General features: G+C 71.4%; 105 protein-coding genes and 3 tRNA genes (1 of these 108 running past the window's edge). 62 read left to right on the forward strand and 46 right to left on the reverse strand.

Going from position 1 to position 115,343, the window contains the following annotated elements; genetic code table 11:
* The 4 genes from ACGFIR_RS00005 to ACGFIR_RS00020 all read right to left on the reverse strand — a co-directional run.
* The coding region (locus ACGFIR_RS00005; RefSeq protein ID WP_393142341.1) for a type I restriction endonuclease subunit R at positions 1–1,725 on the reverse strand (1,725 nt) is incomplete at its 3' end.
* A 3-nt stretch (positions 1,726–1,728) separates the two neighbouring features.
* Positions 1,729–2,961 carry a hypothetical protein gene (locus tag ACGFIR_RS00010; RefSeq protein WP_393142343.1) on the reverse strand — a complete coding sequence of 411 codons (1,233 nt, stop codon included), beginning with the start codon at positions 2,959–2,961 and terminating at the stop codon, positions 1,729–1,731.
* Positions 2,954–4,528 carry an N-6 DNA methylase gene (locus ACGFIR_RS00015; RefSeq protein ID WP_393142345.1) on the reverse strand — a complete coding sequence of 525 codons (1,575 nt, stop codon included), beginning with the start codon at positions 4,526–4,528 and terminating at the stop codon, positions 2,954–2,956. The genes ACGFIR_RS00010 and ACGFIR_RS00015 overlap by 8 nt, the downstream gene beginning before the upstream one ends.
* A 162-nt stretch (positions 4,529–4,690) precedes the next feature.
* Positions 4,691–5,401, reverse strand: coding sequence for a recombinase family protein (locus ACGFIR_RS00020; protein WP_393142347.1), 711 nt, complete (start codon positions 5,399–5,401; stop codon positions 4,691–4,693).
* A 290-nt stretch (positions 5,402–5,691) separates the two neighbouring features.
* On the opposite strand from ACGFIR_RS00020, the gene ACGFIR_RS00025 reads away from it, so the two are divergent.
* Entirely contained in the window at positions 5,692–6,834 is a 1,143-nt protein-coding gene (locus tag ACGFIR_RS00025; RefSeq protein WP_393142349.1) for a CHAT domain-containing protein, read from the forward strand.
* Positions 6,835–6,989: 155 nt separating this feature from the next.
* Here the strand turns inward: ACGFIR_RS00025 and ACGFIR_RS00030 are convergent, their stop codons facing one another.
* The 4 genes from ACGFIR_RS00030 to ACGFIR_RS00045 form a co-directional block, all read right to left on the reverse strand.
* On the reverse strand, positions 6,990–7,745 hold the full coding sequence (locus tag ACGFIR_RS00030) for an SH3 domain-containing protein (RefSeq protein WP_393005528.1): 756 nt from the start codon (positions 7,743–7,745) through the stop codon (positions 6,990–6,992).
* Entirely contained in the window at positions 7,742–9,577 is a 1,836-nt protein-coding gene (locus ACGFIR_RS00035) for a C39 family peptidase (protein WP_393005526.1), read from the reverse strand. Before ACGFIR_RS00035 ends, ACGFIR_RS00030 begins: the two co-directional genes overlap by 4 nt.
* 95 nt (positions 9,578–9,672) lie before the next feature.
* Complete coding sequence (locus tag ACGFIR_RS00040; RefSeq protein WP_393005524.1) at positions 9,673–10,308, reverse strand: hypothetical protein; 636 nt, start codon at positions 10,306–10,308, stop codon at positions 9,673–9,675.
* Between the two features lie 20 nt (positions 10,309–10,328).
* Complete coding sequence (locus tag ACGFIR_RS00045; protein ID WP_393005523.1) at positions 10,329–11,054, reverse strand: hypothetical protein; 726 nt, start codon at positions 11,052–11,054, stop codon at positions 10,329–10,331.
* A 91-nt stretch (positions 11,055–11,145) separates the two neighbouring features.
* On the opposite strand from ACGFIR_RS00045, the gene ACGFIR_RS00050 reads away from it, so the two are divergent.
* Entirely contained in the window at positions 11,146–14,055 is a 2,910-nt protein-coding gene (locus tag ACGFIR_RS00050) for a BTAD domain-containing putative transcriptional regulator (RefSeq protein WP_393005521.1), read from the forward strand.
* Between the two features lie 337 nt (positions 14,056–14,392).
* On the opposite strand, the gene ACGFIR_RS00055 is transcribed toward ACGFIR_RS00050, so the two are convergent.
* The 10 genes from ACGFIR_RS00055 to ACGFIR_RS00100 all read right to left on the reverse strand — a co-directional run bounded on the left by ACGFIR_RS00055 (position 14,393) and on the right by ACGFIR_RS00100 (position 23,786).
* Positions 14,393–15,289 carry a hypothetical protein gene (locus ACGFIR_RS00055; protein WP_393142351.1) on the reverse strand — a complete coding sequence of 299 codons (897 nt, stop codon included), beginning with the start codon at positions 15,287–15,289 and terminating at the stop codon, positions 14,393–14,395.
* Between the two features lie 98 nt (positions 15,290–15,387).
* Entirely contained in the window at positions 15,388–16,020 is a 633-nt protein-coding gene (locus ACGFIR_RS00060) for a GNAT family N-acetyltransferase (RefSeq protein ID WP_393142353.1), read from the reverse strand.
* A complete protein-coding gene (locus ACGFIR_RS00065) occupies positions 16,017–16,673 on the reverse strand; it encodes a GNAT family N-acetyltransferase (RefSeq protein ID WP_393142355.1) in 657 nt (218 codons plus the stop codon). The genes ACGFIR_RS00060 and ACGFIR_RS00065 overlap by 4 nt, the downstream gene beginning before the upstream one ends.
* Positions 16,674–16,685: 12 nt before the next feature.
* The gene (locus ACGFIR_RS00070; protein WP_393142357.1) at positions 16,686–18,179 is read right to left on the reverse strand and encodes an APC family permease; all 1,494 of its coding nucleotides are present in this window, start codon (positions 18,177–18,179) and stop codon (positions 16,686–16,688) included.
* Between the two features lie 39 nt (positions 18,180–18,218).
* Positions 18,219–18,893 carry a GPP34 family phosphoprotein gene (locus ACGFIR_RS00075; RefSeq protein ID WP_393142359.1) on the reverse strand — a complete coding sequence of 225 codons (675 nt, stop codon included), beginning with the start codon at positions 18,891–18,893 and terminating at the stop codon, positions 18,219–18,221.
* A 548-nt stretch (positions 18,894–19,441) separates the two neighbouring features.
* Positions 19,442–19,690, reverse strand: a complete 249-nt coding sequence (locus ACGFIR_RS00080) for a hypothetical protein (protein WP_393005509.1) — start codon at positions 19,688–19,690, stop codon at positions 19,442–19,444.
* 910 nt (positions 19,691–20,600) lie between these two features.
* Positions 20,601–21,266 carry a 2'-5' RNA ligase family protein gene (locus tag ACGFIR_RS00085; RefSeq protein WP_393005507.1) on the reverse strand — a complete coding sequence of 222 codons (666 nt, stop codon included), beginning with the start codon at positions 21,264–21,266 and terminating at the stop codon, positions 20,601–20,603.
* Positions 21,263–22,618 carry a helix-turn-helix domain-containing protein gene (locus ACGFIR_RS00090; protein WP_393005505.1) on the reverse strand — a complete coding sequence of 452 codons (1,356 nt, stop codon included), beginning with the start codon at positions 22,616–22,618 and terminating at the stop codon, positions 21,263–21,265. Before ACGFIR_RS00090 ends, ACGFIR_RS00085 begins: the two co-directional genes overlap by 4 nt.
* A gap of 968 nt (positions 22,619–23,586) precedes the next feature.
* Positions 23,587–23,659, reverse strand: a tRNA-Arg gene (locus ACGFIR_RS00095).
* Positions 23,660–23,695: 36 nt separating this feature from the next.
* Positions 23,696–23,786 (reverse strand) — tRNA-Ser (locus ACGFIR_RS00100).
* 476 nt (positions 23,787–24,262) lie between these two features.
* Here ACGFIR_RS00100 and ACGFIR_RS00105 point away from each other — a divergent pair.
* The gene (locus tag ACGFIR_RS00105) at positions 24,263–25,237 is read left to right on the forward strand and encodes a hypothetical protein (RefSeq protein WP_393142361.1); all 975 of its coding nucleotides are present in this window, start codon (positions 24,263–24,265) and stop codon (positions 25,235–25,237) included.
* A gap of 56 nt (positions 25,238–25,293) precedes the next feature.
* Here ACGFIR_RS00105 and ACGFIR_RS00110 read toward each other — a convergent pair whose 3' ends face one another.
* Positions 25,294–26,064 (reverse strand): CPBP family intramembrane glutamic endopeptidase, encoded by a 771-nt coding sequence (locus tag ACGFIR_RS00110; protein ID WP_393142363.1) that lies wholly within the window; start codon positions 26,062–26,064, stop codon positions 25,294–25,296.
* A 177-nt stretch (positions 26,065–26,241) separates the two neighbouring features.
* On the opposite strand from ACGFIR_RS00110, the gene ACGFIR_RS00115 reads away from it, so the two are divergent.
* Positions 26,242–27,360: a globin domain-containing protein gene (locus ACGFIR_RS00115; protein WP_393005499.1), complete on the forward strand. Its 1,119-nt coding sequence runs from the start codon at positions 26,242–26,244 to the stop codon at positions 27,358–27,360.
* A gap of 181 nt (positions 27,361–27,541) precedes the next feature.
* Here ACGFIR_RS00115 and ACGFIR_RS00120 read toward each other — a convergent pair whose 3' ends face one another.
* Complete coding sequence (locus ACGFIR_RS00120) at positions 27,542–29,059, reverse strand: peptide deformylase (RefSeq protein WP_393143680.1); 1,518 nt, start codon at positions 29,057–29,059, stop codon at positions 27,542–27,544.
* A 296-nt stretch (positions 29,060–29,355) separates the two neighbouring features.
* On the opposite strand from ACGFIR_RS00120, the gene ACGFIR_RS00125 reads away from it, so the two are divergent.
* Complete coding sequence (locus tag ACGFIR_RS00125; protein WP_393005613.1) at positions 29,356–30,138, forward strand: IucA/IucC family C-terminal-domain containing protein; 783 nt, start codon at positions 29,356–29,358, stop codon at positions 30,136–30,138.
* 87 nt (positions 30,139–30,225) lie between these two features.
* Here ACGFIR_RS00125 and ACGFIR_RS00130 read toward each other — a convergent pair whose 3' ends face one another.
* Complete coding sequence (locus ACGFIR_RS00130; protein WP_393142365.1) at positions 30,226–32,046, reverse strand: hypothetical protein; 1,821 nt, start codon at positions 32,044–32,046, stop codon at positions 30,226–30,228.
* Between the two features lie 213 nt (positions 32,047–32,259).
* Here ACGFIR_RS00130 and ACGFIR_RS00135 point away from each other — a divergent pair, with 213 nt between their 5' ends.
* A complete protein-coding gene (locus ACGFIR_RS00135; protein ID WP_393005495.1) occupies positions 32,260–32,970 on the forward strand; it encodes a class I SAM-dependent methyltransferase in 711 nt (236 codons plus the stop codon).
* Positions 32,971–33,055: 85 nt separating this feature from the next.
* On the opposite strand, the gene ACGFIR_RS00140 is transcribed toward ACGFIR_RS00135, so the two are convergent.
* The 3 genes from ACGFIR_RS00140 to ACGFIR_RS00150 form a co-directional block, all read right to left on the reverse strand.
* On the reverse strand, positions 33,056–33,589 hold the full coding sequence (locus tag ACGFIR_RS00140) for a YbhB/YbcL family Raf kinase inhibitor-like protein (protein ID WP_393142367.1): 534 nt from the start codon (positions 33,587–33,589) through the stop codon (positions 33,056–33,058).
* An 84-nt stretch (positions 33,590–33,673) separates the two neighbouring features.
* Positions 33,674–34,909: an ATP-grasp domain-containing protein gene (locus ACGFIR_RS00145; RefSeq protein WP_393005491.1), complete on the reverse strand. Its 1,236-nt coding sequence runs from the start codon at positions 34,907–34,909 to the stop codon at positions 33,674–33,676.
* Positions 34,910–34,952: 43 nt separating this feature from the next.
* Positions 34,953–36,353 (reverse strand): FAD-binding oxidoreductase, encoded by a 1,401-nt coding sequence (locus ACGFIR_RS00150; RefSeq protein WP_393142369.1) that lies wholly within the window; start codon positions 36,351–36,353, stop codon positions 34,953–34,955.
* A gap of 342 nt (positions 36,354–36,695) precedes the next feature.
* On the opposite strand from ACGFIR_RS00150, the gene ACGFIR_RS00155 reads away from it, so the two are divergent.
* The 7 genes from ACGFIR_RS00155 (at position 36,696) to ACGFIR_RS00185 (ending at position 45,317) form a co-directional block, all read left to right on the forward strand.
* Positions 36,696–38,126, forward strand: a complete 1,431-nt coding sequence (locus ACGFIR_RS00155) for an FAD-dependent oxidoreductase (protein WP_393142371.1) — start codon at positions 36,696–36,698, stop codon at positions 38,124–38,126.
* A gap of 215 nt (positions 38,127–38,341) precedes the next feature.
* Positions 38,342–39,142, forward strand: a complete 801-nt coding sequence (locus ACGFIR_RS00160; RefSeq protein ID WP_393142373.1) for a DUF6202 family protein — start codon at positions 38,342–38,344, stop codon at positions 39,140–39,142.
* Positions 39,143–39,288: 146 nt separating this feature from the next.
* Complete coding sequence (locus tag ACGFIR_RS00165; RefSeq protein ID WP_393005483.1) at positions 39,289–40,368, forward strand: DUF6421 family protein; 1,080 nt, start codon at positions 39,289–39,291, stop codon at positions 40,366–40,368.
* A gap of 67 nt (positions 40,369–40,435) precedes the next feature.
* Complete coding sequence (locus tag ACGFIR_RS00170) at positions 40,436–41,281, forward strand: aspartyl/asparaginyl beta-hydroxylase domain-containing protein (RefSeq protein WP_393005481.1); 846 nt, start codon at positions 40,436–40,438, stop codon at positions 41,279–41,281.
* 8 nt (positions 41,282–41,289) lie between these two features.
* Positions 41,290–42,555, forward strand: a complete 1,266-nt coding sequence (locus ACGFIR_RS00175; protein WP_393142375.1) for a hypothetical protein — start codon at positions 41,290–41,292, stop codon at positions 42,553–42,555.
* A 75-nt stretch (positions 42,556–42,630) separates the two neighbouring features.
* Positions 42,631–43,989, forward strand: a complete 1,359-nt coding sequence (locus ACGFIR_RS00180; protein ID WP_393142376.1) for a hypothetical protein — start codon at positions 42,631–42,633, stop codon at positions 43,987–43,989.
* A gap of 92 nt (positions 43,990–44,081) precedes the next feature.
* Positions 44,082–45,317 carry an MFS transporter gene (locus ACGFIR_RS00185; RefSeq protein ID WP_393005475.1) on the forward strand — a complete coding sequence of 412 codons (1,236 nt, stop codon included), beginning with the start codon at positions 44,082–44,084 and terminating at the stop codon, positions 45,315–45,317.
* On the opposite strand, the gene ACGFIR_RS00190 is transcribed toward ACGFIR_RS00185, so the two are convergent.
* Positions 45,307–46,134 carry a PhzF family phenazine biosynthesis protein gene (locus ACGFIR_RS00190; RefSeq protein ID WP_393005473.1) on the reverse strand — a complete coding sequence of 276 codons (828 nt, stop codon included), beginning with the start codon at positions 46,132–46,134 and terminating at the stop codon, positions 45,307–45,309. The genes ACGFIR_RS00185 and ACGFIR_RS00190 overlap by 11 nt on opposite strands.
* A gap of 26 nt (positions 46,135–46,160) precedes the next feature.
* The gene (locus ACGFIR_RS00195; protein WP_393142378.1) at positions 46,161–47,603 is read right to left on the reverse strand and encodes a hypothetical protein; all 1,443 of its coding nucleotides are present in this window, start codon (positions 47,601–47,603) and stop codon (positions 46,161–46,163) included.
* 254 nt (positions 47,604–47,857) lie between these two features.
* Here ACGFIR_RS00195 and ACGFIR_RS00200 point away from each other — a divergent pair, with 254 nt between their 5' ends.
* On the forward strand, positions 47,858–48,661 hold the full coding sequence (locus tag ACGFIR_RS00200) for a cyclase family protein (RefSeq protein ID WP_393142380.1): 804 nt from the start codon (positions 47,858–47,860) through the stop codon (positions 48,659–48,661).
* A gap of 58 nt (positions 48,662–48,719) precedes the next feature.
* A complete protein-coding gene (locus ACGFIR_RS00205) occupies positions 48,720–49,238 on the forward strand; it encodes a hypothetical protein (protein ID WP_393005467.1) in 519 nt (172 codons plus the stop codon).
* Positions 49,239–49,332: 94 nt separating this feature from the next.
* On the opposite strand, the gene ACGFIR_RS00210 is transcribed toward ACGFIR_RS00205, so the two are convergent.
* Entirely contained in the window at positions 49,333–50,376 is a 1,044-nt protein-coding gene (locus ACGFIR_RS00210; RefSeq protein ID WP_393005465.1) for a D-cysteine desulfhydrase family protein, read from the reverse strand.
* Between the two features lie 99 nt (positions 50,377–50,475).
* On the opposite strand from ACGFIR_RS00210, the gene ACGFIR_RS00215 reads away from it, so the two are divergent.
* Positions 50,476–50,838 carry a cupin domain-containing protein gene (locus ACGFIR_RS00215; protein WP_393142382.1) on the forward strand — a complete coding sequence of 121 codons (363 nt, stop codon included), beginning with the start codon at positions 50,476–50,478 and terminating at the stop codon, positions 50,836–50,838.
* A 12-nt stretch (positions 50,839–50,850) separates the two neighbouring features.
* Entirely contained in the window at positions 50,851–51,831 is a 981-nt protein-coding gene (locus tag ACGFIR_RS00220; RefSeq protein WP_393142384.1) for a TauD/TfdA family dioxygenase, read from the forward strand.
* Between the two features lie 6 nt (positions 51,832–51,837).
* Here ACGFIR_RS00220 and ACGFIR_RS00225 read toward each other — a convergent pair whose 3' ends face one another.
* Positions 51,838–54,132: an ATP-binding protein gene (locus ACGFIR_RS00225; protein WP_393142386.1), complete on the reverse strand. Its 2,295-nt coding sequence runs from the start codon at positions 54,130–54,132 to the stop codon at positions 51,838–51,840.
* Between the two features lie 347 nt (positions 54,133–54,479).
* Positions 54,480–54,569 (reverse strand) — tRNA-Ser (locus ACGFIR_RS00230).
* 84 nt (positions 54,570–54,653) lie between these two features.
* Here ACGFIR_RS00230 and ACGFIR_RS00235 point away from each other — a divergent pair.
* On the forward strand, positions 54,654–55,205 hold the full coding sequence (locus ACGFIR_RS00235) for an AAA family ATPase (RefSeq protein ID WP_393142388.1): 552 nt from the start codon (positions 54,654–54,656) through the stop codon (positions 55,203–55,205).
* A gap of 9 nt (positions 55,206–55,214) precedes the next feature.
* Entirely contained in the window at positions 55,215–56,192 is a 978-nt protein-coding gene (locus tag ACGFIR_RS00240; protein ID WP_393142390.1) for an NAD(P)H-quinone oxidoreductase, read from the forward strand.
* Positions 56,193–56,211: 19 nt separating this feature from the next.
* Here ACGFIR_RS00240 and soxR read toward each other — a convergent pair whose 3' ends face one another.
* A complete protein-coding gene (soxR, locus tag ACGFIR_RS00245; protein ID WP_393005451.1) occupies positions 56,212–56,676 on the reverse strand; it encodes a redox-sensitive transcriptional activator SoxR in 465 nt (154 codons plus the stop codon).
* A gap of 46 nt (positions 56,677–56,722) precedes the next feature.
* On the opposite strand from soxR, the gene ACGFIR_RS00250 reads away from it, so the two are divergent.
* Both ACGFIR_RS00250 and ACGFIR_RS00255 read left to right on the forward strand, forming a co-directional pair.
* Positions 56,723–57,490 (forward strand): transketolase, encoded by a 768-nt coding sequence (locus ACGFIR_RS00250; RefSeq protein ID WP_393142392.1) that lies wholly within the window; start codon positions 56,723–56,725, stop codon positions 57,488–57,490.
* A 2-nt stretch (positions 57,491–57,492) separates the two neighbouring features.
* Complete coding sequence (locus tag ACGFIR_RS00255; protein WP_393005447.1) at positions 57,493–58,395, forward strand: transketolase family protein; 903 nt, start codon at positions 57,493–57,495, stop codon at positions 58,393–58,395.
* 93 nt (positions 58,396–58,488) lie between these two features.
* Here ACGFIR_RS00255 and ACGFIR_RS00260 read toward each other — a convergent pair whose 3' ends face one another.
* A complete protein-coding gene (locus ACGFIR_RS00260; protein ID WP_393005611.1) occupies positions 58,489–59,196 on the reverse strand; it encodes a glycosyltransferase family 2 protein in 708 nt (235 codons plus the stop codon).
* 121 nt (positions 59,197–59,317) lie between these two features.
* Here ACGFIR_RS00260 and ACGFIR_RS00265 point away from each other — a divergent pair, with 121 nt between their 5' ends.
* On the forward strand, positions 59,318–61,474 hold the full coding sequence (locus tag ACGFIR_RS00265; RefSeq protein ID WP_393142394.1) for a hypothetical protein: 2,157 nt from the start codon (positions 59,318–59,320) through the stop codon (positions 61,472–61,474).
* Between the two features lie 225 nt (positions 61,475–61,699).
* Positions 61,700–63,295, forward strand: coding sequence for a ricin-type beta-trefoil lectin domain protein (locus ACGFIR_RS00270; protein ID WP_393005443.1), 1,596 nt, complete (start codon positions 61,700–61,702; stop codon positions 63,293–63,295).
* An 89-nt stretch (positions 63,296–63,384) separates the two neighbouring features.
* On the opposite strand, the gene ACGFIR_RS00275 is transcribed toward ACGFIR_RS00270, so the two are convergent.
* Entirely contained in the window at positions 63,385–64,452 is a 1,068-nt protein-coding gene (locus ACGFIR_RS00275; protein ID WP_393142396.1) for an ATP-binding protein, read from the reverse strand.
* Positions 64,449–65,117 carry a response regulator transcription factor gene (locus ACGFIR_RS00280; RefSeq protein WP_393005439.1) on the reverse strand — a complete coding sequence of 223 codons (669 nt, stop codon included), beginning with the start codon at positions 65,115–65,117 and terminating at the stop codon, positions 64,449–64,451. Before ACGFIR_RS00280 ends, ACGFIR_RS00275 begins: the two co-directional genes overlap by 4 nt.
* A 182-nt stretch (positions 65,118–65,299) precedes the next feature.
* Between ACGFIR_RS00280 and ACGFIR_RS00285 the strand changes: the two genes are divergently transcribed.
* The 4 genes from ACGFIR_RS00285 to ACGFIR_RS00300 are packed head-to-tail and all read left to right on the forward strand — an operon-like array spanning position 65,300 to position 68,881.
* Complete coding sequence (locus ACGFIR_RS00285) at positions 65,300–65,851, forward strand: hypothetical protein (RefSeq protein ID WP_393005437.1); 552 nt, start codon at positions 65,300–65,302, stop codon at positions 65,849–65,851.
* Positions 65,848–66,924: a peptidoglycan-binding protein gene (locus tag ACGFIR_RS00290; protein WP_393142398.1), complete on the forward strand. Its 1,077-nt coding sequence runs from the start codon at positions 65,848–65,850 to the stop codon at positions 66,922–66,924. The genes ACGFIR_RS00285 and ACGFIR_RS00290 overlap by 4 nt, the downstream gene beginning before the upstream one ends.
* An 11-nt stretch (positions 66,925–66,935) precedes the next feature.
* Positions 66,936–67,673: an ABC transporter ATP-binding protein gene (locus tag ACGFIR_RS00295; RefSeq protein ID WP_393143682.1), complete on the forward strand. Its 738-nt coding sequence runs from the start codon at positions 66,936–66,938 to the stop codon at positions 67,671–67,673.
* The gene (locus ACGFIR_RS00300; protein WP_393142400.1) at positions 67,670–68,881 is read left to right on the forward strand and encodes an ABC transporter permease; all 1,212 of its coding nucleotides are present in this window, start codon (positions 67,670–67,672) and stop codon (positions 68,879–68,881) included. The genes ACGFIR_RS00295 and ACGFIR_RS00300 overlap by 4 nt, the downstream gene beginning before the upstream one ends.
* A 4-nt stretch (positions 68,882–68,885) precedes the next feature.
* Here ACGFIR_RS00300 and ACGFIR_RS00305 read toward each other — a convergent pair whose 3' ends face one another.
* The 3 genes from ACGFIR_RS00305 to ACGFIR_RS00315 form a co-directional block, all read right to left on the reverse strand.
* Positions 68,886–69,398 carry a hypothetical protein gene (locus ACGFIR_RS00305; RefSeq protein WP_393142402.1) on the reverse strand — a complete coding sequence of 171 codons (513 nt, stop codon included), beginning with the start codon at positions 69,396–69,398 and terminating at the stop codon, positions 68,886–68,888.
* A 127-nt stretch (positions 69,399–69,525) separates the two neighbouring features.
* A complete protein-coding gene (locus tag ACGFIR_RS00310) occupies positions 69,526–70,551 on the reverse strand; it encodes a phosphotransferase (RefSeq protein WP_393142404.1) in 1,026 nt (341 codons plus the stop codon).
* A gap of 53 nt (positions 70,552–70,604) precedes the next feature.
* A complete protein-coding gene (locus tag ACGFIR_RS00315) occupies positions 70,605–71,777 on the reverse strand; it encodes a thiolase family protein (protein WP_393142406.1) in 1,173 nt (390 codons plus the stop codon).
* A gap of 87 nt (positions 71,778–71,864) precedes the next feature.
* Between ACGFIR_RS00315 and ACGFIR_RS00320 the strand changes: the two genes are divergently transcribed.
* Complete coding sequence (locus tag ACGFIR_RS00320) at positions 71,865–72,293, forward strand: PH domain-containing protein (protein WP_393142408.1); 429 nt, start codon at positions 71,865–71,867, stop codon at positions 72,291–72,293.
* A gap of 159 nt (positions 72,294–72,452) precedes the next feature.
* On the opposite strand, the gene ACGFIR_RS00325 is transcribed toward ACGFIR_RS00320, so the two are convergent.
* Positions 72,453–73,367, reverse strand: a complete 915-nt coding sequence (locus ACGFIR_RS00325) for a rhomboid family intramembrane serine protease (RefSeq protein ID WP_393005424.1) — start codon at positions 73,365–73,367, stop codon at positions 72,453–72,455.
* 126 nt (positions 73,368–73,493) lie between these two features.
* Positions 73,494–74,024: a peptidylprolyl isomerase gene (locus ACGFIR_RS00330; RefSeq protein ID WP_393005422.1), complete on the reverse strand. Its 531-nt coding sequence runs from the start codon at positions 74,022–74,024 to the stop codon at positions 73,494–73,496.
* Positions 74,025–74,108: 84 nt separating this feature from the next.
* Between ACGFIR_RS00330 and ACGFIR_RS00335 the strand changes: the two genes are divergently transcribed.
* Complete coding sequence (locus ACGFIR_RS00335; protein WP_393005420.1) at positions 74,109–74,918, forward strand: hypothetical protein; 810 nt, start codon at positions 74,109–74,111, stop codon at positions 74,916–74,918.
* Positions 74,919–75,063: 145 nt separating this feature from the next.
* Here the strand turns inward: ACGFIR_RS00335 and corA are convergent, their stop codons facing one another.
* The 4 genes from corA to ACGFIR_RS00355 all read right to left on the reverse strand — a co-directional run bounded on the left by corA (position 75,064) and on the right by ACGFIR_RS00355 (position 78,746).
* On the reverse strand, positions 75,064–76,212 hold the full coding sequence (gene corA, locus ACGFIR_RS00340) for a magnesium/cobalt transporter CorA (RefSeq protein WP_393005418.1): 1,149 nt from the start codon (positions 76,210–76,212) through the stop codon (positions 75,064–75,066).
* Positions 76,213–76,565: 353 nt separating this feature from the next.
* Positions 76,566–77,660 (reverse strand): PLP-dependent aminotransferase family protein, encoded by a 1,095-nt coding sequence (locus ACGFIR_RS00345; RefSeq protein ID WP_393005416.1) that lies wholly within the window; start codon positions 77,658–77,660, stop codon positions 76,566–76,568.
* Positions 77,661–77,766: 106 nt separating this feature from the next.
* A complete protein-coding gene (locus ACGFIR_RS00350; RefSeq protein ID WP_393005414.1) occupies positions 77,767–78,225 on the reverse strand; it encodes an ester cyclase in 459 nt (152 codons plus the stop codon).
* Between the two features lie 128 nt (positions 78,226–78,353).
* Positions 78,354–78,746, reverse strand: coding sequence for a cyclic nucleotide-binding/CBS domain-containing protein (locus tag ACGFIR_RS00355; RefSeq protein ID WP_393142410.1), 393 nt, complete (start codon positions 78,744–78,746; stop codon positions 78,354–78,356).
* Between the two features lie 117 nt (positions 78,747–78,863).
* Here ACGFIR_RS00355 and ACGFIR_RS00360 point away from each other — a divergent pair, with 117 nt between their 5' ends.
* From ACGFIR_RS00360 to ACGFIR_RS00380, 5 genes are all read left to right on the forward strand, one after another.
* Positions 78,864–79,313, forward strand: a complete 450-nt coding sequence (locus ACGFIR_RS00360) for an NUDIX domain-containing protein (RefSeq protein ID WP_393005410.1) — start codon at positions 78,864–78,866, stop codon at positions 79,311–79,313.
* Entirely contained in the window at positions 79,310–80,083 is a 774-nt protein-coding gene (locus tag ACGFIR_RS00365) for a hypothetical protein (RefSeq protein ID WP_393005408.1), read from the forward strand. The genes ACGFIR_RS00360 and ACGFIR_RS00365 overlap by 4 nt, the downstream gene beginning before the upstream one ends.
* 79 nt (positions 80,084–80,162) lie before the next feature.
* Positions 80,163–80,894 carry a sugar phosphate nucleotidyltransferase gene (locus tag ACGFIR_RS00370; RefSeq protein WP_393005607.1) on the forward strand — a complete coding sequence of 244 codons (732 nt, stop codon included), beginning with the start codon at positions 80,163–80,165 and terminating at the stop codon, positions 80,892–80,894.
* Positions 80,882–81,949: an iron-containing alcohol dehydrogenase family protein gene (locus tag ACGFIR_RS00375; RefSeq protein ID WP_393142412.1), complete on the forward strand. Its 1,068-nt coding sequence runs from the start codon at positions 80,882–80,884 to the stop codon at positions 81,947–81,949. Before ACGFIR_RS00370 ends, ACGFIR_RS00375 begins: the two co-directional genes overlap by 13 nt.
* The gene (locus ACGFIR_RS00380) at positions 81,924–82,646 is read left to right on the forward strand and encodes a CDP-alcohol phosphatidyltransferase family protein (RefSeq protein WP_393142414.1); all 723 of its coding nucleotides are present in this window, start codon (positions 81,924–81,926) and stop codon (positions 82,644–82,646) included. Before ACGFIR_RS00375 ends, ACGFIR_RS00380 begins: the two co-directional genes overlap by 26 nt.
* A 566-nt stretch (positions 82,647–83,212) precedes the next feature.
* Here the strand turns inward: ACGFIR_RS00380 and ACGFIR_RS00385 are convergent.
* Positions 83,213–84,481: a glycosyltransferase family 4 protein gene (locus tag ACGFIR_RS00385; protein ID WP_393142416.1), complete on the reverse strand. Its 1,269-nt coding sequence runs from the start codon at positions 84,479–84,481 to the stop codon at positions 83,213–83,215.
* Positions 84,482–84,561: 80 nt separating this feature from the next.
* Between ACGFIR_RS00385 and ACGFIR_RS00390 the strand changes: the two genes are divergently transcribed.
* The 22 genes from ACGFIR_RS00390 (at position 84,562) to ACGFIR_RS00495 (ending at position 108,018) form a co-directional block, all read left to right on the forward strand.
* Positions 84,562–85,422, forward strand: coding sequence for an Fpg/Nei family DNA glycosylase (locus tag ACGFIR_RS00390; RefSeq protein WP_393142418.1), 861 nt, complete (start codon positions 84,562–84,564; stop codon positions 85,420–85,422).
* Between the two features lie 264 nt (positions 85,423–85,686).
* Positions 85,687–87,258 (forward strand): sugar transferase, encoded by a 1,572-nt coding sequence (locus ACGFIR_RS00395; RefSeq protein ID WP_393005605.1) that lies wholly within the window; start codon positions 85,687–85,689, stop codon positions 87,256–87,258.
* A gap of 38 nt (positions 87,259–87,296) precedes the next feature.
* Positions 87,297–88,547 (forward strand): sensor histidine kinase, encoded by a 1,251-nt coding sequence (locus tag ACGFIR_RS00400; RefSeq protein WP_393142420.1) that lies wholly within the window; start codon positions 87,297–87,299, stop codon positions 88,545–88,547.
* Positions 88,544–89,305, forward strand: a complete 762-nt coding sequence (locus ACGFIR_RS00405) for a LytR/AlgR family response regulator transcription factor (protein WP_393005396.1) — start codon at positions 88,544–88,546, stop codon at positions 89,303–89,305. Before ACGFIR_RS00400 ends, ACGFIR_RS00405 begins: the two co-directional genes overlap by 4 nt.
* 520 nt (positions 89,306–89,825) lie before the next feature.
* Positions 89,826–90,491 carry a DUF5701 family protein gene (locus ACGFIR_RS00410; protein ID WP_393005394.1) on the forward strand — a complete coding sequence of 222 codons (666 nt, stop codon included), beginning with the start codon at positions 89,826–89,828 and terminating at the stop codon, positions 90,489–90,491.
* A 283-nt stretch (positions 90,492–90,774) separates the two neighbouring features.
* Positions 90,775–91,158 (forward strand): hypothetical protein, encoded by a 384-nt coding sequence (locus ACGFIR_RS00415; protein ID WP_393005603.1) that lies wholly within the window; start codon positions 90,775–90,777, stop codon positions 91,156–91,158.
* A 1-nt stretch (position 91,159) separates the two neighbouring features.
* Positions 91,160–92,800 (forward strand): cation acetate symporter, encoded by a 1,641-nt coding sequence (locus ACGFIR_RS00420; RefSeq protein WP_393142422.1) that lies wholly within the window; start codon positions 91,160–91,162, stop codon positions 92,798–92,800.
* A 151-nt stretch (positions 92,801–92,951) separates the two neighbouring features.
* Entirely contained in the window at positions 92,952–93,716 is a 765-nt protein-coding gene (locus ACGFIR_RS00425; protein WP_393005390.1) for an ABC transporter ATP-binding protein, read from the forward strand.
* The gene (locus tag ACGFIR_RS00430; RefSeq protein WP_393142424.1) at positions 93,701–95,401 is read left to right on the forward strand and encodes an ABC transporter permease; all 1,701 of its coding nucleotides are present in this window, start codon (positions 93,701–93,703) and stop codon (positions 95,399–95,401) included. Before ACGFIR_RS00425 ends, ACGFIR_RS00430 begins: the two co-directional genes overlap by 16 nt.
* Positions 95,402–95,461: 60 nt before the next feature.
* Entirely contained in the window at positions 95,462–95,956 is a 495-nt protein-coding gene (locus tag ACGFIR_RS00435) for an SRPBCC family protein (RefSeq protein ID WP_393005386.1), read from the forward strand.
* A 139-nt stretch (positions 95,957–96,095) separates the two neighbouring features.
* The gene (locus ACGFIR_RS00440) at positions 96,096–96,626 is read left to right on the forward strand and encodes a flavin reductase family protein (protein ID WP_393005384.1); all 531 of its coding nucleotides are present in this window, start codon (positions 96,096–96,098) and stop codon (positions 96,624–96,626) included.
* A gap of 192 nt (positions 96,627–96,818) precedes the next feature.
* Complete coding sequence (locus ACGFIR_RS00445) at positions 96,819–97,187, forward strand: DUF485 domain-containing protein (protein ID WP_393005382.1); 369 nt, start codon at positions 96,819–96,821, stop codon at positions 97,185–97,187.
* Entirely contained in the window at positions 97,165–98,838 is a 1,674-nt protein-coding gene (locus ACGFIR_RS00450; RefSeq protein WP_393005380.1) for a cation acetate symporter, read from the forward strand. Before ACGFIR_RS00445 ends, ACGFIR_RS00450 begins: the two co-directional genes overlap by 23 nt.
* Before the next feature lie 86 nt (positions 98,839–98,924).
* The gene (locus ACGFIR_RS00455; RefSeq protein ID WP_393142426.1) at positions 98,925–99,899 is read left to right on the forward strand and encodes a UDP-glucuronic acid decarboxylase family protein; all 975 of its coding nucleotides are present in this window, start codon (positions 98,925–98,927) and stop codon (positions 99,897–99,899) included.
* A 76-nt stretch (positions 99,900–99,975) separates the two neighbouring features.
* Positions 99,976–101,205: an LCP family protein gene (locus ACGFIR_RS00460; RefSeq protein ID WP_393142428.1), complete on the forward strand. Its 1,230-nt coding sequence runs from the start codon at positions 99,976–99,978 to the stop codon at positions 101,203–101,205.
* Positions 101,206–101,439: 234 nt separating this feature from the next.
* A complete protein-coding gene (locus tag ACGFIR_RS00465; protein WP_393005374.1) occupies positions 101,440–102,654 on the forward strand; it encodes an LCP family protein in 1,215 nt (404 codons plus the stop codon).
* Between the two features lie 271 nt (positions 102,655–102,925).
* Positions 102,926–103,864, forward strand: a complete 939-nt coding sequence (locus tag ACGFIR_RS00470) for an LCP family protein (RefSeq protein ID WP_393005372.1) — start codon at positions 102,926–102,928, stop codon at positions 103,862–103,864.
* Between the two features lie 53 nt (positions 103,865–103,917).
* Positions 103,918–104,253: a rhodanese-like domain-containing protein gene (locus tag ACGFIR_RS00475; RefSeq protein WP_393142430.1), complete on the forward strand. Its 336-nt coding sequence runs from the start codon at positions 103,918–103,920 to the stop codon at positions 104,251–104,253.
* 14 nt (positions 104,254–104,267) lie between these two features.
* A complete protein-coding gene (locus tag ACGFIR_RS00480) occupies positions 104,268–105,059 on the forward strand; it encodes a glycerophosphodiester phosphodiesterase (protein WP_393142432.1) in 792 nt (263 codons plus the stop codon).
* A 73-nt stretch (positions 105,060–105,132) separates the two neighbouring features.
* A complete protein-coding gene (locus ACGFIR_RS00485; RefSeq protein ID WP_393005366.1) occupies positions 105,133–106,590 on the forward strand; it encodes an ATP-binding protein in 1,458 nt (485 codons plus the stop codon).
* A gap of 66 nt (positions 106,591–106,656) precedes the next feature.
* Positions 106,657–107,073 (forward strand): ATP-binding protein, encoded by a 417-nt coding sequence (locus ACGFIR_RS00490; RefSeq protein WP_393005601.1) that lies wholly within the window; start codon positions 106,657–106,659, stop codon positions 107,071–107,073.
* Positions 107,074–107,133: 60 nt separating this feature from the next.
* The gene (locus ACGFIR_RS00495) at positions 107,134–108,018 is read left to right on the forward strand and encodes a DUF5926 family protein (RefSeq protein WP_393142434.1); all 885 of its coding nucleotides are present in this window, start codon (positions 107,134–107,136) and stop codon (positions 108,016–108,018) included.
* A 50-nt stretch (positions 108,019–108,068) separates the two neighbouring features.
* Here ACGFIR_RS00495 and ACGFIR_RS00500 read toward each other — a convergent pair whose 3' ends face one another.
* Entirely contained in the window at positions 108,069–109,307 is a 1,239-nt protein-coding gene (locus tag ACGFIR_RS00500) for an arginine deiminase (protein WP_393005362.1), read from the reverse strand.
* Positions 109,308–109,470: 163 nt separating this feature from the next.
* Here ACGFIR_RS00500 and ACGFIR_RS00505 point away from each other — a divergent pair, with 163 nt between their 5' ends.
* The 5 genes from ACGFIR_RS00505 (at position 109,471) to pheA (ending at position 113,078) form a co-directional block, all read left to right on the forward strand.
* On the forward strand, positions 109,471–110,211 hold the full coding sequence (locus ACGFIR_RS00505; protein ID WP_393005360.1) for a hypothetical protein: 741 nt from the start codon (positions 109,471–109,473) through the stop codon (positions 110,209–110,211).
* Between the two features lie 177 nt (positions 110,212–110,388).
* Complete coding sequence (locus ACGFIR_RS00510; RefSeq protein ID WP_393005358.1) at positions 110,389–110,847, forward strand: hypothetical protein; 459 nt, start codon at positions 110,389–110,391, stop codon at positions 110,845–110,847.
* Between the two features lie 75 nt (positions 110,848–110,922).
* Positions 110,923–111,312 carry an ACT domain-containing protein gene (locus ACGFIR_RS00515; protein WP_393005356.1) on the forward strand — a complete coding sequence of 130 codons (390 nt, stop codon included), beginning with the start codon at positions 110,923–110,925 and terminating at the stop codon, positions 111,310–111,312.
* Between the two features lie 308 nt (positions 111,313–111,620).
* Complete coding sequence (locus ACGFIR_RS00520) at positions 111,621–112,115, forward strand: hypothetical protein (RefSeq protein WP_393005599.1); 495 nt, start codon at positions 111,621–111,623, stop codon at positions 112,113–112,115.
* Between the two features lie 9 nt (positions 112,116–112,124).
* Positions 112,125–113,078 (forward strand): prephenate dehydratase, encoded by a 954-nt coding sequence (gene pheA, locus ACGFIR_RS00525; protein WP_393142436.1) that lies wholly within the window; start codon positions 112,125–112,127, stop codon positions 113,076–113,078.
* A gap of 112 nt (positions 113,079–113,190) precedes the next feature.
* Here pheA and ACGFIR_RS00530 read toward each other — a convergent pair whose 3' ends face one another.
* Together ACGFIR_RS00530 and ACGFIR_RS00535 are read right to left on the reverse strand one after the other, a co-directional pair.
* Positions 113,191–113,913 (reverse strand): AIM24 family protein, encoded by a 723-nt coding sequence (locus ACGFIR_RS00530; RefSeq protein WP_393005352.1) that lies wholly within the window; start codon positions 113,911–113,913, stop codon positions 113,191–113,193.
* Between the two features lie 81 nt (positions 113,914–113,994).
* A complete protein-coding gene (locus tag ACGFIR_RS00535; RefSeq protein ID WP_393142438.1) occupies positions 113,995–114,714 on the reverse strand; it encodes an alpha/beta fold hydrolase in 720 nt (239 codons plus the stop codon).
* An 82-nt stretch (positions 114,715–114,796) separates the two neighbouring features.
* Between ACGFIR_RS00535 and ACGFIR_RS00540 the strand changes: the two genes are divergently transcribed.
* On the forward strand, positions 114,797–115,343 hold the 5' portion of the coding sequence (locus tag ACGFIR_RS00540) for a TetR/AcrR family transcriptional regulator (protein ID WP_393142439.1). It continues 5 nt past the right edge of the window; 547 of the gene's 552 nt are visible here — the first part of the coding sequence; its start codon is at positions 114,797–114,799; its stop codon lies off the right edge, out of view.

A 115,343-nucleotide genomic window follows, 5' to 3' on the forward strand; every position in this document is an offset into this window, starting at 1 on the left:
GGTGATCCGGTCATGCTTCCCGACCTCGGCGAGCACCTGTGACGCCTCGAAGCCGGCCAGCAGCTCGTTGATCTTGTCCGTGTACGCCACGGCCAACTCGCGGTTGTAGGCGACGACCTGGGCCTTGAGGCCGTTGCGGTAGGCGCCGGCCAGGTAGTGGTCCACGATGTCCTGACATACCGCGTGGATGCGGTCGGGGTTGGCGAACACCGAGGTGAGGCGCCCGAACTTGCGGGACAGGGCCTCACGGTCGGGGTCGTCGAGGTCGAAGTCGTCGGCGAACTGGTCGAACTCAGCCTGCAGCTCCTGGTCGTTCATCTCGAAGGAGACCGGGCGCGGGTCCAGCATGACCGGGACGGTCGCCTCGTCCCGCAGAGACCGGGACACCGAGTACCGGTGCAGCACCCTGCCCGGGTCGGTCTCCTCGCCGAAGAGGGCGAAGGTGTCGGTGGCGAGGTTGCGAACGGGGGTGCCGGTCATGCCGAAGAATTTCGCGTGCGGCAGCGCTGCGCGCATCTGCCCGGCCAGGGACTTTTCTTTGTCGGATTGGGTGCGGTGTGCCTCGTCGACCAGCACGATGATGTTGCCCCGCTTCGACAGGTTCTTGCCGGCGTTGGCGAACTTGTGGACCGTGGTGGAGATGACGCCGCGCACGTCGTCAGCCAGCAAGGAACGCAACTCCTGGCTGGTGGCGGGCCGGTGGAAGTAGGCGTCCCCCATCGCAGAGGTGAACACCCCGGAGGTCTGCCGGACAAGCTGCGTTCGATCCGAAAGCAGGATGATCGTGGGCGACTCGGTGCGGGTATCGGCCAGCAGCAGCGAGGCAGCGAACACCATAAGCAGCGTCTTCCCGGACCCTTGATGGTGCCAGATCAGGCCCTTTGACCCGCCTTCCAAGATCCGCTCGTGGATTAGATGCGCGGCCTCCATCTGCGGGTAGCGGGGCAGGTACTTCTTGTCCACCCCACCACCGGAGGTGTCGAAGAGGGCGAAGTTGGCGAGCATGTCCAGGACGGTGGTGGGGTTGAGCAGCAGTTCGACGGAGCGCTGCACGTCGGCTTGGCCGGATAGGTTCTCGTCGTCGGCGGTGGACCGGAACGGCTGCCACAGGTTCGTGGGCGCGCCAACAGCACCGAATCGCAGCTTCAGCCCGTCGGAGGCGACGGCGAATACGTTGGGGGTGAAGAACCATGGGTACTCGGTGGCGTACACGTCGTTGATCTCACGGGCCGCTTCGGTCCACCCGGACTTCGCGGTCGGTGACTTCACCTCGACCACGACCAGTGGCAGGCCGTTGACCCAGTACACGAGGTCGAACCGGCGGGAGGTCTTGCCGGGGACGGTGATGGTTACCTCGTCCGACACGACCAGCGTGTTGGCGGTCGGGTGCTTGAAGTCGATGACCTTCAGGGCGTGCCACACGCCGTCGGCGTCCCGGAACTCCTTACGTCCGCGCAGTAGGCGTAGTACCTGCTCGTTGGCCCGCACCAGTCCGCCTTCGACGGCGTTGACCGTGGTGACGATCTCCTCGACCACCGCGTCCACGTCGAACCCGTCGATCACTCCAGGGTTGAGTCGGACGATGGCGTTCCGCAGTTGGCCGGCGATCACCGTCTGCGTTGTCTGACGCGGCAGTGACCTGCCCGCTGTGAAGGTCCAGCCCATCGGGAGCGACCACTGGATCATCAGGTTTTGGAACTCACGCTCCCGAATGCCCTTCGCCACCGCTCACACCTCCAACTTGGCGGAATCGATGGCGATGGTACGGTCCAGCAGTCCCGACAGCAGAGCGGCACGGACCTGGCGGAGGCTATTGGCCTCTGCGCGACACGCACATCCGAGTGCACGCATCGAAAGAACCGTCGAAGCAACCTTGCGTTGTTCAGTCAGTTCGGGCATTGGCACCTCGAGCCCAGCGATCTTCGACTGACTGATGTTCTTCATGGAAGCCGAGCCAGAAGCGGCCGTGGTGATCTGCCTCCGCACGCCCGAAAGGGCCATAGCGACAACCAGAAAGTCGGGGTCAAGGCCATCGGCGGGAACCATACGAAGCGTCTTGTCGCTCAGGTATAGACCGCCTCTAACGTCAGAGGGGACACGGCAGACCGCTCCGACGCGGTGAATGGCGCCACTCGCCCGGGTGACCAGTACGTCTCCTGCCTGCACCTCAGCCGACTCTGGCATCTCCGTCCCCGGGGCGAGTGCCTTAGACTCGTCCGCGATGAACTGGAAGGCTACGACCGCACTGACCTTTAGGACGCCTTCCTCATCTTCTGTGGGCGGTTTATCGATTGCCTGCGGACTACGACCGCCCTCAATACGATCGAGATGGTTCCCGATCCGAACATAAGCATGGTTGGCCAGCATCGACTCGGCGATCGCGCCCGCGACCATCTCGGCAGCCTTTGCTTCACCATCGAGTGCGGTGATCTGGTCGTCGACCACGCCGATGACCTCGACGATCCGCTCCTGCATCGACAGTGGCGGAATATCCATGACGATGTTGAGAAAGTCAGCGGGCTTCACCCGCTCACGCCTGCCACCCATTCCCTTAGAAGCAACCTGAAGGGCATCCCAAATGTACTGCGTGGTGGTGAGGATGCGAAAGAAGTCGGGGTCTGCGTCGGACGCAAAGGCGAAGGTGGGAAACTCCTGTGAAGCGAACGATTCCGGCAGGTCATTGGGCGTGACGGTGATCGCGCCCTCAAACGCCTTGAGCCGACTGTAGACGAGTACGCCCGGGCCGATCCGGTTGAGCGTCTTGTAAGACGTCGAGCTCCCTGCAACGGGATCGCGGTAGAGCAGCCCTCGCCCCCTGTTCAGCACCCCCACGGTTGGGTACATCCGTTCCGGGTTGACTTCCACAGATTCCACGTTCGGCGTGAGGAACCGTCCCAGAGGTGCCCGGATCCAACCCTCCTGTACCTGAGCGGCGTGGTTATTGTTCGTCGGATCACTCATCGAAGCCCTCGATCCCGGCGTCGGCGAGCACGGCGAGCATGCGAGCCTCGGTTTTCTGCCGTTCGGCGCGGGCGACGTTGAAGGCATCGATGAGGGTGCCGAGGTCTTCGCTCTCAGCGACGGCCTGCTTGACGTACCTGCCAATGTTGAGGTCGTACCCGTTCGCCACGATCTCCGCAGTGGGCACAAAGCGTGCTGCCAGGCCACCGCCACCGTCGGGGTCTACCGGGTTGCCATCAGGGTCGAATTTCGAGCGGTAGGCGGTCACGATGTCAGCGATGTCGGCATCGGTGAGGATGTTGCGGTTTCTTGCCTTGGTGAAACGCTTGGAGGCGTCGATGAACAACACGCCGTCCTGCCGCTCCGGGGCTTTGGTTTCGGCCGCACGAAACACCAGGATGGCTGTGGGAATGGTGGTGCTGTAAAACAGGTTGGCAGGCAGGCCGATGACCGCTTCGAGCAAGTCGTCGTGTAGGACGCGCTGACGGATGGCTGCTTCCTGTCCGCCGCGGAAGAGGACGCCGTGGGGCAGGACGACGCCAACGCGCCCCTTCTTCGGGTCCATCGATGCGATCATGTGCTGCACGAACGCCCAGTCAGCCGACGATTGCGGAGCGACTCCGCCGATGGCGCGAGGGTCCTTGGTCCAGGGCTTCCAATTCAGGGAGTACGGCGGGTTGGCCAGGATCACGTCGAACTGTGCGATAGACCCATCCGGCTTTTTGAAGCGCGGGTCCTTCAGGGTGTCGCCGACCTCAACCTGGAACTGGGTGAGGTTGTGCATGAAGAGATTCATGCGTGCCACACCCGCTGTGTCCGGCACGGACTCCTGCCCGTACAGACTGAGCGTGTAGCCACGCCCGCCTCGAGCTTTCAGCAGATTCGCCGAGGCGATGAGCATCCCGCCTGATCCGCAGGTCGGGTCGTACACTGACTCGAAGCCCTTCGGGTCCAAGACCTCGACGATCAGCTCGACGACCTCGCGCGGGGTGAAGAACTGGCCGGCGCGGGTGCCGGACCCGTCAGAAAACCGCTTCAGCAGGTACTCGTACGCCCCACCGAGCACGTCGTGGGAAATGTTGCCCTCGTGCATTTTTGGGGTGCGGTTCATCGCCCGCATGACCGCCGCCAATACCTCACCTGGCAGCACCTCTTCGGAGGTCCAAGTCATGGACCCGAACAGGCGGGAAAACTTGTCAGGGTTGGCCGTCTCGATGGCCTGCAGGGAGGCGCGGACCCGCTGGCCGAGGCCGGGTTGGGTAACGGTGGCGAGGATGGACGACCAGGAGGCGCGACGCTGCTGGACGGTGCCGGTGTGAATGAACGGGATTTCGAACGACTGGTAGTCGCGGTACTCGATTTCGTGGGCTTCCTCGGCGGAGAGGTCGTCCAGGCCCTCGTTGTCGTCCAGGAACTCCTGGTGGTGGTGCTCCCAGGTGTCCGACAGGTACTTCCAGAACATCAGCGGGAAGACGACCGAGGAGTATTGCGCTTCGGGCATCGCCACGCGCAGCTCGTCAGCGGCGTCCCACAACCGGCTCTCGATCTCCTGCTGGGTCACTGCCATCAGTCGGGGTGTCCTTGCTCGTCAAAGGGGTGGCGACCCGAAGGCCGTAGTGTTCCTGCTGATCACCCTATTTTGGGCCTGCCCGGCATGGACACGCCGGGCGTGTCCTGCCCGGTGACACACGCGTGTCGGCTCCTGCCTAGAAACTGACCGCGTAGTTTGTCAGCAGGATTCACCGGTCTTGCAAACGGCGAGCTGCCCGTCGCGCTGGGCTGGAGTAAGGCCAGGCAACGCGCTGTACAGGGTGCTGCGAGAGACGCCGAGCAGCTTGGCGATTGAGGTCATGGTGCGGTTCGGCTCGGCGAGCAGCTGCAGCGCGTACGCGACCTTCTCCGGGGTCATGGCCGGCGGCCGGCCGAGGCGTTGCCCGCGGGCACGAGCAGCGGCCAGGCCCTCATTGGTGTTGGCCACGATGATGGTCCGCAGGAACTCGGCCAGCGCAGCGAAGACGTGAAAGACGAACATCCCACCTGCGGTGGTGGTGTCGAGCTTCTCGTGCAGGGACTGGAAACCGACGCCGTGGCGCTTGAGCCGGCCGACGATGCCGATCAGGTCCTCCAGCGAGCGACCGAGCCGGTCGAGCGAGACGACGGTGAGCACGTCGCCGGGCCGGATGTACTCGAACACCTTGGCTAGCTCGGGCCGGTCGGTGTTCTTTCCGGAGGCCTTGTCGAAGAAGCACTTGGCGCAACCGGCCGCAATCAGTGCGGCTCGCTGGCGGGCGAGATTCTGCTCGCGGGTGGAGACCCGCCCGTAGCCGACGAGCACGCCTGCGAGCGGCGTCGGGGCGAGCAAATCGTCCTTGGTGGGCATGGGGATGACGGTCACGCCGTCCAGAGTGCCCAACAAACCCGTCGTCGGGTTGTTGGACACGCCGACTTTTCGAACAGGTTTTTCGGACGCGATCTACCTGCCTCCGACACCCATCTTGATCTTGTTCGCAAAACGATCGATTCTCGGACAGCCTGCCAACCGGCCACGATTGCCACACACGCGCGCAGCGTGGCATTGGAGCAGGGAACGGATTTTGTCGGGCCGTGACTATACGGTCCGGGCTGTGAGTACCGCCGTCGAGTAGACCTGATTCGCTTGGACCCAGGTTGCCGTGAGGTTTTGGTCGAGCCTGTCCCGAGTTCATCGACGGTGACTAGGAGGAGGGGCTGGTGGGCAGGTCAGACATACTGCGCGGCGAGCTGGCGCGCCTGGAAGCCAAGGCCGCAGACCTGACGAAGGAGATCGCCCGGCACGAGGATGACGCCGGGAAAGCCCGGGCGGCTGCCGAGAAGAAGCGCAGCGAGGCAGCCCGCACGAAGTCGGAGACAACCCGTCGCTCCGCGCTGTCGGCTGCGGAGCGGGAAGACAAAAAGGTCGCCGCCACGACGAAGAAGCTCGCCGATGCGCGTAAGAAGTACGCCGACAACCAGAAGATGATCGCGTCCAAGCAGCAGTCCCTCACCGCAGCATTGAAGTCGGAGCAGCAGGCCGCAGACTCGGCCGCGAAGCAGCGCGCTGATCGAGAGCGTGCGGACCAGCGGACACGTGACCGAGAGAACGAACGGCGCCGTCGCGCGGAAATCGAGCACGCGAGAGAGGTCAACCGGCTGCGCCAGCAGACCGTCCAGGTGCGTTACGTGCCAGTCAAGGAACCCGAGCCCGAGCCCCTACGGGTGCTGTACGTGACGGCCAACCCCCACGCCGTGGAGAAGACGGTTACCCACCCTGACGGAACTGTCGTCACCGATGGAGTGTGGTTGCGCGTTGACCAGGAGGTGCGGCAGGTCAAGCAACAGCTACGCGGCGCCAAACACCGTGAGCTCGTCACCGTCGAGCACCTTCCGGCTGCTACCGCCTCGGATATCGTCGACGGGCTAAACGACCACCGCCCCCACGTTGTGCACTTCTCGGGTCACGGAAACTTCGGCAGACTGCTCATGGAGGCGACCGACGGGGACCTCAAGGGTGCCGAGCTGGAGTTCGACCTGCTGGCCCGCGTGCTGAGCGCGACCAGCACACCGCCGACGCTGCTGGTCCTCAACGCCTGCAACACCACCTACGGCGTGGAAGCGCTACTCCCGGCCGTCCCCGTCGTGATCGCGATGAGCGATACCATCAACGACACCGCAGCGATCCTCTTCGCCGCCCGGTTCTACGCCGCCATCGCGGCCGCGCAATCTGTCGGGATCGCGCTCGAACAGGGAAAGAACGCCATGCGGCTGGCAGCCCTAGACGACGATGCAGACCTACCGCAGATCACCACTCGCGACGACATCGACGTCACCGCGCTGTTGCTAGTACAACCGCGCTAGCAACAGGGGCGGTGGAATGCGCTGGCCGCCGAGCCGAGGTTGTGGCCTGTTCGTCAACGGGGCGGCGGGTGGGTCCGCAGGTCGGTGGCGACCCTCCGATGCGCCCGATCCCGCGCCCGGGCTGTTCGCCCGGGCGCGGGATCGTGTGTCCGGTGTCAGCAGCTAGGGGCGACGGTGCCCGACGAGCCCGTGTGGACGAAGCCGTCGGAGACGAACCGCCCGTCGCCGATCTTGTCCCAGATGTCGGTCCAGTACTGGTAGACGTCGCTCCAGACGCGGGTGCCCCGGGCCTGGCAGATGATCCGTACGGTCGTGCCGTCGGCCACTGTGCCGACCAGGGCGTACGAGGTGCCCGGGCCGGAGCGGACGTTCAGCGGGTCTCCGCCGGTGTTGACCGTGCCGTAGACCCCGCCGCCGGAGTTGTTCACGCCGTCGCGGGCCTCGGTGAGGTAGTTGCGGTAGGAGCCGTTGGTGTAGGTGGCCCACGCGCTCCATCCCGACCAGCCCCAGATGTCGTGGGCGGCGCGGGCGTTGCAGTAGACCTCGTAGGCGCAGGCGTCGGTGACCCAGGAGTGGTAGCAGTTGTTGATCTGCCAGGCGCCCCGGTCCAGGGAGCCGTTGGGGCAGCCGGGCGTCGGGCCGTTGTAGCCCTGCGCGCCCGCGACGCACTGTGACTCGGCCAGCGCCACGGCGACCGAGATGACCAGGTTCTCGCCGGTCCAGCCGGCGGCCCGGGCGGCTCCGGCGCAGCGTACGGAACGGACGGTGGCCTGGATGCCCACCTCGTCCGCGTCCGACGCGGCCTGGGCCGCTGGGACCTTCACGTCGGTCCTGGCCGGCACGGCGGCGGCCGGGCCGCCGGCGTACCCGATGCCGAGTACGGCCACCAGTGCGATCAGTCCACGGGTCATGCGGCCCATGCGTACCACCCCCGGATGTAGTCGAGTGTGTAGACGGTGTTCTTGCCGTCCCAGCTGCCGTCGGTGCCGGCGCCGTACGGGTCGTTGACGTAGACGCGGCCGTCGTCGAGGTATCCGGTGATGAGCCCGATGTGTCCGTACTGGCCGTAGGCGAAGTTGCCGCTGACCACGACCATCAGGTTGGCGTCGATCTTCGATTTGATCCACGACCAGGTGACGGTGCCGGTCTCGGCGACGGGGTAGCTCACGTGTCGGTCGAGGTAGTCGCCCATCCAGCGGTGGATGGTGCCCTGGGACGGCGTCTCCACCAGCCAGCCGTACGCCCCGGCGAAGTAGTTCCAGTTCGGGTCCGGCGCCACCGCGTCGTACGTGGTGCCGTAGGCGGTGTAACTGTGGGTGATGTACCGGCCGTACGGCGACCAGTGCCGCGACGGCGTGCTGACGTAGTAGCCGTTCTGGTTGGCGAGCTGGTAGCCGGCGAGGTCCATCACCGCGCTGGTCGGGCCGCAGGCCGAGTTGCCATTGAAGGTGTCGGCGGTGTCCCACAACTGGTGGATGAAGGTCGAGCCGACGATCTTGGACTGTACGCCGATGTCCCCGGCGCCGTCGCGCCCGCCCGCCGGCGTCGTCGGGGTCGCCCCCTTGGTGCCGGTGGTGACGGCGGAGGCCGGGGCGGCGGCGGTGGCGTCGAGCTGTGCCGCGGTCACCGGCCGCGCCACGTCCACCGTCTGGATGCCGTACCGCTCGGAGGCCAGGCGCAGCTGCGAGCCGGTGAACCCGTCGAGACGGTAGTGGGGGGTTACGCCCTCGACGATCCGCCGGGCGGTGGTCGCGACGAGGTCCCGTACGTAGGTGCCGTTGAGTTCGTCGAGGCGTTGCAACGCCCGGGATCGGCTGGCCGTCTTCTCGGCGGGGGAGACGCACGCCTGGATGGTGTAGGCGACCCGGTCGCCGTCCGGACTCCAGGCCGCCTCGCGGTAGGAGTCGCGGGTGGCGCCCGTACGCACGACCGTCGCGCCGTGTTCGTCGGCGAGCAGCAGGCTCGACGAGGTGCCGGCGCACGGGTAGATGTGGTCCGCGACGATCGCGCTGACCCGCTGCGCCCCGTCGATCCGGGTCACCCGGATGTCGCGGTAGACGACACCCTTCGCGGCGTCGCCGGCCAGCACGGTCCGGGTGGCGCCGGTGGCCAGGTCGACCCGGCTCAGTGACGGACCCGAAGGTTCGCCGGCGGCGCGGTGGGTGAGCAGCGCCGCGGCGTCGCCCTCCCCCCAGCCGACCAGCTGTACGTCCACGCCGTCGAGACTGGCGACGGGCCGGTCGGGTCCGCCCCCGTCGGGCTGGCGCAGCCGCAGCTGCCCGGAGCTGTCGCCGGCCAGCACGTAGCCGAGCCGGCCGTCGTGGGTGTAGACGGCGGAGGTGATCCGTCCGGCGGCGATCCTGGTCAACCTGCCGCTGCCAACGTCGAGGGAGAGCAATTCGGCGCCGTACCGGCCGTTGAAGTCCCCGATCAGCGCCGCGTGTCGCCCGGTGGGGCTCAGCGTGGTCCGTACCGAATGGCCGGGGTCGCCGACCGCGACGGTGGCGCGGGTGACGCCGTCGACCCGGACCTGGTAGCCGGCGGCGGACCGCACGGTTTGGATGCCGACGGTGGCCGGGGCGGCTTCCGGGGTGGCCGTGGTGGGGTCGGCGTTGGCCGGTACCGCTGCGGTGAGGGTGGTCGAGAGCGCGGCGGCGCAGAGCCCGGCGAGCAGTGCCGGTCGGGATGCCCGGTGCCGGGTGCGCCGGTGTGGTGGGTGGCCGGGGGAGGGCAATGGTTGCACGTGCCCCTCCTTCGAGTCGTTCCGATCGGCCGCGAGGGCGGGATCGGGCGGGATGGGACGCTGGCCTCCGGCCGGTAGCGCCGGCCGGAGGGTGTTCACGGGGCGGGTTCCTGGTGCGCCCGGACGAGACCCAGCGCGGCGCGCAGTGTCGGCGCCACCGCAGCCGCGTCCGCTACGTGGCTGCGGCGGACAAGCAGGGCCGTGGAGACGGGCCACATGCTGTTCGCCTCGCGCATCAGTTCGGCGGTCGCCACGTCGGCCGGTCGGCCGACGCCGAGGATCCGGTCGGCGGTGGGCTCGTCGAGGACGTAGACCCAGACGCGGTACGGGCTCGGATCGTCGGTGAGGCCCGGTCCGGCCACCGTCGTGCGTTCGACCCGGTCAGGAAGGTTCGGGGCCGGGCAGCCGGACGTCAGCGCCGTCGCCGGGTCGAAGCGTGCCCTGCCGTAGGCGCCGGTCCAGTTCGGGTCCTGACGTGCCCGATCGAGTCCCGCGAGCAGGTCGGTGTGGATGGCCTGCCCGTCGGCGCCGCCGGCCTCGACGCACATCCGCAGCGACGAGCGGTTGGTGACGAGCAGCCCGTTGGTGGTGTCGACGTGGGCGTGGTCGTCGTGGTCGTGCCCGTGGTCGCGGTCGAGTACGGACACCGCGACGGCTCCGACCGCGACGGCCGACGCGAGGCAGGCCGTCAGCGTGGTCAACAGGCGGTTCCTGAGGGCGTGTCGTGCCATCGTGACTCCTCGCGGGAACGTCAGGCCATGACGTTCAGGACGGACTGGAAGTCGGACGGGCTCGGGTACCAGTTGGTCCAGTTGCCGCAGCCGTAGCCGACGACGGTGCTGTGCATGAGGCTGGGCGGGTTGCAGTTGCCGTTGTCGTCGGCCAGCCCGAAGACGTGCCCGAACTCGTGGTTGATGAAGCCCCGTCCCACGTTGTCGAGGCGTCCGCCGGAGCTGAAGACCAGGAAGACGTACGCCCACTGGCTGTCGTAGTGGCCCTGGGCGGCGTCCCACACGGGGTTGTCGTGCTCGACGCAGTTGTAGTAGCCCACGGGGGCGCCGCAGCGTGCGCTCCAGTCCCAGCCGTAGTGGATCTCGATTTCGATGGTGTTGCGGGTCGAGGCCGGGTACGAGGTGCAGTTGCTGCTCGTCGCCCACAGGTCGATGCGCCAGTTGCCTAGGCCGTCCCAGACCTTCCCGGATCCCATCTCGGTCAGCGTCTGCTTGACGAAGGCGCGTGCCGCGCTGTGGCTGACCTTGGACGTGTCGGTGGACTCGACGCAGAACTGCTCGTCGTTGGCGCCCGCCGACGATCCGGACGTGGCGTAGTGCATGTTGTGCAGGTGGCGGGTAGAGGAGGGGTTGGGGTGTGAGGCGTGGGCGGGGCCGGCCGGCACCAGCAGCGCGGCGACGAGCACGGCGGCCCACATCGCCGGCACCCAGACAGGCAGCCGCTCTCCGAGGTTGCGATCAGACACGGGAGGATCTCCTTTCCCGGTGGGAGGTGCGGCGCAGCTTCCCAGCCGCCGTTCTATTTCTGGTATAGATGGGCCGCTATGCTTCGGGGGTATGGGTGGTCGGCTGACCTTCGGGCTGCTCGGTCCGGTGCAGATCTGCGCGGACGATCAGCCTGTCCCCGCCGGTCCGCCCCGGCAGCGGGCGGTGCTCGCCGCGCTGCTGCTGCACGCCAACCGGGCCACCGCGGTCGACGACATCGTCGACCTGCTCTGGGGTGACGAGCCGCCCCGCACCGCGCGCAAGAACGTCCAGCTCCACGTGTGGCGCCTGCGGCAGCTCGTGGGTGACCGGCTGGCGTCGGACCCGCCCGGCTACCGGATGACGGTCGACCCGGCCGAACTGGACGTGTCCCGGTTCGACGCCCTCCTGGAGTCCGCCCGTGCGGCGGCGGGGTCCGGCCTGATCGATGAGGCCGGCACGCTCTACCGGTGCGCGCTGGACCTGTGGCGTGGTGACCCACTGGCCGACGTGGCGTGCCTGGGCAGCTTCGGGGTCAACGTCGCGTGGCTGCACCGGCAGCGGCTGACGGCGTACGAGGAGTACGTCGACGTCGGGCTGGACCTGGGCCGGCACCACGAGATGCTGGCGGTGCTCGACGAACTCGTCGCGCGGTACCCGTTGCACGAGCGCTTCGCCGAGCAGCAGGTGATGACGCTGCACCACCTCGGGCGCCGCGGTGAGGCCGTCGACGCCTACCGGCGATGTCGTCGGGCCCTGGCCGACGAGCTCGAACTGGAACCGGGCCCGGTGCTGCACCGGCTCGGCGAACTGGCGGCGAAGCCGGCGCCGACCGACACCCGCGCGCCCAGGCCGGCGGCTACGGCGACCCGGCAGCTGCCGCACACCGTGCCGACGCTCGTCGGGCGGGAGCGGGCTCTCGCGGCACTGCGGGACGCGCTGAGCACCGGGCCCGGATCCGGCATGCCGCTGTGCGTGGTGAGCGGACCGGCGGGGGTCGGCAAGTCGGCGCTGGCGGTGCGGGCGGCGCACCAGGTGGCCGACTCCTTTCCTGACGGGCAGCTCTACGTGGACCTGCGCGGTGCCACGGCCGGCGTGTTCCCGGTGTCGCCCCTAGACGCGCTGGGCCGCCTCCTGCGGACGCTCGGTGTCGCCGAGACGGCGATCCCCGTCGACGTGGCCGAGGCGTCGGCCACGCTGCGGTCGCTGCTGGCCGACCGGCGCCTGCTGCTGGTGCTCGACAACGCGTACGACGCCGGGCAGGTGCGGCCCCTGATTCCGGCCGGCGCCGGGTGCGCGGTCCTGGTGACGTCCCGTCGCAGCCTCAGCGACGTCGACGGCGCCACCCACCTGGAACTCGACGTGCTCGACGACGCCGACGCCGTCGAACTGCTCCGCCGGCTCGTCGGCGCCACGCGGATCGACGCCGAGGCCGACACCGCCGCCCGGTTGGTCCGCCGGCTGGGCGGACTGCCCCTGGCGATCCGGATCGCCGGCGCGCGCCTGGCGGCCAGAGAGAACTGGACCCTGGCGACGCTCGACGACCGCCTGCGCGACGAGCATCGCGTGCTGCACGAGCTGCGCCTGGGCGACGTCGCGGTGCGCAGCAGCTTCCTGGTCAGCTACCAACACCTGACACATCCGCTGGCGCCCCGGCTGTTCGGGCTCATCGGCGCCGTCGACGGCCCGGACGTCACCTGCGCGGTGGCTGCGGCGCTGCTCGACGTCGACGTGTCGTCGGCGCTGGACGCGCTCGACGAGCTGGTCGACGCGCGACTGCTCGACGAGCCCGTGGCGAACCGGTACGCACTGCACGACCTGATCCGGCTCTTCGCCCGTGAGCGGGCCGAAGACGAGACGGAAGCGCAGCGGACGGCCGCCCTGAACCGGATGTTCACGTACTACCTGGAGCGGACCCGCCATGCGGTGGCGTTGCTGCGTCCGGGCACCCGGGCGGCGCCGGTCAGCGGCCCGGAACACTTCGTGGACGCCGACGCGGCGCTGGAGTGGCTGATCGCCGAACGACCGAACCTGGTGGCTGCCGTGGTCCAGTCCGCCGCCTCGGCGGCCACCGCGCGCGCTGGCGTCGATCTGGCCGACAGCCTCTTCCTGTTCTTCGAGATGCGCGGTCACGTGGGCGACTGGATCACCGTGGACCAGGCGGGGATCGCCGCGGCGGAGCGGTTGGACGACCGGGTGGCGCAGGCGGGTCTGCTGCACGACCTGGCGGTGGCCTACTTCCACCTGCACCGCACCGAAGAGGCGACGCGCCTGCTGCGCCGCGGCCTGGAGATCAGCCGTGCCGTGGGCGACGACGAGGGCCAAGCCCGCGCGCTCAACCAACTCGGCGTCCTGCACGGCATGGCCGGCGAGTACGAGGAGTCGGCCGAATGCTTCACGCGCAGCCTGCGGCTGCGGCAGCGGCTCGGCGACCTGCGCTCCTGCGCCGCCACCAAGGGCAACATCGGCATGGCGTACCGCCTGGCCGGCCGCTACGAGGAATCGATCCGCCACTGCCGGGCGGCGGCACGCCTCGCCCGCCGCAGCGCCGCCCCGGAAATCGAGGCCAACGCGCTGGGCAACCTCGGCGAGGTGCAGTGCATGCTCGGTCGCTACCGCTCGGCGCTGCACTACCTGCGGCGTGGCCTGGCGGTCGCCGGCGTACCGCTCAACGAGCGCAACCGGGGCAGCCTGATGGGCACCCTGGCCGAGGCGTGCCTCGGCGACGGACAGGTCGGTCCGGCCGTCCGGTACGCCGAACTGGCCGTGGAGGCGATGCGGCGGGCCGACTTCCGCCACGGAGAAGCGGTGGCGCTACGCCGGCTCGGCCGGATGCTGTTCCGGCGCGGTGACCCCGCTGGCGGGATCCAACAGCTCCGGCTGGCGCTGGCCCTGTTCACCGAGGTGGGCAGCGCCGAGGCCGACGAGGTCCGTGCCGAGCTGCGGGCGCGGACCGCGCGCTCGGAGGTGCACGGCGGACGCCGGCCGGCTGGTGCCGGCTGATCATCGTCGCGGGCGGCTACGGTCGCGCATCGCGGAGGTTGGCAGGGCGGGACGTTCCGCTCCGGCCGGGATCCTCCGGGGCGCCACCAGCGGCGCCCGCACGGACGGCCGGGCCAGCCCTCTACCCACCTCTGACAACCACCACAACACCTGTTCCGGGCCTGCCCAGCACCTTCTGCTTCGCAGACGTCCGTGGCCGTCGCCGTGGCGGACTGCGTTGGTTACCGGGAGTGTGTCGAAATCGCAACACTCCCGGGGCCGGCTGGGGATGCCCTTGATCAGTGGCACCCTGTGGTTATTCGAGCCTGGCTTGCGGCGGTCGACCGGGCTCAGACCGCTACTCGACCGGAGTGGGTGGCTCACAGGGCTCGGAGGTGTCAGTGGTGTGGCCGCGTTCGAGGATGAGCACGTACGAGAACAGGCCCGGTCGTGTGCCGGTCACACGTTCGTGGCCGGCCAGGAGTTCGCCTGTGTGTCCGTCGATGATGAGTTGCCAGGTTGACCCGTCGGCGGTCACCGCGAAGGCCAGGCCTGTGCGGCCGGCGATGTCGGTGGTTTTGCCTTGGTAGGTGATGGTGGGGATGCTGGCGAGGAGTCGCAGGGTCGCGATTCGCTGTTGATGGTTGAGGTATTGGCTGGTGGCGAGTCCGACGACGCCGGAGGCGAGCAGGAGGGGGTACGCGGGTTCGTTGGCCAGTATCGGTGGCGCGAGGGCGTGGGCCAGCGTGGTGGGGTCGGTGGGTGACGGCTCGGGCAGGTAGTGGCGCAGGGTGCCCTGCCCGTACTGAGTGGTCTTCTGTGGGGCGTGTGCGAACAGTTTCCGTTCGTCGGGGTCGGGGTGGTGGTTGACGCCGAGCATGTCGGGTAGGCGGCGGGTGGTTTCGCGTCCGGAGTTGTCCGCGCTGCGTCGCCAGCGTCGCAGGTCGGTGCGGGTGATCGCGTTGGTGGCGCGGTTCCACATCTGCAGGTGCAGGTAGGTGTAGGGCCGATCGGTGGTGGTGTCGGCTGGGACAGCGGCGATGCTGGCGGCGAGGGCGGTCAGGCGTTGCTGCGGGGTGAGGTTCGGTCCGGTGGCGACCGAGGGGGGTAAGAGGGCGGGTCGTTGCTGCTGGTGTGACGGCGATGATGGTGTGGACGTCGACCGGCCGGTGGGCGGGCCTGACTGGCAGGCGGTGAGCAGGACGCTGCCGAGAAGACCCACCACGAGGCGGGTGGGTCCGTGTCGTCGGGGCATGGGCATGGGGTGTGGTTCCTCCCTGGCGGCGGCGATCCGGCGCTGGATCGGCGCCGGAGCATGGAGCGGCCCAGCGCCGATCGGCGGCGCCGCGGTGATCAGCAGTAGCGGCAAGAAACGGCTGTCGGGCGGACCGGGCGGGCCCTCCTGTTCAAGGGCCAAAGCGTCGGTCCGCTGGGCAGATGCAGCGGCAGGGCGGCGTGGTACCCCTGCTGGCGAAACATGTTCCGAGCGGCTGCGGTGGTGACTATGGTGTAGATCGGCCATCCGGTGCCGTCGACGACCTGGTGGTATCGGCGCAATAGCTCCCTGGCGAGGCCCTGCCGCTGGTAGGCGGGGTGTACGGCGAGCCACGACAGCCAGTGGTGCGGCGCCCAGGACCTGTAGCTGTCGATGGCGGAGTTGAGCTGCGACAGGCGGTGGGCTGCGGTGCCGGCGAAGGTTGTCAGGTGGTGGTCCCCGAGCGGCCAGCGCGGGGCGTCCGGGTCGTGTCTGCGCCACACCGCGACCGCCGAGAGGTTCAGCGTCACGTCGACGGTCCCGGTCTCGATCGCGTGATCGACGTCGACGGCGAGCAGTCGGTGCAGGACGGTGACGCGCTCGGTGGGGTCGGGCAGCAGCCACTGGATGACGGGGTCATCGTCGAGGGTGGCGGCCAGCAGCACCGTGATCGCGGCTACGTCGGATGGTTTTGCCTGGCGGATGGTGGTGTCCAGGGTGGGGCCGTTCACCGTGGTCGCCTGCGGGGTAGGAGGTCGGTCGGGAAGGGTGCGGGGGTGCCGTCGGTTGGTTGGCCGCGCCACATTCTCCAGATCAGAGGGCCTTGGGTTGGTAGGTGGATCGGTTCGCCTTGGCGGTAGCCGAGGCGTAGGTACAGGTCCCGGTTGCGGGTGTTGCTGGCCTCCAGGTACGCCGCCCGGTTGGTCGCGTCCAGCGTGTGGTGGGCGGTGGTGAGCAGCGCCGAGCCGATGCCGCGGCTCTGGTGGCGTGGGTCGACAGCCAGGTAGGCGAGGTAGTCGTGTGGAGCGTGCGGGTGGTGCGTTTCGAAGATGGCGTCGAGCAGCAGGAACCTCGGTGCGTACCTGCCGGTGGCTTTCTCCACCTCGTGGTGGTGGTCGGCTGGTGCCCGTAGTGGGACCTCGTCGCGGGTGTACCAGATCGCGACGGCTGACCGGTCGGAGGTCGTGTCCACGCGCCCGTACTCAAGGCCGTGGTGGAGAACGTGCGTGAAGTAGCGGAAGTAGACGTTGCGGCGCTCGTCGAGGTCGGGGACGAGCCAGTCGGCGACAGGCCCATTGAGGAACGCCTCCACCAGCACGGTAATGAGCGGGCCGGCGTCGTCGCAGGTGGCCTGGCGGACGGTGAGGGTGCTGTTCGATCGCATGGTCGCTCCTGGTCAGACCGGCAGGCGGGTGGCGTCGGGGGTGCGCAGCGCAGCAGTGGTGCTCTCCGCGCCCAACCCGATCGCGGCGAACACGTCGGGGCGGGTAGCGCGCAGAATGACTGCCCATATGGCGCCGAGGACGGCGGCGATGGCGTAGGCGGCGGGCACCCACCAGCGCAGCGGCGATGTCGCGGCGACCCCGAGCAGGACGTCGAACTCTTGGATGGTGACCACGAGGATGGCGGCCAGCGCGCCAGCAGCGGCCAGGGGCGCGATCGCGGTGCGCCACAGGCCCTCGCGGTGTGAGGTGCGGGCGAAGAAGGCGACCACCGCGGCGGAGGTGACGGTCATCAGGATCAGGACACCGAGGCCGCCGGTGACGGTGATCCAGAAGAACAAGTGCACGATCGGGTCGGCCCCGGCCACCGCGTAGCCGGCGAGGACGGCTACCGCGATGACGCTCTGCACGATCGAGCCGGCCTTCGGCGCGCCGGTGCGGCGGCTCGTGCGGCCCAACCACGCGGGCAGGACACGCTCGCGGCCGAGGGCGAACAGGTACCGGGCGACCGTGTGGTGAAACGCCAGCAGCGCGGCGAACAGGCTGGTGATGAACAAGACCCGACCGACCATAACGACACTGGCGCCGAGATGCGGCGACACCAGGTTGAACATGAGGTCGGTGCCGTCGGCGCGAGCCGAGTCGACGATCTTATCGGGGCCGGTGGCGACGGACATCGCCCACGCCGACAGCCCGTACAGCAGACCGATGACCGCCACCGCGATGTAGGTGGCCCGCGGTACGGTCCGGCGCGGGTCCTTCGTCTCCTCGCTGAACACGACGGTGCCTTCGAAACCCACGAAACCCGTGATCGCGGTGACCAGCGCCGCACCGATGCCAGCGGCGAAGATGTGCGACGGGGCGAGCGTGTCAAAGCTGACGCCGCCGGCGGCCGGGTTGCTGACCATGACGACGTCGAAGACAACCGCGACGGCGCACTCGGCGACGAGCACGACGGCCAGCACCTTGCCGTTGAGGTCGATACGCAACAGCCCGAGAACGGTCACGGCAGCCCACGCGGCCAGGGCGCACAGCCACCAAGTCGTGTTCCAGCCGTAGCGGTCCTGCAGGAACTGGGCCAGTACCGCGCCGAACCCGCCGTAGAGGCCGATCTGCATCGCGTTGTACGCCAGGAGCGCGACGAAGGCGGTGGCGACGCCGGCCGGCTTGCCCAGACCGTGAGCGACGTAGGTGTAGAACGCGCCGGCGTTGACGATGCGCCGCGACATGGCCACGTAGCCGACGGCGAACAGGGCCAGGATCGCGGCGACGACAAGGTAGGACACGGGGATGCCGACGACGCCGGTGACGGCGTACCCGGTGGTCGCGCCCCCGGCGACAACGGTCAGCGGCGCCGCCGCGGCGATGACGAAGAACACCACGGACGGGATCCCGAGACGGCCGCGTGCCAGCACAGCCGAGACGGTGTCGGGTTTCGATGAACGCATCAGTTCTCTCTCAACAGGGGATGAGGGGGTGACCGCACGTCAGGTGCGGTAACTCAGGACGCTTCCGCCGACAGCGCTGTCAAGCTCGGCGAGCAGCTCGCGCACCGGTTGTGGGGCCTGCGCGACCACCTGACGCAGATGGGTGCGGACGGCCAGCGACGCACCGTCGAGCAGGGCCCTGTCCAACTGGGTATGCAGGGCCAAGCCCGCGAGCACCACGTCAAAGGAGGTCAGGCGGCGGGTCAACCGCAGATCAACCGACAGCCGCGCCCACGACGACGCCGCGACATTCATGTCAGTCGGGACATGGATGGTGCGTTGACGCCACAGCCGGCCGACCTGCTGCTGCCGCAGCAGCCCGACCTGCCACATCCGGGTCGTGACCTGCTCACCTGCGGTCACGGCCAGGAACGCCAACCACGTCCGGACGTCGGCGTACTGAAACTGCGTGGTCAGCCGGTCAAGGACGAGATGCTGCAGCCAGTCCTTCGGCGGCGACGGCCGCAGCACCTCAATCCGCCCACCAATGAAGGTGATCCGCTCCTCGGAGTACAGCTCAGCCAGCAACGCAGCAGCCAAGCCGTGGTTCAGCGCGGACTCGAACAGTCGCGGCCGACCGGTCTGGTCATCGTGGGCCATGAACCAGAACTCGTCAGCGATTAGCGCGGGCCGAGCGGGCACGTTGCCTGCGGCCCGGACCTGACGCTGCGGCACGGAAGCATGAACGCGCACAGGCCAAGCGGCGTCGTCGGCTATGCCGGGATGAGTGTGCACGCAACTGGCCTTTCTAGTCACTCGTCAAGGGGGCGCACCGGCCGAGGGTCTGGGCGACGGACAGGCGCTGGGCGAGTTCCTGTAGCGCCCAGGCGTTCTGTTCGCAGCTGCCATCGGGCATGCAGTGAAAACAGCTGCGGCCATCGGCGTGCTGCTTGACGGTCATCCGCGCGGACGCAAACCGGTCGGCCGGGCCGCACGGCTCGTCACCGCGGCTCATGTCGCGCTCGCGTACCGACGTAGCGCGGCAACGCGAACCCGCAGCTCCATGCAAGGCAGGTGCTCGTCAGAACTCGAGTAAAGGCACTCGGGGCGGTGGCCGGTCACCCACATCCACTCGTCGCTGAGGTGCGCCAGATCGCTACGGAGCCAGGTAACTACAACGTCGACCGGACTGCCGGGGGTGAGGTCCCGGCCGAAGGACCAGTCGTCGCCGCCGAGCTGCAAGAGGGTGCCCGCGACGATCTGCGGGATCGGGGGCGCCGCTTTCATGCCCGCCACTTCCGTCGGCGGGGCTCCAGCCGCCGAAGCGACTGCGGCGGCGGTTGCTCGTCAAGCAAGGCCCAGAACGCGCGGTTGGTCTCGGCGAACCCCTGGACAATTTGCTCGTCGGATGCACCAAGAGTGCGGATCCAGCCGCTGCGGCCCCCGAACAGCGTGGCCGCGCCTTCACAGTCAATGCCTAAAGGGCTGTAGGTCTCGCCGTCGCCGGCGGGAGCGAACCACTTGCGCCGCATCGGCGCTACCTCCTTCAGCGGGATGTGCGGACCGGCCTCCCGGCACCGACGCGCACCGCGACCGATTGGGTGCAGGCGGGAACCGGACGAACGCGAGCAGCAATCGAGGTGATTCATCCGTCACGTCAACATGAAAAACTAAAGGCGAGACCCATTGGTGTCGGCTACCCGAAACCAGGAATTCCGACATCTGGATGACATTCCTAGGGGGACTCTTTCACCGTTGCCACCGGCAGGACTGGTGGCCACACGAGGGAGACAAGATTGTCGGTGGATTGTCGGAATTCACCGACAGGCACTTTTCGACTTGCCATCCAGGACATTCGGTGGATCGCGTCAGCACGCGTGCATGTGAAAGGGGGAAGCGTGGACATTCGTAGCCTCAGGAGGGGCGGGGTTCTCGTTGCCGGCCCTCTCGCCCTCGTATTCGGCGTCACGGCCCTGCACGCTCCGGCTGTGGCCGGCAAGCCCGTGGAAAACACCTACAACGGCGCTCAGAAGATTCTCGCGCCGTGCATCGCGCTCGCCATGCAGCAGAAGCTACCGGAGTGGAGCTACACCAGCGCCGACCTGACGAGCAGCCGCCGCGACGCCCACGGCGCCCACCACAACCTCCACGCCAGTCGCCGCCACCACCGCCCTGGCCCTCGGCCCGGTCTCGGTGCTGGCAGACGACTACGACACGTGGTGCGAGGGCAGCGGCATCTGTCACCGTGTCATCGACTCGGCTACCTTGCCGCACCCGCCACATTGGCCCGCCGCAGAGAGACCCGGCAACATCACGTCGAGGTTACCGTCAGCGACAGCACCGGAGAGCAGTACGTCACTGATTACAGTCAATATGCGCCTGCCGAGTTGGTCGGAATTCCGGAGCAAGCCGTTCTCACGCCAGCGACGGCAGGGTTTACGGTCACCCGGCCAGAGACACCGTTGCCGCAGTCGTCCAGCGATAGGTGCGATTCTCTCGCCGCAGCGCGATCAGCGTCACCTCGCTCACCGTCACCCGTGCCGGAGGCTGATTACGGAGTTCGGCTAGCCGGGCACGTATCGGATCTGTCGGCGCCCGTGAGCCGCTGTAGGCGATGGTGACGTGCGGCCGGAATCCGCCCGCAGGCTCGGGCACGGCTGGCCACACCGTGCCGATGGCGTCCCGGATGGTGGCGCGGAGATGTTCGACGCGGTCCCAAGGCTGGACCAGCAGACCGATTCCTTCGGCGTCAGGGTCGGCGGGGCCGAGGGACAGCTCCAGCGGCGCCAAGCCGGCGCAACGCCGCCGCACTTCGGCGACGATTGCGTTGAGGTCGGGGGCGCTGACCTCGTCGGTGAAGCCGAGGCCCTGCATAGTCAGGTGCAGACCATCAAGCGGCACCAGGTCCAGACCCGGCAGCACCAGCTGACGCTGCAGGCCGGTGACGAGGCGGTGCAGTTCAGGCTGGTGTTCGAAAGTAAGGTGCCAGGTGTAGAACCGGCGGTCGGCTCGCCAGCCCGGGCGCCAGTACCAGTGTTCGATGAGTTTGGGCAGATCCTGGTAGGCGGTCCAGCGCTGGTGCAGGCTGGCCAGTTCCCGGCTGGTCATAGCGGCGATGGTAGAGCCGGCGGCGTTGCGATTGCGACCTGAGTGCGCTCAACGAGCAGGTCCGCCACCTGCCGCAGCCGCGGGTGGCGAGCGAACGGCCCGGCGGTGGCGAGGACCTGCCGGGCACGTTGGTGAACCGACTCGAAGCGCTGGTCCGCAGTGAGGGTGAGGGCTTCCATCACCAGGGTGGCCGCCTGTTCGGGGTCGGGGTCGTTGACGTGCAGGTGCGCGGTCGCCATATCAAGGCGGCTCAGTGCTTGCGGGCCGCGCAGCCCGGCTGAATCAAACGCGGCGATGGCGGTGGAGAGGTGGTCGTTGACGTGTGCGGTGCGATCAAGGGCCAGGTAGGCGGTTGCCGCGTTTGCTGCTGTCCTGGCCTGGCAGTACGGGCCGAGCGCAAGGCTCGTGCTGACCTGGGTGACGGGTGGGTAGTCGGACAGCATGGCAAATGCTCGATCGACAGCGCTGTCGACGCCGTAGCGATCGCCGAGACGGGCAAGGGCACGCGCTTGTCCGTTGATCGTGAGGCGGATGCGGTGTGGACTCGTGCCGGCGCGATGCAGGCCGTCCTGGGCGTAGGCCAGCGCGTCGTGGTAGTCGCCGGTGTAGAACGCGATTAAGCTCTGTGTCGCCCGCGCCCAGGCTTGTGTGTCGGGCTCCTTAGCGGCGTCGGCGAGGGCAAAGGCTTCGGCGGCGTAGGCGTGTGCGACGCGGAACGCGCCGAGGTCCAGAGCGAGGGCGGCGAGTAGTCCGGATAGGTGGGCGGCGGCGGTGTATAGCCGAGCGCGCTGCGGTGGGTGTTGCCGGCCTGCCATGAGTTGGTCGACGTAGGCGCGCAGCGGTCGCATACGTGTCGTGAGGAGGGCCGGGGTGAGGCGTTCGTTGTCGCAGATCGCCTGGCGTACCTCGTTCTCGAGATACGCCAGGCGCGCGTCGTCGTCGGCTGCGGACTTCAGCGCCAGCCGACGGGCATCGATGCGATCCTCGTGCTCCCACAGAACGGTGCTGCCGTCCGCACAATGTGCGTCAGGGTTGGTGGGAGGTGGTGTCTTCGACTGAGACGTTGGCTCGACCGCGTGCATCACCGATAGGCGACGTTGCTGGCGGTCCAATTCGGCGATGCGGTCGTACTCGGCGACGAGTATGCCCCTGGTCTGCAGCGTGGTGTCGCAGCGGACCCAGAATGCGCGGTCAGGGTGTTGATGACCGGTCTCGGTGTTCGCCACAGAGCTGCGGCCGTACTGCACGAGCCGGGCGAAACCATGCTGAGTGTGACCGGCGGCCTTTCGCAACTCGGCGAGTTGCCGGCCAAGCGCACGACGGGCAGCTCGGATCTCGTCGCTGTTGGTCATTTGCTTCTAACTCCGATCGCCCTGCAGACGCCGCGGTCCCGAAGCGTGCAGACCACAGCTGCCAGCTCTGACAGTCACCGATGCGCCCGAAGGCCGCGTCGGTACCGAACGCAGGTAGTGCCAGGGTCGTGCCCACAGCACACCTGTCGTCGGTCTCATTGTGAGACCGACGGCGCCCCTGCAGGGCAGTTCGCGGTGTCAAAATTTGTCGGAGTTGATGTCGGCAGATGCCGACAATAGAGAAGTCACTTTCTGGACCCGCCGAGACCCAGGATAGAACCCTCCTCCCGGCGGTGTCTTGACACAGAGGGGAGCCATGAGCATGCAGCATCGCCCGGCTCTCGTCGCGAACGTTCCCACCGCAGGATCGGCCACATGGGCGTGGGGCGGTCGAACTGAACTCGTGCCGGTCCCGATCGGCCGCGCCAGCCCTGGCCCCTCACGCCGGCACGGCACCCATTGCACCGCCGGGACAGACGGCCTGTCCAGCCCTTGGTCGGGAGCCCCGCAATGGGTGCCCCCGCCCGATCCGGGGCCGAGCGCCGAGTGCACGGCCCGCGCCCAACGATCGGCTCGGTTGTCCGGGCGGCGAGTGGGGCGCAAGTCAGATGCGTGGATCTACCGTCGTCACCAGCCGTTGATCGCCGGGCCAACAGAATAATCCGCTTGTCACCCTGCGCCAGCCCAGGTCAACGCGACCGACCGTCGAACGCCCACCATGCAGAAAGATCGACAACTGTGACCACGGCGGACAACAGCCACCGCTGACGCCCCAGCATCCCGGCCGTGATCCGGACCACGCGACAGGCAACCGTACTGGCCGGCACGGAACCCCGCCGGAACAGCACATCGACAACGGAGCACCATCGGAGCACCAAGTTCCAAATCCTGGGAAAATCCTTCCCGACACTTGGAAGCGATCAAGGCCGCTACCGGCGTTTCCGCTGGTTACGGCCTTGATCGTGAAGTGCGCCCGAAGGGACTCGAACCCCTAACCTTCTGATCCGTAGTCAGATGCTCTATCCGTTGAGCTACGGGCGCTCGGTGCTTGGCCAGTCTACACACCCGGCTTTCGCGCGGAGACTCCGGGATTCGAACCCGGGAGGGGCTTTAAGACCCCAACCGCATTAGCAGTGCGGCGCCATAGACCAGACTAGGCGAAGTCTCCCTGGTGGCCCTGCAGACCACCGGGCCCGAGAATACAGGGCACCACCCATCGGGAGCAAAACGACTTCCCCGGTCCCCCTCCCACACGCGCGCGGAGCGGTCCGCGACGGGGCCGGGGCTCGGCCCGACCTCGCCTTTCACTGTCGTACGCGGGCGTGATCAGGACTACGCTCCATCGATATGCAGGAGCAGCCGCCACGCGAGCCGAACCGCCGAGAGCCTGCTGAGGGTGCACGCCGACGCTCCCCGAAGGCGACCTTCAGGCCGCCGCCCGCACCGCCGGAGCCGACCGGGCCGGAGGGTGCCGAGAAGCGCCCACGGCGGGCGAAGCCGGCGCCCGCGGTGCTGTTCCAGCCGCCTGCGGCCGATCCGCCGCTGCCCCGCCAGGCCGTTGGTCCTGCCGACCCGGCTTCGCGGAAGCGGCCTGCGCGGGCAGGGAAGAGCGACGGGAGTGACGTCCCCCACACCGGTGACCGCGTGCCCGTCGTACCCGGGGACCAGCCGACGTCTGCCGCCGACCCGTCCGCCCCGGAAAGCACAACCGCCGACGACGTGCGCAAGGAGCCCGTGCGCAAGGAGCCGGTACGCAAGGAGCCCGGGAAGAAGGTGCCAGAGAAGAGAGCGACCGCGAAGAAGGCCACGCCGGCCGCGCGGACCGAGCCCGCCCGGAAGACCACTCCCGGGGCGAAGGCCACGCCCGCCCGGAAGGCGGTCCCCGCAAAGAAGGCAGTGAAGAAGGCCGTCCCGGGACGTACGCCAGCCCCGGGCATCGACACCCGGACCGAGGGGGCGGGCGCACCGCTGGTGCGTACGCCGGAGAGGGTCCTTCGGCTGGCCGCCGCGCGAATGGTCGAGCATCCCGCGTTCGCGCCGGAGCTGCTGGCCCTGGCCGCTGTCGAGGTGCTCGGGCCACGCGCCGGCGACTGGGCACAGCGGCTTCGGGAGGCGTACCCCGATGCGGGTGCCGACGGGCTGGCGCGGCTCGCGACCCGGCGGTTCGTCCGGCAGGCCGGCGCAGGTGGGGCGACCGCCGCGCTGGCGGGTCTCTTCGCGCCGCTGGCCGAGTTGGCGGCCGTGCTGTGGGCGCAGGCCAACCTGGTGCTGCACCTGGCGGCTGCGTACGGCCGGGACCCGGCCGATCCGGACCGGGCGGTGGACCTGCTGGTGCTGACCCGCGTGCATCCGGACGCCGAGAGCGCGCGGGAGGCGTTGACGGCGGCCCGGTCGGTGGGGGAGCCCGACGAAGCGGGTTGGCCCCGGGCGGTGGAGGCCGCGTGGCGGCTGGCGGCACCGCTGGTCGCGCAGACGGGCGGCTGGCTGGCGCTGCGGCTGGCGTCCCGGCTGCTGCCCGGCGCGGCGGTGCTCGCGGCGGCTGCCGGTGACACGACTGCGGCCGAGCGGCTCGCCGCCCGCGCGGTCGCGGCCTACCGGCAGCGGCCCGCGCCCCACTGACCGACGACGCCCCCGCACCACGCTGGGCCCCGGCGCCCGGCACCCGGCACCCGGCGTCAGAGCCAGTCGAACCACTCGCGGGGCAGCAGGGCGTAGCCGACGAAGGCGACCACGTCGAGCAGCGTGTGCGCGACGACCAGCGGCATGACCCGGCGGGTGCGCAGGTAGAAGAGGCTGAACACGACGCCCATGACCACGTTGCCGACGAAGGCGCCGAAGCCCTGGTAGAGGTGGTACGAGCCGCGCAGCAGCGCGCTCGTCGCGACGATCGCGCCGATCCGCCAGTTGAGCTGGCGCAGCCGGGTGACCAGGTAGCCGACGACGATCACCTCCTCCAGCACCGAGTTCTGCACGGCGGCGAGGATCAGCACCGGCACCGTCCACCAGAGGTCGGGCAGCGCGGCCGGGACCAGCGTGGCGTTGACGCCGAGCTGCGCCGCCGCCCAGAACAGCGCCAGGCCGGGCAGGCCGATGAGCGCGGCCAGGCCGGCGCCGCGCGCCAGGTCCTGGCCGGGCCGCCGGGCGTCCAGGCCGAGCGTCCGCGCCGGGTCGCCGGGGTCCCGCGCCAGCAGATGTACGGCGAGCAGCACCGGCAGCAGCGCGAAGACGATCCCGAGCAGCTGGTACGTCAGGTCCAGCCACGGCCGGGGTGACGCCGACGTGTTGAGCGCGGCGGTCTGCTTCGACAGCGGCCCGTCGGCGGTCAGCTTCGCGATGATCGACACCGTCGCGTAGACGGCGGACTGGCCGAGCGAGAGGCCGAGTACGAGCAGCGTCTCGGTGCCGAGCATCCGGCGGGTCGCCGGGCGTTGCAGCTCAACGGTCACCGCACCACTCTGCCCGACGTCCCTCGGGGTGGGGCCGGCGGCCGCACCGACGTCCACGGGCGGGGGCACCGCCCGAACGAGCCTCACGAGCCGATCGCACATTCTGTGCGACCAGTCGACACGCTCCGTGGACATTCTATGGGTGCCCGATCCGCCGTCAGGAGAAGGAGCGCGCCCGTGGACGACTTCGCAAGGCTGCTGAAGGAGAGCTGGACCCTGGTCGAGGAGCACCGGGAGCGGCTGAGTGGTCACTTCTACGCCCGGCTCTTCCTTCTCGACCCTGAGCTGCGCAAGCTCTTCCCGGTGGAGATGACCGGGCAGGGCGACCGGATCCTGGAGGCGATCGTCACCGCCGCGCAGACGGTCGGCGACCCGGAGAGCTTCGACGAGTACCTGCGCTCGCTGGGTCGGGACCACCGGAAGTACCACGTCGAGGCGGCGCACTACGAGACCATGGGCGTCGCGCTGATGGACGCGCTGCGCAGCATCGCCGGCGACGGCTGGAACCTGGAGTACGACCAGGCGTGGCGGGACGCGTACGCGGCGATCACGGAGAAGATGCTGGCCGGGGCGGCGGCCGACGACAACCCGCCGTTCTGGCACGCGGAGGTGCTGACCCACGAGCGGTACGGCAGGGACACGGCGGTGCTGACCTGCCGGGCGTTGCAGCACCCGCTGCCCTGGCGGGCCGGGCAGTACGTGAGCCTGGAGGTGCCGCGCCACCTTCCCCGGGTGTGGCGCACCTACTCGGTGGCGAACGCCCCCAACGACGACAACGTGCTGGAGTTCCACGTCCGTACGCCGGAGGGCGCCGGCTGGGTGTCCGGGGCGCTGGTCCGCCGGGTGCGGCCGGGCGACCTGCTGCGGGTGGCGGCGCCGATGGGCTCGATGACCCTGGACCGTTCCTCGGAGCGGGACATCCTGTGCGTGGCGGGCGGCGTCGGCCTGGCTCCGATCAAGGCGCTCGTGGAGGAACTGGCCAGCTACAACCGGACCCGCTGGGTGCACGTCTTCTACGGCGCCCGTACGGCGGCGGACCTGTACGGCCTGGCCGGGCTCCAGGAGCTGGTGGCCGCGCACCCGTGGTTGTCGGTCACGCCGGCGTGCAGCGAGGATCCCGACTTCGACGGCGAGCTGGGTGAGGTCCCCGACGTCGTCAGCCGGTACGGCCCGTGGACGGCGCACGACTGTTACGTCTCCGGTTCGGCCCGCATGGTCCGGGCCACCCTCCGGGTCCTCGCCGAGGACGGCGTCCCGCCGGAGCACACCCGCTACGACACCTTCGGCAACCTCTAGGCGTTCCTCCCCCCGAACCGGGGCGCGTGCCCCTGCCCCCTGGGGCACGCGCCCCGGTCCCCCGTACGGGCGGACCGGCACCGCCCCGCACGACCACGTCCGCCCGGCCGTCCTTCCCACCCGCGCGGACGTGGTCGTGCCGCCGGGGACGGTGTGCGGAGGTCGGTAGCGTGTGCGGAGGTCAGTAGCGCCAGGGCCGGCCGGTCTCGCGGTACTCCTCGACCGGGACGAGCGGCACCCCCGGTGTCATCCGGTCGACGTAGAGCCGCCCTTCCAGGTGGTCGATCTCGTGGGCGACGAGCCGGGCCATGCCGAACTCGAACGAGGTGATGATCCGGCTGCCGTCGTACTGGGCGTGCTCCACGTCGAGCCGGAGCGGCCGGGGCACCAGGCCACGGTGGTCGAAGAAGGAGAGGCAGCCCTCGTACTGCTCGTCGCTGTCGGGGGAGGCGTCGACGACGCGGGGGTTGAGCAGCACGACGGGTTCGGCCGACCGGTCGGGTGGCCGGACCACCGCCGCCGCCCGGTCGAGGCCGAGCTGCGGGGCGGCGATGCCCACCCCCTTGCGGAACGGGTGCAGTTCGTCGAGGCGGTCGAGGGTCGCGGCGAGGCGGTCGGCCAGGTCCCGGGCCTCCTGCTCCTCGCGGGGCAGGTCGAACGGGCGCGCGGGTTGGCGCAGCAGCTCGGCGCCGCGCTGCACGATGCCGATGCCGCGCATCCGGTCGCTGGGACGCACCCGCCCGGTCTCCTCCGGCTCGTCCTCCGGCTGGTTGCGGAACCGCCACTGCAACCGGTACCGGGCGTTGAGCGGGGGGTCGTCGGTCGCCCAGTCGAAGATCACCCGGTCGGCGTCCTTCTGCTTCGTCACGGGCGTGCGCAGCGGGCCCTCCTCCGCCGAGAGCGAGGTCTCCGCGCCCCAGACCTGCGGGTCGAGGGCCGCCGGAAGATCCAGTCGTACGGCCATCTGCCGGGTGGGCAGCCGGACCGCCCGCTGGAACCAGGGGCCCCACTTGTCGTGCCCGACGCAGTACGCGTACTCGATGGTGGCCCGGTCGCCGGGGTAGAGGGGGAAGCGGCGGTCGGCGTTCTCGAAGAGCAGCCACAGCTCCTTGAAGGCATCCCGGTCGTGCTTGGCCCGCCAGTGCATCGCCTCGCGCTCGTCCCCGTCCTCCCGGTGCGCCCGCAGCCGGAGTTCGGCGAAGGTCAGCGGGTGTTCCCGGTGGTGCAGGTTGGAACGCCCGGGGTCGTTGGGGTAGCGGTCGACGGCGACCCGCACCAGGTAGCGGGTGACCGGCTCGGTGCCGGCGTTGTAGAGCTGGCGCCGGATGACGCAGCGGTAGGCGTCCCCCAGGTGGGTGAGGGTGGCGAGTTCCCGCTCGACGATCAGGCCGGTGCCGGGCGGCATCCACTGCCCGGGCACGGGCGGGTCCCGGTGTGCCCGCTCGGCCCGGGCGTGGCGCAGTTCGTCGTACTCCTTGAAGCGCTGCCAGACGGCGCCGCCGGCCTCCAGGACGGCCTCGGCCCGGCGCGCGAAGTCCTCGGTGGGACGGTGCCGCCGCCCCTCGACGTGGCTCACGTACGACGGGTCGAAGCCCATCAGGATGGCGAGCTGCTTCTTGGACAGCCCCCGCCCCGTGCGGTGCCGGGCGATCTCGGCAGCGAACGAGTCGGCAGCCCGATCGAGCGGTGAGGTCATCAGCTTCCTCGTGGCCGGGAGTATCAGTTTCACGTTCTGTGGCGACGCACACACGGAACTGGCACCTTGTCGACACGATCCTTGACATGAAGCGATGTTTGTCGATACTGCGGCGGCGTTTTCCGCCCCGACGACCGGGTAGTACGCCGCAGGCGGGACGAAGTTGCCGGCACCCGGGGATCCGACAGAGCCGAGGCTTCCCTTATCTCGTCAGGTGTGGTTAGGCTAGCCTTAGTAAAGGACGGGCCACGGCCCGCCGACGGCTGACGACGGGGTGGGTGAGTCCAGTGACAGCGGTGATGCCGGAGCAGGATGCCGCCGCCGCGCCGCTGGCCCCGGTCACCGCCGCCATGCGGGCGATGTTCGGCACCGACGACGTGCCGGGTCTCGCGCGCGGCCTGCTCGTGCACGACGAGTTCGGCTGGCAACAGGCGACCTCGCTGGTCGACGGCACCCTCCTGCCGCAGTTCCTGCACTCGGCCAGCTCGCGCTGGGGCGGCACCCCGCACGCGTGCGCCGCGCTGGCCTGGAAGTCGTACAGCTACTGGACGGCGCTGCCCGTGGTGCTCGGCTGGGCCTCGGCCCGGCGGGTCCCGCTGCTGGACCCGGCCGACGTGCTGATCCACTTCGAGGACCACCGGCCGCTGCTCACCATGGGCCTGCGTCGCTCGACCACGGTCGCCGTGCTGCCGAGCGACCCGCTGGCGCTCACCGGGCTGCCCGAGTTGCGCGTCGTCGCGGACGAGGCGGAGCTGCTCCAGACGCTGCGGGCCACGCTGCTCGACGCCCACCTGGCCCCGATGGTGGCCGCGATCCAGGCCGAGGTCCGGATCGGCGCGCGTACCCTGCTCGGCTCGGTGGCCTCGGGCATCGCCCACGGCATCCTGCGGGCCGCCGACGGCCTGCCCGGCTCGTCGGTCGAGACGATCGACACGCTGCTCGGCACGCTCGGCCTCGCCGACCTGGTGGAGCTGGTCCCCGGCGCGAACGGCGAGCCGACCGTGCAGCGGCGCACGTGCTGCCTGGCGTTCACCCTCCCCAAGCCCAAGATCTGCCAGGGCTGCTGCGTCCGCCAGGGCTGACCGCGCGCGCCCGTTCCGAGGGCGACCTGCGCAAGGACCGACGCACGCCCGCCTCTCCCCCACCGTCCGGACCGCCCGGCGGGACCGTCAGTCGGTGAGCGGACGGACGTCCCAGAGCCAGACCCCCGCCGTGTACGTGGGGCTGATGCCGGTCAGCTCGGTCATGCCGCGCCGCAGCGCGTCGGCCTGCCGGTGCGGCCCGAGCACGACCGCGCCCGCCCGCCAGTACCGCAGGTCACCGACCGCGTCGACCCGGGCCTGCGGGGTGATCGGCGGCACCGCCCCGGTCCGCCGGATCTCGGCGAAGAACTCGCTGGTGGGGCGGGGCGGGGCGGAGAAGAGGGCGACCCGGTCACGACCGGGCCGGGTGTCCGGGCCGAGGAAGTAGCCGCGGGCGATGGGCATGTCCAGCCCGGTCCGCGCCGACCAGCGCAGCGGGTCGGCGTAGTGGGTGTCGGGCAGCGGCAGGGTCACGACGCTCCGCCCGCCCTGCACGTACGGCCGCCAGGCGCCCGAGGTGACGAAGGCGGGCACGGGGTCCAGCCGGGTGGTGGGCAGCGGGGTCGGCAGGATCGGCAGCAGGGCCATGGCCAGGATCGTGACGCCGGCGAAGCGGATCTGCGGGCGCGCCCGTGGGTGCCGGGCGGCCAGGGCGCGTACGTGCTCGGCCCCGTACGCGAGCAGTATCCCGACGATCGGGGTGATCGCCAGCGCCCACCGGGTCGGCACCACCGAGTGCAGGACGGGCAGGTTCTCCAGCGCCGCCCACGGGCCGGGTATCCCGGTGCCCTCGCCGTTGAGCTGCACCTCACGCCCGAGGGAGAGCAGGCCGAAGAGGAGCGCGAGTACGGCGAGGCCGCGTACCACGACGTTGCGGCGCAGCCACCAGAACAGGGCGACGACGAGCACCACCAGCGGCCAGCCGAAGAAGGCGTTCTCCTCGGTGGGGTTCTTCGCCAGCCCCTGCGCGCTGCGGGCGTCGCCGGCCAGGGACTCCCGCGAGTACGCCACGAAGGACGCGAGGTCCGTCGAATAGCCCCGGATCAGCCGGGGCAGCCCGTTGTAGGCCCCCGGGCCGAAGAACTGCACGTAGAGCGGGTACGCGAGCGCCACCAGCGCCACGGCGGCGGCCACCGCCAGTCCCGCGAGGAACGGACGGGACCGGCGGCGCAGCTCGGGCCGGCCGAGGGCGAGCGCGGCGACCACCACGCCCAGCCCGATGGCCGTCATCAGCAGCACCTCGAGGTTGAGGAAGGCCTGCCACACGACGACGAGCGCGAGGAGCAGGCCGTTGCGCAGCCAGCGGCCCGGCTCGGCGAGCCGCAGGGTGCGCCAGACGATCAGAGGCACCACGTACTGCGAGACGATGTTGGGGTGCGCGTTGGCGTGCGAGATCATCGCCGGGGCGTACGCGCAGAAGGCGGCGCCGAGCCAGGCGGGCCCGCGACTGCCGACGACCACCCGGGACAGCAGGAAGTACCAGGCCGTCGCCGTGGCGATCATGCCAAGCGTGAGAAAGAGCAGAAACGACGCGCGGGTACCGATCAGGAGTGTGACGGGCGTCATTGGCAGGGATACGGATAATACGGACGTATTTGCCATGAGATTGACGGTCTCGGGAACGTTCATCTGGCCCGAGGTGAATGGATCAACAAAATCGGTCACCACACGTGCGCCGTGCGCCATCATCCACTCGAACTGCGACTGGTCCGTACGGTTGTCCCGGATGCCGTGCGACGGGCGCAACCAGAGCCGGGCGGTCACCCAGAAGCCCAGTACGGCGAAGCTCGCCACCGCCAAGGCGTCCGTCCACCACCCCTTCCAGGGGCGTACGCCCCGGTCGGGCGCGCCCGCCGACGCCCCGGGCCCTGATCCGCCGGCAGGGAGGCCCGATTCAGGAGTAGTCATGACGATTCGTAGGGTAGTCAGGCCAAGGCTCCGCCGTGACATGTTTCGGGGTACTGGCGTACCATGTGCCGGGTTCGCCGACCGCCGATCACGTGCCCACCCCCGACCCCCATTTCGGCCACCCCGGGTGCCCCGATTTTTCTGCCGCCACTGCGGATGATTCACTCGGTCGGTCCAGGCGCGGGTCGAGTTCATACCGTGAGGAATCGACGCATGGCAGAAATCACTGGGGATCAGCGCGTGCAGTCGGAGGTCCTGGAGGGCCTCGCGACAGCGGTCAACCACCGTCGCTGGTTCGTCGAGCTGGCCCTGCCGTACCTCGGTGACAACCCGATCGAGATCGGCAGCGGGCTCGGCGACTACGCGCTGGAGTGGGCGGAGCACCTGCCGCGCTTCACCGCCACCGAGGCCGACCCGGACCGGCTCGTCTCGCTGAAGGAACGGCTGGCCGACCAGCCCCGCATCGAGGTCCGGCAGATGCTGCTGCCGCACTCCGACCGGGGTGACTACAGCGCCGCCGTGTCGTACAACGTGCTGGAGCACATCGAGGACCACGTGGGCGCGCTGCGCAGCATGCGCGACCTGGTCCGGCCGGGCGGCAACGTCATCATCATCGTGCCGGCGTTCCAGTTCGCGATGAGCCCGGCCGACATCGCCACCGGCCACGTACGCCGTTACACCAAGAAGACCCTGGCCGCCGCGATGACCGACGCCGGCCTGACGGTGGAGAAGATCCACTACGCGAACGCGCTCGGCCTGATCGGCTACTTCATGGCGACCAAGGTCTTCCGGCTGATGCCGAAGGAGGGCCCGATGGTCAAGGTCTACGACACCCTCGTGCTCCCCGCCACCAAGGCGGCCGAGCAGCTCGTCCTCCCGCCGTTCGGCCAGTCCGTCTTCGCGGTGGCCCGCGTCCCCTCCTGATCGTCGCTACCCGCCCGCGATCTTGCACTCGGCCCACCAGCGGCCCTTCCGTCAGGCGGGGAGTGCAAGATCGCGGCGAGGTGGGTCAGTCCTTGACCTGGTAGGTGGGGCGGATCACGGCGCGGGCCAGGGTGTGGAAGGCCAGGTTGAAGCCGACGACCGCGGGGGTGGCGTCGGGGGTGACGTCGAGGCCCTCCACGTCCAGGGCGTGCACCGCGAAGACGTAGCGGTGCGGCCGGTCGCCGGCCGGCGGGGCGGCGCCGCCGTAGCCCTGCTCGCCGTAGTCGTTGCGGACCGTGAAGGCGCCGCCGAGGTCCTCCCCGGCCGCACCGCGCGGCAGCCGCGTCACGCCGGCCGGCAGGTTGACCAGGACCCAGTGCCAGAATCCGCTGCCCGTCGGCGCGTCCGGGTCGAAGCACGTCACCACGAAACCCTTGGTCTCGGCCGGGAAGCCGGACCAGGTGAGCTGCGGCGAGACGTTGTCGCCCCCGACGCTGCCATGGGCGTACGCGGCGTCCATCGGCTCACCGTTCTGCACGTCGTCACTGGTCAGGGTGAACGACGCAACGGTCGGCAGCAGCTCGTACGGGTCCGGGGCGATCGGTCGTTCCAGGGTCATCGGGGCGGTCCTTCCGGTGAGCGGTTTTCCTCCGCACCTTTCTTACCCCGTCGGCGCCCGCGATCGAACCGGAAGCGCCGCACGTCAGCTCCCGTACAGGCCGTGCTGTTCCCATCGGCGCAACATCGCGTAGCCCCGCTCGACCTCGGCCGGGTCCTCGGCGGCGAGATAGAGGTAGCCGGGCGAGCTGAACAGGTCGACGGTCTGCGGCAGTTCGGCCCCGGGGGAGCAGCGCGCCGCGACCGCCACGGCCGCCGGCAGCTCCGACAGCCGGGCGTGCCAGTCCGCCTGCGCGGCGACGGGGACCGGATTGATCAGCGACACGTTCCGGACGGCGGCGGCCCAGCCCGGCGTACGGTCGTCGAACTGGTCGAGCGACGCCGGATCGACGAGGTGCTGGGCCTGTAGGAAGGTCTGCGACACACCGCAGAACTTCGCCACGACGTCGGGCAGGGTCGCTCCCCCGAGGCGGGCCCCGGCCTCGATCAGCACCGGCCCCCGGTCGGTGAGCATGAGCTCGGTGTGCGCCGCCGAGGACCGGACACCGAGCGCGTCGAGCACCCCGAAGACGAACTCACGGAGCTGCCGGGCCAGGGCCGAGCCCCGGTCGACCGGCTCCTCGTAGTCGTAGATGGGACCGCCGCCAGGACCCGGCCGTTTCGTGTACCGCCAGATCTCGGCGACCCGGTGCGCGCCCGCGTACGAGACCGTGTTGACGTAGAACTCGGTCCCGACGAGCCGCTCCTGGACCAGCACCCGTCGATTGGGTACGCCGTACAGGTTGGCCGAGGCCAGGACCGTGGCGCAGGCGAGGCGCACCTCGTCGGGACCCTCGCAGAACCGCACGTTGTCGGTGCCCGCGCCGTCCACGGGCTTGACGACGGCCGGGCCGGACAGGCTGGCCGCGTACCAGTCGACCGCCTGGTCCACGGACTCGAAGCACCGGCCGGCGGGCACGGCGAGACCGGCGGCGGCCACGGTCGCCGCCATCGCCGACTTGTCTCGCCGCGCGGTGACCGTGGCGATGTCGTTGCCGGGCGTGCCGAGCAGGTGGTTGAGCGTGTCGGCGAGGAGCACCCCCGGCTCGGTGCCCGCGACGACCCGGTCGACGCCGAGCGCCCGCAGCCGGTCGACGAGGAGGTCCGCGTCGGCGACGAAGCCGAGGTCGACCGCGTAGTCGCCGGGGCGGAACGTCTTCAGGTAGTAGTCGTACAGGGACTCGCCGCTGCGTACATGGACACAGGTCACCCCCCGCTCGGCCAGCGCCCGGCTCAGCGCGCTGCCTGTGGAGTATCCGTCGACGATGGCTATGGTCGGCACGCTCTCCTCATCTCCGTACGACCCGCCGTAGGGGTGGCGGGCATCAGAAGACCTTGCCGGGGTTGAGCAGGCCGGCGGGGTCGAGGGCGGTCTTGATGGCCTGGTGCACCCGCATGCCGACGGGCCCGATCTCGCGGGCGAGCCAGTCGCGTTTGAGTAGGCCGACGCCGTGTTCGCCGGTGCAGGTGCCGCCGAGTTCGAGGCCGAGGCGCATGATCTCGTCGAAGGCGCGTCGGCCGCGTTCGAGGCTGGTCGGGTCGGCGCGGTCCACCACGATGTTCGGGTGCATGTTGCCGTCCCCGGCGTGACCCACCACGCCGATCGTCACGTCGCACTCGGCCGCGATCCGTGCGACCCCGTCGAGCAGCGCCGCCAACGCCGCCCGGGGCACCGCCACGTCGTCGATGACCATCCCACCGTTGCCGTCGGGGAACGACTCCCTGGCGAACTTCTCCATCGCCGCGTGCCCCAGCCGGCGGGCCTGCAACAGGGCCGCCGCCTCCACGGCGTCCGTGGCCGTGTGGATCTCGTCGGCGCCGGCCGCCTCGCACAGCTCGGCGAGCCGCGCCAGGTCCCCTGCGGCCTGGGGCCCGGTGTCCGCCGACGCCAGCAGCAGCGCCTCGACGTCGGTACGCAGGCCCATCGGCCGGTACGCCTCGATCGCCCGCAGGTACGTGCGGTCGATCAGTTCCAGCAGGCTCGGGGTGAGCCCCTGTTCGGCGATCCGGGCGACCGCCCGGCCCGCGGCGGCGGTGGTGGGGAAGACCGCCACCATGGTCAGCGACTCCGGCGGCGCCGGCCGCAGCGCCACCGTCACCTCCGTGATCACACCGAGCGTGCCCTCGGAACCCACGAAGAGCCGCGTCAGGTCGTAACCCGCAACCCCCTTGGCGGTACGCCGACCCGTACGCAACACCTCACCCGAGGCCAGCACCACCTCCAGACCCAACACGTACTCGGTCGTGACCCCGTACTTCACGCAGCACATACCACCCGCGTTGGTGGACACGTTGCCACCAATCGTCGACATCTCCCACGATCCCGGATCCGGCGGATACCACAACCCCTGTTTCGCCACCGCCGCCGACAACGCCGCGTTCACCACACCCGGCTGCACCACCGCGATCCGGCTCACCGCATCGATCTCCAGCACGGCATCCATCGCCACCATGCTCACCACCACCGCACCGTCGACCGCGTTCGCCGCACCCGCCAACCCCGTACGCGCCCCCTGCGGCACCACCGGCACCCCGTACCGCCCCGCGACCCTCACCACCTCGACCACATCGGCCGTCCGGGGTGGACGGACGACCACCAGGGGCATCCCCGCATCGCACAGATCGGCCTCGTCCTTTCGGTGCAGCCGGAGCAGGTCGGGGTCGGTCAGTACGGCGTCGTCGCCGAGCGCCGCCCGCAGGTCGTTGACGAGGGGAGATCCAGCCATGGCAGAGAGGGTACAGATCGATGTCACCCGCTCCGAAGTGCGAAAGTTGCCGCCGCCGAGCCGCCCGCGTGGCACTGGTGGAAGGGGTGTGAGCAGGCCCGGTCGATCGATCGACAGCCGTACCGGAAGATCCTTCCGAGGTTGATCGAAGTTTGTTACCGTCTACCGCCAACGAGGGCCCCCTCCTCCAGCCACGTCCCCCGGCCTGCCACATCACCCGCTCTCCCATCCGAAGATCCGCCGCAGGACGCGCTGTCCGGCCGGACACGGTGTTGAAACCGAGACCCGTTTCAGCTCGCGTCGCGGCGCAGGATCGTTGCCCATGACAGAGGGATTGACAGAGTGAAGCGAACCGAGCTGCACATCGTGATCGGCGGAGGTATCGCGGGCTGCCTGGCCGCGATCATGCGCCGACGCGCGGGATACCGGGTCCTTCTGCTGGAGCGGGCCGAGGCCCGCTCGCCCGAGGCATACCCGATCTGCACGGGGGCCAGCAACATCGTCAGCGAGAACCACAGTGGTGCCGAGTATCCGTTCGATCCGCAGAGCGCCCGGGACTGCTTCGACGGTCGCCTGGTCAACGAACGGTTCTTCCCGGACCTGATCTTCGGCGGCAAGGACCAGAGCCGGGTCATCGCCTCCAGGGCCATGCAGGACAGCGGCACCGACATCGTCGGCCAGTGCCGGGACAACATGCGGGTCATCCAGGAGCGTTACGCCCAGCGGTGTGCCGACGACCCGGCCGACGCGTTGTTCGGCGCGCCGGACCAGATCTGCCGGGAGATCCCCACGCCGGACGGAGTCTCCGACGTCGCGGCCACCTTCGTCACTCCGCAGCGGGGCATCAACCCGGTCGTCGTCACCGCCCTCCTCGACCAGGAGCTGCGCCGGTGCGGGGTCGAGGTACGCGGTGGCGCCGAGGTGACCGACGTGAGCCGTCGGCCCGACGGCACCTACCAGGTGGAGTACGTCGAGGACGGTGACCGCAGGACGGTCGTCGGCGACCAGGTCAGTCTCTGTGCCGCCACCGAGACCCCCGCGGTGGCCCGGCGACTCAACCCCTCGCTCGGGTTGCCGCCCATCTACATGGCCCTGCGCCAGATCCTCTTCGTGCACCTGCCCGAGGGCACGTCGAGGAACTACACGTGCCTGAAGCTCGAAGACGAGTACGGCGGCATGCTCAGTCCCTTCAGCCGGGACACGGCGCTCGTCTACTACCCGCCGGCGGCCCACATCGCGGTGCACCGCGTCGATCCGACGACCTACGCGCTGCCCGACGGCTTCCGTCACTTCCTGCGCAACGGTCACCCCGAGGCGGCCGAGCGCGCCCGGTTGGCGCTCCGCCAGCTCAGCCAGTGGTATCCGGAGGTGCGGGGCGCGGAGGTGGTGTCCTCCCACCTCAAGGTGGCGATCAACACCACCGACTCGTCGCGGCTCCGTCGCAACGCCGGGGTGTTCGACGTCGCTCCCGGTTGCACCGCGACGGTCCTGCTCAAGTGGACGATGTGTGTGGTCAACGCGCAGCGCGACCTGGAGGCGGCCCTCCGGCACTCGATCGCCACCGGCAACGCGGATCGCGACGAGTACGCCGGGCTGGTCGCCCGCGCCACCGCGCCGATCGCGCCGCCGTCCGATGTGTCCGCCTGGCAGCGGCGGCTGCGGATCTTCGCGCAGAACATGGGAGTGCCGGAGCAGCTGGCGAGGCCGTTTGTGGACATCGCCGGGGCGGACGAGGGTCTGAACCGCGCCGAGCCGTCGCTCGCGTCGAGTTGACGCTGGTCACGGGAATTTCGGCTCCGAAGGCACCGCACGAGGAGCAGTCACCCGCATAGGGGGAGGCACAGGGGTTCGATTGCCTTCCCGTTGCGCGATACACGGTATTCGATGATCATAGGCCCGCGTCGGCTGGCACATATTCGTCGACGTTGGCCTGTCCTGGCGGGCTTCAGGGAGCGCTCCGCCCGGTCCCTACAAGCGAGGAGGGCACGATGACCACCGCACTCGACCTGACCGACCTCCGTCTACAGGCCGACACCACCATCGATCGGCTGATCGACGAGGCCGGTCTCACGCGACGCAACAACCGGTTCTTCGCCGGTGCGAAGGAAGCCACCTCGGTGAGCCCCGCCGGTGCGCTGCGGATCGCCGAGAAGTGGCAGCGGACCACTCAGTCGTTTATGTTCACCACCATTTCCAGCCTCGGTGCCCACGGACGACGCCTGGCTCGCGACTACACAGTGAGTCGAGAGGTACTCGGAGCGTATCAGATGGCGTACCGCGTCATCGGGGACGATCTGGACAATCGGGCGGCGGCGTTCGCGGAGGTCGCACCGGAGGGTGTGGACGGCATCCACTACCTGTGGTGGGCGGACACGATCTGCGCGCCGTTGCGGTCGGCCCTGGGCAGCACCGACGCGCCCGCCGAGTCCCCCGCGCTGGCCCGGATCCTCGACGTCATGGACGCCATGGCGGCCGAGGAACTCGGCGGCGCCGTCCAGCTCCGTGTCGTGGAGACCATCGCCCTCGACATCGCGGTCGCGTTCCGCCGCCTGTACGCCAAGGTCAGCGTGGACGGTCGCCAGGTCCTCCCCGAACAGCGCGACTACGCGTGGATCGACTCGCACATCCGGGCGGAGACGGGGCACGCCGCGTCCGTCAGCGACGACGAGGCCGGCATGAGCCACCTGGTCTCCACCCCGGCCGAGGCGCGGCACTTCGTCGCGCTCGCGGAGTCGTACGTCCCGGCGTGGGCGGACCTGCTGGACGACTTCGCCCGGGACCTGTCGTAGCGACCGACCGGGATCGGCACGGACGGCCGCCACCGACGACGCCCCTGGCACGTGCTGGCGACCGCCGGAGTCATCCGGTTTCGAGGAAAGGAGCTGCCATGCGATCGTCCCTCCCCGCAGTGGATACAGACGCTGTCGTCAACGAAGTGAACGAGCTGCGTGCCCGCTACCAGCGCGAGACCGAGCCCGGCTCGCCGGAGGCGCTGCGCCGGCTGGCCGGTTGGATCGCCGACTCGGCGACGCTCGGTGCCCGGCCCGCCGCCCGGGCACTCGTCGAGGATCTCACCGGCGGACACGAGAAGCCGCAGCTCACGGCCACGAAGCGGCACATCAACTCGCGGGCCGACAACACCCTCTTGTCCGTGTTCTCGGCCGCGTACTTCCCGACTCTCGGTCTGGACTACCTGGAGTACGAGCCCATCCCGTCCGACCCCGTACTGGTGGACCGCTACCCGAGCCCGACGATGCCGGTCAACCTGCGCCGGCACAGCGCGGGTTTCGACAGTCGGGTCGTCGTGGCGCTCTTCCCGGAGAACCACATCGACGGCCGCCAGGAACCCGATGACCTGATCTTCTACTTCATCGACAAGTTCGTCTCCCGGCACCGCCTCACCCGCCGGCTCATCGACGCCGCCATGGTTGCGGACTCGTTCCCGCTGCTGTCCAGTGTCGACGACACCGGCGTCGAGCGGGCCGCCGGTTCCTGGGTGCGGCTGCACGAGTTCCACCACCGCACGGGCAGCATGCCGATCCCGCAGTTCCTGTCGGCGAAGAGCTACAAGCCGCTGGCCGGCCTGGAGGAGATGCGGGTCGACGTCAAGTCGATGCTGGTCTGCCTCGACGACGCGGACATCGATCGTGAGCTCGCCGCGCTGACCTTCGAGTTCGTCCTGGCCGAGCGGCTGCTGCGGTACTCGGTCGAGGGGATCCCGAAGCCGAACTACGACGCGATCGCGTCGCAACTGCTCTTCAACTACCTGCGCGAGCAGGGGGGCCTGACGATCGACGAGGGGCGCATCCGGCTCCTGCCGACCCTGCCCGAGGCGCTGCGGACGCTCGTCACCGAGATCACCGAGCTGGAGGACGTCGTCCTGACCGAGGGGGTCGAGGCCGCCCGCACGGGCCTGATCGAGTTCACCCGCCGCTACACCCGGTACGACGCCGAGAAGCGCGAGTTCCTCCACGTGCCCTTCTTCGCCGAGCTCAAGGAGCGACTCGGCGTGTGAGCCGCGCCGGCCGTCCCCTCCCATCGACGTACGGCTCCGCCTCGACTCCCGCTGGAGAGTACCGACCATGACCACCGTTATGAACTCGACCGAAACCGGCATCCTCGGCACCTGCGGCATCGACGCAGACAGCCTCGCCACGGACCTCGACACCATGGCGTCGTTCCCCTACACGGACAAGTACAGCGACTTCGTCTGCGGCGCCTGGAAGAGTTGCGCGGTGTGGAACGGCACGGGCCGCGGTCTCGACGCGGGACTCAACCCCTACGAGGGCCCGGCCGTCGTCACCGACCTCGGCCAGCGCCTGCCGTACGTGCGGCATCTCGTGGGTGAGCTGTTCGACCTGTCCCTCCTGAAGTACGGCCGGCTCGCCCGGCTGACCCCCGGCAGCGCACTCGTGCCACACCGGGACTACCTCGAACTCGACACGAACCTGATCCGGATCCACCTGCCGCTGGAGACCCACGAGTCCTGCGTCAGCTCGCACAACACGACCCTGTACCACATGAACGTCGGTGAGATCTGGTTCCTCGACGCCACCCAGGCCCACAGCGCGGTCTCCGGGTGGACGAAGGACCGCACCCACCTGGTGCTCGACTTCCAGGCCGACTCGCTCGCCGCCTGCTTCACCGGCGAGGTCCAGCCGCCCAGCATCCCGAGCACGCACCAGGTCGAGCGGCTGCCGATCGACCAGGAGGAGATCGCCGCGTTCGAGCGCGCCGGGGCGCTCATGGACACCACCAACTACCGGGACTTCCTGAAGATCGCCATCAAGACGATGTTCACCCGGGACATCACCCCCGACGGCGTGTTCGACATGCTGGAGGGGGCGGCCCGGCACTCGCCCGTCGCCGCGCAGCTCGACATGATCCCCCCGATGCGGACGTACTTCCTGCTGGCCCGAGAGTCCTGAGGCGGATCATGCGACACGCCAGCGAAGTCTGTGTCGTCGTGGACGGGTACTCGACGGCCAACGCGCTCGCGCCGGCCCTCGCCGGGTACGGCCTCGGCACGGTGCACGTGCAGAGCGACCCGGACCTGCCGCAGTTCCTCCTGCGTACCGGCGTCGACCACGCCTATGTCGACACCTACCTGCACGACGGCGACGTCAACACCATCGTCGACCGGCTCGACCGGGCGGGCCTGCGCCCGCGCAGCGTCGTGGCCGGCGCCGAGACCGGTGTCGAGCTGGGCGACCAGCTGGCCGAGGCGCTCGGCGTGCCCGGCAACGACCCGGCGACGACCCGGTGCCGCCGCGACAAGCACCACATGGCACGTGCTGCGGCGGCCGGGGGCGTCGCCGTCATCCCGCACCTGAGCACCGCCTCCCGCGACGAGGCGGCGGAGTGGCTGCGCGCGGGGGGCTGGCTGGGCGACGCCGTCGTCAAGCCCCGATCGAGTTCCGGCAGCTTCGGTTTCCTGCGCTGCCGCTCCGAGGCGGACCTCGACACCGCGTTCAAGGGCTGGCTGGGCGCGCCCGACGTGTTCGGCTCCCCGATCGGGGAACTCCTCGTCCAGCCGTTCATGACCGGCGACGAGTACGCCGTCAACACCGTGTCGGCCGGGGGCGAGTACATCGTCTCGGACATCTGGCACACGAAGAAGCGCCACGAGGGCGGTACGGCGCTCTACGACCTGGAGCGGCTCGTCGATCCGCGCGACGCCGTCTTCGAGCGGTTGCACGGCTTCGTCGGGACCGTGCTCGACGCCCTGGACATCCGCGAGGGCACGGCGCACACGGAGGTCATGATGATCGCCGGTGAGCCGGTGCTCGTCGAGACCGGCGCCCGGTTCATGGGCTCGATCGACATCTCGCAACTGACCAGGGCGACGGGCACCAACACGGTGCAGCTGGTGGCCGAGACGATCGTGGCTCCGGACCGCTTCGCCGACCGGGTCCGCGAGGACTGGCGCCCCGTCCTGCGCCGGCACGCCGCCATGGTGCAGTTGCTGTCCCGCCACTCGGGGACCCTCGCCGGCTACGATCTCCGCCTGCTCCGCGAGCTGCCGTCCTTCCACGCGGTCGACACGTACCTCGTGGCCGGCGACCCGTTGCAGGTCACCGTCAACTCGTACACGACCCCGGGCCTGGTCTTCCTGGTCCACGAGAGCCCGGAGACGATCTCGGATGACTACCGCAAGCTACGCGAACTGGAGGCAGCGGGTGCCTTGTTCCTGTCGGCCTGACCGGCACACGCCGCAGCCGCCCGCCGGCGGCACCGCACGCCCCCGCCAGCGGGCCGCTAGGCGGGAGTCGGCCGCGTGAGCGCGCCGGATCGGACCGTGTCGCAGGACCCGGCAACCGACTACCTACGGGCGGTACGCGAGGGTGAGCTGCCACCGGACCTGCCGGCCCGCACGGCCGCCCGGGTGCTGGGGCCCGACATCGAGGCACAGAGCTTCCACCGGGTGATGTTCGTCGACGAGCGGGAGTTCGCGTCGTTCTACGCCGACTTCACGGTGCTGCTCGACGTCGTGGGACGGTTGCCCCACCTGCTCGCCGGTGGCGACACGGCCGCGTTCGGCGCGCTGACCGACGTGCCGGAGGTGCTGCGCCCGCTGCTGGCCGGCACCGACCTGCCCGCCCTGGTGCCGTACGGCCGCGCCGACCTGATCCACGACGGGACCGGGTTCAAGGTCCTGGAGCTGGGCCTGAGCCCCGCCGTCGGCGGTGCCGAACGCACCGCCTGGCTCCCCGCCGTCATGGCGGAGCCGGCCTTCCGGCCCTTCGCCGAGCGGCACGGACTACGACACCTCGACCCCATCACCGCCCTGCTCGACGTGCTGCGCACGGTGGAGAACACGGGCAGGGGGCAGGACGCCGAGCCCGGGCCGGCGGAGGTGCTGATGGTCGAGGCGACCGGTGCGCTCGAGGAATGGGCCGACGACTGGCGTCCCCTGGGCGAATGCCTGGAGGCGTACTCCGATCGTCCGCTGCGGACCCGCCTGGCGGAGGTCGCGGACCTGCACGAGCCGGACGGCCGCGTCGCCGACCACGTCGCCGGGGCGACCCACCTCCTGCGGCTGTTCAACCTGATGGAGCTCGCCGAGGAGCCGGATCCCGTGCTGGCCTGGCGGCGGCTGCACCCCGCGCCGGGCTCCGCCCTGCCGCCGATGGTCACCTCGCCGGTGCACGACATGTACAACAGCAAGGCGTGCCTCGCCCTGGTGTGGCTCCCCGAGGTACAGGACGCGCTGACCGACGACGAACGCGCCGCGCTGCGGCGCGTCCTCCCCGAGACGACCTACGTCGACGCGGCCACCGACCTGACCGGTTTCGTCCGCGACCGGGCGGACACCATCCTGAAACCCACCAATCTGGCCCGCGGTGAGGGCACGGTGGCCGGCTGGACGGTCGACGACGGGACGTGGCAGGCGGCGCTCGCCTCGGCGGCCGAGAGCGGCCGCCACATCCTGCAACGGAGGGTCGTCCAGCGGGCGGAGCCGGGCTTCGACACCGACGGCGTCACGGAACGGGACTGGTACGCGGTGTGGGGGATGCACTACGGGCCCGGTGGGCACACCGGCTTCACCTGCCGCCTGACCACCGTGCCGGGGACCGTCGTCCGTGGCATCGCGAACGTCCTGCTGGCACCGGTGCTGTTGCACCCGGGGGCCTGAACATCGCCGCCGGTCACGGGTAGGAGATCACCCTGAAGAAGAACTTCCGCCTGCTGTGGAGCGCCGAGACCGTCAGCCAGTTCGGCTTCGAGGTGGCGACGGTCGTCATTCCGCTGTTCGCCGTGAAGACGCTGAACGCCACGCCGGCGCAGGTCGGTTTCCTGGTGACCTGCGAGTTCCTGGGCTTCCTGCTCCTCGGGCTGCCGGCGGGCGCGTGGATCGACCGCCGGCGCGGGGAACGGGTCCTGGTGTTTTCCAGCCTGGGCCGTACGGCCGTGTTCGGGGTCGTCGCGGCACTGGCGCTGGCCGGCAACCTCACCATGCCCGCGCTGTACGCGTTGATGTTCGCGGGGAGCCTGTGCACGGTCTTCCTGGGGATCTCCTACCAGAGCGTCCTGCCGCGGATCGTCGACCGGCAGCTGCTGCCCGGCGCCAACTCGCGGGTGGAGTTCACCCTCTCGCTGGCGGAGATCACCGGCCCGGCCATCGCCGGCTTCCTGCTGGCGCTGGCCACGTCGTCGTACGTCCTCGGCGCCACGGCCGTCTGCTTCGGCATCGCCACGCTGCTGCTCAGCCGGATCCGGGTGACCGGTGCGGCGGCGGCCACGCCGGCACGCACCACCACGCTGGTCAAGGACGTACGCGACGGCATCAGGTACGTGCTGCGGGTGCCGATGTTCCGGGTGATGGCCATCCGCAGCTCGACGTACAACTTCTGCAACATCGCGACCACCACCATGTTCCTGCTGCTGCTGGCGTCCGTGCTGCGGCTGCCGTCGGCGTACATCGGGATCATCTTCTCCGGCGCCGGCGCCGGAGCGACCCTCGGCGCCCTCCTGGCGGTGCGGCTGTCCCGGCGCTTCGGCGTGGGGCCGACCGTCCTCGCCGCGTGTGTGCTGGCGGGGATCGTGTCGATTCCGCTGCCGTTCGCGCGCAGCGGTGCCTGGCTGATCGTGGCCGGCATCGGCTACGGCGTCGCCTCGGGCTGCATCGTCGTCTCCAACATCCTGCAACTGTCGGTCCGGCAGGCGCTGTGCGCGCCGGGCATGCAGGCCCGGTTGAGCGCGACGATGCGGTTCCTGGTCTGGGGCGTGATCCCGTTGGGCGCGTCGGTCGCGGGGCTGGTCGCGAACGTCATCGGCGTCCGCCAGACCCTCGCGCTCGCGATCGCCGGCGAACTCGTCTCCATCGTCCCGCTGTACTTCTCGCCGCTGCGTCGGGTGATGGAGATGCCCACCGAGCCCGAGCCCGAGCCGGCCCCGGAGCCGCAGCCCGAGGGGGCGGCGAGCGACGGGGCACGGCCGGCGGCACGGCAGCTCAGCGACTGAGCTGAGCGACCTCGTCGTCGTCCAGCGTGATGACGCCGGCGAGGTACTGGCGCGTCGATCCGCCCAGGATGACCCGGTCGCCGCGCAGCTCGCAGTTGGCGCGGATGGTCAGCGTCTTGCCGAGCCGGGGAGAGAACTGACGGGAGGTCAGGCTGGTCCTGCCCAGCACCTCCGCCCAGTAGGGGACCAGCATGCAGTGGGCCGACCCGGTGAACTGGTCCTCCGGGATCGACTGCTTGGGGCCGAAGAAGCGGGCGACGAAGTCGGAGGAGACGCCGGGGGCCGTCACGACCACCGCGCGCCGGTCGAGGGTCCCGAGCATCCGCTGGTCGGGTTCGATCGCGCGCAGGTCCTCCTCGTTGTCGTAGACCGCCATGTAGTCCATGCCGCCGTAGACGGCGGTGGGCGCGATCGACAGCCCGGCGAGCAGGGCCTCCGGCGGGTCGACCCGCTCGCGCGGCAACGCGGGGAAGGACATCGAGAACTGCCCCTCGGGCGTACGGCTGACCACGAGCGGACCCGTACGGGAGTGGAAGGTGACCTCGTCCCACTCGGGCCGCAGGTGGTGCAGCACCACGTGGGCCGCGGCGAGCGTGGCGTGCCCGCAGAGGTCGACCTCCATCGACGGGGTGAACCAGCGCAGCGCGAAACTGTCGCCCTGGTCGATGATGAACGCGGTCTCCGCGAGGTTGTTCTCCAGGCCGATCGCCTGCATCACCTCGTCGCTGAGCCACTCGTCCAGTGGGCAGACGGCGGCCGGATTGCCGAAGAACACCCGGTCGGTGAACGCGTCGACCTGGTAAAGGGGAATCTCCATCGTGCCTCCAACTGGTGTCGGTGTCGTCAGCGGGCCGCCGGCCCGATCGCCCGCACGCGCTCGATCAGCCGTCGGCGCTCGTCGGCGTCCAACGGGATGGCCCAGCCGCTGGCCGCCGACTGGTGGATGTTGACCACGGCCGAGCCCCGGTCGGCGCGGATGTTCATACCGGAGCACTCGCCGCCGAGCACGTAGAGCCCGAGCACGACGTGGTGGGGCACCGGCTCGGCGGCGGCCTCGGGGGCGAACCGGCACCCGGCGAGCTGCACGCGGCGCTGGGCGAGCCAGCCGTCGGGGCCGCGCTCGTCCAGCCGGGCGGCGATCGTGTCCGCGTCGTGGTCGGCCCCGAGCATCACGTCGTGCCCGCCGGACGAGTGCCCGAACTTGAACACGTACTCGGCCCGGTCGGCCAGCAGGCGGTCACGGTTCTCCGGGGTCACCGAGACGGTGTGGGGCACGTAGCGGGCCACCATGTCGCGTACGCCGGCGGGCAGCAGGCTGGCGAAGCGCTCCTCCCAGAACATCGCCAGCCAGCGCTTGTGCGTACGGATCTCGGCCTCGAAGAGGTTGATCACGGAGGCGCCGCTGCCGACCAGCCGGGTGATGAAGTCGTAGTCGTCGTCCATGTCCTCGTGCATGAAGCCGCGATAGACCAGGGTGCGCTTGCCGGCCGACGGCTCGAGCCACCGCTGCGGATAGTCGCCGTGGTAGACGAGGTCGACCGGCACGTCGGGCAGTCGCCGGCGCAGCGTCTCGGTCAGCAACTCGAAGCCGAAGTAGCCGACCCCGATGCGGCTCGACCAGTCGCACACCACCACCCGGTCGAAACTGCCCTCATGGAACGCCTTGGTGACGACGTCCGCGATCTGTTCCTCGGGCCGGGGCGTGTCGGCGAGCCACGGGATGTCGAGCGCCTCACCCATCACCTGGTAGCAGTCGTGGAACTCGAATCCGGAAATCGACGAGTCGACGTTGAATTCGCAGAACTGATAGCCGGACGGGGTCGGCAGCACGTCGATTCGGGCGAAGACCTGCTCGATCGACTCCAATTGTTCCCAATTGACGAAGGGCGCAATCTCGGCGGGCAGGCCGAATTCCGTCAACAACTGTTCGCGCGGCCCCGACCGGAGGAACTCGCGGAGCACCACCGTCTGCGCTTCCAGCAGGGCGCGGGCGGCCTCGGCCATCTGGTCGAACTCGTCCCGGTCGATGACGAGCGGATAGGGGATGAACCGCATCCGGGTGGCGCCGAGATCGTCCATGAAACGCCGCACCGGGGGCGCGGCGGCGACGAACGCGGACCGCGCCGGCTCGGTCTGCAGCGCGGCCACCAGCGGCTCGTTCAATTCCGCGAAATTGCAGTCCGAGTTTTGATCCCGCACCGTGAACCGCACCCCTTCGCCCGCCTCGTTATTGAATCGGATGCGAGTGTACGGCACGAGCGGCCCGGCGGGCAGGGGCGAACTCATGGTATTGATTGCGGACACGGTAAGTGTCGAACATTTCAGGGGTCGACCAATGCCGGGGTCGCCGAGTACAGTGACCGGCCGGCGGCTGGTCCCCGCTTCGTACGCGACGGTGACGACATCGGCCGACGCAATCGCGATTTCGCGCGTGTCCCGATGCCGGACACGGAACCGTCACCCGCGAATCGCCCGCGATGCCGCACCCGGAATCGGCCCGGTACGCATCCGTCATCCCCCGCAGAGACAGGATCACCGCCATGACCGCACTCCTGGACGCCGTCGCCGCGGGCGTCACCATCCACGACCTCAGCCAGCCGTTCGAGGAGGGGATGCCCTGCGCGCCGAACCACCCGGGGTTCCGCCTGGCTCTGCTACGCCGGCACGGCGACGTGGTACGCGCCGACGGCGGCTCGTCGGCCGGCGAGCTGATCATCACCGGCGGGCACGTCGGGACCCACGTCGACGCGCTGTCGCACATCTCGCAGGACGGGCTGCTGCACGGTGGCCACGACGCCGCCGAGGCGCAGTCCGGTGGCCGGTTCCGGGTGCACGGCGCCGAGACGATTCCGCCTCTCGTCCGGCGGGGGGTGCTGCTGGACGTCGCCTCTGCCCACGGCGTCGACGTCCTCCCCGGCGGGTACGGCGTCACCGCCGACGACCTCGAGCGGTGCCTGCGGCGTACGGGCGTGCGGCTGGCCGAGGGTGACGTGGCGCTGGTGCGTACCGGCTGGGCCCGGCACTGGTCGGAGCCGGCGGCCTATCTGGGTCTCGACACGGGGGTGCCCGGGGTCGACCCCTCCGGCGCGGCCTGGCTCGCGGACCACCGGGTCGCCCTGACGGGCGCGGACACCACCGCCTACGAGCAGATCCCTCCCGGCGCCGGGCTCCGCGCGCTCCCCGTCCACCGCCTGCTGCTGGTGGAGGCCGGCATCTACATCGTCGAACACCTGCGGCTGGACTCGCTGGCGGAGGCCGGCGTGAGCGAGTTCCTGTTCGTCCTCGCCCCGCTGCCGATCGTCGGCGGCACGGGCTCGCCCGTACGCCCGCTGGCCGTCGTGTGACCCGCGCCCGGCCGCCTCGCGCCATCCCCGTCGTCGCTCGGGCGCGTAGTCTCGGCCGGTGATCGAGATGCCGCTCACCGCTCGGCAATGGCGTCGCCGGGCGGCGGTCGCCGCTGCTGTCGCCTTCGCGGTGGCCTGCATAGCCGCGCCGATCAGGCAGGCGGTGACGAGGGCGATCGAGGCGGGGCGGGGCGAGGGGACGCCCGCTGCGGCGGCCGAGGCGTACCTCCTGGCGGTCTTCCAGCCTGACGACAGCCCCGACATCAACCGGTGCCTGTGCGGCGACAATCGGGACGAGCTGTTCCGGCAGGCTCGCGACCTGCGCAAACAGGTCGCGTCGCAGGCCACCTTCGGCGTACGGGTCGAGACGACCAACTGGCACACCGACTCGGACGGCACGGTCTCCGCGATGGTGGACCTCCGGTTCACGGAGATCGACCCGACGGGAAACGTCACCCTCACCGGCGCCACCCACCGATGGCGCTTCCACACGACGGAAGAGGGTGGCCTCGGCGGCGGCTGGAAGGTCTGCCGCGTCGAGGCGCCGCCGCTGTGCGGCACCTACCTCCGCTGCTGACTTCCACCATTGCGACGGAGGCCCGCTGACCGCTGGTCAGGCTGCCGGTGCGCCGGGGCCAGGGCCGACTCCACGCCGGGGCCACCGTGGACGGTCAGGCCCCGGCCTCCTTGATCAGGTCCGGTGTGTAGCCGAAGAGGCCGGGAAGCCCGCCGGTGTGCAGGAACACCACGGTCTCCGTCGCGGCGATGTCGCCCGCGCGTACGGAGTCGATGAGCGCCGCCGCGGCCTTGCCCGTGTAGACGGGGTCGAGGGTGATGCCCTCCGTGCGCCCGAACAGGCGGATCGCCTCCCATACCGCCGGTGAGGGCAGTCCGTAACCGAAGCCCAGCGCTCTCTCGGTCACGTGGACGCGGGTCAGTGCCGGCGCCGGGACGCCGAGCATCGCGGCCGTCTCGCCGACGAGCTCATGGATGCTGGCTGACGCGTCTGCCGCCGGCTCGGACACCGAGGCGGCGTCGATCCGCACCGGCCAGTCCAGCAGGGTCGCACCGATGGCCAGGCCGGCAGCGGTGCCCGCACTCCCCACCGGCAGGACTATCCGGTCGACATCCTCCAGCTGCTCTCTGAGCTCAGCGGCAGCGTTCAGGTAGCCGAGCACCCCGAGGGGGTTGGATCCGCCCACCGGGAGGGTGGCCGTGCGCCGGCCTTCTCCCGCTGCCTCAGCGACGATCTGCCGGTGGGTGGCAGCCGTCTCCTCATCGTGTTCGCAGACGTGGACCCGGGCGCCGTAAAGGAGATCGAGCGCCACGTTTCCCGACCGCTCGTACGCCTCGTCGGACCGTGGCGCGGTCCGGGCGGAGGATCCGGCGATGCGAGTCACCTGCCTGGTGAGGAGCAACTCGCAGCGAAGGCCGAGCCGGGCACAGGCCGCTGCGGTCTGGCGGCCGTGGTTGCTCTGCAGGCCGCCGAACGTGATGATCGTGTCAGCGCCATCAGCGACGGCGGCGCCCAGGAGGAACTCGAGTTTCCGCAACTTGTTCCCGCCGACACCCAGTCCGTTGACGTCGTCCCGCTTGATCAGGATCCGGGGTCCGCCGACCTCCTCGGTCAGGCGAGGGCACGCCTCCAGCGGGGTCGGCCAATGGCCCAGCGCGACCTTGGGAAAGCGCGACAAGTCGACGGCGGGACGGGGCATCGCTGCCTCCCTCAAGATTAAGCGTGGACTGAGGGTAAATCATGAGGCGAGCCTAACTGGATCATTGACCGGTCTCAATTGAGACGCCACAATCCACATATGGTTGTGATCGCACGGAAGAGACTGGTGAACGAAAGCCCGAACGAGCGCTTCGCCGAGGGCTACGTCTTCCCCTGGCCGGAGGCCGCGACTCCCCCTTTCGGGGCGATGACCTGCTGCATCTCGCCCGGCGAGAAGTGTGAGCCTGACCAGCACAATCAGGACGAGATCGCATTCATCTACCGAGGTCAGGGACAGATTATCGCCGGCGGGGAGGTCTGGCAAGTACGCGAGGGCGACGCGGTTTTCATTCCGCGCAATGTCGAGCACACCTTCAACAACACCGATCCCGAAGGGGATTTCGCCTTCTTCTCCGTGTGGTGGCCGTCCGTGGAGCCACAAGACGCCGTGGAAGAGGGCTGAGATGGAGAGATCGTGGGCGCTCCGGCGGTAGCTGAATACGTGCTGTCGTCGAGTGAGGTCGAGCGGATCCGGAGCCTGACCAGATCACTCGAGGGCGGGAGCATCGACGATGGACGGTTCCTCGCCCGGGCCGCGGTCCGGGCCGACGAGCTTCCCCGTGGCCTCCGTACGTTTCTCGAGGACTTCCGGGTCACCGAAAGTTCCCCTGCCTGTCGCGTCAGAGGGCTGCCGGTCGAAGCTGAGCGCATGGGCCCGACGCCTGTGGTCTCCAGCCGTCAGCGGGTGAAGGCCGCCAGCGAGACCCGGGCGGAGCTCGTCGCCGTACTGCTGAGTTCATGCCTCGGCGACGTCTTCGGCTGGCGCTTGCAGCACGACGGTTCCCTGATCCACGACCTGGCGCCGCGGCTCGAGCACGAGGACACCGGGCTCGGCACCGGCAGCCGACAGGCGATCAACTGGCACACGGAGGACGCGTTCCACCCTTGCCGGGCGGACCACGTCGGCCTCCTGTGCGTCCGCAATCCCGCCGAGGTGCCCACGACCGTCGGGTTTCTCGACAGCAGCCTGCTGAGCGACCGCGACCGGCAGCTACTTTCCCAGCCGGTGTTCACGTTCAGGCCCGACCCGTCCTATTTCGTCTCCGGCGCTGAGCCCCTTCCCCGGCCGGACAGGGGAAGCATCCTGTTCGGCGATCCGGCCGATCCGTACCTGCGATTCGACCAGGACTACATCGACCTGCCGGCTGGCGTCGAGGGGATCGGGGATGCGATTGAATCTCTGCGCCGCGCGATCGAGGTGAACCTGATCGACCTCCCTCTTCACTCCGGGGACATCCTGTTTCTCGACAACCGGCGGGCCGTCCATGGCCGGGCGTCATTCGAGGCGACATATGCCGGAACCGACAGATGGCTCAAGCGCGTCAACATCACCCTGGATCTCAAGCGGTCACGGCATCTCCGTGGCTCGGCCATCGATCGCGTGATCCGCGTCTGATCCACTTCAGCCGAGGTCGTCCAACTGCTTCTGGACCCGGTCCGCGTCGACCGGGCGCCCTTTCCCGCGGTACAACCGGATCGCCTGGGCCCAGACCTCGCGGGCCTGGTCGGCGCGGCCGGCCGCGGCATGGACCTGACCGAGCCGATCAAGGGCGTTCGCCTGGTAGTAGACGCTGTTCAGCCCTCGGAAAAGGGCGAGCGCCGCGTGATAGTGCGTGAGCGCGTCATCCGGCCGCCCGGTGTGCTGAGCGACATATCCCAGACTGGCCAGGGTGTTTGCCTCACCCACGCGGTAGTCGTGCTGTCGGCACAACGCCAGCGCCGCCTCGCAGTGCGCCTGGGCCTGGGCATAGTCGCCAAGCCGTGCCTCGAACCAGCCGACGGCGTTGAGCATCGCCGCTTCCCGTACCCGCAGGCCCAGCTCCCTGTAGAGCTGGAGCGCCTTCGTGGCGTGCCGGTGCGCGGCCTGGTCCTTGCCGGCCCGCCCGTTGGCCCACGTGAGGATCCGGTGCGCGTGTGCCTGGGCGGACAGGTCGCCAGCGTCCTGTGCCACCTGGAGAGAGCGCGTGAGCTGTGCGAGTGCCTCTTCGTGATCGTCCAGGTTGAGGTTGGCGTCGCCGAGCAGCCGGTGGGCCAGGGAGATGACGGCGGGATCGCCGACCTGCCGGGCCGACTCCAGGCCGGTCTGCCAGACCGCACGCCACTCCCGAAGGTGGCCGCGCCGGTAGTGGAAGGTGTCCATGCACCACGCCAGCTGCCATGCGAGGTCGTGCATGCCGAGCTCGGCCGCGAGCTGCTGCGCGGCCATCAGGTTCGCGTGCTCGGCCTCGAGCCACGCCACTGCCTCGGCCGGGTCGGCCAGCGGCAGCGGATGGCAGCCGGGGGCCGGCGCGTCGATCCCGACCGGATGCCGGTGCGGGTCGAGCAGCCGCTCGGCGCGGTGGGCCGTGTGCCGGTAGAAGTCGATCACCCGGCGGAGCGCCTCTTCGCGGTTGCTGTCGGACAGGTGCTCCCGAGCCTGTTTGGTCGCGTAGAGCCGGAGCAGGTCGTGCATGCGGTAACGGCCAGCGACCTGCTGCTCGACGAGATGGGCGGTTTCCAGCTCCCGCAGCAGGAGCCTCGCCCGCGCCGGCGGCAGCCCGGCCAGCTCCGCCGCGGCCGCCAGGCCGATGTCCGGCCCGGGAGCCAGCCCGATCAGCCCGAACATCTCGGCTGCGGGGTCGGTCAGTGCCTGGTAGGACCAGGAGAAGACGGACTCGAGATGCAACGGGATCTCACCGGCGTCGAAGCCCTCGAGCCGGGTTCGCAGGTCGGCCAGCTCATCGGCCAGCCCCGACAGTGGGAGGGCTGGATGGGCGATCACGCGGGCGGCCACGATGCTCAGCGCGAGGGGCAACCCGCCACACATGGCGAGCAGGACCGCGACGGCTTCCGGCTCAGCTCTGAGCCGCTCCTCCCCGAGGTGGTTGGCGAGCAACTGACGCGCCTCCGGCTCGGAGAGGGGCGCCAGGTCCACAAGCTGGGCACCGTGCTGTGTCGCCAGGCCTGCCAGCCGGCGCCGGCTGGTGATCAACACCGTGCAGCCGGGCCCGCCGGGCAGCAGCGGTACGACCTGCGCGGGGTCGCGCGCGTTGTCGAGCACGATCAGCATGCGCCGGTCCTCCACCAGGCTGCGGTAGAGACCGATCTGGGTGTCGAGGTCGGGGGGAAGCTTCGTCGGATCCTCGCCGAGCGCGTACAGGAAACCGCGGACGGCCTCGGCGACGGACATCGGCTCGCCGGTCGGCGCGAATCCCCGCAGGTCGACCAGGAGCTGGCCGTCCGGGAAGCGGTCGAGGTGCTGCCTGGCCCAGCGCAACGCCAGCGAGGTCTTTCCGATCCCGCCCGCCCCGCCGATCGCCGAGATCACCACGGTCATGCCAGCTCGCGTGGCGTGGTCCAGAGCGTCGGTCAGCATCGCCAGCTCAGCCGACCGGCCGGCGAACCGCTGCGGCGCGGACGGTAGCTGCCTGGGGATCGTCCGCCTCTGGGCACTTTCCACGGCAGGGGACGCGTCGCCGGTGCGCGCCGGAGCAAACTCCGCCTCCGCGACCTTGATCCGCCGGAATCCCTGAAGGAGCAGCCATCCGCCAATGCTCGCTGCGACGCTGACCGCACCAGCCTGCCGGATCGCCTCCGTGACGTCGCGACTCAACGCAAACTGAAGGTGGCCGTCGATCCAGGCCAATGCCTCATCGAGCCACGCCTTTGCCACGACATATGTCAACCAGAAGGCACCGGCCGCAACGACCAGCACCACCAGCCGTGACCACACCCACCACCCGGCTCTGGACCGCCGCATCTTCCGCCCCCTCGGCCCGGCCGATCGACACAACGTCGCCAATAGATGCTGTCCGAACCAAACGATGATGTCGAGCCCTCGACGGAAAGGCGCTCCTGAATGTCCGGAAGCAGATCCAGCCGCGCGACGCGGAATAACGATCAAGTCGCCCTGCACTCAGCGGGTCGGCGAGGATCGGAGCGACACAGCCTTCCGCTGGAAGCCACCGCCTCGATGGAGGTCGACGTTGAGAAGGTGCCACGTGCCATATTGACGGCAACGCCTCTCGGCCAAAAATCCTGGTCAAGAGGCGTTGTGGTGTCGAGTGGCGGAGGGTGTGGGATTCGAACCCACGAAGACATCGCTGCCTTACCGGTTTTCAAGACCAGCGCCATCGGCCACTAGGCGAACCCTCCCGGTCCGCGCCCCCGTGGGGTGCGCGACGTGCCTAGTCTGCCACGCTCCCGCTGCGGGCGAGCGGGCACCGCGCCCGTGCTGAGATGATCGACGGTGTGTGGCAGGTCCCGTCGGTGGTGCTGATCAGCGGAATCATGGCCGCCGGAAAGTCCACTGTGGCCGAGGCGCTGGCCCGGCGGCTGCCCCGCGCGGTGCACCTGCGCGGCGACGTCTTCCGGCGGATGGTGGTGAGCGGCCGGGCGGAGATGACCGCCGAGCCGTCGGCGGAGGCCTGGCAGCAACTGCGGCTGCGCTACGACCTCGCCGCGTCGACGGCGGACCGCTACGCCGCCGCCGGCTTCACCGTGGTGCTCCAGGACGTCGTCCTCGGCGCGGAGCTGCCGGCGATGGTCGACCGGATCCGGCACCGGCCGCTGGCGGTCGTGGTGCTCGCGCCGAGCCCCGAGGTCGTCGCCGCCCGCGAACAGGCGCGGGAGAAGAAAGGGTACGGGGACTGGCCGGTCGCCGCGCTCGACGCGGACTTCCGGGCGCAGACGCCCCGGATCGGGCTGTGGCTGGACAGCTCGGCGCTGACCCCGGCCCGGACGGTGGACGAAATCCTGGCCCGGGCGTGGACCGACGGACGGGTGGGGTAGACACGGAACATGCGCGCGATGACTGTCCCGGAGCCCGGCGGACCCGACGCACTGGTCTGGAGCGAGGTGCCCGATCCGGAGCCCGGGCCGGGCGAGGTGATCGTCGACGTACGGGCCAGCGCGGTGAACCGGGCCGACCTGCTGCAACGGCAGGGGCACTACCCGCCGCCGCCGGGCGCGCCCGCGTACCCCGGGCTGGAATGCTCCGGGGTGATCAGCGCGATCGGGCCCGACGTGGCCGGCTGGGAGGTGGGCCGGGAGGTCTGCGCGCTGCTGTCCGGCGGCGGCTACGCGGAGCGGGTGGCGGTGCCGGCCGGGCAGCTGCTGCCGGTGCCGGCCGGCGTCGACCTGGTCGACGCCGCGGCGCTGCCCGAGGTCGCCTGCACGGTCTGGTCCAACGTCGTGCACCTGGCCCGGCTCGGCAAGGGCGAGACGCTGCTGCTGCACGGCGGCGGCAGCGGGATCGGGACGTTCGCGATCCAGCTCGCGGTCGCGCTCGGCGCCACCGTGGCGGTCACCGCCCGTTCCGGAAAGCACGAGCGGCTGCGTGAGCTGGGCGCGGCGCACACGATCGACTACCGCGAGCAGGACTTCGTCGAGGAGATCCGCCGGGTCACCGGCGGCCGGGGCGCGGACGTCATCCTCGACATCATGGGCGCCGCCTACCTGCCCAGGAACGTGGCGGCGCTGGCCACGGGCGGCCGGCTGGTGGTGATCGGCATGCAGGGCGGCCGCAAGGGCGAGCTGGACCTGGGGGCGCTGCTGGCCAAGCGGGGCACGATCGCGGCCACCGCGCTGCGGTCCCGCCCGCTGGACGAGAAGGCGGAGATCGTACGCGGCGTGCGCGAGCAGGTGTGGCCGCTGGTCGAGTCGGGGGCGATCCGGCCGGTCGTGGACCGGCGGGTGCCGATGACCGAGGCGGCGCGGGCGCACCGGCTGGTCGAGTCGAACGACCACGTCGGCAAGGTGCTGCTCACCACCGGCTGACGCGCGGTCTCGCCCGGGGTCAGGACGCCGGCGTCGGGTCCGCGACCTCGCGGGGGAGCACGAGGCGGGCGCCGGGGCCCTCGCCGGAGAGCGAGTCGCCGGGGTTGTAGAGCGTGCAGCGTTGCAGGGACAGGCAGCCGCAGCCGATGCAGCCGTCCAGGTCGTCGCGGAGCTTGGTCATCAGCCGGATCTTCTCGTTGAGCCGCTCCCGCCAGGTCGCGGAGAGCCGCGCCCAGTCCTCCGCGTTCGGCGTACGGGAGGCGGGCAGGGAGTCCAGCGCCTCCCGGATCTCCTCGAGCGAGATGCCGACCTGCTGAGCGATCCGGACGAACGCCACCCGGCGCAGCTCGGTACGCGCGTAGCGGCGCTGGTTGCCGCCCGTACGCTCCGCCCGGATGAGCCCGAGCCGCTCGTAGTAGCGCAGCGCCGAGGGTGCCACGCCGCTGCGGTGGGAGAGCTGGCCGATGGTGAGGGACTCGTGCATCACGTCGCCTTGAGTTGAAGCGGACTTCAACTTGCAGGCTAGCGGCATGACCACGACCACCGCCAGCGCGGGTCCGGCCCCATTCGCCGCGCCACCCGCCGACCCGGCCGCCGCGCCACCCCGTCACCCGACCGCTCCGCCGCTGCCGGCACCCGTCGCGCCGCGGTACGAGCGGATCCGCGCGGGCCGCGAGTTCGGCGCGAACGTCCGCTCCACGGTCGACGTGCTCTGGGTCCTCTACGACCGGGTACTCCGGGTCACCCCGGAGACCGTCGACGACCCCGGGCGGGACCGGTTCCTGCTCTCCAAGGGGCACGCCGTCGCCGGCTACTACGCCGTGCTCGCCGCCAAGGGGTTCGTCCCCGCCGACTGGCTCGACGACCAGGGCGGGCCCGACAGCCGGCTCGGCGACCACCCCGACCGGGTGCTGGTGCCCGGGGTCGAGATCGGCTCCGGCTCGCTGGGCCACGGGCTCGGCCTCGGCGTCGGCACCGCGCTCGGGCTGCGCGCCCAGGGCCTGCTGACGCCCCGGGTGTACGTGCTGCTCGGCGACGCCGAGCTGGACGAGGGCTCCAACCACGAGGCGATCGCGTACGCGGGGGCGTCCGGGCTGGGCAGCCTGACCGCGATCGTCGTCGACAACGGCTCCGCCACGCACGGCTGGCCGGGCGGCGCGGCGAGCCGGTTCACCGTCAACGGCTGGACCGCCACCACCGTCGACGGGCACGACCACGACGCCCTGCACACCGCCCTGACCGGGCACGACAACCATCGGCCGCACGTCGTCGTCGCGGTCGTCGACCAGGGGGAGTGACCGTGCGGGACCGCTTCATCGAGACCACCACCGCGCTGCTGGCGGAGGATCCGCGTACGGCCCTGGTGCTGGCGGACATCTCCGCCGACGCGTTCACCCCGGCCGCGTACCGGCACCCGGACCGGGTGCTCAACGTCGGGATCCGGGAACAACTGCTCCTGGGCGTCGCCGGCGGGCTCGCGCTGACCGGGCTCCGGCCGATCGCGCACAGCTACGCCCCGTTCCTCGTCGAGCGGGCGTACGAGCAGATCAAGCTCGACCTGGACCACCAGGGCGTCAGCGCGGTGCTGGTCAGCGTCGGCGCGTCGTACGACCGGGCGGCGGCGGGCCGGACCCACCTGTCCCCGGCCGACGTATCGCTCGTCGACACCCTGCACGGCTGGACCGTGCACGTTCCCGGTCACCCCGACGAGGTTCCGGCGCTGCTGCGGGACGCGGTGGCCGCGGACGGCTCGGCGTACCTGCGGCTGTCCACGCTGCACAACGCCCGGCCGTACGGTGGCGACGGCGCCCTGCGGATGCTCCGGGACGCGGGCCCGGGCGCGCCGCTGCTGGTCGCCGTGGGGCCGGTGCTCGACGCGGCGCTGGCGGCGGTGGCCGACCTCGGGGTGAGCGTGGCCTACACCCACCGGCCGCGGCCGTTCGACACGGCGGGGCTGCGGGCGCTGGCCGGCGACGCGGTGATCCTGGTGGAGCCCTACCTGGCCGGAACCTCGGCCCGGGTCGTGTCGGCGGCGCTGGCCGACCGGCCACACCGGCTGCTGGCGCTCGGCGTGGGACGCGAGGAGTTGCGCCGCTACGGCTCCGCCGAGGACCACACCCGCTGGCACGGGCTGGACGCCGCCGGGCTGCGCCGCTCGGTCGCCGGGTTCCTGGAAACGGCTCCGGTGCCGGCCGGCCGCTGAGTCACACCGGCCAGCGACCAGCGGCGGGAGGTGCTGGTCGCGACGAACGGGAACCGGGGCGGCGGGGCCGTCCCGCGTGGCGACGCGGAAGGGTCAGTGCGTCGGGGTGCCGAGGGGACGGCGGCGGGTGCGCTCGCGGCCGAGGATCCAGATCGCCTCGACGCCGTCCTTCCAGGTGATCTTCTTACCCTCCTCGCGGCCCCGCGCCCGGTAGCTGATCGGGACCTCGTAGGGGCGGATGCGTCGACGCAACAGCTTGCCCGTGACCTCGGCCTCCATGCCGAAGCCGCGGGAGCGGACGTCGAGCGAGCGGTAGAGCGCGACCGGCATCAGCTTGAAGCAGGTCTCCAGGTCGCCGATGTAGGAGTTGAACAGCACGTTCGCGGCCATCGTGACGCCCTTGTTGCCCATCACGTACCAGAAGCTGTAGGCGCTGTGGCTGCCGAAGGTGCGGTTGCCGTAGACCACCGTGGCCCGCCCGTCGAGCACCGGGTCGAGCAGCTTCGGGATGTCCATCGGGTCGTATTCCAGGTCGGCGTCGAGAATGACCATGTAGTCGCCCTCGGCGTTGTCGACCGCCGTCTTGATGGCGGCGCCCTTGCCGGCGTTGCGCTGGTGGGTGATGACCCGCAGGCGCGCGTCGTCGGCCCGACCGAGGATCTCACCGGTGCCGTCCCGGCTGCCGTCGTCGACCACGACCAGCTCGATCTCACACGGGTAGTCGACCGCCAATGCCTGCTTGAGGGCATCCGCGATGCGTTCTTCCTCGTTGTAGACCGGCATGAGGATCGAGAGCTTCACGGGAGTCTCCACGGTGGGGACGATATGTCGGCCCTAGCCTAGCCTTAAGGCCGCCGGCCCGGTGTTCAGCACTGCGAGCATCGGGCGCGGCGACCTCAGGTTCATGGTGTTTACTGCCGCCATGTCGGCAGTCGGCTACCCGCTCGTCCTTGTGCCGGTCGCCGCAGTCGGGCTGCTCGCGATCGCGCTCCGGCCGGTCACGCGTCCGACCGTGGGCCGCCGTCGACTCGCGCTGCTCCGGGCGGCTCTGGGCACCGGCGCGTTCGCGGTGCTCACCGTGGAAGCACTGGGTGCCGCGCGGCTGCTCACCCTGCCGGCGTTCGCCGTGGCCTGGCTGTTGTTCCTCTCCGGCGCGGCCGTCGCCGCCGGCCGGCGCCGCCGCCGGGACGCCGCGCGCGCCCTTGTCCGGGCCGACGCGGTCGAGGTTCTCGCCGCGCCGGAGCCGGCGCTGGTCGGCGCGAACGCCGGCCCGGCCGCCGGCACTCCGCTGCCTCCGCCCCCTGCGCCGCCGGCCGCCGCCGGTCGCGTCGCCTCCCGCCGCGCCGGCTGGTCGGCCACGCTCGCCCAGGCCTGGCGTACGGCGGGTCGCGGCGAGCGGCTGCTCGCCGGCACGGTCGGCGGGCTGCTGCTCGTCGAGTTGCTGATCGCCTTGCTGGCCGAGCCCAACAACTTCGACTCGCAGACGTACCACCTGCCCAAGGTCGAGCAGTGGGTGGCCCAGGGCAGCCTGGAGTTCTGGCCGACGGCCATCCACCGGCAGGTGACCATCCCGCCCGGCGCCGAGTACCTGCTGCTGCACCTGCGCCTGTTCACCGGCGGGGACGCGCTGCACAACCTGGTGCAGTGGGCGGCCGGGGTCGGCGTACTGCTGGCGGCGACCCGGATCACCGCGCAGCTCGGCGGCGGGCGGCGGGCCCAGTTGCTCACCGCGTTCGTGCTCGCCACCACCCCGATGGTGGCGCTCCAGGCGACCAGCACCCAGACGGACCTGGTCTGCGCCGCCTGGGTGGCCTGCGTGGCCACGGTGGCGCTGGACGGGCTGCACCGACGCGCCGACGTCGGGGCGATACTGACGCTGGGCGCGGCCACCGGGCTGACCGCGCTGACCAAGACCAGTGGGCTGGCCGCCGTCGGTCCACTGCTGCTGCTCTGGGGGCTGGCCCAGCTCCGGCTGGCCCGCACCGCTTATTCCCGGTCCCGGCGGCAGGTGCGCCGGACGGTCGCCGGATCGGCGCTGATCCTGCTCGTCGCGGTGGTGGTGGTCGGGCCGTTCCTCGCTCGGGTGACCGCCGAGTTCGGACACCCGCTCGGGCCGCCCCGACTGCGCGAGTCCATCCCGATGGAACGGCACGACCCGCCGTCGCTGGTGGTCAACGCGCTGCGGATCGCGCACACCGCGTTCGACACGCCGCTCGCGCCGCTGCGCCGGGCAGGCGCCGAGGCGATCATTGGCGGCGCCGGATTGCTCAGGGTGGACCCGCAGGACCGGGCCACCACCTTCGGGCAGGAACGGTTCCCGGTGCCGTCCTGGTACCCCGACGAGGACCGGGTGGCCTTCCCGCTGGCCGGGGCGCTGGCGGCGATCGGGGCGGCGGTCGCGCTGACCCGGCCCGGCCGGATCAGCCCGACGCGGGCGGGGCCGCTGCGCGCGTACGCGGTGGTCGTGGTGGCGGCCGTGCTGCTGCACACCGCCATGATCAAGTGGCAGCCGTGGGGCAACCGCCTGCTGCTCTACGCGCTGACGCTGGCCGTACCGCTGGCGGGCCTCTGGCTGGACGCGCTGTTCCGGCGCGCTGCCGGCGGCGTGGGTGGCCGGCGGCCGGTGGCCGCCGGGCTCGCGGTGACCGTGCTGGCCACCTGCGCGCTGGCCGGGGTGCTGGCCGTGTCGTACGGCTTCCCGCGCCGGCTGGTCGGGGCGGGCTCGGTCTTCACCACCACCGAATGGGACACGCGTTTCCTGCGTCGCCCCCAGTGGACGGAGGAGTTCCGGTGGGCCGCCGACGCGGTACGCGCGACGGGCGCCCGCCGGATCGGCCTGGTGCAGCAGAACGACAACTGGGAGTACCCCTGGTGGCTGCTGCTGCGCGACGCGGGCGGACGCCCGCCGGAGCTGGTGGCGCTCCAGTCGGTGCTGCCGGAACGCCCGCCGGCCCACCCGGCCTCGGTCGACGCCATCGTGTGCACGGGCAGCCGGACGGCGTGCACGGCGCTGGTGCCGCCGGACTGGCGCGTGCAGTTCCGGAGCTACGTGGGCTACGCCCTCCCGCCCGGGAGCTGACCGCGCCGCAGGGCGACGCCGAGTGTGGCTGTGGGGTGGTTGACCGACCCGGCCGAGGCCCTTCCGGTCGCCCCGGCGACACCTCACGCCGCCCCGGTTTGCCCGGATCGCCCGGTTCTTCACTCTGCGGCAACGATTCCGAGACGCATTCACATGCATCGAAGCCGGCGCTACCTTCTGGTGACTCGATCGACGTCCCGCGATCGAGCCGAAAGGAGTGGGTCGATGCTTGGTTCCTCTGCCAGGCGCGAACGCGCCCGACGACGGGTGTTCACCGTCGTCGCCGCCGCCGCGCTCGTCCTGCCGATGCTCGCCGGAACAGCCTCCCCCGCCACCGCGGCCGACCGCCCGGCCATCCAGCCACTCGCCGCCAACCTGGAGGCGATCCGCGCCAGCGAGGCCACCGCGCTCTACGGCGCGCCCGGCATCCGCCCCATCGAACAGCGCCGCACCGCGCTGATCACCATGGGTGACAGCCAGATCTCCGGTGAGGGGGTCGGCAACTACATCCCCGGCACCCACCAACCCGGCAACTGGTGCGACCGCTCGTACGACCAGGCGGTCTTCCGCACCGGGATCACCGCCAACGAGAAGTACAACATCGCCTGCTCCGGGGCGACCCCGTGGAACCTGATCCGGGGCGGGCCGACCCAGCACAACGAGCTCAACCAGGGCGACCACCTGGCCATCAAGGCGCGCAACACGCACATCAAGCTGATCTGGGTGGTGGTCGGCGCCAACGGCGAGGGCACGATCCAGTTCGGCCCGGTCGCCACCGACTGTGCCGTCAGCCGGGTCTTCCTCCAGGGCGCGTGCTACCCCACCTACACCGACCAGTGGGCCGTCCGCACGGACGGCAGCCGGCAGGCGGTCCAGGACGCGCTCACCGACATCCGGCGGACCATGACCGGGGCCGGCTACCTGCAGTCCGACTACGAGCTGGTCTTCATGTCGTACCCGAGCCCCTTCGGCCCCGACGTGGAGGACAATCCGAACTTCCCCGGCTGGTACGCCGGCGGATGCCTCACCTACCTGGCCGACTCCGCGTTCGGGCGGAACAAGGCGGTGCCGCTGTTCGAGAAGTCGCTGCGCGCGGCGGCGGCCAACACCGGCACCCGCTACCTGGACGCCAGCCGGCTCTTCCACGGCCACGAGGTGTGCACCGACAGCACCTCCGTACGCGGGCTGCACATCGAGGTCGGCGTCTGGGACGAGAACGCGGCGCGGCAGTCGTTCCACCCGAACTACCGGGGACACGGCATGTTCGCCCAGTGCATCACCCAGTTCTTCAACTCCGGGCAACAGCGCGGCACCTGCGTCGACCCGGCCAGCACCGGCAACGGCGTGCTCTACCCCGGACTCCTCGAGTTCAAGCAGCTGCGCAACGCCGCCACCGGCACCTGCGTCGACGGCAAGGGCTACGACTCACGCAACGGCACCCCACAGCAGTCGTACGGCTGCCACGGCGGGCGTAACCAGGGCTTCTGGTACGACGCGACCCGTCAGTCGGTGCACTCGGAGCTGTCCCACGACCGCTGCCTCGACGTCTCGGGTGGTTCACTGAGCGCCGGTACGGCGGTGAACATCCACGACTGCCACGGCGGCGCCAACCAGAAGTTCGTGTTCGCCGGCAACCAGATCCGGACGGCCGGCAACAGCGGCCTCTGCCTGGCGTTCGACAGCCCGGCGTCGGGCACCCCCCGGCTGCGCCTGGCCGCCTGCTCCACCAGCACCCGGCAGCAGTGGTCCTTCGAGTCGCGCAACTTCGCCAACCCGGTGGGCTACGGGCACGACGACTTCATCGGCTCCCGCGTCTACTGAACCCGGCTCTTCTCGTGAGCGGTGCCGCCCCTCCCCGGGCGGCACCGCTCACGCCGGCGGCCCGCGTGACGGAGCACCCGCCGCGGGTGTCACAGGCCGCCGTCGCGTACGCCTGGCAACAGGACCTCCAGGCGCAGGCCGCCACGGTCGAGAGCGGTCGCGGTGATGGTGCCGCCGTGCGCCTGGGTGATCGATCGTGCGATGGCCAGCCCGAGCCCGGCGCCTCCGCTGTGCGCGATCCGGTCAGCCGCCAGCCGCTTCAACGGCTCGAACAGGCCGGTCACGGCGTCCGCGGGCACGATCTGCCCGGTGTTGACGACGAGCGCGGGAGATTCGCCAACCGTGACGTGAACGGTGCCCTGGGCGTGGTTGTACTTGATCGCGTTCTGCACGAGATTCGTCACCAGTCGCTCCAGCAGGACCTGTTCGCCCTCGACGATCCGTGGTCGAAGCTCGCTGGTGAGCTGCACGGCGTGGGTGTCCGCCGTGGCCTGGTGCGCGGCGATGACGGAGGCCGCGATCTGATCGAGGCGTTGCGGCAGCCGTGACACCAACCCGTGGTCCGCCTCGCTGAGCGCGAGCAGCCCTTCGACGAGCCGCTCGTTGCGCTCGTTGGTCTTCAGCAACTGGGTGGCGAGCAGCGTGAGCTGTTCGCCCGTGAGCGGCTGTGCCATGCCGACCTCGATCAGCGTCCGCTGCACCGCGAGCGGGGTGCGCAGCTCGTGGGAGGCGTTGGCGGCGAATCGGCGCTGTCCCTCGTAGCCGGTCGAGATGCGGTCCATCATGTCGTCGATCGCCCGGCACAGCGCCGCAAACTCGTCGTTGCGGCCGCTGACGACACCGGTGCGGTAACCCAGGTTCTGCGGGCCGATCCGAGCGACGACCGGGACGAGGTCGCGTACCGGCCGTAGCGCCCAGGAAACGGGCCGTAGCAGCAGGAGCAGTGCGACCACGGCAAGTGCGGCGATAGCGTCCGGCAACAGCCAGTGCGCCTCCTCCCTGATCTTCACGCACACGGCGTGGTCCGGGCACGCGGCCTTCAGCCCGAGGTAGAACCAGGTGAACAGACTCTGACCGAGGATCCGTACGGCGTAACCGGCGGCGAACGCCGCCACGCAGACGACCAGGAGCCGTCGGCGGGGAGTCTGCAGGTTCATGCCGCTCCCGCGCCGACCCGGTAGCCGGCACCGCGCACCGTGTGGATCAACGGCGGGTCGCCGATCTTCCGGCGCAGCGTCATGACGGTGACCCGCACAACGTGGGTGAACGGGTTGACGTGTTCGTCCCAGGCGTGTTCCAGCAGTTCCTCGCTGCTCACCACCTGCCCGACGTGCCGCATGAGCACGTGCAGGACGGCGAATTCCTTGTGGGTCAGGGCGAGGACCCGCCCGTCGCGCAGCGCGACATGACGGCCGACGTCGACGACGAGACCGTCGTGTTCGAGTATCGGCGCCACCGCCGGTGCCGATCGTCGCCCGAGCGCCTGGATCCGGGCGACCAGTTCGGCGAAGGCGAACGGCTTGGCGAGGTAGTCGTCGGCGCCGATGTTGAGGCCCTCCACCCGGTCGCGGATGCCGCCAGCGGCGGTGAGCATCAACACCCGCGTCGTCCGCTGGGACCGCACGATCCAGCGGCAGATCTCGTCGCCGGTACGGCCAGGCATGTCGCGGTCGAGGACGGCGACGTCGTAGCTGTTCACACTCAGCCGTTCGACGGCGCCGTGGCCGTCGTAGCTGACGTCGACCGCCATCGACTGCTGCCGCAGTCCGGTCGCGACCATGTCGGCCAACAGCCGCTCGTCGTCCGCCACGAGTATCCGCACCGGAACTCCCTTCCAGATATCGCCTCGGAGCATGCCAGGGCGTAGGTAAAGGTTCCGTCAGCCGTTCGCTCACGGCCGGCCTACGTGCCTGTCGGCAGACTCCATGGCCGTGGTCGGACCGTTGGTGCGGCCGGACCACGTGCTCGGTGATGCCGGGCGACGTGTCGACGAAAGGGACAAGCATGACGACAGCACGAAGTCGACTGCTACGAGCGGCCCTGGCGCCGGTTGTCGGGATCGGACTGGTGCTCGGCTGCGTTGCCTGCTCGACCGGGGCGGAATCCTCGGCCGGGTCCGGTGCCGGGCAGTGGCAGGACTACGACCGGAAGATGGAGTCGTGGCTGGGGTGCCTGCGTGCGAACGGGATGCCCGACGCGAAGTACGCCGGACACCACAGCTCCGCGATGAACGCGAAGATGGAAATCGACGGAATCCCGAGCGGCGCTATCGACAGCCACGCCGCCTGGGCCCAGTGCCGGGCACAACAGCCGGCCGAGGCCGACCGGCCCGAACCATATCTGAAGTACGAGATGTCTCCCGAGGAGCTCAAGAACCTGCGGGCCATCGCCAGGTGTGTCCGGGAGCGCGGTTTCGCCGACTACCCCGATCCGAATCCGAATCCGGAGTACCAGACGCCGGGCAGGTACAACTCCCTCAAGAAACTGCCCGAGGTGGAGAAGGCCTACAAGGATTGCGTCAAGGAGTTGGGCATCCCGATGCCGGATGGCGGATGACCGGGCCGCGTCCGGTTCCGCGCCTGCTCCGGCGGGCGGCGCTGGTGGCACTGGCGGTGGCGGTCGTCGGCGGGGCCGCCACCACGGCGATCGGCCTCGGTGGGAACACCGGGAGTTCCGGCCAGCACCCGGCGCCCGCGAACACGACCACCCTCATCCGCAAGACCCTCGTCGACCAGACGGTCGTCACCGGCCGCATCTCGTACGGCAACCCGACACCGGTGATCTCGCAGGCGTCCGGCACCGTCACGTGGCTGCCGACACCAGGAGCCATGGTGTCGAGGGGAGAGGCGCTGCTGCGGATCGACGACCGGCCACTGGTGCTGCTCTACGGGGCGCTGCCGATGTATCGCCAGCTCACGATCGGAACCAGGGGCGAGGACGTCAAGCAGTTCACGCAGAACCTCAATGCGCTCGGATACACGGGTTTCACCGTCGACACCGAGTTCACCGCCGCGACGGCGAGGGCCGTCAAACGCTGGCAGGCGGCCCTGGAACGCGACGAGACGGGCACCGTGGAGGTTGCGGACGTGATCTATGCCGAAGGCCGGGTGCGGATCGCGACGCAGTCGGTACGAGTTGGCGCCACGGCCACGGGCGAGGTGCTGACGGTCACCAGCACCACCCGGGTCGTCACCGCCGACGTCGCGCTGAGGGACCAACGCCTGGCCCGGGTGCGCAACGCCGTCACCGTTCGCCTGCCTGGCGGCAGGGAGGTGCCGGGCAGGGTCACGGTTGTCGGAGCCGAGTCGGATCCGGCTGACGCGGCCGCCAGCGGGAACGCGGACACTCAGCGGATCCCGGTGGTGGTGAGCGTCGCGGACAAGGCAGCGCTGGACCTGCCCGACGACACGGAGGTGACCGTACGGTACGTCGCGCAGACGCGCGTCAACGTCCTGACGGTGTCCGTGGGGGCACTGCTGGCGATCCCCGACGGCGGGTACGGACTGGAGATCCGCGACGGTGCCGAACGGCGGGTGGTGCCGGTGAGGACCGGTCTGTTCGCCGAAGGGCAGGTCGAGGTCAGCGGCGACGGCCTCGTTGCGGGAACGGTCGTGGGAGTAGCCGCATGAGCACAAGCCCCGTGGTCGTCCTGGAGGACGTCGTCCGTGAATATCCCGGCGGTGTCCGTGCCGTGGCCGGCGTGTCCCTGGTGATCGAGCGCGGCGAGGCGGTGGCCGTCGTGGGCCGCTCGGGCTCGGGGAAGTCGTCGTTGTTGAACCTCATCGGGACGCTGGACCGGCCGACCAGCGGACGGGTGGACATAGCCGGGCACTCCGTCACCGACCTCACCGACCGGCAACTGTCGGCGCTGCGGGCCAGCACCATCGGCTTCGTGTTCCAGCAGTTCCACCTCACCCCTGGTCAGCCGGTCTGCGAAGCGGTCGCCGACGGGCTGCTCTATGCCGGGGTGGGCCTACGCGAACGGCGTAGGCGGGCCGCCCAGGCGCTGGAGCGGGTGGGGCTCGACCACCGACTGCATCACCGCCCGCACGAGTTGTCGGGCGGGGAACAGCAACGTGCCGCCATCGCCCGTGCCCTGATCGGCGCGCCACGACTGTTGCTGGCCGACGAGCCGACCGGCAACCTCGACTCCGTCTCCGGCGCCACGGTCATGGAACTGCTGCGGGACCTCAACACCACCGGAACCACTGTCGTGGTCATCACCCATGACCACGAGGTCGCCATGGCCCTGCCCCGACAGGTGGAGATCGCCGACGGCCTCGTGGTGGCCGACACGCTCCTCTGCTCGAACGCGGTCGCGCCACCTCGCGCCGTCGCCGGGTGGGGCGACGGCCAGCCGGACGGGGGCACCGCATGACGGCGCGACGGAACGGGCCGCGGCCGGCCCGGCTCGGACCGGGCGATGTGGTGCGCGTCGGGGCCGCCGGCCTACGCGCGAGGAGGTTACGGGTCGTGCTGTCCGCGCTCGGCATCGCCATCGGCATCGCCGCGATGATCAGCGTGGTCGGCATCTCCTCCTCCAGCCGCGCCGACCTCGACCACCGGCTGGCCGAGCTCGGCACCAACATGCTCACCGCCACGCCGGGGAAGACCGAGTACGGCACGACCGCCACGCTGCCGGAGACCGCCGTTCCCATGGTGGCCCGGATGGACGCCGTCGAGTCCGTCTCGGCCGTGGGCGTCCTGCCGGAGACATCGGTCTACCGCAACGAACTCGTACCGGCCGAGGAGACCAACAGCATCGGCGTCTACGCGACCCTCCTCAACCTGCCCGACACCCTTCGCGCCACGATGGCGGCCGGACACTGGCTCACCGAGCCGAGCGTCCAGTTCCCCACCGTCGTGCTCGGCGCCGAGGCCGCCCAGAACCTCGGCTTCGACGAGATCACCGGGCAGAGTCAGGTCGTCGTCGGTCGCCAACGGTTCACCGTCGTCGGCATCCTCGCGCCGGCGCCGCTGGCTCCGGAGCTCGACCTCGCCGCGTTGATCGGGTGGTCCGTCGCTGTCCGGGACCTCGGCTTCAACGGTCATCCCACCAGCGTCTACACCCGGATACGATCCGACGCCGTGGCGGCGGTCCGTACGCTACTCGGCCGGACCGTCAACCCGGCCGCGCCGTACGAGGTGCGCGTCTCCCGCCCGTCCGACGCGCTGGCCGCCCAGGCCGCGACCGACCAGACGTTCCAGAACCTGATGATCGGGCTCGGTGCGGTCGCGGTGCTGGTCGGAGCCATCGGGGTCGCCAACACCATGGTGATCTCCGTCCTGGAACGCCGGACCGAGATCGGCCTACGCCGCGCGCTCGGCGCCACCCGTGGGCAGGTGCGATTGCAGTTCCTGGTCGAGTCGCTGCTGTTGTCGGCGATCGGAGGTGCCGGAGGTGTGCTGTTCGGCATCATCGCCACCAGCGTCTACGCCGCGACCAGGCAGTGGATGGTCGTCGTACCCCCGTGGGCGACCGCTGGCGGGATGGCGGCCACCCTCGCCGTGGGGACCGTAGCCGGCCTGTACCCGGCCATGCGCGCGGCCCGGATGACGCCGACCCAGGCCCTCACCGGCAGCTGAGTGGTCAGCGCACCACGGCGGGACGGAAGGCGACGGGCCGCGCGGCCGGCGGGATGTCGCCGATCGTGGCGACGAGCCGCTCCCGGGGTGTCCGCAGCCGGGTCCGGAAGGCGTGGTTGAGCAGCGCGTCGAGCTGCCACACCTGCTTCGGGTGGCGGGTACGGATGAGGAAGCGCTCGCGGATCCCGTCGATCGCCGTGGCCGCCAGCTCGACCGACTGCAGGCGCGGATCGGGGCTCCAGGTGACGTTGCTGAGTTCCCGCAACTCCGTGTTGAGGTGCAGGCGCAGCCGGTGCAGCACGCGGGTCTGCTGCGTGACGACCAGCCGGCGGTGGGTCAGCAGGAGGAGGTACTCGCCGGCCATCGGGCGGTCCGGTCGGGCGCACCGGGTGACGAGAATGGTGGCGTCGCCGGAGCCGACGCAGCGCCGGAAGACCGGCATGTGGCGGGTGACGGTCTGCACCGCCAGCCCGGCCTCGGAGGCGGCCGGGAGGAACGTTCGGGAGAAGACGTCCATGCCCTGCCCAACGACGGCGGCATGGTAGTGACATGGGTCACGCGCAAATTGCAGAACTTCCACGGCCGCCCGTCGCACCGCCTGTGCGGCTCCCGGGCCCCGGCGGCCCGCCGGGGCCGGCCACCGCTCAGACCGGGTCGGGCGCGAACAGCTCCTGGAGCCAGCCGGGCACCGCGGCGGCGTACTCCGCCCGGCCCGGGTCGGCGCCCCGCAGGGCGCGGCGCCAGGAGAGCGCCCGGCTGACCCGGGTGACGCGTACGGCCAGGCGGGCCGCCTCCCGCAGCGTCGCCGGATCGTGCCCCTCCGACCACGGCTCCAGGTAGGCGTCGCGGAGCCGGGCCAGCGCCGGATCGCCCTCGGGCAGCCCGAACGCGTCCGCGACCGAGTTCAACGTCACCAGCAGGGTGCCGAACGGATGCGCCACCGAGGCGTCGCCCCAGTCGAAGAAGCGGTACCCGGCGCCGGCCACGAAGACGTTGCCGTCGTGCAGGTCGTCGTGCTGGACGGTCGGCGCGACGCCCGATCCGGCCAGCCGCCGGCAGTCCTCGGCGAACGCGGGCCGGTGGGCGCGCAGCCGCTCGTGCGCCTCGGCGGTGAGCCCGTCCTCCGTCCCGGACAGCAGCGACTCCTCGTCCTCCAGCAGCGCCTCGAACAGCTCCGGCAGCGCCTCGGGCCGGTGGTCGGGCACGCCGAGGGCGAGCAGTTCGCCGGCTGCGGGCGCGACCGCGCGCTGGAGTTCGGCGTACTCGGGCAGGACCTGCTCCCAGCGGGCCAGCAGGCTCCGGTCGCCGCCCAGCGCGTCGCGCAGCGTCCGGCCGCCGTCGGGCAGCAGGGACCAGCCCCGGTCGGCGTCCACGGCGAGCGGGTCGAGCACCCGGCCGGGGGCGAGCCGGGCCAGCGCGGCCAGCAGCGCGGCCTCGTAACGGGTGCCGGGGTTGTTCGCCTTGAACCAGACGTCTCCGCCGTCGGTGGGCACCCGCCAGACCAGCGACCAGGGCCGGACCCGGGGCTCGACCGGCCCGACGATCCGGCGGCCGTGCCGACCGAGTCGCTCGCCGATCCAGTCGAGCGCGGCGTCCCGCCAGCCCGGGTCGGCCCAGCCGGCGCGTGGCGTGCTGGCCCGGTCGTCGGGCTGCGTGGCGGCGTCTGTCACGCCGGGCAACGTAGCCGCCGACCGGGCCGTCGGGCCATGGGTTTTCCGCCGCCCTACAGCAGCTCGACGATCGTGGCGTTGGCCATGCCGCCGCCCTCGCACATCGTCTGGAGGCCGTAGCGGATGTCGTTGTCCCGCATGTGGGCGAGCATGGTGGTCATGATCCGGGCGCCGGAGCCGCCGAGCGGGTGGCCGAGGGCGATCGCACCGCCGCGCGGGTTCAGCCGCTCCGGGTCCGCCTCGGTCTCCGCCAGCCAGGCCAGCGGCACCGGGGCGAACGCCTCGTTGACCTCGTACACCCCGATCTCCTCGATGCCCAGCCCCGCGCGGCGCAGCGCCTTCGCGGTGGCCGGGATGGGCGCGGTCAGCATGGTCACCGGGTCGTCGGCGGCCACGACGGCGGTGTGCACCCGGGCCAACGGGCGCAGGCCGTGCCGGCTGGCCCACTCGCTGGTGGTGACCGCGAGCGCCGCCGCGCCGTCGGAGATCTGCGACGCGGAGCCGGCGGTGACGACGCCGTCGGGGCGGAACGGGGTCGCCAGCTCGCCGAGCTTCTCCAGCGAGGTGTCCCGCCGGATGCCCTCGTCGGCGGTGAACTTGCCGCCGTCGGCCAGGGCGACCGGGGCGATCTCGGCGTCGAAGGCGCCGGCGTCCTGCGCGGCGGCGGCCTTCTCGTGGCTGGCGAGGGCGAACTCGTCGAGCTGGGCGCGGGAGAGGCGCCAGCGCTCGGCGATCAGCTCCGCCCCGACGCCCTGGTTGAACGGCAGCGGTGCGTCGTCGGCGAAGCCCTCGACGCCCCGGTAGCGGTCGCGCAGCTGGTCGCTGAACGGCGACCCGCCCGCCACGCTGGCGCCCATCGCGACCCGGGTCATCGACTCGACGCCACCGGCGACGACCAGGTCGGCCTGGCCGGAGAGGACGGTGGCGGCGGCGAAGTGCAGGGCCTGCTGGCTGGAGCCGCACTGCCGGTCGAGCGTGGTGCCGGGCACCGACTCGGGCCAGCCGGCGGCCAGCACGGCGTTGCGGGCGACGTTCCACGACTGGTCGCCGACCTGGGAGACGCAGCCCCAGACCACGTCGTCGACCTGCGCCGGGTCGATGCCGGTGCGCTCGGCGAGGGCGCGCAGCACGTGCGCCGAGAGGTCGACCGGGTGCACGGCCGCCAGGCTGCCCTTACGCCGTCCCACCGGGGTGCGTACCGCGCCGACGATGACTGCGTCACTCATGACTACTCCCCGGTAACATAGGCTGGCCCCGATCCTACGTCCTCGGCGGGCCCGGCGTCCTCCCCCGTGCCCTGGCATGCTGAACGGATGCCTCCACACCCGGCACCGACCCGGCAGTGGCGGGTGCCGCCAGCCCTACCGGCGCTCAAGCTGACCGGCGCGGTCGCACTGTTGGCGCTGGCGCTGCTCCTCGACGGGGGCGACCGGATCCGGTTGGCGCTGGCCGTACTCACGGCCGTCGCGCTCGCCGGCTGGGCGGCGCGTGACCTTCTCGCGCCGGTCCGGCTCGCGGTCGACCCGGACGGGATAACGGTCGTCCAGGGCTTCGCGGGGCGCCGGCGGCTGCCCTGGTCGGCCATCGAGAAGGTGACCGTGGACCGCCGCGCGCGGCGGGGCCTGACCGGCGAACTGCTGGAGATCGACGCGGGAGACTCGCTGCACCTCCTCGGCCGCCACGAACTCGGCGCGCACCCCGCCGAGGTGGCCGAGGCCCTGCACGAGGCCCGCCCGCGCTGAGCGACGCGCGCCCGGCGTCGCCCCGGGCGGCCCGCCACAGGCCAGGTGGCGACGCTGGGCCCGCCCCGAATCACCACCGGCGCCCCGTCCCGGCCCACCCGCAGCCCGGCCCACGCGCGCCCGGCCCGGCCGTGCGGGGACCCGGAGCCGGGCCGGAGGTCAGCCGCCGACGATGGCCGCGGTGCGGACCAGGGCCAGGCCGATCAGCGCCAGCACGATCAGCGCGCCGCCCGCGAACTGCACCAGCGTCCGGCGCGACCGCGGAGCGTACGCGAACACGAGCGCCAGCAGCCCGCCGACCACCAGGCCGCCCAGGTGCCCCGGGATCGAGATGCCCGGCACCGTGAACGTGAAGACCAGGTTGATCACCAGGATGGGCAGCACCTGGGAGATGTCCCGCCCCATCTTCCGTTCGATGACCACCAGCGCCGCGAACAGGCCGAAGATCGACGTGGAGGCACCGGCGGTGAGCTGGTTCTCCGCGCTGAACAGGTAGGCGGCGACGTTCCCGCCCAACCCGGCGACCAGATAGAGCGCCAGGAAGCGCAGCGGCCCGAGGCTGGCCTCCAGCGACCGCCCCAGCACCCACAGGGCCCACATGTTCAGCAGCAGGTGGACCACGCCGTAGTGCAGGAACATCGCGGTGACCAGGCGGTACCACTCGCCCTCGGCGATGCCGCCGACCGTGCCGTCGGGGAAGAGCGCGCCGCCGAGCACCGCGCCCCAGTCGGTCAGCGGGGTGCTGCCGCCCATCAGGCCGCCGAAGCCGGAGCCGCCGACCGCCGCGTCCCCGCCCCGGTCGGAGGCGATCGAGAGCAGCATCATCAGCACGTTGAGCGCGATCAGCGCCCTGGTGACGTAGCCGTGCCGGCCGGCGGTACCGCCACCGAAGGCGGTACGCGCCGGCCGGACGCTACGTCGTCCCTCCGCCACACACTCCGGGCACTGGAACCCGACCGACGCCTCCCGCATGCAGTCCGGGCAGATCGACCGGTCGCAGCGGGTGCAGCGGACGTACGTCTCCCGGCCGGGGTGCCGGTAGCAGACCGGGGTGGTGGGTGGCGATTCGCTCACCACGTTCGCCCGCCGTCGCGGATCACGCGGACCACCAACCGTTCCCGGCCCTCGGAGCGCTCAGTCATGTCGGCAAAGGTACCTCGCGGACCGCTTGGACAGCGGACCGCTGAGACGGCGGTGCGCTCAGGCAGCGGACCGCTCGATCTCGACCCGCTCGATGACGACGTCCTGCAGCGGCCGGTCGTTCGGGCCGGTCGGGGTGTTGGCGATCGCGTCGACGACCTTCGCGGACTGCTCGTCGGCCACCTTCCCGAAGATGGTGTGCCGGTTGTTCAGGTGCGGCGTCGGCGACACGGTGATGAAGAACTGCGAGCCGTTCGTGCCCGGCCCGGCGTTCGCCATCGCCAGCAGGTACGGCTGGTCGAAGCGCAGCTCGGGGTGAAACTCGTCACCGAACTTGTAGCCCGGGCCACCACGGCCGGTGCCGGTCGGGTCGCCCATCTGGATCATGAAGCCGCTGATCACCCGGTGCGAGATGGTGCCGTCGTAGTACGGCCCCTTGCCCGGCTGACCGGTGCGCGGGTCGGTGTACTCGCGGGTGCCCTCCGCCAGTTCGACGAAGTTCCGCACGGTCTTCGGGGCGTGGTTGCCGAAGAGCTCCAGCCGGATCGGGCCAGCGTTGGTGTGCAAGGTGGCGTAGACAGCCTCGGCCACGGGTACTCCTCACTCGTTGGTCAGTTCCATGCGGATCCTCCCATGTGCCCGATCTGGCAGTGCGGAGGCATCCGAAGGTGGAGGATGACGAAGGAACAACTCCCAGGAGGTGGGACCGTGTTTGGAATCGGGCGGCGTAAGACTCAGGGACAGCTGGCCAAGGTGGAGCTGAACCAGGGCCTCGGTCACCTGAGGCAGGCCGCGACGTACGCCGCGAAGGGTGCCGGTGCCACCGTCGCCCCGCGGGTCCAGGCGGCCCGGGGCGCCGTCGCGCCGACCGCCGTCATGGTGCGCGACCGCGCGTCCAGCGGCCTCGCGTCCACCGTCGCCGCGCTCGCGCCGCTGGCCCTGGCCGTCCGTAAGGCGCAGGCCGAGGCGGCGGGCAAGGCGGTCACCGGCAGGAAGGCCGTCGCAGCCAAGCAGGCCGCGGCCACCAGGAAGGTCAAGGCGAAGAACATGAAGGCTGCCCGGAAGAAGAACTCCCGGCGGGGCGGGTCCATGATGACCGGCCTGCTCGCGGCCGGCGCGGTGGCCGGGGTCGCCGCGATGGCGATGCGGCGGCGCCGGGAGCAGCAGGAGTGGGCCGAGTACGACCCGACCCGCACGCTGGAGCCGATGCGCGACGAGGTCGAGACCATGGAGATCCGCACCCCGGACGCCTCGACGAAGCCGAGCGGCCCGGGCGTGGCCGGCGGCCCGACCGGCGCCGGCAGCTCGGCGGTGGCCGGCGGCGACAGCGCCTCCACCACCACCCCGGGCAAGCAGCCGGCGGTCCACCCGACGGACAAGGTCCCGTCGGTGGCCGAGGGCGCCAAGGACACCTCGGGCCGTCCGGCGGACGACCTGACCCAGGCGCTCGGCAAGGGCGGCGCCAAGGCCAACAGCCGCCGCTGACAGCTCTGTCGGTCCCGGAAAGCGCCGGCGAAGCGGCTCCCCGCCGCACCGCCGGCGCTTCCGCGTGCGGCGACTGCGGGTCCGGCGCTCGCCCGGCCGGCGGTTCCGCGGCCGGCGGCGGGCGGTGGGCGGCGGGCGGCGGGCGTCAGAGCCAGCCGTTGCGGCGGAACCAGCGGTAGAGGGCCAGCGAGATGGCCAGCATCAGGGCGAGGACGACCGGATAGCCGTACGTCATCCGCAACTCCGGCATGACCTCGAAGTTCATCCCGTAGATGCCGGCGATGGCGGTCCAGACGGCGGCGATGGCGGCCCACGCGGCGATCTTGCGCATGTCGTTGTTCTGGTCCACGGTGACCTGGGCCAGCCGCGCCTGGAGGATGGAGTTGAGCAGGTCGTCGTAGGAATTGACCTGCTCGACCGTACGGCTGAGGTGGTCCTGCACGTCGCGGAAGTAGCGGCGGATCTCCTTGGGCACGTCGCGGTTCATCTGCGCGGTGAGCGTCATCATCGGGCGCTGCAACGGCATCACGGCCCGCTTGAACTCCACCAGTTCCCGCTTCATCTGGTAGATCCGCTGGATCCGACCGCTGGACTGCCGGTCGAAGACGTCGGCCTCCAGCGTGTCGAGGTCGTCCTCCAGCCGGTCGGCCACCTCCAGGTAGAGGTCCACCACCCGGTCGGTGACCGCGTACGCCACCGCCCAGGGCCCCTGGAGCAGCAGGTCCTGCTTCGTCTCCAGGTCGGCGCGGACGGGAGCCAGCCGGCAGGCGTCCCCGTGCCGGACGCTGACCAGGAAGTTCGGGCCGATGAAGAGCAGCACCTGGCCGGTCTCGACGACCTCGGAGTGCTCGGTCAGCTCGGCGTGCTCGCAGTACCGGGCGGTCCGCAGCACCAGGAAGCTGACCTCACCGAACTGTTCCAGCTTGGGGCGCTGCTGCGCCTTCACCGCGTCCTCGACGGCCAGCTCGTGCAGCCCGTAGGTGGCGGCGATGGCGGTCATCTCGGCCAGCTCCGGCTCGTGCAGGCCGAGCCAGACGAAGCCATGTTCCTCGCGGCGGGCCGCGGCGAGCGCCTCGGCGTACCGCCAGTCGCCGGGCTGCCGGCGGCCGTCCACGTAGAGGGCGCAGTCGACCACCGCGCTGCGCTCGGGGCCGGCCGGCGAGGAGACCTGCTGCGGATTGTCGGAGTTGAGCCGGCGGGTCATCGCCCGCACCGGCGCCACCCAGTCCCGGGGCCTCAGCACCCGCCCGCCGTTCGGCGCGGTCGTCCGCCCCTGCTGTTCCCGGTCCGTCATCACGCCCCTCCCACGCGCTGCCGCGGGTGAACAGTACGCCGCGCGGCGATGATCACCGCCGGTGACGATCGGCGGAGGGTGGCGCCGGGCGGGCCGGGTCGCATCAGGGGGGTGAGGGGACGACACGGCCCACCCGGCGCCCTTTGGGGGCGGGGGTTGTGCTGGTCGCGCCGCCCCACGTGTCGCTGGCCGAGCCGGCGGGGAATCAGGCACCGGTGCGGCGGGGCCGGCACCGGGCGGTGAGTTCCACTACACGTGGTGAGTGACGCTCGCAGCATTGTGAGCCGCCGGCCGCCCCGGCGGGAGACCCGGGGCGGCCACGATCGCGCAACTGTCAGAAATCTGACAGAAATTCAGCTACGGACGGCCGCCATGGCCTCCGCCAGGCGCCGCACCCCCTCGTCGATCCGGTCCGCGGTCACGGCCGAGTACGCCAACCGCAGGGCGTGCCGCCCGCCGTCGACGACGAAGTCGCTGCCCTTGACCACGGCGACCCCGCGCTCGGCGGCGGCCGGCGCGAGCCGGTCGACCTCCACGTCCTCGGGCAGCTCGACCCAGAGGAAGTAGCCGCCGTCGGGCTCCACGAAGCGGGCCTCCGGGATGTGCCGGCGCAGGGACTCGGCCAGCACCCGGGCGCGCTCGCCCAGCGCCGCGCGTACGGTCTCGATCGAGCGCTCGATGTCGCCCGAGACGCAGAACTGGTGCACGATCGCCTCGGAGACCATGCCGGGCGAGATGTAGAGGTTGGTCGCCTTCTTCGCGATGTCGCCGATCAGGTCCGCGGGGCCGACCAGGTAGCCGACCCGTACGCCGGGGCAGACCGTCTTGGTGAAGCTGGAGGCGTGCACCACCACGTCGCGGGTGTCCATCGAGAGCATCGACGGCAGCGCCTCGCCCCGGAACCGGATGTCGGCGTACGGGTCGTCCTCGAAGATCGTGAACCCGTACTCGGCGGCGAGATCGAGCAGTTCCCGGCGCTTCTCCAGGCTCAGCGTCACGCCGGCCGGGTTCTGGTAGTTCGGGATGACGTGCGCCAGCCGGGGGCGTACCCCCGACTCCAGCAGCTTGCGCAGCTCGGCGGTGTCGAGCCCGTCCGGCTGGATGGTGACGCCGTGCAGCTCGCTGCCCATCCGCTGGAGGTTCAGCAGGGTGCGGTCGTAGGTCGGGCGTTCCACCACCACCGCGTCGCCGGGGCGGACCAGGTGGTCGAAGAGGAACGCGTCCGCCTGCAACGACCCGTTGGTGATCAGCACCTGGTCGGCGGAGACCCCGTGCTTCTCGGCGATCCACTTCCGCAGCGGAAGGTAGCCGACGGAGGTGCCGTAGGCGGTCACCCCGGCAGGATCGGCGTCGAACGCGCGGACGGCGGCGGCCTTGAGCCCCTCGACATCGACGATGTCCAGCGAGGGAGCGCCACGGGCGAAGGAGATCAGCTGCTCGGCAGTCATGGCTGTTCAGCGTACGGAAGGCGACGGGGTGTGTGCGCCAGGCACGGCGATGTCCGCATCCTGAGCCACCGGGACGGGTGACCGGCATCCACCGGTCGCCGACAGGTCAGACCGGAAGGCCGAGCGGGTCGTGCTGCGCCTCCCGGGAGAGCCCGTCCACGTGCAGACCGAGCGCCGCGATGAGCTGCCCCCAGTCGAAGTAGGAACGCCAGGCCGCGATCCGGCCGCGCCGGACCCGGACGACGTCCACCACGTCCCAGCTCACCAGCCGGCCGGTCGGCGCGACGGTCCCGAACGGGGTGTGCAGCACACCGGTGTGGGTGCCCGTGAGCCGCTGCTCGACGGCCGCGCCACCGGCCGTCTGCACCGACCCGATCGGGTCGACGGAGAGGTCCGGGAAGGCCCCCGTCCAGGTGCGCAGCAGGGCGGGCAGCTCGATCGGGCGCACCGTGACGCCGGGCATGGAATAGAAGGCGTCGGCCGCGTAGAGGTCCGGCAGCCGGGCCACGTCCCGCCGCAGGAGCATCGCGTACTGCTGCTCGACCAGCCGATCCGCGCCACGCATGAGGACCTCCGTCGCGGATCACGGCCCGTCCGTGTCCGTACGGAATCCTTACCCGTCGATCGCCCCGCCACACCCGCGACGTGGACGGCGTCGAGCGACCGGCCCCCGGGACGAACCTGCTGGACGGGTCAGCTCGCCTCGGCCATCCGGCTCTCCGCCCAGACCCGCATGATGTCCCGGACGGAGATCACCCCGGCCACCTCGCGCCCGTCGAGCACCACCAGGTGCCGGAACCCGCCCCGGGCCATGGCCGCGGCCGCCTCCTCCACCGTCCACTCCGGCCCGGCGTAGACCACGTCCCAGGTCAGGTGCGAGCCCGTCCGCTCGACGTCGCAGTCCAGATCGGCGCCGATGGCCTTGAGCACGTCGCGTTCCGTCATGATGCCGACGCCCTCGGAGTCCGGGTCGATCACGACCGCCGACCCGACACCGCGGGCCGACATCATCCGGGCCGCCTGGCGGAGCGTGTGCTCCGGGCCGACCACGAGAACCTCGCTGGACATCGCTTCCCGAACCTGCATCACGCATCACCCCTGTGGGACGGTGGCACCCGGTAAGGGAACATGGTGCGCACAGACGCTGCCCGGCGACAAGAGCGGGCGTCGCCGGGGAGCGCCCCGGCTCGCTACTGTCGTGGCGTGTCCACCGAGCCACTACGCTGCGCCTGCGCGCTGATCTTCGACGAAGACGGCCGACTCTTCGTCCAGCGTCGGTCTCCTCACCGGCGCATCTTTCCCAACTGCTGGGACGTCGTCGGCGGTCACCTGGAACCGGGCGAGGACTGGCTGGACGCGCTGCGCCGGGAGGTGACCGAGGAGACCGGCTGGACGGTGTCGCACGTGCTCGGTTACGTCGGGGAGTACCGCTACGTCGCCGACGACGGCCTGGCGCGCATCGAACGCGACTGGCTCGTCCGGGTCGACGGCGACCTGACCCGACCGACGCTGGAGGTGGGCAGGCACACCGAGTTCCGCTGGCTCGCCGCCGACGAGCTCGACCTGCTCGACGAGAACCGCGACGTCAACGACGGCCTCATCCGGCGGATCGCCGACGAAGGCTTCGCCGCCCTGCGTTCGATCGGTCTGTGAACGACACCGTCGAGCTGGCGCCGCACCGGTTCGCCGGCCTGGTCGCCCCCGCGGTGGACCGGGCGTTCGTCGCCGGCATCCTCGCCGGCCGCGACGGCGGCGCCGCCGAGCTGAGCCAGCGGTACGGCGGCCCGGCGGCCACCAGCTTCCTGCTGGAGTTCCGCACCCGCCTCGCGGTGCCGGGCGGGACGGTCGACGAGACCGGCTTCGCGGCAGTCACCCGCTACCGGGACCCGGTCGAGTGCCGGCGGGCCCTGGACAAGCAGGTGGCGTACGGGATGATCCACCGGAGCGCCGACGGGGAACTCTCCGCCACGGAGCGCGGGACGGCCTTCCTCGCCGAGCTGTGGCAGGTGCACGCGGAGGTCACCGAGGAACTCTGGGCGGGGCACGAGGACCGGGTGCTGCGGCTGGTGGAGGCGTTCGGCCGGGTGCTCACGTGCGCGCTGGTGCTGGCCGACGAGCAGGAGGCGGAGGCGGCGGGGGCGGCGTTCGCCGCCACGGCACCGCCGTACGAGCCGGACGGCACCCCGCCCGGCGTGCTGCTGCTGAACCGGCTCGGCACGATGCGCTACCACCGGGCCGACGCGCACGCCGCCGCGTGCGACGCCGCCGGGCACAGCGCGGCGAGCGCCACCGCCCTGCCGCCCGGCCCGGAACAGCTCGCCATCGAGTTGGAGACCGACCGGCGGGCCGCCGGCCCGTACGCCGTACTGACCGCCGAGGAGCGACTGGGGGTGCTGGCGGACCTGGCGGCGCTGCCCGGCTGACCCGGTTGACCGCAGCGGTGCCGCCGCGCGGGGCTATCCTCCAGCGGTGACCGGGACTCGTACGACGGAGGACGCCTCAATGATCGGGATGGTGCTCGCAGCCGGGGCGGGGCGCCGGCTGCGCCCGTACACCGACACCCTGCCCAAGGCGCTGGTGCCGGTCGACGGCGACACCACCATCCTGGACATCTCGCTGCGCAACCTGGCCGAGGTGGGGCTCACCGACGTCGTGATCGTGGTCGGCTACGCCGCCGACGCGGTCGTCTCCCGGCAGGCCGACCTGGAGAAGCGGTACGGCGTCACGATCACCCTCGTGCACAACGACAAGGCCGAGGAGTGGAACAACGCCTACTCGCTCTGGCTGGCCCGGGAGCACTTCTCGCGGGGTGTGCTGCTGGTCAACGGCGACACCGTGCACCCGGTGAGCGTGGAGAAGACGCTGCTGGCCGAGCGTGGCCCCGGCATCCTGCTGGCCGTCGACACGATCAAGCCGCTGGCCGAGGAGGAGATGAAGACCACCTTCGACGCCGCCGGCCAGCTCACCCGGATCACCAAGCTGATGAACCCGGGCGACGCGTACGGGGAGTACATCGGCGCGACGCTGATCGAACCGCAGGTGGCCGACGCCCTCGCCGACGCGCTGGAGGCGACGTGGCGGCGTGACCCGAACCTCTACTACGAGGACGGCTACCAGGAGTTCGCCGACCGCGGCGGGGAGGTCCGGGCGGCGCCGATCGGCGACGTCTCCTGGGTCGAGGTCGACAACCACGCCGACCTGGCCCGGGCGCGGGAGATCGCGTGCCGCTACTAGCCCGTACGGTCAACACCCCGCTCGTGATCGAGGTGCGGCGGGGCGCGGTGGCCGACCTCGGGGCGGTGCTGGCCGACCGGCGGATCTCGTCCGGCGGGGACGTGGCCGTCGTGGTCGGCCCCGGCCAGGGCGAACGGATCGTCGAGCTGTGCCGGCCGTCGCTCGGCGCGGCCGACGTCTTCACGGTCGTCGGCGGCACCATCGACGCGGCGAACGACCTCGGTGACCGGCTGCGCCGTCGTCACTACGACGCCGTGGTGGGCATCGGCGGCGGCAAGACCATCGACACCGCCAAGTACGCCGCCACCCGCTACGGGATCCCGATGGTGACGGTGGCGACCAGCCTGGCGAACGACGGCATCGCCTCCCCGACCGCCTCGCTCGACCACGAGGGGGGCAAGGGCTCCTACGGGGTGCACATCCCGATTGCGGTGATCGTCGACCTCGACTTCGTGGAGAACGGCCCGGACCGGCAGACCCAGGCCGGCATCGGCGACGCGGTGAGCAACCTGAACGCCTGCGCCGACTGGGAACTCGCCCACGAGGTACGCGGCGAGCCCATCGACGGGCTGGCGGTGACGCTGGCCCGCACGGGTGCGGAGGCGCTGCTCAACCACCCCGGCAAGATCACCGACGACGCCTTCCTCACCACGCTGGCCGAGGCGCTGATCATGGGCGGCATCGCCAGCTCGGTGTGCGGGTCGTCGCGCCCCGCCAGCGGCGGTGACCACGAGATCTCCCACGCGATCGACCGGCTCCATCCCGGCACGGCCGCCCACGGCGAGCAGGTGGGGCTCGGTGCCCTCTTCTGCACGTTCCTGCGCGGCGACACCGACCGGTTCGGCCGGCTCGCCCGCTGCCTGCACCGGCACGGTCTCGCCACCACACCGGCCGACCTGGGCCTGAGCGACGAGCAGTTCGTCGATGCCGTGCAGTTCGCGCCCCGGACCCGGCCGGACCGCTACACGATCCTCGAACACCTGGCGATGTCGCCTACCGAGACGCGGGAGCGGCTGGCAGACTACGCCGGTGCAATCCGCGACCACCGTGGCTGAACCCCGTCCCACCGTCGCCGACTTCCATCGGGTGAACCGGGGCGGCGGCCTGTTCAGCGAATCGATCAGCCAGTGGCTGGGCGCGGTCTTCGCGCTCGTCGCCCAGCGCCTCGGGCTGCGCCCGACCGCGCTGACCATCGCCAACCTGGTGCTCGGCCTGGCCACCTCCGTCACCGTGGTCGCACTCGCCGGGCGGGTCGCCGCCGGCGACGTACCGGCCTGGGCGGTCGGGCTGCTCGCGCTGGTCGGTTGGCAGGTGGCGTACGCCCTGGACTGTGCCGACGGTCAGCTCGCCCGGGTGACCGGGCAGGGCAGCGCCGCCGGTGCCCGGGTCGACGTGCTCGCCGACGTGGCCGCCCAGATCGCCCTGGTCGCCGCCCTGTCCGCGACGGCGGTGGCGCAGGAGCCGTCGACGCCGAGCTGGCTGGTCGCGATCTTCGCCGGCACCTGGATGGTCAACCTGGTCACGTCGGTGATGCAGGCCGGCCCGAACGCCGCCAGCATGGTCACCTCGACCTCGCTGCCCGTACGCCTCGTGAAGCTCGTCCGCGACTACGGCGCGGTCATCTTCGCGGCCGGCCTGGTGCTGGCCTTCGCCCCCGCCCTGGTCCTCTGGGTGATCGTGGCGTTCACGATCGTCAACGGCGGTTTCCTGCTCGCCAGCATCGCCTTCTCGGCCCGCGCCTCCCTCCGCTGAGCTGCCACGGCGGGGGACGGCTCCGGACGGACGGCTTTGCGCTGATGGCGGTGCTGCCGCAGGCAGCGTCACTGCCGGTTATGGCCGTCGGCGTTCTTCTGCCACTCGCGGCCACCGAGAGAAAGCGCCCCGGCTCCGAAAAGAATGTGCCCCGTCACGCAGCCTTGAACGGGTGATCCGTGCTCCGTGGGGCGATGGTGCTCGCCGGGCCGGTCGCGGGCGAAAGGGTCGTACGGACGCTGTCGAGCTGAGTCGTCTGTGACATCAGGCGGTCGCCTCCGGGCCGCCGCTGTGCCACCACCGGCGGTGAGTCGTCTACGACATCAGCTCGACAGTGTTCCGCCCACGGATCCTCCGCCCGTCAGCGGATGCGGGTGCCGACCGGCGACGGAGGCGGGGTCTTCCCATCCGCTGACCTGGATCGCCTGATCACGATCATCAACTCCGTCCGGGACACCGCCGCCCCGGCCAACGAGGTGGCCTAGCGGGGCGGGGCAGGCTCCGTCGGCCAGCGGTTGGCAGGCGCAAGGCGAGGCAGGCGTAAGGCGAGGCGGGGGGGCCGGGGCTCAGCGGGGTGAGGCGGGGGCCGAGACGCCCGCGTAGATGTCGAGGAGGCGCTTGGTGACCACGTCGGGGTGGAACGTGCGCTCGTAGCGCAGCCGGGCGGCCGGGGCCAGCGCCGCCGCGCCGGTGCGGGCCACCGGGAGGGCGGCGGCCATGGCGGCCGGCTCCGGGGGCACCACCCAGCCCGCCTCGCCCGCCTCCACACCGGTGGGCAGCGCGACGCGGCCCTCCCCCGGGGCGGCCGTGGTGACGGCGGCCGGGCCGGTGCCGGCGGGTTCGCGGGGGGCGTCGGCGCCGAGCAGGTACGGGATGCCGCCGAGCGCGGTGCCGAGCACCGGCCGGCCGGCGGCCAGCGCCTCGATGATCACGGTGGGCAGCACGTCGTGCCAGGTGGAGGCGGCCACGATGACCGCGCTGGCCTCGATCGCGGCGCGTACTCCGGCGCGGTCCAGCGGCCCGAGGTAGGTCACGTCGGCGCGCTCGGCGGCGGCGGCCTCGGCCAGCGGGCGCAGTTCCCCGTCCCCGGCGATGCGCAGCGGGCCGAGCGCGCCGTCCGGGTGCCGCCGCCAGGCGTCCAGCAGCAGGTCCAGCCCCTTCTCGGGGGAGAGCCGGGCCATGTAGAGGAAGCCGTCGCCGAGCGGCGCGGGCGCCCCCGGGTCGGGGATGCCGTTGGGCTTCACCACGATCCGCTCGGCCGGGATGCCGTAGTCGCGCAGGTGGTCGGCGACCGCCGAGGTGAGCGCGACGAACCGGTCCACCGAGCGCCAGGTGCCCCGGTGCACGGCCAGCGTGGTCGCCATCAGGGCGCTCTGCGCCCGCGAGCCCCGGTAGCAGCGGTGCACGATCGCCGGCACCCCCAGGGCCCGGCCCCGGCAGTCCTGGCAGATCATCCCGTCGCGGAAGTAGAGCCCCGAGGAGCAGACCTGGCGGTAGTTGTGCACCGTCTGCACCACCGGCACGCCGTGCCGGTGCGCGGTCCGCACGATCCACGGCGAGATCAGGGGGTACGGGTTGTGCAGGTGCAGCACGTCCGGCCGGTGCTCGGCGATCAGCCGGCTCAGGTCCTCCTGCGCGCGGGGCGCCCAGATCGGCGAGATCGGCAGCAGCGCCTTGGCCGACTTCGACATCGACGGGATCTCGTCCGAGCTGCGGATGAACGGCAGCACCTCCACTCCGGCCGAGGTGAGCTGCGCGATCTCCACGTCGACGATCGTGTTCTCACCGGAGGGCTGAGCCTCCCGGTACCGGTTGTGCGCCACCACGATTCTCACGGAGCTTGCCTTTCGTTCGCGATTGCGGGACTCGCAAGCTCATTCCTCACGCTCACGGGAAAGAAGGCTACCGTTGGCTGGTGCCCGAACTACCGGAGGTTGAGGCGCTCGCGGGTTACCTGCGTGAGCGCGCGGTGGGGCGGCGCGTCGACCGGTTGGAGGTCGCCGCGATCAGCGCCCTGAAGACGTACGACCCGGCGCCCACCGCCGCCGTCGGGCGGACCGTGACGGACGCCCGCCGGCACGGCAAGTTCCTCGACGTGGTGCTCGACGGCGAGCTGCACCTGGTGGTCCACCTGGCCCGGGCGGGCTGGCTGCACTACCGGGAGGCGTTTCCCTCCGCCGCCCCGCTGCGCCCCGGCAAGGGACCGATCGCCCTGCGGGTGCGCCTCGACGACGGCTCGGGCTTCGACCTGACCGAGGCCGGCACCCAGAAGAGCCTCGCCGGCTACCTGGTCACCGACCCGGCGACGGTGCCCGGGGTGGCCCGGCTCGGCCCCGACGCACTCGCCGCCGACCTGGCCACCTTCGCCGAGCGGATGCGCAGCCGCAAGGGCCAGGTCAAGGGGGTGCTCACCGACCAGACGGTGCTGGCCGGGGTCGGCAACGCGTACTCCGACGAGATCCTGCACGCGGCGAAGCTGTCGCCGTTCGCGCTGACCCACCGGCTGACCGACGAGCAGTTGGCGACCCTGCACGCGGCGACGCGGCAGGTGCTCGGCGACGCGGTACGCCGGTCGGTGGGCCAGAAGGCGGCCGAGCTGAAGGGCGAGAAGCGCTCCGGACTGAAGGTGCACGCCCGGACGGGGCTGCCCTGCCCGGTTTGCGGCGACACCGTCCGCGAGGTCTCGTTCGCCGATTCAAGCCTCCAGTACTGCCCGACGTGCCAGACCGGCGGCAAGCCGCTCGCTGACCGTCGGCTGTCGCGACTCGTACGGTGAGTGACGACACTGCCGACTACGCAACGGAATCGGCCATCCCGCGTCGAAGGTCTGAGTTGCGGCTCTACCGGGCCCGCCATCCATCGGTATAGTGGCTCGGTCCCCGGCTTCTGAAATGGCGCGGAGCCGGCCAGACGCCCGGCGGCACCACACCGGCGCATTGTCCCTCGGGGCAACGCGCAGGCTGGCGCCCGCGTGGGAGACTGGGACGGTGGGCGACCGGGCCCTCACGGTGAGTGAGCGGCGCGTGTCATGCGGGAGGACATGGGTGAGGTGACGACAAGCCTCCAGCGCCCGGGAACCAACACAGGCCGGAGCAAACTCGTGCGGCACGTCGACAGCTTCGAGATCCAGCCGCCAACACCGCCGTCCCACAACGGCGTACCCCGGTCCGCGTGGGCCCGGGCCCGCCGTCGCGTGTCACGCTGGCACCGCCCCTACATCACCCTGCTGCTGCTGCTCGACTTCGCAGCCGCCGCGGTCGCCAGCCTGATCGCCATCGAGACGTTCGACCAGTCGCGGGCGGGCTTCTACAACGCCGAGCAGGACCCGACGTGGTTCCACACGGTGGCGTTCCTGCTCCTGCCGCTCGGCTGGCTCGTCAGCCTCTGGGCCAACCGGGCCTACGACCGGCGCTACCTGGGCCTGGGTCCGGACGAGTACAAGCGGGTGATCCGGGCCAGCGTCGCCGTCACCGCGACGGTCTCCTTCCTCGCCTTCGCCACCAAGACCGACCTGTCCCGCTACACGGTCGGCACCGCCCTGCTCGCGGCGATGCTGCTGATCCTGCTGAACCGCATCCTCTGCCGCTTCGTGCTGCACGTGGTCCGCCGCAACATCAGCCAGGCCGGTCACCGGATGGTGCTGATCGGCACCCTGCCGGAGTGCCTGGAGGTCTACACGGCGGTCACCCGCAACCCGGCCGCGGGGCTGATGCCGGTCGCCATCCACATCACCGACGGCTATGCGGCGGCCAAGGGCATCGAGACCCCGGTCCCCGTGTACGCGGGCCGTGACGTCCTCGCCCTGGTCCGGGAGGTCGGCGGGGACACGATCGCCGTCTGCGGCTCGGCGAGTTCGGAGCCGGGCGAGCTGCGCCGGCTGGCCTGGCAACTGGAAGGCTCCGGCGTCGACCTGGTCGTCGCGCCGCAGCTCACCGACATCGCCGGCCCCCGGGTGCACATCCGCCCCATCGAGGGCCTGCCGCTGCTGCACGTCGAGGAGCCGACCCTCTCCGGGCCGGCGCTGCTGGCCAAGAACCTGATGGACCGGGTGGCCGCCGGGGTCGGCCTGCTGCTCCTGGCCCCTGTCTTCCTGGCCATCGCGGTCGCGATCCGGCTCTCCGACCCCGGCCCGGTCTTCTTCCGCCAGCCACGGGTGGGCCACGAGGGCCGCACCTTCCGGGTCTGGAAGTTCCGCACCATGTACGTGGACGCGGAGGACCGGCTCGCCAGCCTCGTCGACCGTAACGAGACCGACGGCATGCTGTTCAAGATGAAGCAGGATCCCCGGGTCTTCCCGGTGGGCCGCTTCCTGCGGGCCTCGTCGCTGGACGAGCTGCCGCAGTTGATCAACGTGCTGAAGGGCGAGATGTCGCTGGTCGGGCCGCGTCCGCTGCCCGCCGACGACGGCGACTTCCTCGGCGACGTACGCCGCCGGCTGCTGGTCCGGCCGGGCATGACCGGGCTGTGGCAGGTCTCCGGCCGCTCCGACCTGTCCTGGGACGAGGCGGTCCGGCTGGACCTCTACTACGTCGACAACTGGTCGCTCGCGTACGACCTGAGCATCCTGTGGCGCACCGTCGGCGTGGTGCTCGCCCGCAAGGGCGCGTACTGACCCTTGGCCTGAGCGCCGGCAGGGGCCAGGATCGCAGCGTGGGTGGCAACCTCTCGGGCGTCTTCGGCGTCGTCTCGCTGCTCGCCGCGCTGGGGGCGGCCCTGTTCGCGGTGGTCCGGCTGCGCGCGCGGCGGGGCATCGCCACGGCCACCCAACGGGCCACGTACGAGGTGCTGCACACCGCCGGGCTGGCCGCCGAGCCGCTGCGCGCGGGCCTGACCGCCGCGAACGCGGCGAAGGCCGTACGCCATCTGCGGGCGCTGGTGGGGGCGGCCGGGCTGGCGCTGACGGACCGGGAGGGCGTGCTCGCCCTGGACGGGCGGGGCGGGCACCACGAGGCGCAACTGGTCGCGGCGGCCGGGCGGGCGGTGGCGTCCGGCCGCTCGACCGTCCTCGGCGATCCGGAGCTGCACTGCGACCGGGTGGACTGCCCGGTGCGCGGCGCGGTCGTCGCCCCGCTGACCGGCCCCGACGGGCGCACCGTCGGCGCGCTGGTCGCGGTCGCCGACGGCCAGCCGGCCCCGGGCCTGGTCCAGGCCACCCTGGAGACGGCGCACTGGGCCGGCAACCAGCTCGCCCTGGCCGAGCTGGACTCCTCGCGGGAGCGGCTGGCCCGCGCCGAGGTACGCGCGCTGCGCGCCCAGATCAGCCCGCACTTCATCTACAACGCGCTGACCGCGATCGGCTCGTTCGTGCGCACCGACCCGGACCGGGCCCGCGAGCTGATCCTGGAGTTCGCCGAGTTCACCCGGTACTCGTTCCGGGCGCACGGCGAGTTCACCACGCTGGCCGAGGAGCTGCGCTCGATCGACCGCTACCTGATCATCGAGCGGGCCCGGTTCGGCGACCGGCTCCAGGTGCGCCTCCAGATCGCCCCCGAGGTGCTGCCCGTGACCCTGCCGTTCCTCTGCCTGCAACCGCTGGTCGAGAACGCCGTCCGGCACGGGTTGTCCCGCAAGCCGGGCACGGGCATGGTGAGCATCGAGGCCCGCGACGCGGGCACCGAGTGCCACATCACCGTGGAGGACGACGGAGTGGGGATGGATCCGAGCACGCTGACCGCCGGCATCGCCGAGCTGGCCGGCGCCGCCGGGGACCCGGGCGACGCCGCGCTGGCCGGCGTCGGAGACGACCCGGGCCAGCACGTCGGGCTCTCCAACGTCGACGAGCGGCTCCGGTCGGTGTTCGGCGACGGCTTCGGCCTCGTCGTCGAGACGGGCCTCGGTTCGGGTACGAAGGTGAGCATGCGGGTGCCGAAGTTCCACCCCGGCGTACGAGCGGGTTCGTGAGCGCGGCCGGGTTCCTGCGGGTGCTGGCGGTCGACGACGAGCCGCCGGCGCTGGACGAGTTGGCGTACCACCTGCGGGCCGACCCCCGGGTGGCCCGGCTGCACACGGCGGGCGACGCGACGGAGGCGCTACGGCTGCTCCGCGACGGCGACGTGGACGTGGTCTTCCTCGACATCCGGATGCCCGGGCTGGACGGCATGGAACTGGCCCGGGTGCTGCGCCGCTTCGCCCGGCCGCCGGCGATCGTCTTCGTGACCGCGTACGACGACGGGGCGGTGGACGCGTTCGACCTGGGCGCCACCGACTACGTCCGCAAGCCCGTACGCGCCGAACGGCTCGCCGAGTCCCTGCGCCGGGTGATCGGCGCGCGGGTGGTGCCGTCGCACCCGGCGGCGCTGGCCCGCGCGGAGGAGGACCCGACCATCCCCATCGAACTGGCGGGCACCACCCGGATGCTGCCCCGCTCGGCGGTGCGCTGGGTGGAGGCGCAGGGCGACTACGCCCGCCTGCACACGGCCGACGGGTCGCACCTCGTCCGGGTGTCCCTGGCGACCCTCGCGGAACGCTGGGCGGACGCCGGGTTCGTCCGGATCCACCGCTCCTACCTGGTGCAGCTCAAGCTGATCGCCGAGCTGCGGCTGGTCAACTCCGGCTACGTCGTGCTGGTCGACTCGGCGGAGCTGCCGGTCAGCCGCCGGCACACCCGCGAGCTGAAGGACAAGCTGGTCCGCGCGGCGAAGCAGGACTGGAACCGCTGACCCGACCCGCGCGGGGCACTACTCCCAGCTGGCACCCTGTCGAGCTGCCCCATGCGTGAGACCAGAGGCGTCACCCGCTCCCCGCCATCACCACGAGGCAGGGCGCGGACTCTCCTGGTCCCGTGGACGGGGCAGCTCGACAGCGGCTCAGCTTGGGGTCGTGGGGCCCTGTCGACTTGGTGCCACGGGAGGCCCGCCGCCTGCGGCGGTGACGCGAGCATCGTCGGACTCGACACCACCAGCGCCGCCGTCCGCAGCGGCGAACACCGCCTGACGATCAGGACGCCATGGACCTCACCGGGCCGGCTTAAGGTCCATGGCCTCCTGATCGCGGTTGGGCTTGGCGTTTTCCGGCCCGGTGCGGCGCCCCATCAAGGCGGGAATGTCCGGTTAAGCCGACCCCGGGCCGCACTGTTCAGGCCAGCGCCTCGGTGGCTTGCCCTCAAATTCTTTTCGAGGCCGGGAATACGTGCACCATGTCGTACGCTGTACGGTACTCCGTACGACAAAGGAGGCCGCCTTGTTCGACGCCGCGACCGAATTCGACCGTCAGCTCGACCGGCTCGTGGGGCTGGGCTACCCGGCCCTCGCCGAGCTGACCGGGGACGCCTTCCGTGACCTGGTCGCGCCGCTGCGCGCGGCGGCCATCGCCGGCTCGGCCGGCCTGCCCGCCCCGACCGAGGCGCGGGTGCCCTTCCTGCTGGTGACCACCCGTGAGCTGGTGCCCGTCGAGGAGCGCGTCGCGCTCACCACGCTGGCCGGCAAGCGGAAGCCCGGGATCGTCGACCGGCACTACGCCGAGAACGACCTGCCGAAGTTCGACCCGATCAAGGAGTTGGAGGTGCCGGCCGGCCCGGCGTACCTGCTCTTCGACGTCGACCGGGGCGAGGAGACGCTGAACCTGGCCCCCGCCGCCGCCATGGAGGTGATCACCGGCCAGGGCCGGCTGCCGCTCACCATCGACGAGGGCCTCGCCTTCGTCACCCTGTACCCGGAGACGCTGGCCAAGAACAAGTGCTTCTCGCTGGTCGGCTCCCGCTGCGGCGACAAGCGGGTACCCGCGCTCTGGATCAGCCAGAACGCGCCGAAGCTCGGCTGGTGCTGGTACGGCAACCCGCACACGTGGCTCGGCTCCGCCTCCGCCCGCCCGGAGCGCGTCGGCCTGGAACACGTCAACGCGGAGTAAATGCCGGGGCGGGGTGGCAGGCAATCGGTCGCCCACCCCAGGGTTCCCACAGAGTTATCCACAGGGGTGAGCAGTTCTCCACAAGTTGTCCACAGGGCGGTGCGCGGAGTCCACAGGGCGGTGCGGCGGGCCGGACGCGGGCCGGCCCGCCGCCCACGTGGGCCCTTGACAATCGCGGCGATCGGGCGAGACTGCCGGGGTGGCTGCTGCCGACGATCCCGTCCCCGTGCCCCGGCAGGGCGGGTCCGGGGCGTCCGAGCACGCGAGCCAGCCGGAGGGCTCGGTGCAGGCTCCGGTCGTCCAGCCCCGGACGCGGATCGTGCTGGCCGAGGTGTCCCGCCGGGAGGACCGGACGGAACGCACCCGTGCCGAACTGGCCGAGCAGACCCGGGTCGGCGACGCGCTCGTCCGGGGGCTGGTCCGGGCCCAGTTCGCGCTGGCCCTGCGGCTCTCCCTGGTGGTGGCGATCGGGCTCGGCGGGCTGCCGTGGCTCTTCGCCGTCGCGCCCGCCGTGGGTCGGGTGACCGTACTGGGCGTCAACCTGCCCTGGCTGCTGCTCGGGGTGGCGTCGTTCCCGTTCCTGATCGCCGTCGGCTGGGCGTACGTGCGGTTGGCCGAACGCAACGAGCAGGACTTCACCGACCTGGTCCAGCGGCCGGAGCGCTGAGGTGGGCAACGGCTTCGTCGTACCGGCGATCGTGGCGGTCACCCTGGTCACCGTCGGCATCGGCTTCTACGGGCTGCGGCTGGCGCGGACCACCTCCGACTTCCTGGTCGCCTCGCGGGCGATCAGCCCGACCTGGAACGCCGCCGCGATCGGCGGGGAGTACCTGTCGGCGGCGAGCTTCCTCGGCGTCGCCGGGCTGATCCTCAAGTACGGCGTCGACGTGCTCTGGTATCCCGTCGGCTTCGCCGCCGGCTATCTCGCCCTGCTGCTCTTCGTGGCCGCGCCGCTGCGCCGTTCCGGCGCGTTCACCCTGCCCGATTTCTGCGAGCTGCGGCTCGGGTCGCGCCGGCTGCGCGTCCTGGCCACCGTCTTCGTGATCTTCATCGGCTGGCTCTACCTGGTGCCGCAGCTCCAGGGGGCGGGGCTGACGCTGGCCACGGTGACCGGCTCGCCGTACCCGTTGGGGGCCCTGCTGGTGGCCGTGGTGGTCACCGCGAACGTCGCGCTCGGCGGCATGCGCGCGATCACCTTCGTGCAGGCCTTCCAATACTGGCTGAAGCTGACCGCGCTGGCCGTACCGGCGATCTTCCTGGCGTTGCAGTGGCAGGCCGACGCCCGGCCGGCGGTGACCCCGCCCGACGGGCCGACGTTCCGGACCGCGACCACCGTCGTGGTCGAGCACCGCGCGACCCTCACCCTCCCCGACGGCCGGATCCAGGAGGTACGCCCCGGCGACGAGCTGTCCTTCGCCGCCGGCGAGCCGGTGCCGGAGGTCTCCGGGGTGGCCACGAAAGCCGCCGACTGGCTGCTGCCCAGCACCGCCGGGGACGACGACCGGGGTTTGTTCGCCACGTACTCGCTGATCCTGGCCACGTTCCTCGGCACCATGGGCCTGCCGCACGTGCTGGTGCGGTTCTACACCAACCCCGACGGCGCCGCCGCCCGCCGCACCACGCTGGTGGTGCTCGCCATGGTCGGCGCGTTCTACCTGCTGCCCACCATCTACGGCGTGCTCGGCCGGATCTACACCCCGCAACTGCTGGTGACCGGGCAGACCGACGCGGTGGTGGTGCTGCTGCCCGGCGCCGCGCTCGGCGACGGCGCCACCGGCCGGCTGCTCGCCGCGCTCGTCGCGGCCGGCGCGTTCGCGGCGTTCCTGTCCACCTCGTCGGGGCTGCTCACCAGCGTCGCCGGGGTGATCTCGACGGACGTGCTGGGGCGCGGCTCGGTACGCGGCTTCCGGCTCGCCACGGTGATCGCCGGGGCCGTGCCGACGGTCCTCGCGCTCAACCTCGCCGGGCTGGACGTGTCGCAGGTCGTGGGGCTGGCCTTCGCGGTCGCCGCCTCCAGCTTCTGTCCCCTGCTGGTGCTCGGCATCTGGTGGCGGGGCCTGACCGACCTGGGTGCCGCCGCCGGAATCCTGGTCGGCGGCGGCGCCGCGGTCGGGGCGGTACTGGTCACGGTGCTGGGGCCGCCGCTGTCCGGTTGGCCGGCCACGCTCACCGCGCAGCCGGCCGCCTGGACGGTGCCGCTCGCCTTCACCGTGATGGTGGCGGTCTCGGTGGCGACCCGGCGCCGGGCGCCGGCCGACGTCGGGGCGACGATGCTCCGCCTGCACGCCCCGGAGGCGCTGCGCCTGTGAGGAAGGGCACCCTGCTGACGCCTCCGGTAGGGCCCTCCCCCTCGGGCGGGCCGGCCGTCGCGCGGACGCCGGCGGGTACGCCTCGGGGATGACCCGGGGGATCATCCTGCGGCCGGAGCAGCCGCTGGTCCAGGCCGGATACGGTCGGAGCATGACTGCTGAGCACCCGGCGCTCGCCCTGCGTGGCCTGGCGAAACAGTTCGACGGCAAGGTCGCGGTGGCCGGTGTCGACCTCGACGTGCCGGCCGGTTCGTTCTACGGCCTGCTCGGCCCGAACGGCGCGGGGAAGACCACCACCCTGTCGATGGCGGTGGGGCTGCTCCGGCCCGACGCCGGCAGCGCCCGGGTGCTCGGTCACGACGTCTGGGCCGACCCGGTCCGGGCGAAGCAGCTGCTCGGCGTGATGCCCGACGGCGTACGGCTCTTCGACCGGCTCAGCGGCGCGGAGCTGCTCGCGTACCACGGGCTGCTGCGGGGGATGGACCCGGCGGTGGTCGACCAGCGGGCGGCGGAGCTGCTGGACGTGCTCGCGCTCGGCGACGCCGGCCGGACCCTGGTGGTCGACTACTCGGCGGGCATGAAGAAGAAGATCGGCCTGGCCTGCGCGCTGCTGCACGGGCCCCGGCTGCTGGTGCTGGACGAGCCCTTCGAGGCGGTCGACCCGGTTTCGGCCGCGCTGATCCGGGACATCCTGCACCGGTACGTGACGGGGGGCGGCACGGTCGTCTTCTCCAGCCACGTGATGGAGGTCGTCGAGCGACTCTGCTCGCACGTGGCGATCCTGGCGGCGGGCACGATCAAGCGGGTCGGCCCCATCGACGAGGTACGCGGCGGCCGTTCGCTGGAGCAGGTCTTCGTCGAGGTGGTCGGCGGCCGTACGGCTACCGGCGAGGAGTTGGCGTGGCTGTCGCGGTGACCGGACCGACCGTCGCCGCCCCGCCCGTCCGGCGCGTCTCGGCCCGCCACTTCGTGCAGCTCAAGCTGCGGGTGATGGGCAACAACTTCCGGGGCCAGGGCTGGCGGGTCGCCCTCTTCGTGGGCGGCGCGGTGGCCGGGCTCTGGTTCGGCGGCACCGGCTTCTTCCTCTTCGCCGCGCCCGGCCTGGCCGACGAGAGCCGCTTCGCGCTGATGGTCGCCTCCTTCGGCGGAGGCCTGGCGGTGCTCGGCTGGCTGCTGCTGCCGCTCGTCTTCTTCGGGGTGGACGAGACGCTCGACCCGGCGAGGTTCGCGCTGCTGCCGCTGCCCCGCCGCACGCTCGTCACCGGGCTGTTCGCCGCCGCGTTCGTCAGCGTCCCGACGATCGCGGTGCTGCTGGCGCTGTGCGGGCTGGTGGTCACCGCCGGAGCGCTGGGCGGCTGGTCCGCCGCCGCCGTCGCCCTCGTCGGGGTGGTCGCCGGGCTGCTGCTCTGCGTGGCGGCGGCACGTGCGGTGACCAGCGCCTTCGCCACCGCGCTGCGGTCCCGCCGGGTACGCGACCTGGCCGCCGTGCTGCTCGCCGTACTCGCCGCGCTGATCGGGCCGTTGCAACTGCTGGGCGTCGCCGCGCTCTCCGACACCGACTGGGACCGCCTCCAGGGGGTGGCCGAGGTGGTCGGCTGGACGCCGTTCGGCGCCCCCTGGACGGCCGGCATCGACGTGGCCGAGGGCCGCGTCTGGGCCGCGCCGGTGAAGCTGCTGATCACGGCGGCGACGATCGTCGCGCTGCTGGCCTGGTGGTCCCGCTCGCTCGAGTCGGCGATGGTGGGCGCGGCGAGTGCCGGGCCGGCCCGCGCCCAGCGCGGCACGACCGGCGGGGCGGTCGCCCAGCTCTTCCCGAGGGTCGCCGGCTGGGCGCGGCGGGACCGGTTCGGCGCCCTCGTCGCCAGGGAGGCCCGCTACTGGTGGCGGGACGCCCGACGCCGGGCCAACCTGATCACCGTCGCGGTCGTCGGTCTCTTCGTGCCGGTCATGGTCAATGTGGGCGGCTCGGGCTTCACCGTCGACGGCGCTGAGGGGTTCACGGTCAGTCCCGACTCGTCCCCGCTGCTGTCCAGCCTGTCGATGCTCTTCGTCGGGCTGCTCGCCGCCGTCACCCTGGCCAACCAGTTCGGCTTCGACGGCAGCGCGTACGCGGCGAACGTGGTGGCGGGCGTCTCCGGCGGGCAGGAGCTGCGCGCCCGGATGGCCGCCTTCTCGATCTACGTACTGCCGATGCTGGCGGTGATCTCCGTGGTCGTCGCGGTGCTCGTCGGCGAGCCGGGCTGGATCGGGCTGATGGCGGGCACCCTGCTCGCCACGTACGGCGCGGGGCTGGCGGTGAACTGCTTCGTCTCGGTGCTCGGGGCGTACTCGCTGCCGGAGACGAGCAACCCGTTCGCGTTGAACAGTGGCGCCGGGATCGCGAAGGGCTTCCTGACCCTGCTGGCGATGCTCGCCACGGCGGTGGCGGCGGTGCCGATGGTGGTGGCCGCGGCACTCCTCGGCGACGCCTGGCTCTGGCTGGCTCTGCCGGTCGGGGCGGCGTACGGCCTGGGGGCGGCGCTGCTCGGCGCGTACCTGGCCGGCGACGTGCTGGACCGCCGGATGCCGGAGCTGCTCGCCACGGTGACCCCGCGCCGCTGAGCGCCGCCGCCGTTCCTCCTCGGCGCGGCGGGTCTTTGCGGCTGGGGGCAGAATGGCCTGATGCCCGTCGTCGAAGCGGTGGTCACCGTGCCGGTCCCGCCCGAGCTGGCCTTCGCGGTCTCCCAGACCACGGCACCCGTGCGCTACCGCTGGGACCCGTTCGTCCGGGAGCAGCACTTCACCGACGGGGCGACCCGCCCCGGCAAGGGGGTGCGGACCTTCACCCGCTCCCGGCACGGCCTGGCGATGGTCAGCGAGTACGTCTCCTGGGCCCCGCCGAGCCACGTGGGCATGAAGATGGTGCGCGGGCCGTGGTTCTTCGAGATGTTCGCGGGTGGGTGGCGGTTCGCGCCCGCCCCGGAGCCCGGCCACACGCTCGCCACCTGGCGTTACAGCTTCCGCTGCCGGCCGGCGTTCCTCCGCCCGGTCGCGGAGCGGATCGGCTCCTGGCTGCTCGGCCGCGACATCCGCCGCCGGATCGCCGGGTACGCCGCCGGCTGCGCGGACCCGGAGGTGCTGGCCGCCGCCCGCCGGTCACTGACCCCCGACGACTGACCCTCGGGCGTACGCCCAGCCCTGACGGCGGCGCGACCGAGTTCCGGGATCCTGGTAGGGAACGGCCCTTCGAGGGGCCGAAATCGTCCAAGATCTCAAGCGGCGGTCCGGGCCCGTCGGGGGCGGGGCAGGACGGACAATGTTTCACGTGAATCATGAGCCGGGCGCCGAGATCCACCACATCGACCCGTTCGCCGTGCCCGCTGACCAGCGCTCGCCCGTACGCCGGCTGCGGGGTCGGCTGGCGTCGCCGGTGACGCTCTGGACGGCGCCCGAGCCGGCGGGCCTGACGGTCTCCTCCACGCTGGTCGCGGAGGGCGAGCCGGACCGGCTGCTCGGCCTGGTCGACCCCGAGTCCGACGTGTGGGCGGCGATCGAGTCCGCCGGCCGCTTCGCGGTGGCCCCGCTCGGCCCGGCGCACCGGCAGCTCGCCGACCGGTTCGCGGGCCTCTTCCCGTCTCCCGGCGGACTGTTCGCCACCGGGGCGTGGACCGACACCCCCTACGGTCCGGTGCCGGCCGACGTCGGCGGCTGGGCGGGGTGCCGGCTCGACAACGCCCGCGAGTACGGCTGGGGCCTGCTGGTGGAGGCCACCATCGAGGTGGTCGAGCTGACCGGCGAGACGGACCCGCTGCTGCACTACCGGGGCCGCTACCGCGAGCTGACCTGACGACGGCGACCGTTCGGCCGGGCCGACGCCGCACCGCTGACCGGTGAACGGAGTGAGCTGGGTCACTCGGCGCAGCCACCGTGCCGTTCGGCGCAGCCACCGACCGGCGTCGATCACGCCCTTCCCCGGCGGGGAGCGCGCTTTCTACCGTGCGCGAAACTCCCCACGCCCCGTGAAGGTGGTGATCCACAAATGTCCACGGACACACCCGCGTCCACGCCCGCCTCGGCGGCGGACCGGTACGTCGCCGTACAGCGATCGGACGAGTTCGCCGGGTTGCGGCGTACGCTGCGCGGCTTCATCTTCCCGATGACCGTCGCGTTCTTCCTGTGGTACGCGCTCTACGTGATCCTGTCCGCGTACGCGCGGGACTTCATGGGCACGAAGCTCTTCGGCAGCAACATCAACGTCGCCCTCGTCTTCGGCCTGCTCCAGTTCGTCTCCACCTTCCTCATCGCCTGGCTCTACTCCCGGTTCGCCGACCGGAAGATCGACCCGGTCGCCGACCGGATCCGCGCCGAGATCGGGGAGGTGGGCCATGAACACGGTCCTCGCGGCTGAGGCGGGCAGCACCACCGCCCGCAACCTCACCATCACGCTCTTCCTGATCTTCGTGGCGGTGACGCTGGCCATCACCATCTGGGCCAGCCGGCAGACCAAGACGGCCACCGACTTCTACGCGGGCGGCCGGTCCTTCTCCGGTTTCCAGAACGGCATGGCCATCGGCGGCGACTACATGTCGGCCGCCTCGTTCCTCGGCATCGCCGGCATCATCGCCCTCTACGGCTACGACGGCTTCCTCTACTCGATCGGCTTCCTGGTCGCCTGGCTGGTGGCGCTGCTGCTGGTCGCGGAACTGCTGCGCAACTCCGGCCGGTACACGATGGCCGACGTACTGGCCTTCCGGATGCGTCAGCGCCCGGTGCGGACCGCCGCGGCGGTCTCCACCATCACGGTGTCGATCTTCTACCTGCTGGCGCAGATGGTCGGCGCGGGCGCGCTGGTCGCCCTGCTGCTCGGCATCAAGCCGGGTACGACCTTCCTCGGCATGGACGCCGACACCGCCAAGGTCGCCACCATCATCATGGTCGGCGCCCTCATGATCGTGTACGTCACGGTGGGCGGCATGAAGGGCACCACCTACGTGCAGATCGTCAAGGCGTTCCTGCTGATGGGCGGCGCCCTGGTGATGACGCTGCTGGTGCTGGCGAAGTACAAGTTCAACCTGTCGTCGCTGCTCGGCGACGCCGCCGCCTCCTCGGGCAAGGGCAGCGCCTTCCTCGAACCGGGGCTGCGCTACGGCGTCGAGGTCGCCGGCAACGCGACACAGACCTTCTACAACAAGGTGGACCTGTTGTCGCTCGGCATCGCGCTGGTGCTCGGCACGGCCGGCCTGCCGCACATCCTGATCCGCTTCTACACAGTGCCGACGGCGAAGGCGGCCCGCAAGAGCGTGCTCTGGGCGATCGGCATCATCGGCACCTTCTACCTGCTCACCCTGGCCCTCGGCTTCGGCGCGGCGGCCCTGGTCGGCGGCGAGGCGATCACCGCGCAGGACAAGGCCGGCAACACGGCCGCGCCGCAACTCGCCGAGGCGCTCGGCATCGACTTCCTCGGCGGCGATCTCGGTGGCGCCACCCTGCTCGCGATCATCGCGGCGGTCGCCTTCGCCACGATCCTGGCCGTGGTGGCCGGCCTGACCCTGGCCTCCTCGTCCAGCCTGGCGCACGACTTCTACGCCAACGTGATCAAGGACGGGAAGGCGTCCGAGCGGCAGGAGGTCCGGGTCGCCCGGGTCTCCGCCCTGGTGATCGGCGCGATCTCGATCGTGCTGTCGATCTACGCGCAGAACCTGAACGTGGCCTTCCTGGTGGCGTTGGCCTTCGCGGTGGCCGCCTCGGGCAACCTGCCGGCGATCCTCTACAGCCTGTTCTGGCGGCGGTTCAACACCTCGGGCGCGGTGTGGGCCATCTACGGTGGCCTGCTCTCCGCCGTCCTGCTGGTGTTCTTCTCGCCGGTGGTCTCCGGGGCACCCACCTCGATGTTCCCCGACCATGACTGGCAGTGGTTCCCGCTGTCCAACCCGGGCATCCTGTCCATCCCGTTCGGCTTCCTGTGCGGCTGGATCGGCACCGTGATCTCCAAGGAGCACGACGAGGAGAAGTACGCCGAACTGGAGGTGCGCTCCGTCACCGGCGCCGGCGCCCACTGACGGCCGGCAGCGCGCGGAAGGGGCCCTCGCCGACAGGGCCCCTTCCTTGCGCCGGGGCGGCTCCGGCACTGGGTAGGCTGACCGGCATGAACGCTGTCGCCCGTTTCGGACCCGGTCACCGCATCCTCGTCGCGGGCGGCGCCGGCTTCGTACCGTCACACCTGGTGGACGCCCTGATCGACCGCGGCTGCACCGTGGTCGCGCTCGACAACTTCGTCACCGGGTCGAAGGAGAACGTCGCCCACCTGCTGGACGAACCGCGCTTCACCCTGGTCGAGGCCGACATCTCCGACGGCCTGCCGGCCCACCCGGCGCTGGCCGAGCGCTTCGACGCCATCCTGCACATGGCCTCGCCGGCGAGCCCGACCGACTTCGAGAAGCTGCCGGTGGAGATCCTCAAGGTCGGCTCGGTGGCCACGCTGCACCTGCTGGACCGCGCGGTCGCCGACGGCGCCCGCTTCCTGATGGCCTCCACCTCCGAGGCGTACGGGGACCCGAAGGAGCACCCGCAGCGCGAGTCGTACTGGGGCAACGTCAACCCGATCGGCATCCGCAGCGTCTACGACGAGGCGAAGCGCTTCTCCGAGGCGGCCACGATGGCCTACCACCGCAGCCGGGGGCTGGACACGGCCATCGTCCGGATCTTCAACACGTACGGCCCGCGGATGCGTCCGGACGACGGCCGGGCCATCCCGACCTTCATCTCCCAGGCGCTGCGCGACGAGCCGATCACCGTGCACGGCACCGGCAACCAGACGCGCTCGATCTGCTACGTCTCGGACCTGGTGCGCGGCATCCTGCTGCTGCTCGACTCGCGCGAGACGGGACCGATCAACTGCGGCACCGAGCACGAGATGAGCATGCGGGAGCTGGCCGAGACGATCGTGTCGCTGGCCGGGAGCGCCTCCCAGGTGACGTACATCACCCGCAGCGCGGACGACCCGGAGATGCGCCGGCCGGACCTGACCCTCGCCCGCGAGCTGCTCGGATACGAGCCGACCGTGACGCCCGAGGACGGCCTCCGGCGCACGATCGAGTACTTCCGCGAGCACACGGCCTAGCGGACGCGGCCCGCCGCCGTACGCCGCCGGTGGCGCTTCAGGGCGATGGTGGCCGGGCGTACGTACCCTGAGTTACATGTCAGCGACCACGCCCGCCGGAGTTCCCCTCCCGCATCTGCACCGCAGCGCCGGGCGCGCCTCGGTGCCCGGCTCCGGCCGGGACGCCGGACGCGCCCGGCCCGCCGAGGCCCGTTGGTCCCCGTCCCCGGACGAGCCACGGGCCGGCGGCCCGGGCGGACCTCTGGGCCCGGGCGGCCCCGGCGGCACGACCGGACCGGGCGGGCCCGGCCGGCGCGGCGCACGCCCCCGGTGGGGCCGCATCGCCCTGGTGGCCGGCGTGGCCGTGCTGGTGCTCGCGCTGCTCGGCGGGATCGGCGCCTGGGTCTACGCCCGCGGCCTCGACGACGACCTGGCCCGCACCGACCCGTTCTCCGAGATCACGGGTGGTCGGCCGGCCAAGGCGGTGGACGGCGCACTGAACATCCTGCTGGTCGGCAGCGACTCCCGGGACCCGGACGCCCCGGTGGACAAGTCCAGCAAGTGGCGGGCCGACACGATCATCGTGATGCACATCCCGTCCGACCACCAGAAGGCCTACCTGGTCTCCATCCCCCGCGACCTCTACGTGCCGATCCCGGAGAGCGCCAACGCGGACTGCGGCTCCGGGCAGCGGGGGAAGATCAACGCGGCCTTCGCCTTCGGTGGGCTGCCGCTGGCCGTCCGGACGGTGGAGTGCTTCACCGACGTGCGGCTCGACCACGTGATGGCGATCGACTTCGCCGGCTTCAAGCAGGTCACCGACGCCCTCGGCGGCGTCGACCTGAAGGTGGAGCGGACCATCACCTCGATCCACAAGCCGTACCGGACGTTCACCAAGGGCACCAACCACATGGACGGCGCCGAGGCGCTGGACTGGATCCGGCAGCGCAAGCAGTTCCCGGACGGCGACTTCGCCCGGATGCGGCACCAGCAGGAGTTCCTCCGCGCCCTGATGGACAAGGCGGCCAGCACGGACACGCTGTCCAACCCGAAGAAGCTGAACGACTTCCTCAAGTCGGTCACCGCCGCGGTGACCGTCGACCAGGGCTTCTCGCTGGTCGACATGGGGGTCCAGTTCCGCAACCTGCGCGGCGAGAACCTCACCTTCGTGACCAGCCCGCACGTGGGCAGCCAGACGATCAACGGCGAGTCGGTGGTGGTCTCCGACAAGGAGAAGGCCCTGGCCATGTACAAGGCCATGTCGGCCGACACCATGACGGCCTGGGTCGAGGCCAACCAGAAGAAGAAGGACGGCACCGGAAACTGACCAGCTCCGCCCGGCCGGCCCTCCCGTGATCGACAGGCGTCGTCACGACTCGGGGGGCCGGCCGGACGCTTCCTGTGAGCCAACCGCCAATCGGCCGTATCGATCTGACCGTTCGGTCAGTTTCCCTGGATGACGGCCGAACGAACGGTATTTGACGGCCGGACGACCTCGCCAGGACGGGAAAGCGTCCGTAAAGTGATCCCGCCCCCTGAGACAACGCGAGCTGGAGCACGCATGCCGGTTCAGACCAGCCGTCGCCCTCCGGCGCTGGAGCCCTCCCGTGGCCCGGTCCGGGCCTCCACGAGCATCCCGAAGCAGCCCGTCAAGGGCGGCAAGGTCGGTGGCGGGTCCGCGAAGAAGCGGTCGCGCCGCAAGGACCCGCTCTGGGCCCGACTCACCCTGATCTTCGGCGCCGTGCTGATGGTGGCCAGCGGCGCGGCCATCGTGGGCAGCAAGGCCCTGATCAGCAGCGCCACCGGGAACATCGCGCAGCGCAACCTGCTCGGCGACGCGGGCAAGACCGACGCCGAGGGCGGTGCCAGCCTGGACGGCCCGATCGACATGCTGCTGCTCGGCGTGGACGCCCGGGAGCGGTGGGCCGCCGACGACGTACGGGCGGACAGCATCATCGTGCTGCACATCCCGGCGACGCACGACCAGGCGTACCTGATCTCGATCCCCCGGGACACCGAGGCCCACATCCCGGCCTTCAAGAAGAGCGGCTACTCGGGCGGCACCGACAAGATCAACGCGGCGTTCCAGGCCGGCGCCCGCAACGGCGGCGGCTGGGAGGGCGGCGCGCAGCTGATGGCGCAGACGATCAAGAAGATGACCGGGATCAGCTTCGACGGCGCGGCCATCATCAACTTCGGCGGCTTCAAGAACGTCATCGACGCCCTCGGCACCGTGCGCATCTGCGTGAAGCAGGAGGTCGAGTCGATCCACATGTCGTACGTGGACGGCAAGCCGATGTGGAACGCGGACGCGAAGAAGACCGGCAAGCGGATGACGCCCGTGCTGCACAAGAAGGGCTGCCGCGAGATGGAGGGCTGGGCGGCGCTGGACTACTCCCGGCAGCGCAAGAGCCTCAAGAACGGCGACTACGACCGGCAGCAGAACCAGCAGCAGCTCATCAAGGCGATGGCGAAGAAGGCCACCCAGGACGGGACGCTGACCAACCCGATCAAGCTGAACAAGCTCATCGACGCGGCCGGTAAGGCGTTCACCCTGGACACCGGCGGCGTGCCGGTCGCCGACTTCGTCTTCACCATGCGCGGGGTGACCGGCAACGACCTGGTGATGCTGAAGACGAACGGCGGCACCTTCCACAGCGACGGCACCCGGGAGACGCTCAGCGAGCAGACGATGGACATGTTCCGCGCGGTGAAACAGGACAAGCTGGCCGAGTTCGTCTTCGCCAACCCCGAGGTGGTCTCGAACCGCGAGTAGCCGCCGGGTGCCGCGGTCCGCGCGGCCGGGCCGCCCGGGTGTCCCGGCGGACCGGGATACCGGCCCAGGCCGCGCAATGTCGCCGAAGCGGCCCGGGGCACCCGGCTCGCCTCGTAGCCTGACGTGAGAGAGATTCACGTACGGGTCGCGGGGAGGCGTCACGTCCAGATCGGCGGGCGACGGTCGGGGCCGGGCCGGGGCCGGCACCCGGACCGCCCGGCCGCGCCGCGTCCGCTGGCCCCGGCTGCTGCTCGGCCTGGGGCTGGCCTTGGTGCTGCTGGCCGGGCTCGCCGTGGTGGGACTGCACACCCTCACCGACCGCTACGAGCGCAGCGTCGTGCGGGAGCAGTTGCTCGACCCCACCGCCCGCCGGAACCGCACCGACCCGGACGGGCCGCTGAACTACCTGCTCGTGGGGACGGACCGGTGGCAGAGCGGCAGCGCGGCGGACCGGCGCTCGGACACCATCCTCATCGTGCACGTCCCGGCGGGCGGGCGCGAGGCGTACCTGGTTTCCGTCCCCCGGGACCTGCTCGTCGCCATCCCCGCCGGCAACGGCTACGGCGGCGGCCAGGACAAGATCAACGCGGCGTACGAGCACGGCGGGGGCGGTCAGCCGGGCACCCGGCTGTTGTCGGCCACCCTGACCCGGTTGACCGGCATCCGCTTCGACGGCGCGGCCCTGATCGACTTCTCCGGTTTCCGCAAGGTCATCGACCTGCTCGGCGGCGTACGCATGTGCGTCGACACCGAGGTCCGCTCGATCCACACCGGCCGCGTCTTCCCGCCCGGCTGCCAGCAGATGGACGGCGGTGAGGCGCTGGACTACGTCCGGCAGCGCTACGACCTGCCGGGTGGCGACTACGACCGGCAGACCCATCAGCAGCAACTGCTCCGGGCCGTGCTGGAGCGCACGAGTGAGACGTCGCTGCGGACCAACCCGGTCAAGCTCGACCAGGTGATCCGCGCGGTGGGCGGCTCGTTGACCGTGGACACCAACGGCGTACCGCTGGAGGACCTCGTCCTGGCGCTGCGCGACCTGCCGGCCGACGCGCTGCGCGGCGTGCAGGTCCCCTCCCACCCCCAGACCATCGACCAGGTGTCGTACGTGGTCCTCGACAACGGCGGGAACGGCCTCTTCGAGGCGGTACGCGGCACCCGGGTGCCGGACTGGGCGCGGGCCAACCCGCGCTGGATCACCCGACTGTGACGCCGGGGGCCGGCCCGCCGTCGGCCGACCGGGCGAGGATCTAGGCTTGGCCCGTGTTCGGATCCCAGGTTCCCTCCGTGACCGTGACCGAGATCGCCGCCGACGCGTACCTGCTCGACGTCCGGGAGGACGACGAGTGGAACGCCGGCCACGCCCCCGGCGCGCACCACCTGCCGATGATGGAGCTGCCGGCCCGCATCGCCGAGGTGCCGACCGACCGCGACGTCGCCGTCATCTGCCGCTCCGGCGGGCGCTCCGCGCAGGTCGTCGCCTACCTGCTGCGCAACGGCTGGGACCAGGTGCGCAACGTCGAGGGCGGGATGGGTGAGTGGGCCGCCGCCGGGCGAGAAGTCGTCGGCGAGGACGGGCAGCCGGGCCGGGTCCTCTAGGGCGGGCGGAAGGAATGGACGCCCCGCTCGTCTTCGCGCACCGCGGTTCCTCCCACGACCTGCCCGAGCACACCCTCGCCGCCTACCTACGGGCCCTCGACGAGGGCGCTGACGGGCTGGAGTGCGACGTCCGGCTGACCCGGGACGGGCACCTGGTGTGCGTACACGACCGCCGGCTCGACCGCACCAGCAACGGCCAGGGACTGGTCAGCGCCCGTACCCTCGCCGAGCTGGAGGCGCTGGACTTCGGCTCCTGGCACCCCGGCTGCGTACCGGCCGACGGCGACGAGGTGCTCGACGAGTCGCACACCCGGCTGCTCACCCTCGAGCGGCTGCTGGAGGCGGTGCTGGCCGCCGGCAGGCCGGTGCGGCTGCTGGTGGAGACCAAGCACCCCTCCCGCTACGGCGGGAACGTCGAGCGCCGGCTCGTCGCGCTGCTGCGCCGGTTCGGCCTGACCGAGCCGAAACCGGACGATCCGGTACGGGTCACCGTCATGTCGTTCTCCCCGCTGGCCGTACGCCGGCTCCGGGGGCTGGCCCCCGCGCTGCCCACGGTGCTGCTGCTGGAGGTGCTGCCGCGCTGGCTGCCGCTGGGGCGGCTGCCGTTCGGCACCCCGATCGCCGGCCCCGGCGTCGCCCTGGTGCGCGCCCGGCCGCAGCTGGTGCCCGCGCTGCGGGCGGCGGGCAGCCAGGTCTACGTGTGGACCGTCAACGAGCCGGCCGACCTGGACCTCGTCCTGGCTGCCGAGGTGGACGGCATCATCACCGACCGGCCGGCGCAGACGCTCGCCCGGCTGGGCCGCTGACCGGGGTGGCGCCGGTGCGGGACCGGGTCGGGCAGGGGTGTCCCGGGCCCGGCCGGCGGGGCACACTCGGAGCATGCCGGAGCGTCCCGACCTCTCCGCTCTCATCGCCGGCCACACCACGGTGATCGAAATGATCAACTCCGGTGGCTCCGGCCTCCCGGTGCTCACCCACCTGCTCAGCGTGGCCCGGTCGGCGCTCGGCGCGGCGGGCGTGGCGTTCGTCGAGTTCGCGCCGACCGGCGGCCGGGTGATCGCCGCGACCGGCGCGGCCGAGTGGGCCGTCGGCCACCCCGTGCCGGCCGACGACCCCGCCACCGTCTGCCTGCTCTCCGGCGCCCGCGTACGCCAGGTCCGCACGGACGAACTCACCGGCAGGCTCTGCGGTGAGCTCGCCGAGCGGGGCCTGCTGCGGATGGTGGTCTCCCGCGCGGAGATCGGCGGGCTGACGGTCGGCAGCCTGCACGTGCTCTACCCCGACGGCCACGACCGGCTGGACGTCGAGCAGCACGCCGTCGTGGGCTACGTGGCCGCCTGCATCGCCCACATGTACGGCGACCAGACCGGGCTGCCCGTGCACGGCGACGGGCCGGTGGTGGCGGCGCTGGCGGACGGCCTGGCCGTGGTCGACCGGGACGGGCACGTCCGGCTCTGGAACCCGGCCGCCGCGCGGGTCACCGGCCGTTCCACGGACCAGGCGATCAACCGGCCGCTGCCCTTCCCGCTGCCCCCCTGCGGGCAGGTGCGCGACCACCGGCTGCCCGACGGACGCTGGCTCCGGATCACCTCCGGCGAGCTGCCCGGCCCCGGCACCCTGCGGGTGGTCACCTTCCGGGACATCACCGACCAGCAGCGCCGCGACCACGACCGGGATCTCTTCGTCGCGGTGACCAGCCACGAGCTGCGTACGCCGGTGACCGTCATCAAGGGCTACGCGGACACGCTCACCGACCACTGGGAGTCGTTGACCGAGACCGACCGGCGGCAGGCGGCCCGGGTGATCGGGCAACGCGCCAACGAACTGGCCCGACTGGTGGACCGGCTGCTCTCCTCCGCCGCCGAGGCGGGGCCGGGCGACGAGCCTCCCGCCCCGTACGACCTGGGCGACGCGCTGCGCACGGCGGCTGGCGACCTGCCGGCGGAGCTGCGGCAGCGGCTCGTCCTGCGCGTTCCCGCCGACCTGCCCAAGGCGCTCGGCCACCGGCTGAGCCTGGCCACCGTGCTCACGGAGCTGTGCACGAACGCCGGCAAGTACTCGGCGCCGGACTCGCCCATCGAGATCACCGCCGCGGCGGACGGGTCGACCGTCTCCTTCCAGGTCGGCGACCGGGGCGTCGGCATCCGACCGGAGCACGCGGAGCGGGCCTTCGACCGGTTCTGGCAGGGCGAGTCGGGCGACCGCCGCCGCTATCCCGGCGCCGGGCTCGGCCTCTATCTCGTCCGACGGATCGTTGAACAGCAGAATGGATGGGTATCCCTACGACCGAGGGCCGGTGGCGGTACGGTCGCAGAGGTGCGGCTGCCCCGCGGGTGACCGGCGGGCCGCGGGGGGCGGGAAGGGAAAAGGGTGTCGACGGGAGCTGCCGATCGGGCGTGGTGCGTGGTGGTGCCCCACCACGCCGCTGGAGCACGGCTGGCACGGCGCCGACTCGCCGAGGAGCTGACCGACGTCGTACCCCCGCCGCTGCTGGCCGACCTCGTCGCGGTCCTGGCCGAGCTGGTGGGCAACGCCGTCCGGCACGCCGACCCCCTGCCCGGCGGGGTGGTCCGGGTGGCCTGGCGGCTGCGCGCCTCGGTCGGCGGGCAACAGGTGCAGCTCCGGGTGACCGACGGTGGCGCCGCCGCGGGCCCGACGATGCGGATCGCCGACCACGACGCCGTCGACGGGCGGGGGCTGCACATCGTCTCGGGGCTGGCCGACCGCTGGGGCGTCGAGCGTGACGGCCTGGGCCAGAGCGTGTGGGCCGAGTTCGACCCGGTGGAAATCACCCGGTCGGACCTGGCCGTGGCCGGCTGAGCGACCGCGAGGGCGGGTCCTGCCCCCGCCGGGTACCCGGGGGCTCTAGGCTGTCTCGCCGTGAGCAAGCGTCGAAAGAGCCAGCGGGCCGCCGAAGCCACCCCCAAGCGGGAGAAGGTACGGGACATCTTCGTGCCCCGACCGTTCGAGGGGCTGGCCGACGAGCCGGAGTGGATCGCCCTACGGGAACTGGTGCCGGCCGCCTCGGCGCCCTTGCGGCTGGCCCCCGCCCTGGTCGAGGAGTTCGGCGACCGGGAGGTCGTCCTCGCCACCGTGCTGCCGATGGCCAGCCCGGCCATGACCAAGCCGGACGGGCGGGTCCTCATCGGGCTCCAGCGTCACCTCCAGTCGGGCGACGTCTCCCGGGACCTGGCGGAGGCGCTGCTCTGCGCGCTGCGGACCGAGCCGGGCCGCCCGGTGCCCGTACCGCCGCTGCCCGGCCCCGGCCCCCGGTTGCAGGACGTCCTCGTCGACGGCCCGCTGGAGGTCAGCATGCACGACGGGTTCGACTTCTGGCTCGACCCGGGCGCCGGCGACGACCCCAACGTGCAGGCGTCCCTGGAGCGGGCGAACGCCGCGATCTACCCGACGGTCCGGCTCGCCGCCGCCCGCGCCGCGTACTGGTGCCAGGTGCCGGAGAAGGCGCACGTGCGCTGGGTGCTGCCCGACGACGAGGACGCCGCGCTGGACGCGCTGGCCCGGCTGAGTGTGGCCGGCACGCTGGTCCTGGGCGAGAACACCCGCTTCGCGGGCATGTTCCGGGCCCACGGCCGGCTGGTGCCCGTCTGGGACCTGCCGGAGGACGTCCCGGCCGCCGACTGGGAGCAGCCGGTCGCCGACTTCGCCAAGCGGTACGCGGAGGCGCTCGCCGAGCCCGCCCCGCTGGACGCCGCCGGCCGGCGGGCCCGCCACGGCCTGCTCGGCCGCCAGCTCACCCTGCGGTGAGCCTGCCCGGTCGCCACCGCACGCTGCGGTGAACCCGCGCGACCGCCAGCTCACCCCGCGCTGAGCCTGGCGGTCGCCGGCGTGCCGAGCGGCTCGCGCACCAGCGGGCAGGACATGCAGCGCGGGCCGCCCCGGCCGGAGCCCAGCTCGGAGCTGGCGATCGGGATCACCTCGATGCCGGCCCGCTCGAGCTGCGCGTTGGTCTCCGTGTTGCGCTCGTAGCCCACGCAGAGCCGGGGCGCGATGGCCAGGGTGTTGTTGCCGTCGTCCCACTGCTCGCGTTCGGCGGTGACCGGGTCCAGGCCGGTGTCGATGACCCGGAGCTGCGGCAGGTCCATGGCGTCGGCGGCGGCCCGCAGGAACGGCGCCGGGCCGTCCACCCGCGGGTCCTCGCCGTCCACCCCGGCGATGACCGTGTACGCCGACAGGGTGTGGGCGATGTTCGGGTACATCAGCACGGCGTCGACGTCCACCATCGTGCAGACGGTGTCCAGGTGCATGGTCGCCCGTTCCTGGGCGATCGGGACGGCGAGGATGGTGTGCGCGAGCCCGGCGGCGAAGACCTGCCGGGCGAGGCGTTCCGCGCCGGCGGGGGTGGTCCGCTCGCCCACGCCGACGGCCAGCACCCCGGGCGCGAGGAGCAGCACGTCGCCGCCCTCCAGGTGCTCCAGGCCGGGCTGGTAGACGAACTCGGTGCCCGCGAAGCGCGGGTGGTGCCGGTAGATGGCGTCGGTCAGCGTGGTCTCCCGCCGCCGCGCCGGCATCGCCAGGCTGGTGACCCCGACCCGGTCGCCGACCCAGAACGAGGAGTCCCGGGTGAACAGCAGGTTGGGCAGCGGGTCGATGACGAAGTCGTGCCGGTCCATCAGGGTGTAGACGAGGCCACCCGGCCGCTCCCGGCTGACCCGCAGCTCCTCGTGGGCCAGCCCGGCGATGAGCACGTCGGCGAGCGCGACGGGATCGAGGTACGCGAGGTGGTCGGCGACCCGGGCGCGCAACGAGTCGCCGAGCCGGGGCGAGCGGAGCACCCCCTCGGTGAGTTCGGCCCGCGCGTCGGCGACGGCGAGCGTCTCGGCGAGGAGGGTGGCGAGATACAGCACCTCGACCCCGCGCTCGCGCAGGGCGGCGGCGAAGGCGTCGTGCTCCTCCTGGGCCCGTCCAACCCATGGGATGGCGTCGAAGAGAAGTGAGTCGTTGTTCCGGGGGGTGAGCCGGGCGAGCTCAGGGCCGGGACGGTGCAGCAGGACCGTCCCGAGCCGACCGACTTCGCTGTCCACGTAGTGGGTCACCCTCGCAGCGTAGGGCAGGGTTTGGCGGCATCCGATAAAACAGGGGTGGATGAATATGGCATTCATCCGCACTCACTCCGGCGTTCCAACTTGCCGACACGGGGGACTGGCAACGTAGGGTAGTGAGGACATAACTTCGAGGGACCTTTTGCCGGAGGTCGCGATGACTGTCTTTCCCGCTCGTCGAGCCGTACCGTCCGCCAGGGCACTGCCGCCCGTGGCGGTGCCGCACCCCCGCGTGGAGCCGCCGGGAGCGCTCGCACCCGTCCGTCCGTCCCCGTTGGAGTGGGCCCGCCGCCGTCGGGCGGAGCGGGGCGCACGCCGGCTGGAAGCGGCCGGAGCCCGGGCGCTCGGCCGGCTCGACCATCTCGGGCCCGCGTGGCACGTCATCGAGTGGCCCCGCACGGACGCCTCAGACCTCCTGCTCGACCACGAGCGCGACGACCGCGCCGGTTTCCTCGCCATCGGTCCCAGCGGGCTCTTCGCGGTCACCATCGCCGACCACGGCCGTGCCCGGGTGCTGGTGGCCGGAGACGTGGTCCAAATCAACGGCAAGCGGCCGCCCTACGTGGCCGAGGCCCGCCGCGACGCCAAGCGCGCCAGCAAGGCCCTCTCCGACGCGGTGGGGCTGCCGATCCCGGTGTCGCCGGTGCTGACCTTCGTCGGCTCGGGTGTCATCAGCGTCTACGGCCTGCCGAAGGACTGCCTCATGGCCACCCATCGCGAGCTGGACCGCCTGCTCGTCGCCGGGGGGAGCCGGATCAGCCCGGCCACGGCCGAGAAGCTCTCCCGGGTCGCGCAGCACCCGGACACCTGGATGAACGGCGCCTACCGTCCGGCCGCGGACTACCGGTGGTACGAGGGCGGCCGAACGGCCGCTGACAAGCCGGCCAACCGACGGTAACGTCACCGGCGACGCCACGCACCCGGGGCGCCGGTCGGCACCCGTCGGTCGCGCCGTCGCCGGCCGCCTGGTCAGGGCACTCCCTCACCCGCTGGCGGCCCGGCGACCCCGCGCGGTCGGCATCACCCGCGACGACCGGCTAGCGTGGACGGACGGTCGGTGTACATAGGAGGCGCGGTGGCCCACGTCGAACTCTCGCTCTCTGACGTGTTCGCGCCTGCGGCGGGGACATCGACAGAGCAGCAGTTCGACAACCTCGGTCGGTGGTCGTCGACCGTCTCCCACGCCGACGAGCCGTGCCTGCTCATCGACGCCGGGACGAGGGTCGTCGCCGTCTCCGCCACCGGTTGCGAGCTGCTCTGCCTGGGCGAGCCCGAAGACGTGACCGGGCTGCCGCTGCTCGACGGCGGGCTACGGCTGCTCGACTTCACCGCCAACCGCTGCGAGCTGACCGAGCCCGAGATCGACAAGATCCCGCCGCTGCTGGCCATCTCGTCCGGGCGGCTGGCCCGCGGGCTGCTCCGGGTCCAGGGGGCGTCGGCCGACGCGCCGGACTCGACCGTCGACGCGATCTCCACCCCGGTGTTCACCGGCGGGACGGTCACCGGTTCGCTCACGTTCTTCTCCCCGGTCTGACCAGCGGCGGGATGTGGCGTTCGCCGCATGCGGCGAATCTGGGGCGGGCCCGTTCCGAGGCCGTAAGGTGCCCTCATGCTCGATATCGCTCTGCTGCCGGGGCAGTACGCCGTGTGCCGCCTGGCCGCCGGCTCCGCCCTGCCGCCCGAGTTGTCGGGCGGGCTGGGCGACGGCGACGTGGTCACGGTGAGCTGGACGGCCGACGGGATCTCGCTGATCTGCCCCGCCGAGCGGGCGCCCGAGCAGGCCGTCACCGAGACCGCCTGGCGCTGCCTGCGGGTCGCCGGGCCGCTCGACCTGGCGGTCAGCGGCACCCTCGCCGCGCTGGTCGACCCGCTCGCCGCGGCCCGGGTCAGCGTGGTCGCCTTCTCCACCTACGACACCGACTACCTGTTGGTTCCCGCCGTACGGCTCGGCGAGGCGACGGCCGCCCTGGAGCGCGCCGGCCATCGCGTCCTCGGCTGATCTTCACCGGACGCCCGGTTCCTCCTAGGATGGGCTCGGCCTCCCGGCCGCAGTGACGCTTCCCGATGTCCCGAGGATCGGCCGTGCCGCCCACCCCCTCGCCCCGCGACACTCCCGCCCGACCGCCCGGCTCCGCCGCCGGCCCCGGAGCGGGTCGGCCGCGCGCCCGCACCGACCGGCAGCCGGGGTCACCCCGACCGGCCGTCGACGCGTCGTGCCCGGCCCCGCCCTCCCGGCGTCCGGATGCACGCGGGTCAGCACCAGCAGGTCCACCGCCCTCGTACGCCCGCCGGCTCGCGGCCGTCGCGCTGCTGGCCGCGCTGCCGCTGGCCGGTTGCGGTACCCCTCCGGAACTGCGCGACCCCGCCCCGACCGCCGTCCCGACCCGCACCGCCGTCCCCGCCCCGCCCAGCGCCGTACCGACGCCTGCGCCCACCACCGGCCTGCCCGGCCCCGGGGCGGTCACCCCCACCCTCGACCCTGGCCTGGTCGCGGTCCCCTGCCCTGACGGCCCCTCGGGGGCACGGATCGTGGGTCTGGTGCGCGGTCGGGGCGGCGTGTTGCCGAACGGCGCCCGGGTCCGGGTGCGTACCGGGCCGCTCTGCGCCGGGGACTGGCACTACACGGTGCTCGACGTGACCGGGCACGAGACGCTCCAGGTGATCACGCAGGGCCGGCCGGGCGCTCCGCGGCTGGTCACCGCCGGTACCGACGTCTGCACCGCCGAGGTCCGCGCCGCCGGGCCGCCCGGGATCCGGACGCGCGTCTGCGACGCCGGGTCGCTGGGCGTACCGGGTGCGTAGGCTGTCGCCATGCCGGGAACACCGCCGACGCGCTTCGTCTTCCTCGGACCGGAGGGCACCTTCGCCGAGCAGGCGCTGAACAGCATCCACGCCGCCGAGCGGGGCAGCCGCACGCCGGCCCGCAGCGTGCCGGAGGCGCTGGAGAGCGTACGGGCCGGGGAGGCGGACGCAGCCCTGGTGCCGCTGGAGAACTCGATCGGCGGCGCGGTCGGGGTGACCCTGGACGAACTCGCCGAGGGCGAACCCCTGGTGATCACCCGCGAGGTGGTCCTGCCGGTCGATTTCGTGCTCGCCGCGCGGCCCGGGACGACGCTCCCGCGCGTACGCAGCGTCGCCGCCCATCCGCAGGCGTCCACCCAGTGCCGGGGCTGGCTGCGCGCGCACCTGCCCGACGCGGTCGTCGTCGACGTGCTCTCCAACGGCGCGGCCGCCGCCGGAGCCGCCACCGGCGAGTACGACGCGGCGATCTGCGCCCCGATCGGGGCCGGGCGGCACCGGCTCGACGTACTCGCCGACAAGATCGCCGACCATCCGGACGCGGTGACCCGTTTCGTGCTGGTGTCCCGCCCCGGGCCGCCCCCGCCGCCGACCGGCGACGACGTGACGTCCCTGGCGGTCTACATCGCGCACGACCGGGTGGGCGCGCTGCTGTCGGTGCTCATGGAGTTGGCCGTCCGCGGGGTCAACATGAGCCGGATCGAGTCCCGCCCGACAGGCGAGGCGCTCGGCCGGTACGTCTTCTTCCTCGACTGCACCGGGCACGTGGCCGACGTACGGCTCGGTGAGGCGTTGCAGGGGCTGCGCCGGGTCTGCGCCGACGTGCGGTTCCTGGGCTCGTACCCCCGGCACCGCTTCCCGGGGACGGGAGAGCGGCCGATCCCGGCACCGCCCGGCCTCTCGGACACCGACTACGCCGACGCCGCCGCCTGGCTGGCCCGCCTGCGCGCCGGCGACCTCAACTGACGGCGCTGCCGCTCGACGGCGCGCTCGTGCCCGCGACGAGAACCGCCCCCGACCGGCGTCGGATCCGGCGGGACCGGTCGACGCGCAGCGGGGGCGGTGCGGGCGGTACGGGTCAGCTGAGCAGGCCGCCGAGGAGGCCGCCCTGCTGCTCCTGGCTGCCGCTGCCCATGACGGGGGGCTCCTCGGAGGGCTGGACGACGACGAAGCCCTGCCCGGCGAAGCTCATCGTGAAGGCCTCGCCGGTGCGCCGGCCCAGCAGCGTGCCGAGACCGAACTGCTCGGCGCGGTGGTAGCCGGTCTGGAGGTTGGCCGACCAGCAGACCACCGCCTGCGGGTCGACGTAGGTGGGGGCGTCGACGCTGAGCACCACCGGGGTGCCCTTGGTGGTGATGGCGATCCGGCCGTGACCGGTGAAGACGCAGTTGAACAGGCCCGACGAGGAGGCCATGCCGGCCCCGTTGACCATCCGGATGTCGTACTGGAGGGTGGTGTCGAAGGCCAGCACGCTGGAGCCGTTGATGGAGAGCGCGTCGCCGGGCTCCAGGTCGATGACGTGCACGTCCTTGGCGAAGTCGGCGAGGAAGACGTCGCCCCGGCCCGTGACCTTCATCAGCGGGACGCCCTCGCCGGTCAGCTTCTGCTTGAGGAAGTTGCCGAGCCCGCCGGAGCCGAGCGCCTGGAACTGCACCTGCCCCTGGTAGGCGACCATCGACCCGACCCGGGCCATCGCCTCGCCGTTGAGCCCGATCTTCAACATCTTGGAGTTCTGCAGCCGCATGCCGGGCTGCGCGGACTCCTTCTCAAGGTTCTCCGCCGAGAACAGCTCGCTGCGCATGGAAGTGCCTCCTGGGTTCGTGATGCCTGGTCCGACCGTAGGTGACGGTGGCAACCGCCGACCACCGACCACCGACCGACGTCAGATGGCCGAGCGGGTGCGATCCTGCCGCTCGGCGTGCGCCGCCGCGTCCTCGATCAGCCGGGCCAGCCGGACCGGGTCGGCCAGCGCCGTGACATGGCCGGTGCGCGGCAGCCGGACCAACCGGCCGTCGCGGCAGGCGGCCAGGTATGCCCGCTCGTCGGCCCGGAACGGGTCCCGGTCGCCGTTGACCAGCCAGACCGGGCCGGGATAACCGGCCAGGGCGCCGAGCTGGTCGTGGCCGGCGACCGCCGTGACCACCGCGGGCAGCACCTCACTGGTCAGACCGCCGGCGAGGACGGCGTCCGCCGCCGGGGGCGGCAGGGCGCGACGGAAGGCGTACGCGCTGAACTGGTTCGCCTGCGCCGGGAAGCGCGCGGCGAGCGCGGCCGCCGCGCGGTACAGCCGGGCGAGGTGCGTGGACCGGGCGGTGCAGCCGATCGCGACCAGCCCGGCCACCCGCGCGGGGTAACGGCCGGCGGCGGCGATGCCGACGAAACCGCCGAGCGACAGGCCGGCGAGCAGCGCCCGCCCGCCGACGTGGTCGACAGCGTCGGCGACCGCCTCGGTCGCGGCGGCCATGGCGAATGTCTCGCCGCGGCGGCTGCCGTGGCCCGGCAGGTCGACCGCGAACGCGGGCCGGTCGAGGCGGCCGACCACCGGGTCCCACATGGTGCGGCTGACGCGGATGCCATGGACGAGGAGGACGGGCAGGGCCATCTGCGCTCCTTCAGAGAAAACGCAACGGTTCGTTGCACTCCAGTAGAACACAACGCAACGGTGCGTTGCTATTGTGGCCGTCATGGCACCGCGCAGACAGCAGGAGATCTTCGACAGCACGCTGGCCCTCCTCGCCGAGAAGGGCTACGACGGGCTCACCGTCGAGGCGGTGGCCGAACGTGCCGGGGTGAACAAGACGACGATCTACCGGTGGTGGCCGTCGAAGGCGGCCCTTCTGGCGGACGCGCTGGTCGAAGCGCCGCTGCTCGACCTCGCCACCCCGGACACCGGCTCCCTGCGCGGCGACCTGACGGCGGTCGTCGGCGCCATCGTCGCGCTGCTCACCACGCCGCCGGCCTCGGACGTCGCGGTCGCGGCGCTCGCCGCCTCCGCCCACCGGGCCGAACTGGCGTCGGCCACCCAGCGGTTCTTCGCCGACCGGCTGGCCCGCGAACGTCCCATCTTCGAGCGGGCCGCCCGCCGGGGCGAACTGGCCGCCGACGCCGACCCCATGACGATCATGGACGCGCTCGCCGGAGCCGTCTGGTGCCGCGCGGTGTTCCGGGAGCGTCCGGTCGACGACGCCTTCGTCGACCGCACCGTGGCCATGGTCCTGCGCGGCGTGTCCG

Source organism: Micromonospora sp. NPDC049051, assembly GCF_043197575.1.
Lineage (GTDB): Bacteria > Actinomycetota > Actinomycetes > Mycobacteriales > Micromonosporaceae > Micromonospora.

Bases quoted from the DNA above. Each gene is read 5' to 3' on its own strand.
- ACGFIR_RS00015 (WP_393142345.1), bottom strand. From the start codon at position 4,528: ATGGCAGTGACCCAGCAGGAGATCGAGAGCCGGTTGTGGGACGCCGCT.
- ACGFIR_RS00320 (WP_393142408.1), top strand. From the start codon at position 71,865: ATGCCTCCACACCCGGCACCGACCCGGCAGTGGCGGGTGCCGCCAGCC.
- soxR (WP_393005451.1), bottom strand. From the start codon at position 56,676: ATGCACGAGTCCCTCACCATCGGCCAGCTCTCCCACCGCAGCGGCGTG.
- ACGFIR_RS00240 (WP_393142390.1), top strand. From the start codon at position 55,215: ATGCGCGCGATGACTGTCCCGGAGCCCGGCGGACCCGACGCACTGGTC.
- ACGFIR_RS00285 (WP_393005437.1), top strand. From the start codon at position 65,300: ATGACGACAGCACGAAGTCGACTGCTACGAGCGGCCCTGGCGCCGGTT.
- ACGFIR_RS00485 (WP_393005366.1), top strand. From the start codon at position 105,133: ATGCCGGAGCGTCCCGACCTCTCCGCTCTCATCGCCGGCCACACCACG.
- ACGFIR_RS00130 (WP_393142365.1), bottom strand. From the start codon at position 32,046: ATGACTACTCCTGAATCGGGCCTCCCTGCCGGCGGATCAGGGCCCGGG.
- ACGFIR_RS00010 (WP_393142343.1), bottom strand. From the start codon at position 2,961: ATGAGTGATCCGACGAACAATAACCACGCCGCTCAGGTACAGGAGGGT.
- ACGFIR_RS00265 (WP_393142394.1), top strand. From the start codon at position 59,318: ATGTCGGCAGTCGGCTACCCGCTCGTCCTTGTGCCGGTCGCCGCAGTC.
- ACGFIR_RS00345 (WP_393005416.1), bottom strand. From the start codon at position 77,660: ATGACTGCCGAGCAGCTGATCTCCTTCGCCCGTGGCGCTCCCTCGCTG.
- ACGFIR_RS00355 (WP_393142410.1), bottom strand. From the start codon at position 78,746: ATGCAGGTTCGGGAAGCGATGTCCAGCGAGGTTCTCGTGGTCGGCCCG.
- ACGFIR_RS00350 (WP_393005414.1), bottom strand. From the start codon at position 78,225: ATGCGTGGCGCGGATCGGCTGGTCGAGCAGCAGTACGCGATGCTCCTG.
- ACGFIR_RS00235 (WP_393142388.1), top strand. From the start codon at position 54,654: ATGATCGACGGTGTGTGGCAGGTCCCGTCGGTGGTGCTGATCAGCGGA.
- ACGFIR_RS00210 (WP_393005465.1), bottom strand. From the start codon at position 50,376: ATGCCCCGTCCCGCCGTCGACTTGTCGCGCTTTCCCAAGGTCGCGCTG.
- ACGFIR_RS00270 (WP_393005443.1), top strand. From the start codon at position 61,700: ATGCTTGGTTCCTCTGCCAGGCGCGAACGCGCCCGACGACGGGTGTTC.
- ACGFIR_RS00435 (WP_393005386.1), top strand. From the start codon at position 95,462: ATGCCCGTCGTCGAAGCGGTGGTCACCGTGCCGGTCCCGCCCGAGCTG.
- ACGFIR_RS00195 (WP_393142378.1), bottom strand. From the start codon at position 47,603: ATGAGTTCGCCCCTGCCCGCCGGGCCGCTCGTGCCGTACACTCGCATC.
- ACGFIR_RS00160 (WP_393142373.1), top strand. From the start codon at position 38,342: ATGACCACCGCACTCGACCTGACCGACCTCCGTCTACAGGCCGACACC.
- ACGFIR_RS00150 (WP_393142369.1), bottom strand. From the start codon at position 36,353: ATGGCTGGATCTCCCCTCGTCAACGACCTGCGGGCGGCGCTCGGCGAC.
- ACGFIR_RS00395 (WP_393005605.1), top strand. From the start codon at position 85,687: ATGGGTGAGGTGACGACAAGCCTCCAGCGCCCGGGAACCAACACAGGC.
- ACGFIR_RS00450 (WP_393005380.1), top strand. From the start codon at position 97,165: ATGAACACGGTCCTCGCGGCTGAGGCGGGCAGCACCACCGCCCGCAAC.
- ACGFIR_RS00335 (WP_393005420.1), top strand. From the start codon at position 74,109: ATGACGAAGGAACAACTCCCAGGAGGTGGGACCGTGTTTGGAATCGGG.
- ACGFIR_RS00055 (WP_393142351.1), bottom strand. From the start codon at position 15,289: ATGCCCCGACGACACGGACCCACCCGCCTCGTGGTGGGTCTTCTCGGC.
- ACGFIR_RS00455 (WP_393142426.1), top strand. From the start codon at position 98,925: ATGAACGCTGTCGCCCGTTTCGGACCCGGTCACCGCATCCTCGTCGCG.
- pheA (WP_393142436.1), top strand. From the start codon at position 112,125: ATGCCGGGAACACCGCCGACGCGCTTCGTCTTCCTCGGACCGGAGGGC.
- ACGFIR_RS00530 (WP_393005352.1), bottom strand. From the start codon at position 113,913: ATGCGCAGCGAGCTGTTCTCGGCGGAGAACCTTGAGAAGGAGTCCGCG.
- ACGFIR_RS00170 (WP_393005481.1), top strand. From the start codon at position 40,436: ATGACCACCGTTATGAACTCGACCGAAACCGGCATCCTCGGCACCTGC.
- ACGFIR_RS00300 (WP_393142400.1), top strand. From the start codon at position 67,670: ATGACGGCGCGACGGAACGGGCCGCGGCCGGCCCGGCTCGGACCGGGC.
- ACGFIR_RS00190 (WP_393005473.1), bottom strand. From the start codon at position 46,134: ATGGAGATTCCCCTTTACCAGGTCGACGCGTTCACCGACCGGGTGTTC.
- ACGFIR_RS00140 (WP_393142367.1), bottom strand. From the start codon at position 33,589: ATGACCCTGGAACGACCGATCGCCCCGGACCCGTACGAGCTGCTGCCG.
- ACGFIR_RS00135 (WP_393005495.1), top strand. From the start codon at position 32,260: ATGGCAGAAATCACTGGGGATCAGCGCGTGCAGTCGGAGGTCCTGGAG.
- ACGFIR_RS00215 (WP_393142382.1), top strand. From the start codon at position 50,476: ATGGTTGTGATCGCACGGAAGAGACTGGTGAACGAAAGCCCGAACGAG.
- ACGFIR_RS00425 (WP_393005390.1), top strand. From the start codon at position 92,952: ATGACTGCTGAGCACCCGGCGCTCGCCCTGCGTGGCCTGGCGAAACAG.
- ACGFIR_RS00315 (WP_393142406.1), bottom strand. From the start codon at position 71,777: ATGAGTGACGCAGTCATCGTCGGCGCGGTACGCACCCCGGTGGGACGG.
- ACGFIR_RS00200 (WP_393142380.1), top strand. From the start codon at position 47,858: ATGACCGCACTCCTGGACGCCGTCGCCGCGGGCGTCACCATCCACGAC.
- ACGFIR_RS00050 (WP_393005521.1), top strand. From the start codon at position 11,146: ATGGGTGGTCGGCTGACCTTCGGGCTGCTCGGTCCGGTGCAGATCTGC.
- ACGFIR_RS00370 (WP_393005607.1), top strand. From the start codon at position 80,163: ATGATCGGGATGGTGCTCGCAGCCGGGGCGGGGCGCCGGCTGCGCCCG.
- ACGFIR_RS00085 (WP_393005507.1), bottom strand. From the start codon at position 21,266: ATGACCAGCCGGGAACTGGCCAGCCTGCACCAGCGCTGGACCGCCTAC.
- ACGFIR_RS00250 (WP_393142392.1), top strand. From the start codon at position 56,723: ATGACCACGACCACCGCCAGCGCGGGTCCGGCCCCATTCGCCGCGCCA.
- ACGFIR_RS00505 (WP_393005360.1), top strand. From the start codon at position 109,471: ATGACTGTCTTTCCCGCTCGTCGAGCCGTACCGTCCGCCAGGGCACTG.
- ACGFIR_RS00445 (WP_393005382.1), top strand. From the start codon at position 96,819: ATGTCCACGGACACACCCGCGTCCACGCCCGCCTCGGCGGCGGACCGG.
- ACGFIR_RS00125 (WP_393005613.1), top strand. From the start codon at position 29,356: ATGCCGGAGCAGGATGCCGCCGCCGCGCCGCTGGCCCCGGTCACCGCC.
- ACGFIR_RS00065 (WP_393142355.1), bottom strand. From the start codon at position 16,673: ATGCGATCGAACAGCACCCTCACCGTCCGCCAGGCCACCTGCGACGAC.
- ACGFIR_RS00465 (WP_393005374.1), top strand. From the start codon at position 101,440: ATGCCGGTTCAGACCAGCCGTCGCCCTCCGGCGCTGGAGCCCTCCCGT.
- ACGFIR_RS00080 (WP_393005509.1), bottom strand. From the start codon at position 19,690: ATGCGGCGCAAGTGGTTCGCTCCCGCCGGCGACGGCGAGACCTACAGC.
- corA (WP_393005418.1), bottom strand. From the start codon at position 76,212: ATGACGGACCGGGAACAGCAGGGGCGGACGACCGCGCCGAACGGCGGG.
- ACGFIR_RS00030 (WP_393005528.1), bottom strand. From the start codon at position 7,745: ATGACCCGTGGACTGATCGCACTGGTGGCCGTACTCGGCATCGGGTAC.
- ACGFIR_RS00090 (WP_393005505.1), bottom strand. From the start codon at position 22,618: ATGACCAACAGCGACGAGATCCGAGCTGCCCGTCGTGCGCTTGGCCGG.
- ACGFIR_RS00480 (WP_393142432.1), top strand. From the start codon at position 104,268: ATGGACGCCCCGCTCGTCTTCGCGCACCGCGGTTCCTCCCACGACCTG.
- ACGFIR_RS00460 (WP_393142428.1), top strand. From the start codon at position 99,976: ATGTCAGCGACCACGCCCGCCGGAGTTCCCCTCCCGCATCTGCACCGC.
- ACGFIR_RS00040 (WP_393005524.1), bottom strand. From the start codon at position 10,308: ATGGCACGACACGCCCTCAGGAACCGCCTGTTGACCACGCTGACGGCC.
- ACGFIR_RS00290 (WP_393142398.1), top strand. From the start codon at position 65,848: ATGACCGGGCCGCGTCCGGTTCCGCGCCTGCTCCGGCGGGCGGCGCTG.
- ACGFIR_RS00535 (WP_393142438.1), bottom strand. From the start codon at position 114,714: ATGGCCCTGCCCGTCCTCCTCGTCCATGGCATCCGCGTCAGCCGCACC.
- ACGFIR_RS00275 (WP_393142396.1), bottom strand. From the start codon at position 64,452: ATGAACCTGCAGACTCCCCGCCGACGGCTCCTGGTCGTCTGCGTGGCG.
- ACGFIR_RS00175 (WP_393142375.1), top strand. From the start codon at position 41,290: ATGCGACACGCCAGCGAAGTCTGTGTCGTCGTGGACGGGTACTCGACG.
- ACGFIR_RS00515 (WP_393005356.1), top strand. From the start codon at position 110,923: ATGCTCGATATCGCTCTGCTGCCGGGGCAGTACGCCGTGTGCCGCCTG.
- ACGFIR_RS00440 (WP_393005384.1), top strand. From the start codon at position 96,096: ATGTTTCACGTGAATCATGAGCCGGGCGCCGAGATCCACCACATCGAC.
- ACGFIR_RS00305 (WP_393142402.1), bottom strand. From the start codon at position 69,398: ATGGACGTCTTCTCCCGAACGTTCCTCCCGGCCGCCTCCGAGGCCGGG.
- ACGFIR_RS00070 (WP_393142357.1), bottom strand. From the start codon at position 18,179: ATGCGTTCATCGAAACCCGACACCGTCTCGGCTGTGCTGGCACGCGGC.